At 71.9% G+C, this 114,328-nt stretch carries 100 protein-coding genes, 2 tRNA genes, 3 pseudogenes and 1 riboswitch (1 of these 106 cut by a window edge); of the genes and pseudogenes, 50 read left to right on the plus strand and 55 right to left on the minus strand.

The features are described 5' to 3' along the window. Window positions 1-352 precede the first annotated feature (352 nt). Window positions 353-454, plus strand: a pseudogene (locus tag AB0F52_RS22845) (IS5/IS1182 family transposase); the annotation flags it as partial. Between the two features lie 46 nt (window positions 455-500). Here the strand turns inward: AB0F52_RS22845 and AB0F52_RS22850 are convergent. Further along, window positions 501-1,442 carry a lysyl oxidase family protein gene (locus AB0F52_RS22850; protein WP_360174304.1) on the minus strand — a complete coding sequence of 314 codons (942 nt, stop codon included), beginning with the start codon at window positions 1,440-1,442 and terminating at the stop codon, window positions 501-503. Window positions 1,443-1,604: 162 nt separating this feature from the next. Between AB0F52_RS22850 and wecB the strand changes: the two genes are divergently transcribed. Further along, window positions 1,605-2,780: a UDP-N-acetylglucosamine 2-epimerase (non-hydrolyzing) gene (gene wecB / locus AB0F52_RS22855; protein WP_360174307.1), complete on the plus strand. Its 1,176-nt coding sequence runs from the start codon at window positions 1,605-1,607 to the stop codon at window positions 2,778-2,780. Here wecB and AB0F52_RS22860 read toward each other — a convergent pair. Continuing rightward, window positions 2,750-4,060 (minus strand): NAD(P)/FAD-dependent oxidoreductase, encoded by a 1,311-nt coding sequence (locus tag AB0F52_RS22860; RefSeq protein WP_360174310.1) that lies wholly within the window; start codon window positions 4,058-4,060, stop codon window positions 2,750-2,752. The two genes, wecB and AB0F52_RS22860, sit on opposite strands and share 31 nt — an antisense overlap. Window positions 4,061-4,064: 4 nt before the next feature. After that, window positions 4,065-4,895 carry a glycosyltransferase gene (locus AB0F52_RS22865; RefSeq protein ID WP_360174313.1) on the minus strand — a complete coding sequence of 277 codons (831 nt, stop codon included), beginning with the start codon at window positions 4,893-4,895 and terminating at the stop codon, window positions 4,065-4,067. A gap of 315 nt (window positions 4,896-5,210) precedes the next feature. Between AB0F52_RS22865 and AB0F52_RS22870 the strand changes: the two genes are divergently transcribed. Next, entirely contained in the window at window positions 5,211-6,641 is a 1,431-nt protein-coding gene (locus AB0F52_RS22870) for an exopolysaccharide biosynthesis polyprenyl glycosylphosphotransferase (protein WP_360174316.1), read from the plus strand. Next, entirely contained in the window at window positions 6,623-8,026 is a 1,404-nt protein-coding gene (locus AB0F52_RS22875; protein ID WP_360174319.1) for a putative glycoside hydrolase family 15 protein, read from the plus strand. The genes AB0F52_RS22870 and AB0F52_RS22875 overlap by 19 nt, the downstream gene beginning before the upstream one ends. A gap of 172 nt (window positions 8,027-8,198) precedes the next feature. Here AB0F52_RS22875 and AB0F52_RS22880 read toward each other — a convergent pair whose 3' ends face one another. The 9 genes from AB0F52_RS22880 to AB0F52_RS22920 all read right to left on the minus strand — a co-directional run bounded on the left by AB0F52_RS22880 (window position 8,199) and on the right by AB0F52_RS22920 (window position 18,285). Continuing rightward, a complete protein-coding gene (locus tag AB0F52_RS22880) occupies window positions 8,199-9,329 on the minus strand; it encodes a glycosyltransferase family 4 protein (RefSeq protein ID WP_360174322.1) in 1,131 nt (376 codons plus the stop codon). Then, on the minus strand, window positions 9,326-10,435 hold the full coding sequence (locus tag AB0F52_RS22885; protein WP_360174325.1) for a glycosyltransferase: 1,110 nt from the start codon (window positions 10,433-10,435) through the stop codon (window positions 9,326-9,328). Before AB0F52_RS22885 ends, AB0F52_RS22880 begins: the two co-directional genes overlap by 4 nt. After that, window positions 10,432-11,898 carry an oligosaccharide flippase family protein gene (locus AB0F52_RS22890; protein ID WP_360174328.1) on the minus strand — a complete coding sequence of 489 codons (1,467 nt, stop codon included), beginning with the start codon at window positions 11,896-11,898 and terminating at the stop codon, window positions 10,432-10,434. Before AB0F52_RS22890 ends, AB0F52_RS22885 begins: the two co-directional genes overlap by 4 nt. Next, window positions 11,853-13,208: a glycosyltransferase 87 family protein gene (locus AB0F52_RS22895; protein WP_360174331.1), complete on the minus strand. Its 1,356-nt coding sequence runs from the start codon at window positions 13,206-13,208 to the stop codon at window positions 11,853-11,855. The genes AB0F52_RS22890 and AB0F52_RS22895 overlap by 46 nt, the downstream gene beginning before the upstream one ends. Before the next feature lie 165 nt (window positions 13,209-13,373). Further along, entirely contained in the window at window positions 13,374-14,228 is an 855-nt protein-coding gene (locus AB0F52_RS22900; protein WP_360174334.1) for a hypothetical protein, read from the minus strand. Then, window positions 14,225-15,280, minus strand: coding sequence for a glycosyltransferase (locus tag AB0F52_RS22905; RefSeq protein ID WP_360174337.1), 1,056 nt, complete (start codon window positions 15,278-15,280; stop codon window positions 14,225-14,227). The genes AB0F52_RS22900 and AB0F52_RS22905 overlap by 4 nt, the downstream gene beginning before the upstream one ends. Continuing rightward, window positions 15,255-16,490, minus strand: coding sequence for an O-antigen ligase family protein (locus tag AB0F52_RS22910; RefSeq protein ID WP_360174340.1), 1,236 nt, complete (start codon window positions 16,488-16,490; stop codon window positions 15,255-15,257). The genes AB0F52_RS22905 and AB0F52_RS22910 overlap by 26 nt, the downstream gene beginning before the upstream one ends. Next, window positions 16,487-17,452, minus strand: coding sequence for a polysaccharide deacetylase family protein (locus AB0F52_RS22915; protein WP_360174343.1), 966 nt, complete (start codon window positions 17,450-17,452; stop codon window positions 16,487-16,489). The genes AB0F52_RS22910 and AB0F52_RS22915 overlap by 4 nt, the downstream gene beginning before the upstream one ends. Continuing rightward, window positions 17,449-18,285, minus strand: a complete 837-nt coding sequence (locus AB0F52_RS22920; protein WP_360174346.1) for a hypothetical protein — start codon at window positions 18,283-18,285, stop codon at window positions 17,449-17,451. The genes AB0F52_RS22915 and AB0F52_RS22920 overlap by 4 nt, the downstream gene beginning before the upstream one ends. A 424-nt stretch (window positions 18,286-18,709) precedes the next feature. Here AB0F52_RS22920 and AB0F52_RS22925 point away from each other — a divergent pair, with 424 nt between their 5' ends. From AB0F52_RS22925 to AB0F52_RS22935, 3 genes are all read left to right on the plus strand, one after another. Next, window positions 18,710-19,078: a hypothetical protein gene (locus AB0F52_RS22925; RefSeq protein WP_360174349.1), complete on the plus strand. Its 369-nt coding sequence runs from the start codon at window positions 18,710-18,712 to the stop codon at window positions 19,076-19,078. A gap of 106 nt (window positions 19,079-19,184) precedes the next feature. Beyond that, window positions 19,185-19,535, plus strand: coding sequence for a hypothetical protein (locus AB0F52_RS22930; RefSeq protein WP_360174352.1), 351 nt, complete (start codon window positions 19,185-19,187; stop codon window positions 19,533-19,535). Between the two features lie 564 nt (window positions 19,536-20,099). Continuing rightward, window positions 20,100-20,456 (plus strand): hypothetical protein, encoded by a 357-nt coding sequence (locus AB0F52_RS22935; RefSeq protein WP_360174355.1) that lies wholly within the window; start codon window positions 20,100-20,102, stop codon window positions 20,454-20,456. A gap of 257 nt (window positions 20,457-20,713) precedes the next feature. Here the strand turns inward: AB0F52_RS22935 and AB0F52_RS22940 are convergent, their stop codons facing one another. Next, entirely contained in the window at window positions 20,714-20,947 is a 234-nt protein-coding gene (locus AB0F52_RS22940) for a hypothetical protein (RefSeq protein ID WP_360174358.1), read from the minus strand. 180 nt (window positions 20,948-21,127) lie between these two features. Between AB0F52_RS22940 and AB0F52_RS22945 the strand changes: the two genes are divergently transcribed. Next, a complete protein-coding gene (locus tag AB0F52_RS22945) occupies window positions 21,128-21,562 on the plus strand; it encodes a hypothetical protein (protein WP_360174361.1) in 435 nt (144 codons plus the stop codon). Window positions 21,563-21,656: 94 nt separating this feature from the next. On the opposite strand, the gene AB0F52_RS22950 is transcribed toward AB0F52_RS22945, so the two are convergent. Further along, a complete protein-coding gene (locus AB0F52_RS22950) occupies window positions 21,657-23,285 on the minus strand; it encodes a ricin-type beta-trefoil lectin domain protein (protein WP_360174364.1) in 1,629 nt (542 codons plus the stop codon). Window positions 23,286-23,529: 244 nt separating this feature from the next. Here AB0F52_RS22950 and AB0F52_RS22955 point away from each other — a divergent pair, with 244 nt between their 5' ends. The 3 genes from AB0F52_RS22955 (at window position 23,530) to AB0F52_RS22965 (ending at window position 28,038) form a co-directional block, all read left to right on the plus strand. Then, window positions 23,530-26,409: a glycoside hydrolase family 9 protein gene (locus AB0F52_RS22955; protein WP_360174367.1), complete on the plus strand. Its 2,880-nt coding sequence runs from the start codon at window positions 23,530-23,532 to the stop codon at window positions 26,407-26,409. Between the two features lie 181 nt (window positions 26,410-26,590). After that, window positions 26,591-27,316, plus strand: coding sequence for an ABC transporter ATP-binding protein (locus tag AB0F52_RS22960; RefSeq protein ID WP_360174370.1), 726 nt, complete (start codon window positions 26,591-26,593; stop codon window positions 27,314-27,316). Then, on the plus strand, window positions 27,313-28,038 hold the full coding sequence (locus tag AB0F52_RS22965; RefSeq protein WP_360174373.1) for an ABC transporter permease: 726 nt from the start codon (window positions 27,313-27,315) through the stop codon (window positions 28,036-28,038). Before AB0F52_RS22960 ends, AB0F52_RS22965 begins: the two co-directional genes overlap by 4 nt. A 110-nt stretch (window positions 28,039-28,148) precedes the next feature. On the opposite strand, the gene AB0F52_RS22970 is transcribed toward AB0F52_RS22965, so the two are convergent. Beyond that, entirely contained in the window at window positions 28,149-29,348 is a 1,200-nt protein-coding gene (locus tag AB0F52_RS22970; protein WP_360174376.1) for a glycoside hydrolase family 5 protein, read from the minus strand. A gap of 238 nt (window positions 29,349-29,586) precedes the next feature. Here AB0F52_RS22970 and AB0F52_RS22975 point away from each other — a divergent pair, with 238 nt between their 5' ends. The 3 genes and pseudogenes from AB0F52_RS22975 to AB0F52_RS22985 all read left to right on the plus strand — a co-directional run. Further along, complete coding sequence (locus AB0F52_RS22975) at window positions 29,587-29,937, plus strand: UBP-type zinc finger domain-containing protein (RefSeq protein WP_360174379.1); 351 nt, start codon at window positions 29,587-29,589, stop codon at window positions 29,935-29,937. Window positions 29,938-30,227: 290 nt separating this feature from the next. Further along, window positions 30,228-30,350 carry a LuxR C-terminal-related transcriptional regulator gene (locus AB0F52_RS22980; RefSeq protein WP_360174382.1) on the plus strand — a complete coding sequence of 41 codons (123 nt, stop codon included), beginning with the start codon at window positions 30,228-30,230 and terminating at the stop codon, window positions 30,348-30,350. Window positions 30,351-30,372: 22 nt separating this feature from the next. After that, window positions 30,373-30,453, plus strand: a pseudogene (locus AB0F52_RS22985) (DUF2695 domain-containing protein); the annotation flags it as partial. Window positions 30,454-30,540: 87 nt separating this feature from the next. Here AB0F52_RS22985 and AB0F52_RS22990 read toward each other — a convergent pair. Further along, complete coding sequence (locus tag AB0F52_RS22990) at window positions 30,541-31,305, minus strand: DUF1206 domain-containing protein (protein ID WP_360174385.1); 765 nt, start codon at window positions 31,303-31,305, stop codon at window positions 30,541-30,543. Between the two features lie 191 nt (window positions 31,306-31,496). Between AB0F52_RS22990 and AB0F52_RS22995 the strand changes: the two genes are divergently transcribed. The 3 genes from AB0F52_RS22995 to AB0F52_RS23005 all read left to right on the plus strand — a co-directional run bounded on the left by AB0F52_RS22995 (window position 31,497) and on the right by AB0F52_RS23005 (window position 33,945). Further along, entirely contained in the window at window positions 31,497-32,348 is an 852-nt protein-coding gene (locus tag AB0F52_RS22995; protein ID WP_360174388.1) for a MerR family transcriptional regulator, read from the plus strand. A 106-nt stretch (window positions 32,349-32,454) separates the two neighbouring features. Beyond that, entirely contained in the window at window positions 32,455-33,543 is a 1,089-nt protein-coding gene (locus AB0F52_RS23000; RefSeq protein WP_360174391.1) for a TIGR01777 family oxidoreductase, read from the plus strand. Between the two features lie 219 nt (window positions 33,544-33,762). Beyond that, the gene (locus tag AB0F52_RS23005; protein WP_360174394.1) at window positions 33,763-33,945 is read left to right on the plus strand and encodes a hypothetical protein; all 183 of its coding nucleotides are present in this window, start codon (window positions 33,763-33,765) and stop codon (window positions 33,943-33,945) included. Between the two features lie 13 nt (window positions 33,946-33,958). On the opposite strand, the gene AB0F52_RS23010 is transcribed toward AB0F52_RS23005, so the two are convergent. Beyond that, complete coding sequence (locus AB0F52_RS23010) at window positions 33,959-36,217, minus strand: glycoside hydrolase family 3 N-terminal domain-containing protein (protein ID WP_360174397.1); 2,259 nt, start codon at window positions 36,215-36,217, stop codon at window positions 33,959-33,961. Between the two features lie 132 nt (window positions 36,218-36,349). Here AB0F52_RS23010 and AB0F52_RS23015 point away from each other — a divergent pair, with 132 nt between their 5' ends. The 3 genes from AB0F52_RS23015 to AB0F52_RS23025 are packed head-to-tail and all read left to right on the plus strand — an operon-like array spanning window position 36,350 to window position 37,748. Further along, a complete protein-coding gene (locus AB0F52_RS23015) occupies window positions 36,350-36,673 on the plus strand; it encodes a DUF6204 family protein (RefSeq protein WP_360174400.1) in 324 nt (107 codons plus the stop codon). Between the two features lie 47 nt (window positions 36,674-36,720). After that, window positions 36,721-37,176 (plus strand): MarR family transcriptional regulator, encoded by a 456-nt coding sequence (locus AB0F52_RS23020; protein WP_360174403.1) that lies wholly within the window; start codon window positions 36,721-36,723, stop codon window positions 37,174-37,176. Beyond that, a complete protein-coding gene (locus AB0F52_RS23025) occupies window positions 37,173-37,748 on the plus strand; it encodes an NAD(P)H-dependent oxidoreductase (RefSeq protein ID WP_360174406.1) in 576 nt (191 codons plus the stop codon). Before AB0F52_RS23020 ends, AB0F52_RS23025 begins: the two co-directional genes overlap by 4 nt. On the opposite strand, the gene AB0F52_RS23030 is transcribed toward AB0F52_RS23025, so the two are convergent. The 3 genes from AB0F52_RS23030 to AB0F52_RS23040 all read right to left on the minus strand — a co-directional run bounded on the left by AB0F52_RS23030 (window position 37,721) and on the right by AB0F52_RS23040 (window position 43,181). Next, window positions 37,721-38,806: a substrate-binding domain-containing protein gene (locus AB0F52_RS23030; protein WP_360174409.1), complete on the minus strand. Its 1,086-nt coding sequence runs from the start codon at window positions 38,804-38,806 to the stop codon at window positions 37,721-37,723. The two genes, AB0F52_RS23025 and AB0F52_RS23030, sit on opposite strands and share 28 nt — an antisense overlap. Window positions 38,807-38,948: 142 nt before the next feature. Next, window positions 38,949-41,999, minus strand: coding sequence for an RICIN domain-containing protein (locus AB0F52_RS23035; protein ID WP_360174412.1), 3,051 nt, complete (start codon window positions 41,997-41,999; stop codon window positions 38,949-38,951). 282 nt (window positions 42,000-42,281) lie between these two features. Further along, on the minus strand, window positions 42,282-43,181 hold the full coding sequence (locus AB0F52_RS23040) for a LysR family transcriptional regulator (protein ID WP_360174415.1): 900 nt from the start codon (window positions 43,179-43,181) through the stop codon (window positions 42,282-42,284). A gap of 91 nt (window positions 43,182-43,272) precedes the next feature. Here AB0F52_RS23040 and AB0F52_RS23045 point away from each other — a divergent pair, with 91 nt between their 5' ends. After that, the gene (locus tag AB0F52_RS23045; RefSeq protein WP_360174418.1) at window positions 43,273-44,358 is read left to right on the plus strand and encodes a zinc-binding dehydrogenase; all 1,086 of its coding nucleotides are present in this window, start codon (window positions 43,273-43,275) and stop codon (window positions 44,356-44,358) included. A 1-nt stretch (window position 44,359) separates the two neighbouring features. On the opposite strand, the gene AB0F52_RS23050 is transcribed toward AB0F52_RS23045, so the two are convergent. The 3 genes from AB0F52_RS23050 to AB0F52_RS23060 form a co-directional block, all read right to left on the minus strand. Beyond that, window positions 44,360-45,205, minus strand: a complete 846-nt coding sequence (locus AB0F52_RS23050) for a hypothetical protein (protein WP_360174421.1) — start codon at window positions 45,203-45,205, stop codon at window positions 44,360-44,362. Window positions 45,206-45,277: 72 nt separating this feature from the next. Continuing rightward, window positions 45,278-46,777, minus strand: coding sequence for an amidase (locus tag AB0F52_RS23055; RefSeq protein WP_360174424.1), 1,500 nt, complete (start codon window positions 46,775-46,777; stop codon window positions 45,278-45,280). A gap of 254 nt (window positions 46,778-47,031) precedes the next feature. Then, on the minus strand, window positions 47,032-47,511 hold the full coding sequence (locus AB0F52_RS23060; RefSeq protein WP_360174427.1) for a CGNR zinc finger domain-containing protein: 480 nt from the start codon (window positions 47,509-47,511) through the stop codon (window positions 47,032-47,034). A 101-nt stretch (window positions 47,512-47,612) separates the two neighbouring features. Between AB0F52_RS23060 and AB0F52_RS23065 the strand changes: the two genes are divergently transcribed. Further along, window positions 47,613-48,494, plus strand: coding sequence for an alpha/beta hydrolase (locus AB0F52_RS23065; protein ID WP_360174430.1), 882 nt, complete (start codon window positions 47,613-47,615; stop codon window positions 48,492-48,494). Window positions 48,495-48,526: 32 nt separating this feature from the next. On the opposite strand, the gene AB0F52_RS23070 is transcribed toward AB0F52_RS23065, so the two are convergent. After that, window positions 48,527-49,774: an acyl-CoA dehydrogenase family protein gene (locus AB0F52_RS23070; protein WP_360174433.1), complete on the minus strand. Its 1,248-nt coding sequence runs from the start codon at window positions 49,772-49,774 to the stop codon at window positions 48,527-48,529. 84 nt (window positions 49,775-49,858) lie between these two features. Here AB0F52_RS23070 and AB0F52_RS23075 point away from each other — a divergent pair, with 84 nt between their 5' ends. From AB0F52_RS23075 to AB0F52_RS23090, 4 genes are read left to right on the plus strand one after another with little or no spacing between them, the layout of a single operon-like run. After that, window positions 49,859-50,470, plus strand: a complete 612-nt coding sequence (locus AB0F52_RS23075; RefSeq protein ID WP_360174436.1) for a TetR family transcriptional regulator — start codon at window positions 49,859-49,861, stop codon at window positions 50,468-50,470. A 46-nt stretch (window positions 50,471-50,516) separates the two neighbouring features. Then, entirely contained in the window at window positions 50,517-50,909 is a 393-nt protein-coding gene (locus AB0F52_RS23080; RefSeq protein ID WP_360174439.1) for a hypothetical protein, read from the plus strand. A 19-nt stretch (window positions 50,910-50,928) separates the two neighbouring features. Then, entirely contained in the window at window positions 50,929-51,405 is a 477-nt protein-coding gene (locus tag AB0F52_RS23085) for a GNAT family N-acetyltransferase (RefSeq protein ID WP_360174442.1), read from the plus strand. Further along, window positions 51,402-51,776, plus strand: a complete 375-nt coding sequence (locus AB0F52_RS23090) for an ankyrin repeat domain-containing protein (protein ID WP_360174445.1) — start codon at window positions 51,402-51,404, stop codon at window positions 51,774-51,776. Before AB0F52_RS23085 ends, AB0F52_RS23090 begins: the two co-directional genes overlap by 4 nt. Window positions 51,777-51,849: 73 nt before the next feature. Here AB0F52_RS23090 and AB0F52_RS23095 read toward each other — a convergent pair whose 3' ends face one another. Beyond that, window positions 51,850-52,428, minus strand: coding sequence for a TetR/AcrR family transcriptional regulator (locus AB0F52_RS23095; protein ID WP_360174448.1), 579 nt, complete (start codon window positions 52,426-52,428; stop codon window positions 51,850-51,852). 91 nt (window positions 52,429-52,519) lie between these two features. Here AB0F52_RS23095 and AB0F52_RS23100 point away from each other — a divergent pair, with 91 nt between their 5' ends. The 4 genes from AB0F52_RS23100 to AB0F52_RS23115 all read left to right on the plus strand — a co-directional run bounded on the left by AB0F52_RS23100 (window position 52,520) and on the right by AB0F52_RS23115 (window position 62,672). Then, a complete protein-coding gene (locus AB0F52_RS23100) occupies window positions 52,520-53,485 on the plus strand; it encodes a 2-dehydropantoate 2-reductase N-terminal domain-containing protein (RefSeq protein WP_360174451.1) in 966 nt (321 codons plus the stop codon). Window positions 53,486-53,532: 47 nt separating this feature from the next. Next, a complete protein-coding gene (locus AB0F52_RS23105) occupies window positions 53,533-54,738 on the plus strand; it encodes a cytochrome P450 (protein WP_360174454.1) in 1,206 nt (401 codons plus the stop codon). A 1,052-nt stretch (window positions 54,739-55,790) separates the two neighbouring features. Beyond that, complete coding sequence (locus AB0F52_RS23110; RefSeq protein WP_360174457.1) at window positions 55,791-62,402, plus strand: colicin E3/pyocin S6 family cytotoxin; 6,612 nt, start codon at window positions 55,791-55,793, stop codon at window positions 62,400-62,402. After that, window positions 62,403-62,672: a hypothetical protein gene (locus AB0F52_RS23115; RefSeq protein WP_360174460.1), complete on the plus strand. Its 270-nt coding sequence runs from the start codon at window positions 62,403-62,405 to the stop codon at window positions 62,670-62,672. A gap of 185 nt (window positions 62,673-62,857) precedes the next feature. Here AB0F52_RS23115 and AB0F52_RS23120 read toward each other — a convergent pair whose 3' ends face one another. Next, the gene (locus AB0F52_RS23120) at window positions 62,858-63,874 is read right to left on the minus strand and encodes an aldo/keto reductase (RefSeq protein WP_360174463.1); all 1,017 of its coding nucleotides are present in this window, start codon (window positions 63,872-63,874) and stop codon (window positions 62,858-62,860) included. Window positions 63,875-63,925: 51 nt separating this feature from the next. After that, window positions 63,926-64,051: pseudogene (locus AB0F52_RS23125) on the minus strand (VOC family protein); the annotation flags it as partial. Window positions 64,052-64,307: 256 nt separating this feature from the next. Between AB0F52_RS23125 and AB0F52_RS23130 the strand changes: the two are divergent. Next, a complete protein-coding gene (locus AB0F52_RS23130; protein WP_360174466.1) occupies window positions 64,308-64,565 on the plus strand; it encodes a hypothetical protein in 258 nt (85 codons plus the stop codon). Between the two features lie 128 nt (window positions 64,566-64,693). Here AB0F52_RS23130 and AB0F52_RS23135 read toward each other — a convergent pair. Then, window positions 64,694-64,766: transfer RNA gene (locus tag AB0F52_RS23135), tRNA-Lys, on the minus strand. A 166-nt stretch (window positions 64,767-64,932) separates the two neighbouring features. Between AB0F52_RS23135 and AB0F52_RS23140 the strand changes: the two genes are divergently transcribed. Further along, on the plus strand, window positions 64,933-66,126 hold the full coding sequence (locus AB0F52_RS23140) for an Ig-like domain-containing protein (protein WP_360174469.1): 1,194 nt from the start codon (window positions 64,933-64,935) through the stop codon (window positions 66,124-66,126). On the opposite strand, the gene proP is transcribed toward AB0F52_RS23140, so the two are convergent. The 3 genes from proP to orn form a co-directional block, all read right to left on the minus strand. After that, on the minus strand, window positions 66,123-67,529 hold the full coding sequence (gene proP / locus AB0F52_RS23145) for a glycine betaine/L-proline transporter ProP (protein WP_360174472.1): 1,407 nt from the start codon (window positions 67,527-67,529) through the stop codon (window positions 66,123-66,125). The genes AB0F52_RS23140 and proP overlap by 4 nt on opposite strands. A gap of 251 nt (window positions 67,530-67,780) precedes the next feature. After that, a tRNA-His gene (locus AB0F52_RS23150) sits at window positions 67,781-67,856 on the minus strand. Window positions 67,857-67,932: 76 nt separating this feature from the next. Beyond that, a complete protein-coding gene (orn, locus tag AB0F52_RS23155) occupies window positions 67,933-68,541 on the minus strand; it encodes an oligoribonuclease (RefSeq protein ID WP_360174475.1) in 609 nt (202 codons plus the stop codon). A gap of 113 nt (window positions 68,542-68,654) precedes the next feature. Here orn and AB0F52_RS23160 point away from each other — a divergent pair, with 113 nt between their 5' ends. Both AB0F52_RS23160 and AB0F52_RS23165 read left to right on the plus strand, forming a co-directional pair. After that, on the plus strand, window positions 68,655-70,187 hold the full coding sequence (locus AB0F52_RS23160) for a helicase HerA-like domain-containing protein (protein WP_360174478.1): 1,533 nt from the start codon (window positions 68,655-68,657) through the stop codon (window positions 70,185-70,187). 68 nt (window positions 70,188-70,255) lie between these two features. Continuing rightward, window positions 70,256-70,630 (plus strand): DUF3224 domain-containing protein, encoded by a 375-nt coding sequence (locus AB0F52_RS23165; protein ID WP_360174481.1) that lies wholly within the window; start codon window positions 70,256-70,258, stop codon window positions 70,628-70,630. Window positions 70,631-70,744: 114 nt separating this feature from the next. On the opposite strand, the gene AB0F52_RS23170 is transcribed toward AB0F52_RS23165, so the two are convergent. The 3 genes from AB0F52_RS23170 to AB0F52_RS23180 all read right to left on the minus strand — a co-directional run bounded on the left by AB0F52_RS23170 (window position 70,745) and on the right by AB0F52_RS23180 (window position 73,977). Further along, a complete protein-coding gene (locus AB0F52_RS23170; RefSeq protein WP_360174484.1) occupies window positions 70,745-71,767 on the minus strand; it encodes a trypsin-like peptidase domain-containing protein in 1,023 nt (340 codons plus the stop codon). Window positions 71,768-71,865: 98 nt separating this feature from the next. Next, complete coding sequence (locus tag AB0F52_RS23175; RefSeq protein WP_360174487.1) at window positions 71,866-73,188, minus strand: M20 family metallopeptidase; 1,323 nt, start codon at window positions 73,186-73,188, stop codon at window positions 71,866-71,868. Window positions 73,189-73,227: 39 nt separating this feature from the next. Continuing rightward, window positions 73,228-73,977, minus strand: coding sequence for a methyltransferase domain-containing protein (locus tag AB0F52_RS23180; RefSeq protein ID WP_360174490.1), 750 nt, complete (start codon window positions 73,975-73,977; stop codon window positions 73,228-73,230). Between the two features lie 148 nt (window positions 73,978-74,125). On the opposite strand from AB0F52_RS23180, the gene AB0F52_RS23185 reads away from it, so the two are divergent. From AB0F52_RS23185 to AB0F52_RS23195, 3 genes are all read left to right on the plus strand, one after another. Next, window positions 74,126-75,031: a DNA-3-methyladenine glycosylase 2 family protein gene (locus AB0F52_RS23185; RefSeq protein ID WP_360174493.1), complete on the plus strand. Its 906-nt coding sequence runs from the start codon at window positions 74,126-74,128 to the stop codon at window positions 75,029-75,031. A 168-nt stretch (window positions 75,032-75,199) separates the two neighbouring features. Beyond that, window positions 75,200-75,985, plus strand: coding sequence for a M50 family metallopeptidase (locus AB0F52_RS23190; protein ID WP_360174496.1), 786 nt, complete (start codon window positions 75,200-75,202; stop codon window positions 75,983-75,985). Window positions 75,986-76,492: 507 nt separating this feature from the next. Then, entirely contained in the window at window positions 76,493-77,725 is a 1,233-nt protein-coding gene (locus AB0F52_RS23195; RefSeq protein WP_360174499.1) for an aldehyde dehydrogenase family protein, read from the plus strand. Between the two features lie 30 nt (window positions 77,726-77,755). On the opposite strand, the gene AB0F52_RS23200 is transcribed toward AB0F52_RS23195, so the two are convergent. After that, complete coding sequence (locus AB0F52_RS23200) at window positions 77,756-78,007, minus strand: hypothetical protein (protein WP_360174502.1); 252 nt, start codon at window positions 78,005-78,007, stop codon at window positions 77,756-77,758. Between the two features lie 89 nt (window positions 78,008-78,096). Between AB0F52_RS23200 and AB0F52_RS23205 the strand changes: the two genes are divergently transcribed. Further along, window positions 78,097-79,188 carry a dihydrofolate reductase family protein gene (locus AB0F52_RS23205; RefSeq protein WP_360174505.1) on the plus strand — a complete coding sequence of 364 codons (1,092 nt, stop codon included), beginning with the start codon at window positions 78,097-78,099 and terminating at the stop codon, window positions 79,186-79,188. A gap of 4 nt (window positions 79,189-79,192) precedes the next feature. On the opposite strand, the gene AB0F52_RS23210 is transcribed toward AB0F52_RS23205, so the two are convergent. The 5 genes from AB0F52_RS23210 to cobN form a co-directional block, all read right to left on the minus strand. After that, window positions 79,193-80,398: a chitinase gene (locus AB0F52_RS23210; protein WP_360174508.1), complete on the minus strand. Its 1,206-nt coding sequence runs from the start codon at window positions 80,396-80,398 to the stop codon at window positions 79,193-79,195. A gap of 121 nt (window positions 80,399-80,519) precedes the next feature. Beyond that, window positions 80,520-81,602, minus strand: a complete 1,083-nt coding sequence (locus AB0F52_RS23215) for an ATP-binding protein (protein WP_360174511.1) — start codon at window positions 81,600-81,602, stop codon at window positions 80,520-80,522. Continuing rightward, window positions 81,599-82,255, minus strand: a complete 657-nt coding sequence (locus tag AB0F52_RS23220; RefSeq protein ID WP_360174514.1) for a response regulator transcription factor — start codon at window positions 82,253-82,255, stop codon at window positions 81,599-81,601. Before AB0F52_RS23220 ends, AB0F52_RS23215 begins: the two co-directional genes overlap by 4 nt. A 35-nt stretch (window positions 82,256-82,290) precedes the next feature. Beyond that, window positions 82,291-84,171, minus strand: coding sequence for a glycosyltransferase family 39 protein (locus tag AB0F52_RS23225; RefSeq protein ID WP_360174517.1), 1,881 nt, complete (start codon window positions 84,169-84,171; stop codon window positions 82,291-82,293). Window positions 84,172-84,263: 92 nt separating this feature from the next. Continuing rightward, window positions 84,264-87,827, minus strand: a complete 3,564-nt coding sequence (gene cobN / locus AB0F52_RS23230; RefSeq protein ID WP_360174520.1) for a cobaltochelatase subunit CobN — start codon at window positions 87,825-87,827, stop codon at window positions 84,264-84,266. Window positions 87,828-87,876: 49 nt separating this feature from the next. Further along, a riboswitch (cobalamin riboswitch) is annotated at window positions 87,877-87,988 on the minus strand. 91 nt (window positions 87,989-88,079) lie between these two features. On the opposite strand from cobN, the gene AB0F52_RS23235 reads away from it, so the two are divergent. Next, the gene (locus AB0F52_RS23235; protein WP_360174523.1) at window positions 88,080-88,808 is read left to right on the plus strand and encodes a hypothetical protein; all 729 of its coding nucleotides are present in this window, start codon (window positions 88,080-88,082) and stop codon (window positions 88,806-88,808) included. Here AB0F52_RS23235 and AB0F52_RS23240 read toward each other — a convergent pair. Genes AB0F52_RS23240 through AB0F52_RS23250 form a run of 3 tightly spaced genes read right to left on the minus strand, consistent with a single transcriptional unit; the run spans window position 88,805 to window position 90,815 of the window. Continuing rightward, complete coding sequence (locus AB0F52_RS23240; protein WP_043784651.1) at window positions 88,805-89,038, minus strand: helix-turn-helix transcriptional regulator; 234 nt, start codon at window positions 89,036-89,038, stop codon at window positions 88,805-88,807. The genes AB0F52_RS23235 and AB0F52_RS23240 overlap by 4 nt on opposite strands. Window positions 89,039-89,040: 2 nt before the next feature. Next, a complete protein-coding gene (locus AB0F52_RS23245; protein WP_360174526.1) occupies window positions 89,041-89,892 on the minus strand; it encodes an ABC transporter permease in 852 nt (283 codons plus the stop codon). Further along, window positions 89,889-90,815, minus strand: coding sequence for an ABC transporter ATP-binding protein (locus tag AB0F52_RS23250; protein ID WP_360174529.1), 927 nt, complete (start codon window positions 90,813-90,815; stop codon window positions 89,889-89,891). Before AB0F52_RS23250 ends, AB0F52_RS23245 begins: the two co-directional genes overlap by 4 nt. A gap of 108 nt (window positions 90,816-90,923) precedes the next feature. Here AB0F52_RS23250 and AB0F52_RS23255 point away from each other — a divergent pair, with 108 nt between their 5' ends. Genes AB0F52_RS23255 through AB0F52_RS23270 form a run of 4 tightly spaced genes read left to right on the plus strand, consistent with a single transcriptional unit; the run spans window position 90,924 to window position 94,426 of the window. Beyond that, the gene (locus tag AB0F52_RS23255) at window positions 90,924-91,238 is read left to right on the plus strand and encodes a DUF6191 domain-containing protein (protein ID WP_103337663.1); all 315 of its coding nucleotides are present in this window, start codon (window positions 90,924-90,926) and stop codon (window positions 91,236-91,238) included. Window positions 91,239-91,242: 4 nt separating this feature from the next. Further along, complete coding sequence (locus AB0F52_RS23260) at window positions 91,243-92,319, plus strand: precorrin-3B synthase (RefSeq protein WP_360174532.1); 1,077 nt, start codon at window positions 91,243-91,245, stop codon at window positions 92,317-92,319. Then, entirely contained in the window at window positions 92,316-92,939 is a 624-nt protein-coding gene (locus tag AB0F52_RS23265; RefSeq protein WP_360174535.1) for a precorrin-8X methylmutase, read from the plus strand. The genes AB0F52_RS23260 and AB0F52_RS23265 overlap by 4 nt, the downstream gene beginning before the upstream one ends. Then, entirely contained in the window at window positions 92,936-94,426 is a 1,491-nt protein-coding gene (locus tag AB0F52_RS23270; protein ID WP_360174538.1) for a precorrin-2 C(20)-methyltransferase, read from the plus strand. Before AB0F52_RS23265 ends, AB0F52_RS23270 begins: the two co-directional genes overlap by 4 nt. A gap of 34 nt (window positions 94,427-94,460) precedes the next feature. On the opposite strand, the gene AB0F52_RS23275 is transcribed toward AB0F52_RS23270, so the two are convergent. The 6 genes from AB0F52_RS23275 to cbiE are packed head-to-tail and all read right to left on the minus strand — an operon-like array spanning window position 94,461 to window position 101,899. Next, window positions 94,461-97,553: an arabinosyltransferase domain-containing protein gene (locus AB0F52_RS23275; RefSeq protein WP_360174541.1), complete on the minus strand. Its 3,093-nt coding sequence runs from the start codon at window positions 97,551-97,553 to the stop codon at window positions 94,461-94,463. Window positions 97,554-97,571: 18 nt separating this feature from the next. Beyond that, window positions 97,572-98,231 (minus strand): 5,6-dimethylbenzimidazole synthase, encoded by a 660-nt coding sequence (gene bluB, locus AB0F52_RS23280; RefSeq protein WP_360174544.1) that lies wholly within the window; start codon window positions 98,229-98,231, stop codon window positions 97,572-97,574. Further along, on the minus strand, window positions 98,228-98,947 hold the full coding sequence (locus AB0F52_RS23285; RefSeq protein ID WP_360174547.1) for a cobalt-precorrin-6A reductase: 720 nt from the start codon (window positions 98,945-98,947) through the stop codon (window positions 98,228-98,230). The genes bluB and AB0F52_RS23285 overlap by 4 nt, the downstream gene beginning before the upstream one ends. Further along, the gene (locus tag AB0F52_RS23290; RefSeq protein WP_360174550.1) at window positions 98,944-99,960 is read right to left on the minus strand and encodes a Gfo/Idh/MocA family oxidoreductase; all 1,017 of its coding nucleotides are present in this window, start codon (window positions 99,958-99,960) and stop codon (window positions 98,944-98,946) included. The genes AB0F52_RS23285 and AB0F52_RS23290 overlap by 4 nt, the downstream gene beginning before the upstream one ends. Further along, window positions 99,957-100,718, minus strand: coding sequence for a precorrin-4 C(11)-methyltransferase (cobM, locus tag AB0F52_RS23295; protein ID WP_360174552.1), 762 nt, complete (start codon window positions 100,716-100,718; stop codon window positions 99,957-99,959). The genes AB0F52_RS23290 and cobM overlap by 4 nt, the downstream gene beginning before the upstream one ends. Further along, window positions 100,715-101,899, minus strand: coding sequence for a precorrin-6y C5,15-methyltransferase (decarboxylating) subunit CbiE (gene cbiE, locus AB0F52_RS23300; RefSeq protein WP_360174554.1), 1,185 nt, complete (start codon window positions 101,897-101,899; stop codon window positions 100,715-100,717). Before cbiE ends, cobM begins: the two co-directional genes overlap by 4 nt. Before the next feature lie 68 nt (window positions 101,900-101,967). Here cbiE and AB0F52_RS23305 point away from each other — a divergent pair, with 68 nt between their 5' ends. From AB0F52_RS23305 to AB0F52_RS23325, 5 genes are all read left to right on the plus strand, one after another. After that, a complete protein-coding gene (locus AB0F52_RS23305; RefSeq protein WP_360174557.1) occupies window positions 101,968-103,914 on the plus strand; it encodes a putative cobaltochelatase in 1,947 nt (648 codons plus the stop codon). After that, a complete protein-coding gene (cobO, locus tag AB0F52_RS23310; protein ID WP_360174560.1) occupies window positions 103,914-104,528 on the plus strand; it encodes a cob(I)yrinic acid a,c-diamide adenosyltransferase in 615 nt (204 codons plus the stop codon). The genes AB0F52_RS23305 and cobO overlap by 1 nt, the downstream gene beginning before the upstream one ends. Then, window positions 104,522-105,859 (plus strand): cobyrinate a,c-diamide synthase, encoded by a 1,338-nt coding sequence (locus tag AB0F52_RS23315; protein WP_360174563.1) that lies wholly within the window; start codon window positions 104,522-104,524, stop codon window positions 105,857-105,859. The genes cobO and AB0F52_RS23315 overlap by 7 nt, the downstream gene beginning before the upstream one ends. Continuing rightward, window positions 105,846-106,883, plus strand: coding sequence for an Rv2231c family pyridoxal phosphate-dependent protein CobC (cobC, locus tag AB0F52_RS23320; RefSeq protein WP_360174566.1), 1,038 nt, complete (start codon window positions 105,846-105,848; stop codon window positions 106,881-106,883). Before AB0F52_RS23315 ends, cobC begins: the two co-directional genes overlap by 14 nt. Before the next feature lie 82 nt (window positions 106,884-106,965). Beyond that, window positions 106,966-107,322 carry a VOC family protein gene (locus AB0F52_RS23325; RefSeq protein ID WP_360174569.1) on the plus strand — a complete coding sequence of 119 codons (357 nt, stop codon included), beginning with the start codon at window positions 106,966-106,968 and terminating at the stop codon, window positions 107,320-107,322. On the opposite strand, the gene AB0F52_RS23330 is transcribed toward AB0F52_RS23325, so the two are convergent. The 5 genes from AB0F52_RS23330 to AB0F52_RS23350 form a co-directional block, all read right to left on the minus strand. After that, window positions 107,306-107,992 (minus strand): YafY family protein, encoded by a 687-nt coding sequence (locus tag AB0F52_RS23330; RefSeq protein WP_360174572.1) that lies wholly within the window; start codon window positions 107,990-107,992, stop codon window positions 107,306-107,308. The genes AB0F52_RS23325 and AB0F52_RS23330 overlap by 17 nt on opposite strands. Window positions 107,993-108,093: 101 nt before the next feature. Beyond that, window positions 108,094-108,810, minus strand: coding sequence for an adenosylcobinamide-GDP ribazoletransferase (locus AB0F52_RS23335; protein WP_360175027.1), 717 nt, complete (start codon window positions 108,808-108,810; stop codon window positions 108,094-108,096). Window positions 108,811-108,833: 23 nt separating this feature from the next. Next, window positions 108,834-109,211: a hypothetical protein gene (locus AB0F52_RS23340; RefSeq protein WP_360174575.1), complete on the minus strand. Its 378-nt coding sequence runs from the start codon at window positions 109,209-109,211 to the stop codon at window positions 108,834-108,836. A gap of 47 nt (window positions 109,212-109,258) precedes the next feature. Further along, window positions 109,259-110,272 (minus strand): nicotinate-nucleotide--dimethylbenzimidazole phosphoribosyltransferase, encoded by a 1,014-nt coding sequence (cobT, locus tag AB0F52_RS23345; RefSeq protein ID WP_360174578.1) that lies wholly within the window; start codon window positions 110,270-110,272, stop codon window positions 109,259-109,261. A 13-nt stretch (window positions 110,273-110,285) separates the two neighbouring features. Next, entirely contained in the window at window positions 110,286-110,966 is a 681-nt protein-coding gene (locus AB0F52_RS23350; protein ID WP_360174581.1) for a bifunctional adenosylcobinamide kinase/adenosylcobinamide-phosphate guanylyltransferase, read from the minus strand. A gap of 36 nt (window positions 110,967-111,002) precedes the next feature. On the opposite strand from AB0F52_RS23350, the gene AB0F52_RS23355 reads away from it, so the two are divergent. Both AB0F52_RS23355 and AB0F52_RS23360 read left to right on the plus strand, forming a co-directional pair. Then, window positions 111,003-112,043 (plus strand): cobalamin biosynthesis protein, encoded by a 1,041-nt coding sequence (locus AB0F52_RS23355; protein WP_360174584.1) that lies wholly within the window; start codon window positions 111,003-111,005, stop codon window positions 112,041-112,043. Continuing rightward, window positions 112,040-113,521 (plus strand): cobyric acid synthase, encoded by a 1,482-nt coding sequence (locus AB0F52_RS23360; protein ID WP_360174587.1) that lies wholly within the window; start codon window positions 112,040-112,042, stop codon window positions 113,519-113,521. Before AB0F52_RS23355 ends, AB0F52_RS23360 begins: the two co-directional genes overlap by 4 nt. A gap of 574 nt (window positions 113,522-114,095) precedes the next feature. On the opposite strand, the gene AB0F52_RS23365 is transcribed toward AB0F52_RS23360, so the two are convergent. After that, window positions 114,096-114,328 carry the 3' portion of a CbtA family protein gene (locus AB0F52_RS23365; RefSeq protein WP_360174590.1) on the minus strand. It continues 520 nt past the right edge of the window, so 233 of the gene's 753 nt are visible here — the last part of the coding sequence; the start codon falls outside the window, past its right edge; its stop codon occupies window positions 114,096-114,098.

Raw genomic sequence — 114,328 nt, forward strand, 5'->3', positions numbered from 1 at the left:
CATTGCGCGGGGGCGGTGCCCCAACGGGCTCAGGCTGCGGGTTCTCGGTCGGTGCGCCGAGCATTGCGCGGGGGTGGTGCCTCAACGGCTCAGGCCGCGGGCTCCCGGCCGGCCCGCCGAGCATCGCGAACCGGCCGCCCGAGCCCCAGTGCCTTCGAGCTCGGCGGCGGCGTCCAGCCGCACGGCCGGCGGCTCAGGCACAGCGGGGCTGTCCCGGGCAGCAGCTTGACCACCGGCGCGGCCGGAATCGTCCCGTCCGATCCCGGCATCCCCAGCGGCCACGCGATGGCTGCTCGCCGAAGTGCGCGCGGCCGCCGTATTGGTCGACTCCACTCACCCGCGGGACCACACCGGGCCGAGCCCGGTTGACCGGCGCAAGCTCGGCTCCCAGCGTCACTTGATCACCGACGCCACCGGCATCCCGCTCGCCGGCGCCCTCAGGGGCGGCCACCGCAGGCGCCCGCACGGGCGGCCACCGCAGGCGGCGTACAGCCGATCCCTCAGGCGCAGCGGGGCTGTCCCGGGCAGCTGCGCAGCAGCTTGACCACCGGCGCGGCCGGGATCGTCCCGTCCGATCCCGGCATCCCCAGCGGCCACGCGATGGCCAGGGCCACCGCCGAAGAGTTGTTCTGGTAGTTCGTCTCCAGCAGCGTCCGGTCGGCGTTGACCGTGTTCACCAGGTCGTACGTGCCCGTGGGGACGTGGGTGATGTCCAGCCACTGGAAGTCCACCGGGTACTTGTAGTCGTCGCCCGCGCCGACCGAAATGCCCTCGAGCACCTCGAGCGCCGTGGGTTCGTGGTGGCGGCACATGTTGCCGCGCAGCTTTCCGGCGAGGTCGGCGTCGGCACCCGTGTCGCCCGGTACGTTCTTCACCCGGTCGATGTCGTGCACCCGGAAGCGGTCGCCGAGGCAGAAGCCGTTCTTGCGGTCGGTGACCACCGTCTCGCCCTGCCGGGAAACCAGCGCGAAGTGCTCGAAGTTCATCAGGTGCCAGTGCTGGTGGGCGAGGGCCGGCTCGTAGTACGTGAAGGCCCCGGTGGCGCGCTGCGCCGCCTCGTAGCTGCCCGGGATCGAGCCGTCCGTGCCGTTGCGCAGTGCCTGCCGGACCGTCATGGTCTCCTGCTTCGTGCTGTCGCGGCGGCCGTACAGCAGCAGCGGCCCGTCGCCGACGTTCTCCTCCGCGCTGGTGAACCGCAACCGGACGGCTTTCGCCACCGACGGCGCGACGCAGCGGCCGTTGGGGGCGGCCGGGTCGACCACCGGGCACACGTCCCAGGCGGTGCACAGCGGGAGTTCGCCGGAACTGCCGCCGGCGCACCCCGGCACGGCCTGGCGGAGGTCGGGGAGCAGGAGGTTCGGGGCGGCGTCGGCACGGGGGGCGGAGGCGGAAACGGTGGCCGAAAGCGCCACGAGCGCCAGTACCGCGAATTTCTTGAGCAAGAGCGGGCCGTCCTGTCCGGTATTCCGATCGGCCCCATCCTAGGGCGTCCGCAATTCCCCGATGCGACACCGCGTCGTCACACGATCGACTGAGTCGCCCCCGGTTTAGCGGTTCCGGTGAGTAGCGTGCGGCGAACTCACCGCCCGAAAGGACCGCACCGCATGCCGACGACCACCGCAGATTTCCGTGCCGCCACCGGGAGCTCCCCGGCGGTGCGGCCCGCCGGAACCGGCTGGATCACGCTGGTCTGCGGCACGCGGCCGGAACTGATCAAGCTCGCCCCGCTGATGCGGGTGTTCGGCGACGAGTGTGCCGTCGTCTACACGGGACAGCACTACGACCGCTCGCTGTACGCGCGCATCCGCGCGGACCTGCCGCCGTCCGACCGGTTCCACGAGCTCGGCGTGGGCGCCGGCCGCCGCGGCGGCCAGCTCGGCCGGACGGTCAGCGCGGTCGACGAGGTCCTGGCGGAGCGGCCCGGCCGGGTGGTGGTCGTCCAGGGCGACACGACGTCCGCGCTCGCCGGCGCGCTGGCGGCCAACGCGCACGACCTGCCGCTGGTGCACGTCGAAGCCGGGCTGCGCAGCCACGACCGCGCGATGCCCGAGGAGCACAACCGCGTGCTGATCGACCACCTCGCCGACCTGTGCTGCGCGCCGACCGAGCTCAACCGCGCCCACCTCCTGGCGGAAAACGTGCCCGTTGAACGGATCGCCGTCACCGGCAACACCGTCGTCGAAGCACTGCAGGCCGCGCTCCCGTCCGCCGAAGACCGGCGAGCGGTGCTGGCCGCCCGCGGCCTGGAGCGGGACCGGTTCGTGCTGGCCACGATCCACCGCCCGGAGAACGTCGACGACGCCGGCCGGCTCGCGGTGATCCTGCGCGAACTGGGCCGCCTGCCGCTGCCGGTGGTGTTCCCGCTGCACCCCCGCACGGCCAAGAGCGTCGAGGAAGCCGGCCTGCAGCACCTGCTCGAGCCGCTGGTCGAGCTGGAACCCCAGGCCTACCCGGCGTTCCTGGCGCTCGCCGCCGAGGCGGCGGTGATCGTCTCGGATTCCGGTGGCATCCAAGAGGAAGCGAGTGTCCTCAAGCGACCGGTGGTCGTCGTCCGGCGCAGCACCGAGCGCCCCGAGATCGCCGGCACGTTCGGCACGCGGGTGCTGCCGGGACCCGGGATCGGCACGGAGGTGGCGCGGTGGCTCGACGACGTGGCCGGCCACCGCGAGCGCCTCCGCCACCTCCCGTCACCGTACGGCGACGGGTCCGCCTCCGCCCGGATCGTGACGGCGCTCGGCGCCCTCCTCGATCAGCGCGCCGGTTCGGTGACCGCGGGCTGATCCGCCAGCAGGGCGACGACGTCGTTCGCCAAGGCGACGCTCGAGTTCCAGCTCGTCACGTCCGGGTAGACGTGGGCGGTGGTGGCCAGCAGCAGGCCGGTGCCGTCCACGGTCACCGCTGGCCGCGCGGCCAGATATCCCAGCGGGTACACCGGTTCCACGAACGGCGCCTTGAACACCCGCACCTCTTCGATGTCGCCGGCTCCGAGCTCCGGGTACAGCCCGCGCAGCTGCGCCGACCAGCGGGCCGCGATCGCGGTGTCGTCGTCGAGGTACAGCTGCGAGTCGCGGTCGGTGTAGTGCATGACGTACACGAGGTGGCGGCCGTCGCGCGGGCCGGCGAGCGCGGACATCGCGACGACCCCGTCGAACTCCGTGCCCGAGTGCAGCACCGGGGTCCAGTAGTGCTCGGTGACCGGCTGCCGGAGGAAGAACACGCCGGTGACCACGCCCTGGTAGGGCAGGTCGGTCGCCGGCAGCCGGGCGGCGAGCGCGTCGTCGGCGATGCGCCGCAGCAGGGGCAGCGGCACGGTGGAGATCACCTGGTCGGCGTCGAGGACCTCGCCGCCGGTCAGGGTGAGGACCGAGCGGCCGCCGGTGCTGTGCAGCCGGCGGACCGGGGTGGCCGTCCGCACCACCCCGCCGGCCCGCTCGATCGACGTCCGCAGCCCGTCGATGATCGTCTTGTAGCCGCCGTCCGGGTAGCCGCGGGTGGCGACGTTGCGCTCGCGGCCGAGCCGCTGCCACAGGTACAGCGCCGGGACGTCCCCGAAGGACGGCCCGAACTTCGAGCCGAACATCGGCGCGAAGAGCCGCTCCCAGACGACGTCGCCGTAGAGCCCGCGCAGCCAGTCCTCGGTGCGCAGCGTGTCGAGGTCGCGGCCCCGCCCCAACCGGCGCAGCAGCAGCGAAACCACGCCGAAGCGCACGCGGTCGGGCAGCCGCAGCGGGGAGAAGCGGAGCAGGTCGAGCGGGGAGTTGAACGGGTGGCGGCGGCCCTCGACGACCATGCCCATCGTCGTTTCGCGCCACCGCACCGCGTCCCGGAGCCCGAGTTCGCCCAGCAGCGCCAACAGGCTCGCGTCGGACGGCATGATGCAGTGGTAGAAGCGCTCGACCCACTCGTCGCCGTGGGCGAAGAAGGTGCCGAGGCCGCCGAGCTGGTCGCTGCTTTCCAGCAGTGTCACGCGGGTGCCGCGGCGGACGAGGCGGTGGGCGGCGGCGAGGCCGCAGATGCCGCCGCCGATCACGGCGACGTGCGCGGAGTCGGGATGGGTCACCGGGTCACAGCTTCCGGTAGGGCGCCGGGCTCAGCCGGTCGCGCGCGAGCAGTTTCAGGTATTGCACGACGGTCCGCCGCAGCTTCAGCTTGCTGGGTCCCTGCTTGCGGTCGTACCGCAGGGCCAGCGGGACCTCGGTGATCACCGGGCGGCAGTGGCGCAGCTTGAGCAGCAGCTCCACCATGCAGGCGAACCCCTGCTCTTCGATGAGCCGCTCGCCCCAGTGGGCGGAGGCGCGGGCCAGCAGCGACGCCCGGTAGGCGCGGTAGCCGCTGGTGAAGTCCCGGACGCCGTCGACGTCGAGGGTGCGGTGGAACAGCTGCGCCGCGCCGCGGGACAGCAGCCGCCGCCCGAAGGGGGCGGTCCGGTCGTCGCCGCCGGGGACGAACCGGGAGCAGATGGCGACGTCCGCGCCCGCGGTGATCTCCGCCTGCAGCGCGCGGATCAGCTCCGGGTCGTGCGTGTCGTCGGCGTCCATCACGACGACGACGTCGTCGGGGCCGGCTTCCTCCAGCGCCGCCCGCAGCCCCGACTGCACCGCGCGGCCGAGCCCGAGGTTCACCACGTGCCGCACGACGCGGACGTCGAGCCCGCCGTAGCCCGCTTCGGCCACGGCGACCGTGGCGTCGGCGGAACCGTCGTCGACGACCCAGACGGTGACCTGCTCGGTGCGGGCCACGTCGGCGAGCCGGCGCAGCAGCGGCGGCAGGGACGCTTCTTCGTTGAACGCGGGCAGCACGACGTGCGCCCGTCCGCCGGTCCGTCCCCCGGCGGGGTCCGGACCGGTGCGGTCCGGTTCGGACAGTGTGGCCAGGGTGGTTTCTTCGAGCGCCACGGTTCCCCTCGTCTGGTTGTCCTCGTTTTTGGGCCGTCACCCGTCCGGACTCGGGTTTGGTGCGGCCGTCCAGTCCTATTCGGCTATGTTGTGTGGTTTCTTTAGTGGCCCCGGAAGTCCCCCGGAAGGATGCGCGTCATCGGAACTACTTGGTGTTTCCTGAAATCACCGGATCGGGTTCGCTGGACGCCCCGATCGAGTGCATTTCTGGGCTTTCAAGGAAAAAATCACCCGATCGTGCCGGTGTTGCCTCGAATGGCTGAGTCGTGAAGAAAGCGAGAATGGAATCCTCATGTCAAGTAGAGGTCGAGACCGGTGACTGAACTCAGGGACACGGTCGTCACCGAAGCGGTGCCGGCGCAGCGGCGGATCCGGCCGGGCGACCGGCCGCGCGACGCCGTCCGCGCCCGCCCGCTGCTCGCCCGGATCAACGCCGTGGCCGTGCTGCTCGTCGCCGTCGACGGCGCCGCCTGGCTGGCCGCGGTGCTGCGGACCGGGCCCGGCCCGGCGTGCGCGGCGGTGACCGCGGCGGCCCTCGCGGGCGCCCGGGTGGCCGGTCGCGTCCACCGCCGCCGCCTCTGGCTCTCCTGGCTGCAGGACCTGCCGCGCTCGGTCACCGCCACCGCGCTGGCGTTCGCGCTCGTCACCGGCTTCGGCCTGGTGGCCGGGATGGACGGCGACGCCACGGCGCGGATGCAGGAACTGGTCCTCTGCTTCGCCGTGCTCAGCGAGGCGGTCCGGCCGGCGGTCTTCGCGTTCGGCCGCTGGGGCCGGCGCCGGCTGCGGCGCTGCGACCGGGCCGTCGTGGTCGGGTCCGGCCGGATCGGCGGCGAACTGGTCCGCACCATGCTGGAGCACCCCGAGTTCGGGCTGCTGCCGGTCGGCGTCGCGGCGTCCGGCCCGGAGGCGGTGCCGCCCGGGCTGCCGGTCGAGCGGATCGACGGCGACCTCGCCGGGGCCATCGCCCGGCTGCGCGCGGGCACGGTGGTCCTCGCTCCCGCCGACGACCGCGAAAGCGCGATCGTCGACGCCGCCATCACCGCGCACCGCCTCGGGTGCGTCACCCTGGTGCTGCCGCACCTGTTCGAGCTCTGCCCGGACGGCCCGGGCGTCGACCGGCTCCGCAGCTACCCGCTGGTGTGGCTGGGCGGCGCGCCGACCCGGCGGCCGAGCTGGTGGGTCAAGCGCGCCGTCGAGACGACGCTGGCCGCGGCCGCGCTCGTCGTCCTCGCGCCGGTCATCGCGGTCTGCGCGCTCGCGGTCGCGGTGGAGAGCGGGTTCCCGGTCTTCTTCCGGCAGGTGCGCGTCGGGATGGACGGCGGCACGTTCGTGCTCTACAAGCTGCGCAGCGTGCGGCAGGCCGCCGTCGACGATTCGCAGACCCGCTGGTCGGTCGTGGGCGACCACCGGGTCGGCCCGGTCGGGCGCTTCCTGCGCCGGTCCTCTTTGGACGAACTGCCGCAGCTGTGGAACGTCGTGCGCGGGGACATGTCGCTGGTCGGCCCGCGGCCGGAGCGGCCGGTGTTCGTGCACGAGTTCTCCGCCGTCCACGACCTGTACTGGGCCCGGCACCGGGTGCCGACCGGCCTGACCGGCCTGGCGCAGGTGCACGGCCTGCGCGGCGACACCTCGATCGCGGACCGGGCGCGCTACGACAACTACTACATCGCGAACTGGTCGTTGTGGCTCGACGTCAAGATCATCATCCTCACGGTGGGAGAACTGCTGTGCCGAAGGCAACGCTGATGCGCCACCACCCGGTGGCGAGCTGGACGGCCGCGTTCGTGCTGCTGGCCGGCTGCCTGGCCGGCTGCGTCGCCAGTTCGGCGCAGGAGATCGCGGCCCCGCCGCCGAAGCCGCTCGCGCCCTGCGCGTGGTGGTACGGGATCGGCCGGCCGCCGACGGCACAGGAGATCGAGCTGGCGGCCAAGCGCTACCAGGTCGTCGTGCTCAACGCCGACCAGGGTGCGGCCATGCGCCGCCTGCACCAGCTCAACTCGCGGGTGAAGGTGCTGGTGTACAAGGACCTGTCGAGCACGCGCAACTACCCGGGCGCGGTCGACGGCGGCCAGGACGCGGTCTTCCTGCCGAGCGGGATCGGCTACGTCGCCGCCCAGGAGCACCACCCGGACTGGTTCGCCCAGGACGTCAACGGGCGGCGGATCGAGTGGCAGGGCTACCCGCGGCACTGGCAGATGACGGTGTGGAACCCGGACTACCAGCAGGCCTGGACCGATGCCGTCGTGGCGGAGGTCAAGCGCGAGGGCTGGGACGGGGTGCTCGCGGACAACGACTTCAACTCCCTGAGTCACTATTCGTCCGCGGTGCTCGCGGGCACGGCGAACGTCGCGGAGACCGACCGCAAGCTCCGCGACGGCCTGGACGCGTTCCTGGCCAAGGCCGGCGACGCCCTCACGAACGCGCAAAAGCTCTTGGTGCCCAACGTGTCCGAGACGCACCTGGTGCCGGGCCGCTGGACCGCGCACTCCCGCTTCGGCGGCGCGATGGAGGAGAACTTCGGCTTCCGCGAGGACGGCGGCACCGGGGGCCTGCTGACCTTCCGCGGCAACGAGTTCCAGGAGCTGCGCGCGCAGGCCGCCCTCGGCGAGTCCCTGCTGCTGCTGGTCACGCGGACGCACAACGCGCGCGAGGAGCGTTCCGGCTACGCGAGCGCGGCCCTGCTCGCCGGCCCCCGCACCTGCTGGACCCGCGCGACCACCGACGACTACCGCGACCCGGAGTGGTCGGCGTTGCAGGATTCCGGCCTGGGCGAGGCGATCGACGCGGCGAGCCGGCTGGCCAACGGCGTCTGGACCCGGACGTTCACCCACGGCTGGGTCGCGGTCAACACGACGGCGTCCACCCAGACCGTGGTGCCCCCGGACGGCCTGGTCGCCCCCGGCGCCCCCGCACCCACCGCAACCCCCACCCCGACCCGGACCACACCCCCCACCCGGACCTCGGCACCCACCTCGACCCCGGCGTCACCGACGTCGACCCCGGCTCCGCCCCCGCTCACCCTGCAAGCCGCGGACGCGGTCGTCCTGGTCGACCCGCAGCAACTCGTGAAGCGGGGAACCTGGCGGATCACCCGCGACGAGCTCCGGATCGGCCGCCTCTGGGCCCACTAGCCCGTGTCGCCCTCCCAATCACATGTGATGCCTCCCCAATCACGTGAGATGCCCTCCCAATCACGCGAGTTCCGCTTCCGTCACGCGAGTTCCGCCCTGGAGCACGCGAAGCCCGGTGATCGGAGGGGCATCACACGTGACTGGAGGGGCATCTCGCGTGATTGAAGGGGCATCACGCGTGATTGGCGGGACGACACGACCTGGTCAGCTGGTCGTACAGGTCCAGGTGACGGCGGGCGCAGGCCTCCGGGCGGTAGCGGGCGTGGGCGCGTTCGGCGAGGAGGCGGCCCAGGAGGGCCGGGTCGGGCTCGGCGAACAGGGCCCGTAGGCGGTCGGCGAGGGCCGGGACGTCGCCCGGTGGGGCCAGGAACGCGGGGGCGTCCGGGACGTCGAGCATGGCGGGGACGCCGCCGGTGGCCGTGGCCAGGACCGGCTTGCCCGCGGCCATCGCTTCGGCCACCACCAGCGGCTGCTGCTCCATGGTGGACGGCAGGACCAGCGCGTCGGCCCCGGCGAGCAGGGCGGGGACGTCCGGGCGGAAGCCGAGGAACGTCACGCGCCCCGCCAGCGGCGGCTGCCGCGCGGCTCGTTCCGCGGCCGCGCGTTCCGGGCCGTCGCCGACCACCGTCAGCCGCGCGTCCGGAGGCAGCACGCCCGGCAGCGACAACGCCGCCAGCAGGTCGAGCACTCCCTTGCGCTCCACCAGAAGCCCGGCGAAGACGAGGTGCCGCACCGGCCCGCGCGGCGGAGACGGCTCGGCCGGGGAGACGCAGTTGTCGACGTGCACCAGCCGCCCGGTGGGCACCCGCAGGCGACGGCGCAGGAAGGCTCCCATCGCCTCGGCCGGCACGATCGTCCGGTCCAGGACGCGGGCGACGACGGCGTCCCCGGCCAGCACCGTCCGCGTGTACGCCGACGGCCCGGCCGCCCCGCGCTCGCCCCGGAACCACGGCTCCGCGACGTCGTCGGGCACGCCGTGGTAGGTCTGGACCAGCGCCGGCCGGGTGCCGCGGGCGAACCGCAGCCCCGCGATCACCAGCCCCGCGCGCCGGTCCTGTGCGTGCACGACGTCGGGCCGCCACGCCCGCAGCGCCGCCCGCGCCCGGCCCGCCGCCGCGAGGTCTTCCTTGTCGGTCACCGCCAGTTCCTCGTGGTGACCGTCGAGCAGCGAGGCTCCCCGCGCCGGCACGGGACCGAAGACGCGGACGTCGTGGCCGTCGGCGGCCAGCGTCGCGGCGAGCCGGACGGTGACGTCCACCGGACCGCCGCGGTCCTGGGTGAGCAGATAGGCGATGCGGGTCACGAGAGGCGCTCCGACGGAGTGAGTTTGTCGACGAGGGCGGCGATCTGGTCGGTCATCCGCCCCCGGTCGAAGGACAGTTCCGCGCGGCGGCGGCCGCGTTCGCCTTCGCGCCGGGCCAGCCCGGGGTCGGCCAGGCGCGCGGCCACGGCGTCGGCGAGCCGTTCGACGTCGCCGGGCGGCAGCACCGCGCCGGCGTCCGCGACGCTCTGGCGCATCCCGCCGACGTCGAACGCGACGACCGGCCGCGCGCACGCCATCGCCTCCAGCGGCACCAGCGCCATGCCCTCGGCGCGCGAGGGGAGGACGACGACGTCCGCGGCGGTGTACCAGGCCGCCGGCTCGTCGGTGTGCCCCGGCCAGCGCACGGACGCGTGTCCCGCCACCGGGTGCCGCTCGCGCCACACCGGGCCCATCGGCCCGTCGCCGGCGAAGACGAGCTGCGCGTCCGGGAGCCGCCGCAGCACCGCGGGCCACGCCGACAGCAGCTGGTCCTGGCCCTTGAGCTCGGCGAGCCGGCCGAGGCAGACGGCGATCGGCGCGTGTTCGGGCAGCCCGAGCCGCCGTCGCGCCGCGGTCCGGTCGCCCGGGACGAACCGGGTGGTGTCGACGCCGTTGCAGACGACTTCCGCTTCGGCGGTCACCCCGGCGGCCCGGCCGGCGGCCAGTTCGTCGTCGCTGACGCACACGACGAGGTCGGTCCACCGCGACGCGAGGCGTTCCCACGCGGCGGACGCGCGGCGCAGGGGGCCGCCGGCCGTCTCGAAGGACCACAGGTGCGGCTGGAACACCGTGGGACGGCCGCCGCGCACGGCCAGCCGGCCGGCCAGGCCGGCCTTGGAGCTGTGGAGGTGGACGACGTCGGGGTCGAGGTCGGTCAGGAGCCGCCGCAGCCGCAGCGCCTCGGCGACCGAGCCGGGGCCCGGCGCGCGGCGCGCGGCCCAGCCACGGACTTCGAGGCCGAGTTCCCGGGCGCGGCCGGCGAGCCAGCCGGACGGCGGGCAGACGATCGTGACGGACCAGCCGCGGTCCCGTTGCGCCACGGCGAGTTCCAGGACGACCACGGCGACCCCCGCGGTCACCGGCTGGGAAACGTGCGCGAGCTTCACCGCAGACCGCCCCGGCGCAGTTCGGCGAGCGCACGCCGCTGCAGCAGCACGGTCGCCCCGGCGTACCCGGCGACGAGGACCGCGGCTTCGGCCACCACGCCCGGCAGCGAGTCCCCGAACCACCGGCCCAGGACCACCGCCGGCACCGCGCCCGCCGCGCAAGCGAGCGCGACGCGCGCGAACATCCCGCCCAGCTCCGCCACCGAAGGCGCCACGCCGAGTCCCGCCAGCACCCGCCACGCCGCCGGCACCACCAGCCACGCCGCCCCGCACTGCACCAGCGCGACCGCCCCGATGCCGGCGTGGGTCAGCACCGCCAGGCCCACCGCGAGCAGCGCCAGGTGCGTCGTTTCCAGGGCCAGGTAACGCCGGACGTGCCCGGTCGCCTTCACCGCCTGGTACCAGATCTGCAGCAGGCAGATCCCCACGCCGTAGCCGGACAGGAGCACCAGCGGGCCGGCCGCGCCCGCCCACCGCTCGCCCAGCAGCACGACGTGGCCGGCGAGGACCGCGAGCGCCAGGTACAACCCGCCCGTCACCACGAGCGCCGCGCGGGTGAACCGGGTGACCGCCCCGCCGAGCGGCGTCCCCTCGCGCCGCAACCGCGTGAACACCGGGAACGCGACCGCGCCGAGGACGACCGCCACCATGATGTACGGCACCCAGGCGAGCCGGTACGCCAGCGAGTAGACGCCGACCGCGTCCGGCCCGAGCCCGTGCCCGACCGCGAAGTAGTCGAGGTTGACCAGCAGCGCGCCGACGACCGCCGCCGGCCCCACCACGGCCACCCAGCGCAGCACTTCGCGCGCCGCCGCGGGATCCCAGCACGGCCGGACCCCGCCGCGGGCCAGGGCGCCGAGCAGGGGTTGCGTCACCGCCGTGACCAGCAGGCCGAGCACCAACGACACCGGACCGGCGCCACACGCGGCGAGCACGACGGTCAGCACCGCGCCCAGCACCGCGCTGCCGCCGTCGGGCAGCAGCCTTCGCCGGAAGTCGAGCTCCCGGTGCATCAGCCCCATCTGCACCCCGCCCGCCGCCGAGAACGGCAGGCCGAGCGCGGCCAGCCGGACCAGCCCGGCGGCGTCGGGCGTGCCGAGCAACGCCGTGAGCGGGCCGGCCGCGGCCACCAGCGCGACGGCCAGGGCGATCCCGGCGCCGACGCTCAGCGTCAGGACCGTGCCAGCCGTCCGGCGCGGATCGCGTTCGGTGCGGCCGATGACGTCGTAGACCCCGATCGACTGGACGACCTGGCCGAGGTTCACCAGCGCCACCGCGAGCGCCACGGCGCCGAGCTGGCCCTCGCTGAGCAGGGCGGCCAGCACCAGCGTGACCAGCATCTGGCTGCTCTTGCTGACGAGGTTGACCACGCCCAGCCACAGCGAGCCGCGGACCGCGCGGGTCCCGAGCGCGGCCGTCACGCCGGACGCACCCGGCGTGCGGCGGCCACGGCGAGGCCCCACGCGACGACCACCGCGACCCCGTCCACGGTGACCGCGGCCCGCGACCCGAGCACCGAGCCCACCAGAGTGTCCACTGTGTACAAGTGGGCGAAGGGGACGGCGAGCGCGAGGACGGCCAGGCCCGCCGCACCCCAGCCCGGCTCGCCCCGGTGACGCCACCACAGCGCGGCCACCGCGGCCATCGCGGGGACGGCGATCAGCACGTCACCGGGCTGGTGCACCACACAGACCACCACGGCGAGGAGGGTCAGCAGATCGGCGATCGGCGCCTTCGCGGTCCGGACGAGCAGGGCGCTCGTCACCAGCACACCGGCCAGCACCACCAGCTCGACGCCGGAGGGGACCCACCCGGTGACCCGGAACAGCACCGCGGCGACGTCGATGCGTTGCGCGGTCACGGAATCGACGGCACCGTAGTCGGTACCGCGGGCGTGGGTGAGGTTCGCGACGACGACGTCGAGGAACGGCCCGACGCCGCCGCCCCGCACCACGAGGAGCACGACGACCGGCAGGCTGGCGGCCGCGGCGATGGCCGTGCCGAGCAGGGCGACCCGCCGCGAGCCGCGGGCGAACAGCAGGACGGCCAGCGGGAAGCCGTACTGGGGCTTGAGCCAGGCGAGCGCGAGAGCGGCGGCCGCCCACCCGGGCCGGTCGTGCCGGGCGAGCAGGGCACCGGCCGCGCCGAGGGCGACCAGCGGGTTGATCTGCCCGACGTAGAGCTGCGCCTTCCCGACCTGGCTGGTGACCAGCAGCGCGGCGACGACAGCGGTGGTGACGCTGAACGGCACCGGAACGTACCGCCGGACGGCATGCGCGGCCAACGCGGCGAGCGCGATGAGCAGCAGCAGCGAGAAGAGGGTGAACGCGACGGCGCCGGCGCGGTAGCCGGGCAGCGCGAACGGCGCGTGCAGGAGGAGGTGGTAGGGCTGGTAGAGGTTGAAGTCCTGCCGCACCGGCCAGCGCCCGACCATCACGGCGGGGTCGTAGGGGTTGCCGCCGCCGAGGAATTCGCGGATGGGGAAGTAGAGGGCATCGCGGAAGTCCTGCAACCGTTCCTCGCCGAGGACGGCGGGGGTGGGGAGCGGGACCTGCCACGAAGGGGAGATGGCGTGCCAGGTGCTCACGGCTCCGGCGAGGGTCGCGAAGAGGAGCACGAGACGCTGCTTCGGGGACAGGCCTGGGCCGCGGGTGCGGGCCGGTCGCCGGTCGGGATTGGCGGCGGTGCTTCGCGGCGAGGCATCGCCGCGGCTGAGTCGCCGGTGGCGGCCGGTGGCGGCCGGGGCAGCGGCGGTGTCTTGCTCCGAGGTCATGCCTGCACCTCCGTCGCCGAGTTGGCGGGGCGTGGTCCGGCGGGCGTGGATACCGTGCCGGGAAGTGTGGGTTGCGAGGTCATGCCTGCACCTCCGTCGCCAAGTTGGCGGGGCGTGGTCCGGCGGGCGTGGACACCGTGCCGGGAACCGTGTGTCGCCGGGCGCTCATGCCTGCACCACCGCCACCAGCACCGCGTCCGCCGGCAGCACAGCCACCGTCGCGGTCAGGTCCTCCTGGTCGCGCCCCGCCGCCGTCACGGCCACCACCGAGGCGCCTTCTCCGTGCTCCTCCGGCAATCCCGCCGCCAGCTTGGCCGCCGTCTCGGTCAGCTCCGGGGTCACCGGCAGCACCCGGACCGGCCGCCCGGCCGCGCGGCAGAGCACCGCCAGCCGGTCCGCCGCCGACGGGTCGTCCTCGCGCAGGACCGTCACCGGGCGGTGCACTCCCGCCGCCGCCAGGGCCCGGCGCACCGGGCCCGGGCCGGCGCCGAGCGGGGTCAACCGGCGCAGGGCCGCCGTCGCCAGCCCGGCCGCGACCGCGCCGACCAGGGCCAGCCCGCTCACCAGCGGCACGTCCGGTGCCACCGTGAGCACCTCCGGCCGCGCGTCCAGCGTCCGCAGCTTCCCGGCCGGCGCGAGGAGATCCGCGTCGATCATCGCCTTGCCCAGCGCCATCGCCGTCGCGCCCGCCTGCTCCGGCGAGGCCGCGCGCACCGACAGCCGCGCCAGGCCCGAAGCCGGGACCAGCTCGACCGACACGTGCCCGGCGAGCTCGTCGGGGCCGTACCCGGACACCGGCGCCGCCGCCGCCAGCACCGACGGGCTGCGGGCCAGCTCGACCAGCGCCGGCAACGCCAGCGACACGACCTCGCCGTAGGGAGCACCGTCCGCCGCGGCGGGGCCGGCGAGCAGGCTCACCCGGCCCTGGTACTCCGCGCCGCGCGTCAGGCCGACGATCAGCACGAGCGCCCCCACCAGCAGCGCCACGGCGACGCTCGAGACAACACTGCGGTACTTCATCGGGCACCTCGGAGCAACTCGTCGTAGGACTTCATGAGCGGGTGCGGGTCGTAGTCGCGTTCGACGGCCCGGATTCCTTCCAGCGCCGTGGTTTCCCGCGCCGCCTGGTCGAACAGCAGCGTGGTCAGCGCCGCGGCCGTCGCGGCCGGATCCGCCGGCGGCACCACGATCCCGCCGCCGCCGGCCAGCACCCCGGCGATCCCGCCGACGTCCGTCGCGACCACCGGGCGGCCCGCCGCCATCGACTCCAGCACCGCCAGCGGCAGGCCTTCCCAGTCGCTGGTCAGCACCGTGACGTCGGTCGCGGCGAGCAGGTCCGGCACGTCCGCGCGGGTGCCGAGGAACTCGACCCGGCGGCCCAGCTCCTGCGCGCGACGCTCCAGCTCCGGACGCAGGCTGCCGTCGCCGGCCAGCCACAGCACGGCGTCGCCGCCGACCGCGGCCCAGGCGTCCAGCAGCACGTCGTGGCGTTTCTGCGGTTCCAGCCGGGCCAGGCAGAGCGCGACCGGCGTCCGCTCCGGGACACCGAGGGACGCGCGGATCTCCGCGCGGCCGAACACCGGCGGCCTCGGGAACACCGCGTTGCGGATCACCACCGGACGCTCCAGCCCCGACGCCGCCAGCCGGTCCGCGGTCGCGGCGGAGACCGCGACGACCCGGCCGGACGTGCGGCGCAGGATCCGCGCCGCCGCCGCGTGATCCGGCTCGGCGACGCCGTGGAAGACGGTGACCGGCCGCCGCCGCCCGGGGGCGAGCGCGAGGCGGGCCACCAGGCTCGCGCCGACGTTGTGGGCCAGCACGACGTCGGGCCGGAACCGCGCGATCGCGCGGCGGGTGGCCCAGGCCGCCTTCAGCACCCCCGCCTTGCTGCGGCGGGCGAGCGGCACGGGGAACGTCGGCGTGCCGGCCGCGGCCAGCGCGTCGGCGCGGAAACCCCCGCCGCTGGCGACGGCGGACACCCAGCCGTACTCCTCGCCGCGGGTCACCATGCCGGCCACGAGCGTCTCCGCCCCGCCGGCCCCCATCTCACTGATCACGTGCAGCACCCGCATCGGCGCTTCCCTTTCCTTCTCGAACCCGGGTTTCGGCCGCGACGGCGAGCGCGGCCAGCGACCACAGCGGCAGGTAGTACTGCTCGGACAGGAACGTCGAAGTCACCAGGACGGCCAGCAGCGACGCCTGGATCGCGACCGCCTCCGTCCGCCGCGTGCCGGGGCCGGCCCGCCGGACCGTCCGCTCGCTCGCCACCGCCGCGGTGGCGACCACCCCGGCGAACAGCGCGAACCCGGGCAGGCCGAGTTCGGCGGCGACCTCGAGGTACATGTCGTGCGCCACCGGGGTCTGCTCGTCGACCTCGGCGTTGTGCGACTCGGCGGCGTAGTGCTCGCGGAACCCGCCGGGGCCGACGCCGAGCACCGGCTGGGCGGTCAGCATCCGGGCCGCCGCCTGCCAGCGCAGTTCCCGGGTGTCCACATTGGACGCGGCGATGAAGCTCTTTTCCTGCAGGGCCCGGTCCAGCTGCGGCCCGGCGAACGCCCACGCGCCCAGCCCCAGCCCGGCGACCGCCACGGCCGCGGCGGCGAGCAACCGCCACGGCAGCACCCCCCGCAGCAGCAGCCAGCCCACCGCGGCGGTCAGGCCGAGCGCGCCGCCGCGGGAGAACGTCGCCGTCGCGCCGGCCACCAGGACGATGCCCGCGGCCGTCAGGACGGCGCCCCGGCCCCGGCGGTGCAGCGCCGCGAGCAGGGGCACCGCCGCGACGAGGAAGTAGGCGAGGTCGTTCGGATCCGGCTGCGGCCCGCTCGCGCGCGCTTCGCCCTCGGCGACCAGGCTGTAGAGGGCACCCGCGCCGGCCGCGGTCGCGCCCGCGGCCGCCGCGAGCAGCAGCCACCGGATCGGCACCTCCCGGCTCGCGACGTCCGCGAGCACCGCGGTGACCACCAGGAACGGCAGCCAGCGCACGGTGTACTCCGCGGTGAACGGGCCCGCCGCGTGCGCGGACGCGGTCACCGCCAGCACGACGGCGAGAAGCGCGAGAACGGCGTGCAGCGGAGCCGGCCGGGGCGGCTGCCGGCGGCGGATCCGCACGGCGAGCCAGACCACGGTCAGCAAGGCGGGCGCGACCTTGCCGAGCTGGCTCTGCACGGCCGTCAGGTAGCCCTCGACCGGCGCCAAGCCGACGGTCGCGCACGCGAGAACCCGAAGCAGGGTCGTCTCGAGGTTTTCGCGCCGGGCCGGCCGGACGACCGGGTGAGCGATCACCTTCCGGCGTCCAACCGGGTCACCGGCCGGGTGCGCCGCACGGCCGTCCGGCTGACGTACTCCCCGGTGCCGACGACGTCGAAGTGCTCCCGCAGCGCGGAAAGCACCCAGCCGAGCCAAGCCACCTTCCGCGCACCCGGTGCCGCCATCCCGGGGAAGAACTCCATGCCGGGAGCGTCGGCGGCGCCGAGGACGTCGGTCGGGTGCAGCAGCAGCGAAGGCGACACCCCGCGGACGAGGCAGAGCCGCAACGCCGTCCGGAAGTAGGCCCGGGCCAGCCGCGGCGAGATCGCGTGCAGCTGCAGGAGGTACGAACCGTGGATCGGCGTGCGCAGCAGCGGCATCGTCGTCACCGGGAGCTCGACCAGCGTGCTGCCCGCGCACGTCTGCCAGCGGTAGGCGTGCACCGGCGCCAGTACCCGGGAGACCCCGCCGAACAGCTCGCCGAGCCCTTCTTCCGCGGCTTTCGCCGTGCGGTTGTGGTACGCGCGGGCCAGCGGGCCGATCCACGTCGGCAGCGTGCTGGCGTCGTAGGCGTAGCCGCGTTCGGCGAGCAGCTCGACCAAGTCGCGCGTGACGCTGTAGCCGGGGCCGCGGAACCCGCTGGGCCGGGGCGCGCCCGCGGCGGTGATCGCGGCTTCGGTCCGGCTCAGCTCGTCCTCGAGCCGCTCGCGGGAGTAGCGGTGCAGCCAGGGTTCGTGACCGAAGGAGTGGTTGGCCACCTCGTGCCCGGCCGCGGCGATCTCGGCGACCGCCTTGGCGCCGTCTTCGCGGACGACGTCGGCGCCCACGACGAAGACCGTTGTCGTCAGGCCCTGTTCGCCGAGGATCTCCAGCAGCCGCGGCACCGCCGACGGCAGGAAACTGGGCCGGTCGCGCCAGCCGGGATCACCGTGGGTCTTGAGGTAGGCCCACAGGTTGTCGAGGTCGACCGAGACGCTCGCGAGCGGCCGCGGGGTCACGCCGCTTCCCCCGCGAGGGCGGGCGCGCCGGCGCGCGACTGCAGGCCGAGCAGCAGGACACCGCACACGACCACGGCGAGGCCGGTGGCGACCCACGCCCCTTGCCCGGCGACGACGTGGTCGCCGAGGACGGCGATGCCGGTGACCGACGCGAGCACGATCGTCGTCGCGTCGGCGGTGGCCACGACCGCCGCCGCCGGCCCGCGCTGCAGGGCGGCCGCCATCGAAGCCTGGCCGAGCACCGCGGCCGCCAGCATCAGCCAGGTCAGCGGATTTCCCGGCAGGGCGAGGAGATCGAGGTGCGCGAGGGTCCGGCTGGCGACCGCCACGACGGCGAACGCGACCCCGGACACGACCGCGGCCGGCAGGAACGTCCCCGCCCGGCCCGCCGGGATCATCGCCAGCCCGGTGCCGAGCACCACGACGGCCAGTGCGGCGACCCCGGCGGGCGGGAGATCGGTCGCGACCGAGGCCGACGACGACCCGGCCAGCACGACCAGCCCGGAGGCCAGCAGCACCAGCGTCATCGCTTCCCCGGCGCGGATCCGCCACCCGAGGACGAGGACCCCGAACGCGGTCGCCAGGCCGATGGCCGACGACGACGCGGCCTGGACCAGGTACAGCGGCAGGGACGCCCGCGCGAAGAACGCGAGCGCGAAACCGCCCAGCTGACCGGCGAAACCCAGCAGGTACAGGCGATCGGCGGCGAGCCGGGCCAGCAGGCCCAGTCCCGCGCCCGGCCGGTTCCCGGCCCGCCGCGCGGCGACGCTCTGCGCGACGATCCCCACCGCGTAGAGCACCGCGGACGCCACGAGCACCGCGTAATCCACCACGAACGACTCCTCACGTCCCGCCCCGTGTACCGGGTGACCCGGCAAAGCGTAGGAACGCGGAAGTGGCTTCACTTTCGAAGGATGGGGTTCGGGAATTCGTCACGCTCCGACACAGATCTGCGCCGGTTCGGCAACCCCAAAGCGTGACGCACCGCAGTGACTCGGTGGACGGAACACGCGGCGTAGCAACGGTTCGTTGATCACCGGCGCCGGCTTCCGGCCGACATCGTGATCACCTCCGGGGGCCACCCGTTCGAGCTACACAAACCCCGGTCAGGGGTTCGCGGACCCCACACGATCGGTGAACCGGCTGGAACGCCCGGCGGGGCGTCAGTACGTTTTTCCCACCGAGGCGGAACACTACGTTGAATACCGCCTTGGCACCTGTCTTATCGAAGACAATTGTCTTATCGAGGGAGAATCCATGCTGAAGAAAATCGGCTTCGTCGCCGCCGCCATGGCGGCCGGGGCATTCGTCACCGGTGGCATCGCGTCCGCCGGGACGCCGGACGAAGAGCACGGCCACCACCACGGCACCTACGGCTACGACCACACCGGTCAGGTCGGCCTGGTGAACCTGAACAACACCGACGCGCTGCACAACGTCAACGGCACGCTCGGCCTCTGCGGCAACGACATCAACGTGCTCGGCGTCCAGGTGCCGATCCACGACTCGCTCAACGGCATCGGCGTGCCGATCCTGTCGCCGGGTGCCAGCGAGGCGAGCGGCGAGTCGCCGTACAACTGCGCCTCCGGCGGGCTCGCCGACGGCGGCACCAGCCAGGGCGAGTGACTTTCCGCTCCGGCGGAATGAATGGTTTTCCGGAAATGGCGCAGCCTAGGTTCGCGCCGTGAAGTATCGCCCCGAACCGGGGCGGGCAGTTGAGGAGTTTTTTCTCGTGATCAAGCAGCTCGGATTCGTCGCGACCGCACTGGCCGCCGGGTTGGCCGCCTTCGGCGGCTCGGCCTCCGCGACCACCGTCAGCGTCTCGGGCCACCCGGTCGACCAGAGCGAACAGTTCGGCCTGGCCAACGTGCAGAGCCTCGACGCACTGCACAACGTCAACGTGGTCGGCGGCGTCTGCGACGACAACGTCAACGTGCTCGGCGTGCAGGTCCCGCTGCACGACGTCGCCGAGGGCATCGACGTCCCGATCCTGTCGCCGGGGGCGCACGAAGCCGAAGGCTCGACGCCGTCGAACTGCGCCAGCGGCAGCATCGCGGACGGCGGGACGGCCCAGGGCCACTGACCGACCCGGTGGGAAGAAGCCGTCGCACGGATGCAGTTTCCGTGCGGCGGCTTTTCGCTGTGTCCGGAAAAGGAGGGGAGGGCGACCGTGGCCGGGTGACGCCGGCCCCGGCGCTGTCCGATGAGGACGCTGAGCGCGCGGTCCGCGCCGGCTTGGCTGGGGGCTGGGAACCGGCGAGGTTGTGCGTCGCCCGGCTGCGGGCTCGGCTGAGGGGTTCACACCTCGCCGGTTCACCAGCCGGAAACCCGTTCCCGGGGTCGAAGGGAACGCGTTCCGTGTGACCGAGCCTACGGCTTCCGCCTCGTTTCCGTGGTGTTTGTTGGAGTGATGGTGTCATGAACGAGTGTGCGAATGCGGCTCGTTTCATGAAAACCGTTCTTCCGCGATAAACCTCGCTGACCCGATCGGGCCAATCAGGGCCCGGTCAGCGGCTTGTGGTGCGCACCCAATGGTGGCATGCGGTGGAATTCACACCATTCTTTCAGTACGTTTCCCTCACGCGGGACGGAGCACACACACCTCGTCGCCGTCCTGTCCGATGCACCGACTGATCGAGGAGAACAAATGCTGAAGAAGATCGGGTTCGTCACGGCTGCCGTGGCGGCCGGCGCTTTCCTGGCCGGTGGCGTCGCGGCCGCCGGTACGCCGGCCGGCCACGATGACCACCACCACGGTGGGCACACCGGCCAGCTCGGCCTGCTCAACCTGAACAACACCGACGTGCTGCACAACGTCAACGCCGCGCTCGGCGTGTGCGACAACGAAATCAACGTGCTCGGCGTCCAGGTGCCGATCCAGAACTCGCTCAACGGCATCGGCGTGCCGATCCTTTCGCCGGGCGAGCACGAGGCCAGCGGCGAGAACCCGGAAAACTGCGCCTCGAGCGGCCTCGCCGACGGTGGCACCAGCCAGGGTCACTGAGTCCCCGCGCCACGGCCGCCCGTTGTGTGTGCGGATGCCGGCCGAGGCGCGGAATCCGGCGCCGCGCCCGAGGTGGTGCGGCGTGCCCGGAACAGGGAGCGAGCTGCACACTCCGGTTCCCCGTCCCGGGCACGCAGCGATCCCGGCGCCGACGCCGGCACGGGTGGGACCGGCCACCGGGCAGAACCGGTGAGCCGGCCCCACCCGGCGCAGGCAAAAGCCGCGACCGACACGTCGGTCGCGGCTTTTCCGTGCGCTCAGCGGCGGCCGAGCAGCCTCCCGACGACCCCGCGCCGGCGCCGCGGCTCCGGAAGGGGCGTGGTGCCCACGCGCAGCACAATGTCCAGCACCGCCGCCTGCTGCTCGGTGGCGGCGCGGGTGTAGCCGGGTGACGCCGCGACGGCGCGGCGAAGGTCGTCAGGGTCGGCGGTGCCGCTGTCGAACCCGGTGACCCGGGTGACGTCGATGGGGCCTCGGCACGGTGTTTCCACGCGAAAGTTCTCCTGCGGTCGGACGGTCCGTATCCCGTTATCGCTCCGTTACCGCCCGCGCGTTACCGTTCCTGCGTCCCTCGGTCAGGTGAGAAGCGGAAGCCCGATCGGCCACCGGGCGTCGAGGCAGCGCCGCAATTTCGCTGGTCACGGTGAGGAGAGCGGCCTTAACCTCGGCAGATGACGAAGTGGCCCCGGTGGTTCGACCTCGACCATGACAGCGACGAGCTCAGGCCGGACGAACAGGCGTTCCTCGCCGCGCTGCAGCAGGCGAGCGCGCAGTGGGACTTCGAACACGCCTCGAGCTGGGCGAGCCGGCGCGAGGACGAGCACCCCTGCCTGATCGCGGTCGCGAGGGTCTCCAATCCCGTCAAAAGCTTCCTGCTGGCCGAGTTCGGCGTCCACTACCGGGACGGGCGCGCGCAAGGCGACCTGTTGCACATCTGCCTGCACGAGCTGCCGGAAGAGCCGACGCCGTCCGCCCTCGACGTGACCGGCGGCCCCGAGGAGCTGGCGGCCGAGTGCGCGGCCTGGTTCGGGAAGATCCTGCGCAGCGCGGGCCCCCACGCCCGGCGCTGCGCCGAGGACCTGAGGCCGGCAACCGGGACGAGCTGAGCCAGTCCGCCGCCGCGCCCCGTGAGCGGCGCGCGAACGCCGCGTGCGCTGGTGCGGCACCGCTGCCGCACCAGCGTCGCGCGTTGCCGATCGGTCAGACGCGGCTCCACTGCTGGTTCGCCTGGCCGTTGCAGGTCCACAGGATCGCGTGGGTCCCGTTGGCCGTCGCGGCGCCTTCGACGTCGAGGCACAGTCCTGATTGGACGTTGCGGATCGTGCCGTCCGAGCCGAGGGTCCACTTCTGGTTGCTCTGCCCGGTGCACGAGCGGCTGAAGACGCGAGCTCCGCTGGTCGTGGCGTCGAGGCACTTGTCGCCGAAGACGCGGATCTCGCCGTTTTCCCAGGTGGTCCACAGCTGGTTGGCGGCGGTCTGGCAGTCCCAGATCAGCGTGCCCGCGCCGGAGGCGGTGGAGGCGTTGTCGACGTCGAGGCAGCGGTTGGCGCCGGCGCCGCGCAGCCGCGACGTCGTGGCGGCGAGCGGGGTGCCACCGGAGACGCGGTAGGCGGCGGCGCCGTGGGCGGGCACGCTCGCGCTGATCGCTCCGCTGCTCGCGGAGGTGCCGCCGGTCCAGAGGTCGGTCAGGGTGAACGAGATGCCGGAGAGCCCGATCTGCGCCGCGGTGGTGCTGATGGTGGTGGTGCCGCTGCCGCGGTTGAGCAGGCCGACGGCGACGGACCCGTCGGCCAGCGGCTTGGCGAAGACCTCGACGTTGCCGTCGTCGCGGACCCGGCGGCCGCCGGCGCCGAGGCGGTCCTGGTCGACGGCCAGCAGGCGGGGGTTGCGCAGGACGGCGCTGATGTCCGCGGACATGGTGCGGATGTCGTTGCCCGCCATCAGCGGCGCCGCCATCAGGGCCCAGAGGGCGAAGTGCGCGCGGGATTCGGTCAGCGACAGGCCGGGGCGGCCGACCACGAGCATGTCGGGGTCGTTCCAGTGCCCGGGGCCGGCCTGGGCGGCCAGCGGGGCGGTGACGTCGAGGACGTTGCCGACGCCCATGGGGTAGCTGTTGGTGTTGCCGTTCTGCCAGATGTCGAGCAGGTCTTCGGTGGTGCGCCACAGGTCGGCGACCTGGCCCCAGTCGTACTTGTCGCCGGTGATGGCGTGGTAGCTGTTGGGGTTGATGCTGTAGACGATGGGGCGGCCGGTGGCGCGCACGGCGTCGCGCATCAGGCCGAAGCGGCTGACCTGCTCGTCACGGGTGCCGGCGGGGGAGCACCAGTCGTACTTGAGGTAGTCGACGCCCCAGGAGGCGAACGTGCGGGCGTCCTGGGTTTCGTGGCCCTGGCTGCCGGTGGAGCCGGGGTAGGTGCCGGTGCGCTGGGCGCAGGTTTTGTCGGTGGGGACCTGGTAGATGCCGAACTTCAGGCCGCGGGCGTGGATGTAGTCGCCGAGGGCCTTCATGCCGCTGGGGAACTTCGAGGCGTTGCCGCGCAGGTTGCCCTGGGCGTCGCGCTGCGGGTCGAACCAGCAGTCGTCGACGACGACGTACTGGTAGCCCGCGTCGCGCATGCCGGAGGAGACCATCGCGTCGGCGGCTTGGTGGATCGTGGCTTCGCTGACGTTGCAGCCGAAGCTGTTCCAGCTGTTCCAGCCCAGTGGCGGGGTGACCGCCGGGCTGCCCGGCGCGGCGACGGCGACGGCCGGGACCGCGGCGGACAACGACAGCGCGGCGGCCGTCGCGGCGAACAGGTGCAGGACCCGTGAACGGGTTCGAGCGGGCATCGTCGCCCCTTTCCGACGGGTGGACCGACAGTTAGCGTTAACATTGTCGGCCGCACTGATGGTCGCGAAACTTTCCGAAAATTTCGGCCTGACTGACCCGGTGGCCCACGTATGTATAGACGAACGCCGGTAGCGCGTCCACCCTCCGTCCGCGGATCATTGCCAAAGGCGCACGCGCATGATTACAGTCCCTTGTCTGGGAGCGCTCCCACTTCCGCCGGGCTCGACGACGAGGAGATGGCGAATGCGGGCAAGGAAATTCCGGGCTGGTCTGGTGTTACTGGCGGTGACGGCGCTCGGGCTGACGGCGGGATCCGTGCCCGCGTCCGCCGCGACGTACGAGCGGCTGCTCAACGGCACCTTCGCCGGCGGCACCATCGACCCCTGGTGGGCCGGGTCCGGGACCACCGGCCACGTCACCGGCGGGGAGTTCTGCACCGACGTCACCGGCGGCACGGCCAACGGCTACGACGCGCTGGCCGGCCAGAACGGCGTCCCGTTCGAGACGGGCCAGCAGTACACGCTGACGTTCGACGCGCACGCCACGACCACCCAGCAGATCTCCGCCGTCGCGGGCGAGGCCGTCTCGCCCTACCGGCAGATCTCCCGCACCGACCTGACGGTCACGCCCGCCACCCAGCACTTCACCGTCACCTTCACGTCCACATTGGACTTCCCGAACGCGGGCAACGGCCAGTTGGCCTTCTGGTTCGGCGGCCAGGCCGCGAACAACACCGTCTGCCTGGACAACATCTCGCTGATCGGCGGGGTCATCCCGCCCGGCGGCCTGCCGCCGACGAGCGGCATCCGGGTGAACCAGGAAAGCTACACCCCCGGCCTGCCCAAGCACGCCACGGTGATCAGCGGTTCCTCGACGCCGGTGACGTGGACGTTGCGGAACTCCGCCGGCACGGCGGTGACCACCGGCCAGACCCGGCCCCGCGGCGCGGACGCCGCCTCCGGCGAGAACGTCCACGACATCGACTTCTCCGCCTACGACACCGCGGGCACCGGGTACACCCTCGTCGTCGGCTCCGAGACGAGCTTCCCGTTCGACATCTCCGCGGACGGCCTGAAGAAGCTGCGCTACGACTCGCTGGCGTTCTTCTACCACCAGCGCAGCGGCATCGCGATCGACGCCCGGTACGTCGGGGCGACCTACGCGCGCCCGGCGGGTCACGTCAACGTGGCACCGAACCAGGGTGACAACAACGTGCCCTGCCGGTCGGACCTGAACTGCGGCTACACCCTCGACGTCCGCGGCGGCTGGTACGACGCGGGCGACCAGGGCAAGTACGTCGTCAACGGCGGCATCGCGACCTGGGAGCTGCTCGACGAGTACGAGCGCGCGCTGAAGCTGGGCGACGCGAGCGCGCTGGGCGACGGGAAGCTGGCCATCCCCGAACAGGGCAACGGCGTCCCCGACATCCTCGACGAAGCCCGCTGGGAAGTCGACTTCCTGCTCTCCATGCAGGTGCCCGACGGCAAGCCGAACGCGGGCATGGTGCACCACAAGATCCACGACGCGCAGTGGACCGCCCTGCCCACCCGGCCCGACCAGGACAGCCAGCCGCGCCGGCTCTCCCCGCCGAGCACGGCGGCCACGCTGAACATGGCCGCGGTCGCGGCGCAGGCGTCCCGGCTGTGGCGGACCATCGACCCGGCGTACTCGGCGAAGCTGCTCGCCGCGGCCGAGAAGGCGTACGCCGCGGCGAAGGCCAACCCGAACGTGCTCGCCGACCCGAACGACGGTACCGGCGGCGGCACCTACAGCGACAACACCGTGACCGACGAGTTCTACTGGGCCGCCGCGGAACTCTTCGCGACGACCGGCAAGAGCGGGTACCGCACCGACGTCACCGGTTCCTCGCTCTACCGGGGCGTCAGCTTCAACACCCACGGCTTCGACTGGGGCTCGACGGGCGCGCTCGGCGACATCACCCTGGCCCTGGTGCCCACCGACCTGCCCGCGGCCGACGTCACGGCGATCAAGTCGGCCATCACCACGACCGCCGACAGCCACCTCGCGCAGATGGCGGGCATGGGCTACCCCGCGCCTTACCGCACGGCCGACGGCACGTACGAGTGGGGATCCAACGGCCTGGTGGCCAACAACGGCGTCGTGCTGGCCCTGGCCTACGACTTCACCAAGCTGGACAAGTACCGCGACGGCGCGTTCCAGGCCATGGACTACCTGCTGGGCCGCAACCCCGCGAACTACTCCTACGTCGCCGGCCACGGTGACCAGGCCGTGCAGAACGTGCACCACCGGTTCTGGGCGCACGAGCTGGACCCGTCGCTGCCGACCGCGCCGCCCGGGGCGCTCTCCGGCGGGCCCAACAGCGGCCTGCAGGACCCGACCGCGGCCCGGCTGCTCACCGGCTGCGCGCCCCAGCGCTGCTTCGTCGACGACATCCAGGCGTACTCGGTGAACGAGGTCGCCATCAACTGGAACTCGGCACTGGCCTGGCTGGCGAACTGGACCGCGGAGAAGTCGCCGTCCGCGGTCGACACGACCGCCCCGGCCGCCGCGGGCAAGCCCGTCGTCTCGGCGGTCTCCGCCACCGGCGCGACGGTGACCTGGACGGCGTCCTCGGACGCGGAGAGCGGGATCAAGAGCTACGACGTCGTCGGCGTGACCGGCTCGGCCCGCAAGGTCCTCGCCACCGTCACCGGAACGACCGCGACCCTGACCGGGCTGTCGCCGTCGACGGCTTACACCGTGGTCGTGGTGGCCCGCAACGGCGCCGGCCTCACCGGGCCGGACTCGGCGTCGACGCAGTTCACGACGCTGCCGGATGCCTCGGGCGGCGGCTGCTCGGTGGCCTACACGGCCACCTCGTGGACCGGCGGCTTCACGGCCTACGTCACGCTGACCAACACCGGGACGACGGCGTGGCCGACGTGGACGCTGAAGTTCGCCTTCCCGGGCACCCAGAAGGTGACCCAGGGCTGGTCGGCGACGTGGGCGCAGTCCGGTGCGGGCGTCACCGCCACGGCGCTGCCCTGGAACGCTTCGGTGGCGCCGGGCAAGTCGGTTTCGATCGGCTTCAACGGCAGCTTCACAGGCAGCAGCAACCCGCCGCCGACGACCTTCGCGGTGAACGGGAAGACCTGCGGCTGACGGCCTCGCCGGTCGCTCGATCGGCGAACCGCCGGAGAGTCCGCTAGCGTCACACCCTGCGGGCAGGTGCGCCTCCTCCCCCTCGGCGCGCCTGCCCGCTCTTCTTCCTCCGTACCCGGGCCTTGTCCCGGGCCGTGCCGGCGCTCACCATGAGGAGCCCGGGGCGGGGAAGGAGGACGCCGTGGACGAGCCGGCGATCGTCGTGGCGGACCTGCGCGTCCACCGCGGCGGCGAAGAGGTGCTGCGCGACATCGGGTTCACCGTGCGGCGCGGGACGGTGACGGGGCTCCTGGGGCCGAACGGCTGCGGCAAGAGCACGCTGATGCGCTCGATCGTGGGCGTCCAGCTCGTCGAGTCCGGGCACGTGACCGTGCTCGGCCGGCCCGCGGGGCACCCCGAGCTGCGCCGCCGGATCGGCTACGCGACCCAGGAACCGGCGATCTACGCGGACCTGACGGTGACCGAAGCCCTGCGCTACTTCGCCGCGGTGCTCGGCGCGCCGCCGTCCGATGTGGACCGGGTGATCACCCGGACGGGGCTCACCACGTCGGCCCGCGTGCTGGTCGGCCGCCTTTCCGGCGGCCAGCGCGGCCGGGCCAACCTGGCCGTGGCGCTGCTGGGCACCCCCGAGCTGCTGGTGCTGGACGAGCCGACGGTCGGTTCCGACCCCGAGCTGCGCGACGAGCTCTGGAAACTGTTCCACGACCTGGCCGCCACCGGCGTCACGCTGCTGATCTCCAGCCACGTCATGGACGAAGCCGCGCGCTGCGACGACCTCCTGCTGCTGCACCGCGGCAAGCTCCTCGCCCGTGGCACCCCCGAGACGCTGCGGACGCGGACCGGTGCGCCCGATCTCGAGCAGGCGTTCCTGCGCCTGATCAAGGGCCGTTCGGAGGCGGCGCGATGAACGCGCCGGCCACCACCCGCCGGATCCTCACCCAGCTGCGCCACGACCCGCGCACGGTGGTGCTGCTCGTCGCGGTGCCGAGCGTGCTGATGATCCTGCTGCGGTACGTGCTCAACTCGGAGCAGCGGTTCAGCGCGGTCGCGCCGGCGTTGCTCGGGATCTTCCCGTTCACGATCATGTTCCTGCTGACCTCGGTGACGACGTTGCGCGAGCGCACGACCGGGACGTTGACCCGGCTGATGACCATGCCGATCGGCCGGCTCGACCTGCTCCTCGGCTACGCGCTGGCGTTCGGCCTGCTCGCGACCCTGCAGGTGGTCGTGGCCGCCGGGATCTCCCTGACCTGGCTCGGGCTGGACATCGCGGGCCCGGTCTGGGTCCTGCTGCTCATCGTGGTCCTGGACGCGCTCCTCGGCACCGCGCTCGGCCTGTTCGTCAGCGCGTTCGCCCGCACCGAGTTCCAGGCGATCCAGTTCCTGCCGGTGTTCGTGCTGCCGCAGTTCCTGCTGTGCGGCCTGTTCGTCCCGCGCGGGGACATGGGCTGGGTGCTGAGCGCGGTGTCGGACGTCCTGCCGCTGTCCTACGCCGTGGACGCGCTCACCCAGGTGACCCGCTCGGCCGAAGTCGACGGCACCCTGGTTCGCGACATCGGGATCATCGCCGGCTGCGCGGCCCTCGCGCTCCTGCTCGGGGCGGCGACCCTGCGCCGCCGCACCCCCTGACGCCGCAGGGGCCGAAAGTCCCGGACCGCAGGGCCGAACGACGCCCTCCGCGCACGGCGGCGGGACCCCGCTGGCGCGGTCGCGGTGTCACCGCCGGTCGGGGCTGGTGGTCATCGACTGGCGAGGCCGCCCATGATGGCGTCGACGAGGCCCTGATGGGTGACCGCGTAGGACCTCCGGTCGAACAGGCCGAAGCCGTATTGGCCGTTGTTGCCGTTGTCCCAGTAGACGGTGGCGGCGCCGTACTTCTTGGACGTCGACACGATGGCGCGCGCGAAGTCGGCGCGGTACCGGTTGTTGGCCGAATCGAACGCGGACTTGTCGATGGACCCGTATTCGCCGACGACGACCGGGTAGCCCTTCACGACGAATGCGTCGTGCACCAGTTTCAGCTGGGCGTCGAGGTAGTCTTCCTGTCCCCAGGTCGACTTCTTCACCGGATTGGTCGCGCCCCGGCCCCACTGGGTGATGGTGCCGTTTTCTTCGCCGGCGAAGTCCCAGGGGCTGTAGTAGTGCACGGAAATCATGATCCGTTTTTCGGCGGCGGGAACCGACGAGGAGCGGAACCGGTCGGTGGGCAGCGTGAAGCCGTAGTTCCCGGTGGTGTAGTCGATATTGGTGTTCCAGCCGGCGATGAGCAGCCACCGCGAACTGTTGTTCCCGCCGGTCTTGCGCACGGTGTCGACGAAGATCTGGTTGTAGGCGTTGATGTTCGAGTAGCACGGCTGCGTCGGGTTGCCGTACTGGCCGTCGAACTCCTCGTTCATGGACTCCAGGACCAGGTGCTGGTCGTAGCCGGCGAACCGGGCCGCGACCTGCTGCCAGACCTTCTGGTACTTGGCCTTGATGGTGGCCTGGTTGCCGGAGTCGCAGATCAGCCAGGAGCCGTTGACGGTCTTGTAGCCGTCACCGTGCATGTTGATCAGCACGTACAGGCCGCGCTTGTAGGCATAATCGGCGACCTGCTGGATCCGGTTCAGCCAGGCCGCGTTGATCTGGTAGTTCGGGCCGGCACCGAGGTAACCGAGGTAGGAGACGGGAATCCGGACGGTCCTGAACCCGGCGGCCTTGACCTTGTCGATGAGCGTTTGGGTGACGGCCGGCAGCCCCCACGCCGTTTCACTGGGCACGCCGTTGCTGTTGGCTTCCAGCTGATTTCCCAGGTTCCACCCGGCGCCCATGTCGGCGACGACCTGCGAAGCATTCAGCGAAGTGACGGCGGTGGCCGGAGCGGGCCCGGACACACTCGCGGTGACGGCCAGTGCGGCGGCAAGGAAGACGGACCGGAGCTTCGTTGCTCTCGAAGTCATGACGGATACCTCTCGTGCCCATTGGTGGACATATTCCAACATGCCCGGTACCTACCGTCAATCCTTTCGCCGATGCGGATCTTTAATGCGGAAGATCGGCGATCGAAGAAATCGAATAATCGAAAGAATCGACGTTTCTTCGACGGCGGCCGGCGGGAATCCGGCTCGGTCGGCGGCCTCCTGGCGGCAGCGCTTAAGGTGGAGGGCGTCCGGTGCCGGACCGAGTAGAGGAGTGCGCATGCAAGGAGTGGATCCCTCGGTGCCGCCCAGTGGTACGGGGTGCGCGGACTGCGAGGCCGCCGACCCGCAGGGCTGGTGGTTCCACCTTCGGCGCTGCGCGGAGTGCGGGCACATCGGGTGCTGCGATTCCTCACCCGCTCAGCACGCCAGCGGCCACGCCGCCGCCAGCGGGCACCGGATGGCGCGCAGCTTCGAGCCCGGTGAAGAGTGGTTCTGGGACTACGGCGAAGAGGTGCTGTACGAATCCGGCCCCGCGCTCGCCGCTCCCGAACACCGGCCGCTCACCCAGGCCGTGCCCGGCCCGGCCGACCGGGTTCCCGCGGACTGGACCCAGCACCTGCACCAGTAGCCGCTTCGAGCGGACCCGGCCGGAAAACGCCGGCGATCCGGCAGTACGCGGTACCACCGGATTCCCGGATTCCTCCGGCGATACCACCGATGGCGCCGCTTCCGCTTCTAGCGTGGACCTGGACGGGCCGGCCCACCCGGAGGAACTGCCGGCCGGGATCCGCGCGGTCGCCCGAGGTGACGCTGTCGTCGCCCCCGCCCTGACCCGGCGTCTCCTCGACACCTACGCCCACCACCTGCCGTCCGCGACCGGCGGCGGTACGGACGAACGGCGAGATCGCCGAGCAGCTGGTGCTGTCGGAGTCGACGGTCAAGACCCAGGTGGGCCGGGTGCTGGCCAAGATCGGCGCTCGCGACCGCATCCACGCCGTGATCATCGCCTACGATCTCGGCCTGACCCGGCGGCCCGGCTGATCGGAGGGGTTCCCATGCACCGCTCGAAGACCGGCTGCGCGAGCTCGGCGGCGGGTGCGACTGCGAGGTCCTCGCGAACCTGGACCCGGCGGACTGGGTCTGACCCCGTGCCCCCGACCGCATCGAAGCGGTGATCATCGCCGACGACCTGGGCCTGACCCGCCCCTGCGAACCCGGCTGATCGCCCGCGTCACAGCCGCCGAAACCGCGCCTCCAGCAACGCGAACACGCCGAACACCGCGATCCCGGCCGCCAGCGCCAGCAGCAGGACCTGTCCGTACGGCTGCACAGCCAGCGTCTTCAGCGCCGGATCCAAGCCGGCGGCCTTGCCGGGGTCGTAGCGGACCGCCGCCAGGACGAACATCGCCCCCACCGTGGCGTAGGTGATTCCCACCGCGCACCAGCCGATCTGGCCGAGCCGGGTCGTGGACAGCCGGAGGGTGCGGGACGCGCCGCCGAAGTCGAGGTCGTGGAGGAACTTCTTCCGCGCCCCGCGGTAGGCGAGCCACGCCGCGACCACGATGACCAGGACGCCCGCCGCGATCACCGCGACCGCGCCCCACGGCCGGCCCAGCACGCTCGCGACCACCGACCCGGCCTTGCCGGACGCGCCCATCGCCGTCTTGCCCGCGCTGTAGGCGACGAGGCCGTACAGCACCACTTCGACGCCGCTGACGGTCCGCCGCACCCAGCGCCGCCGGGGGTCGGCGTTCCGGTGGCCGGTGATCGCCTCGGCGAGCTGCCACAGTGCCAGCACCCCGGTGCCGGCGGCGATCAGCCAGAGCAGCCACGCCCCGCCTTCGGAAGCGACGATCTGCAGCGCGCCCGCCTTGTCGGCCCGCTCGTTGTCGCCGAGCGCCACCTGGGCGGCCAGCCACGCGACGACGAGGTGCACCGCCGCATAGCAGGTCAACCCGATCCGGGCAAGCAGGCTGAAAACTCTCAGTTCGGGCATGAAGGTGAGTTTTGCTCACCTTGGCCGGTTTGGCCAGACGCGATCGGCGCCGAGGCCCACCGCCCCCGCCGAGCGCGCATCGCAAATGCATCGCAAGTTGGTTCTTTCGTGGCCCCTCGGCGCCCGGTTTTGGGCGTACCTCGCGGGTACGGTGATGCAAAACCTGTGCAGCCGGCGTCCGGGGAGACCGCGTGAGCAGAACACCCGAGTCGCGCTCCCTGAGTTCGGGCGAGGTCGCCCGGGCCCTCGGCGTCTCGCAGGTGACGCTGCGGACGTGGGAGCAGCGGTACGGCATCGGTGCCTCGGATCGCGAGGAGAACGGCCGCCGCCGCTACACGCCCGAGGACGTCGATCGGCTGCGGCGGATGCGGGCGCTCCAGGCGCAGGGCACCCGGGCACGCGACGCCGCCAGGCTGGTGCTGTCCCGGTCGGCGGCGGAGACGACCGTCAACCGGCGACGGGAGCGGATCGCCGAGGCCGCCGAACTGCTCGACGTGTCCGCGATCGGTGATCTGGTCGACGACGCGCTCGCGAGCCTGGGTGTCGCGAAATCGTGGACCGAGGTCGTGGCGCCGGTCCTGCGCGCCATCGGGGAGCGCTGGGCGCGAGCAGGCGACCGCGACGCGATGGCCGCGGAATGGGCGCTGGCCGCCGCGGCTTCGGCGGCGCTCGACCGGTTGCGCGCGCCGGCGCCCGCGCGGGCCGGCCGGGGTCCCGCCCTGTTCGTGTGCGGACCCGCCGAGCGTCACGAACTGCCGGTCAAGATGCTCAGCGCGGCGCTGGCCGACGACGGCGCTCCGGCGATGTTCCTGAGCGGCCCGGTGGCGCCGGACGTCCTGCGGGTGGTGGCCGGCCGGTTCGCGCCGAGCGCGGTGGTGGTCTGGTCGATGACGTCGCCGTCCGCGGACGTGCGAACCTTGCGCACGCTGCACGCCGAGGGGGTTCCGGTGCGCCCGGCCGGCCCGGGCTGGCGTGGCCTGCCGACGGTCGGTGAGCCGCTGCCGCCGTCGTTCTCCGACGCCTTGGCGGCTTTCGGCAGCTGACGCGCTGCATCGAAAATGAAACGCGGCCCGGATCCTTCGGCGAGCGTAATGACGAAGATTCTCTTACGCTTGCGCACCTGCATCGTCTGTGCATCGAGAGGTGAGTGTGGCCAGGGTCTTTCGCCCGGTCGTCCGGCCGGCGGCCGAAGCCGGCCACGTCGGCACCCCGGCGCCCGAGGCGTTCCGGCGCTCGATGTCCGCCCACCGGCACCGGCAGCTGGCCGCCGACCTGGCCGCGCACCGGCGCTACCGGCACGATCCGCTGACGGTCGCGGTGACCGGCGCGAGCGGTCTCGTCGGGACGGCGCTGACGGCCTTGCTGACCACCGGCGGCCACCAGGTCGTCCGGCTGGTGCGGCGGCCCGCCGAGAACCCCGGCGAGCGGACGTGGCGGCCGGAAGCCCCCGCGGCGGACCTGCTCACCGGCGTCGACGCGGTCGTGCACCTGGCCGGGGCCCCGCTCGCCGGCCCGTTCGACGACCGCCACCGCCGGGCCGTGCGCGAGAGCCGGATCGCGCCGACGCGGGCGCTCGCGGACTTGGCCGCGCGCACCGCGGGCGGGCCGGAGGTGTTCGTCTCGGCGTCCGCGGTCGGCTACTACGGGCCGGATCGCGGCGACGAGCTCCTCGCCGAGGAAAGCGAGCGCGGAAAAGGGTTTCTCGCCGACGTCGTGGCGGACTGGGAAGCGGCCACCGAACCGGCGTCGGCGGCGGGGCTGCGCGTGGTCCGGGTGCGCACCGGCCTGGTGCTGAGCCCGCGTGGCGGCCTGCTACGGCTGCAGTACCCGCTGTTCGCCGCCGGGCTGGGCGGCCCGCTCGGCGCCGGACGGCAGTGGATGCCGTGGATCGGTCTCGACGACCTGGCCGACGTCTACCTGCGCGCCCTGACCGACTCCGTCCTCTGTGGACCGGTCAACGCGGTGAGCCCGGAACCGGTGCGCAACGCCGAATACGCGCGCACGCTGGGAACCGTGCTCGACCGGCCGACGCTGCCCGAGGTGCCGCCGATCGGCCCCCGGTTGCTACTCGGCCAGGACGGCGCCCGCGAAATGGCGATCGCCGACCAGCGCGTGACACCCCGGCGGCTGACCGGGGCCGGCCACGCATTCCGCCACCCGAGCCTCGCCGACGCCCTCGGTCACCTGCTCGGCACCGCCGCGGGCCTGATCGACTCCGCCGCCGGAGACCGGGCCTGACGGTCCGGCCGGCCTGATCGGCGGTCGAGCGCCGGCGGCGTAGCGGACTGAAGCGGCCCGGGCGGTTCGGCGAAGACGCGGCCGCCCCGTCGTACCGCTTCGTGAGATTCGGGTCCGTGCGCCGAGCGGGTGAACTCCGGCGCGCGGCTACGTCGGACAGCGGTACGGATTTGCTCCGTTTCCGACCGGCGAATCCGCCGTGTTGCCCGGTAATTACCGGTGCGGCAGAAAGTAACGGACGTCGTGGCGCTCCTGCTGGCGCACGCCGGCACCGACCGGATCGTCCTCGGGGCGACGGCGTGGCGCGACGGGTCCGTGCCGGTCGTGCACCTCAACGGCCTGCCGCACGTGCGGCAGGAATGGCGGAAGCGCTTGCGCTCCCGCACGACGGGTGCCGGGTGAGCGGCCCGGGCGGTCAGCCGACGGTGAAGCTGGCCGAGAGCGTGGCCGCCGAGCTGGTCCCGACGTAGACCTCGATCTTGCCCGGCTCGACCCGGAACCGCGCGGTGTTGTCGTAGAAGCCGACGTCGTCCGGGGTGAGGGTGAACGAAACCGTCGTCGACGCGCCCGCGGCCAGGTTCACCCGCCGGAAGCCGCGCAGCCGCCGCACCGGCTGGACGATGCTCGCGACCGGGTCGCGCAGGTAGAGCTGGACGACCTCGTCGCCGGCCCGGCCGCCGGTGTTGGTGACGGTGGCGCTCACCTCGATCCGGCCGCCGTTCGCCGGCAGGCGTGCGCCGGAAAGCCGCAGGCCGTCGACGCGGAAGGTGGTGTAGGACAGGCCGTGGCCGAATTCGTAGAGTGGCCCGCTGTCGAGGTCCAGGTACTTCGACGTGTACTTGTTGGCCGGGTCGGCGGGGCGTCCGGTGTTCTCGTGGTTGTAGTAGATCGGGATCTGGCCCACCGCGCGCGGGAAGCTCACCGGCAGCTTGCCGCCCGGGTTCACCACGCCGAACAGGACGTCCGCGATCGCGTGGCCGCCCTGCACCCCGGGGGCCCACGCCTCCAGGATGGCGGGCGCGTTCTCGTGCAGGTACGGGATGGTCAGCGGGCGGCCGTTGACGAGCACGACCACGAAAGGCTTGCCGGTCTCCTTGATCGCGGCGACCAGCTGCTGCTGCACGCCGGGAAGGCCGATGTCGCTGCGCGCCGCCGCTTCGCCGCTCATCGCGGCGGTTTCGCCGACCACTACGACGGTCACGTCGGCGGCGCGTGCCGCCTGCTGCGCGGCGGCGAACCCGCCGGTATCGGTCCCGTCGACGGTGCAGCCGGGGGTGTAGCTCACGGTGGCGCCGGGTGCCGCGGCCTTGATCCCGTCGACGACGGTCACCGGCGGCGTCGTCGAGGCCCCGGTGCCCAGGCCCGCCCAGGTGCCGTTGAGGTCGTAGGTCGCCGCGCCGAGCGGCCCGACGACGGCGACCGAACCGGTGGTTTTCGCCAGCGGCAGCACGGGTCCGTCGTTCTTGAGCAGCACCATGCACCGCGCGGCGGCCTGCCGCGACGCGGCCAGCGCGGCCGGTGAAGGCGCTTTCACCTCGGCCGCTTCGTCGGCGTACGGGCGCTCGAACAGGCCGAGCCGGAACTTGACGAGCAGGATCCGGCGGACGGCGTCGTCGATCTGGCCGCGGGTGATCCGGCGTTCGGCCAGCAACCGTTCGCCGAACCGGGCGTAATCGGTGCTGACCATCTCCATGTCGACCCCGGCCGGAAGGGCGGCCGCCGCGGCATCCGCGCCGTCACCGGCGAGGCCGTGCAGGATCAGTTCCTCGATGCCGGTGTAGTCGCTGACGACGAACCCGCGGAAACCGTAGGCGCCCTTGAGGACGTCGTGCAGGACGTAGCCGTTGCCGTGGGCGGGCACGCCGCTGATGGTGTTGAAGCTGGCCATGACGGTCGCGACGCCCGCCTCGACACTGGCCTTGAACGGCGGCAGGTAGAGGTTGTGCAGCCGTTGCAGCGAAACGTCCACGGTGTTGTAGTCACGCCCGCCTTCGGCCCCACCGTAGGCGACGAAGTGCTTGGCACAGGCGGCAACCCGGTCCGGCGCGGAGTAGTCGTCCCCCTGGTAGCCGCGCACCTTGGCGACGGCGAACTGTGTTGCCAGGTAAGGATCTTCGCCGTACCCCTCGGCGATCCGCCCCCACCGCGGCTCGTGGGTGACGTCCATCATCGGCGCGTAGGTCCAGTGGATGCCGCTGCTGCGGGCTTCCCGGGCCGAAACTCCTGCGTCCGTGCCCGCGACGGCGGGGTCGAAGCTGGCGCCCTGGGCGAGCGGGATCGGGAAGTTGGTGGTGTGCCCGTGGATGACGTCGAGGCCGAAGATGAGCGGGATCCCCAGCCGCGTCTCCTCGACGGCAACGCGTTGCAGGGCATTGAGTTTCGCGGCCCCGACCACGGAGAAGACCCCGCCGAGCCGGCCGCCGGCGAGGGCCGCGCGGGCGGTGGTTTCGTCACCGACGAGCTGCAGCTGCCCGAGCTTTTCGGCGAGCGTCATCTTGTTGAGCAGCGCCTCGACGCGCCGATCCCGCGCGGCGGCCTCTCCGGCGGTCTCTCCCGCGGCGGCCGCGGGGGAGAGCAGCCCGAGGGAAGCCACCCCGCCGGCGACGCCGGCCAGCACCCGGCGCCGGTTCACCCCGCTCGCGGCCGAAGTTCCGTGACGATCTTGCTGCGACATGGCGGGGACCCTTTCGCGAGGCGAGCTCCTCTGACCGGTCAGGCCTGCTTCAGCGTAGTCACCGGCCGGCCGGCCGCAGCGTCAGCCGAAAACCGGTTCCCCGGCCTCGACGTGCCTCGCTAACCTGGCGGCATGCCGACCTACCGCGTCCTGGTCCGTGGCAAGTTCGACCGGCCAACGGAAGCCGTCCGCGCGAAACTCCTGGCCAACGCCGGCGCGGCGGGCTTGGCGGACCTGGTGTTCAGCGAAACGGGAACGCTCGCCTACAGCCGGCACCTGGGCGGCTTCAGCTACCGCGTGGCGCTGGAAGTCGCGGCCGGCGAGGACGCCACGCAGCGAGCCCACGACCAGGCCGAGCTGATGGCGATGGAGCTGCTCGAGGGCGAGAACTACCCGTACCGCGATCTCACGGTCAGCTCGACCTGCATGGACGACGTGAAGGTCAACCGCCGCTGAGCGACTGAACGGTTCACACGTCAACCGTTCAGTCATATACTGTTGACATGAGCCCTCAGGCGTTCCCGCAGCGGGACCTCATGCGGTACCTGCACCGGGCGGCGCTGCTGAGCGAACGAGCCGGCGACCGTCGTTTCCAGCAGCGGATCGGCATCGGACGGACCCTGTTCCTCGTGCTGCGCTCCATCGCCGAAGCCGGCGAAGGCCCTCCGTCGCAACAGGAGATCGCCGATCTCCTCAGCCTGACGAAGGGCGCGGTCAGCCGGCACATCGAGACCGCCCGGCAACGAGGCTGGCTGGCCGTCGAGACCTCGTCCGCGTCACGTCGCGAGCACGCGCTGACCCTGACCCCCGCCGGCCGGTCCGTCGTGAAGGATGGGCTGAAGGTGCACCGAGAGTACGAAAGCTTGGGCGGCGCGCACCTGACCGGCACCGACATCGCCACCACGATCCGCACCCTGAAGACGATCTGCGAACTCCTCGAGACCGAGGAGCGGCGATGAGGATCGAAGTCGTCCTCGGCAGCACCCGGCCCGGCCGCCTCGGCGACCGCGTCTGCCGGTTCGTCATGGGCAAAGCCAGCCTCGTCGAGGGCGCGGAGTTCACCGTCCTGGACCTCGCCGACCACCCGATGCCGTTCTTCGACGAACCCCTCCCGCCGCTGGCCAACGACGACCGTCGCCCCTCGGCTCCGGTGCGCGCCTGGCTCGAGGCGATGGCGGCCGCCGACGCCTACGTCTTCGTGACCCCCGAGTACAACCACGCGCCACCGGCCGCGTTGAAGAACGCCCTGGATTTCCTCGCCACCGAGGCCTCCGGCAAACCCGCTTGGATCGTGTCGTACTCGACCACGGCCCACGGCGGCGCGCTGGCCGGCCAGAGCCTGCGGCTGTCACTGGGCAAAGCGGGCATGTTCCCGCTGCCGCGCAGCCTCGCCCTCGCCCACGCCGACCGGCTCCTCGGCCCCACCGGCGAATTGGCGGAGCACTCCGACTGGGCGCGCCGGGTCGCCGAATTCGTCCCGGCGTCCCTGCGCGACCTCGTCGGCTACAGCCGCGCGTTGTCGCCTTCGTAGATCTCCGCTTTCAGGATGGTGCGCCGGGGCACGGCGTAACCGCGGTGCATCTTGACGAGGAAGTCGACGGCGCCCACCGCCAGGCGGTGGGTGTCCTGGACGACGGTCGCCCGGAACGGGCAGTCCGCGGTGTCGATCAGCGTTCTGGCTTCCAGCACACCGTCGATGCCGACCACGACCGTGGCCTGGGTCGCCGCGGACGCGGCTGCCGCGATGGCGTCGACCGCGCCCAGTGCCATCTCGTCGTTGGTGCAGAAGATCGCATCGAGGCGCTGCCCGGGTGCCAGGTTCCGAACGTGGGTCCGGACCGCGTTGTGCGCCCGTGAGCGCACGAACCCGCATCGATCGTCGGTGACGATTTCGACGTCGGGCAGCCCGGAGCGCAACGCCTTTTCGCAGCGTTGCTGCCGGCTGTCGTGTTCGAGACTGGCGATGATGAGCACCCGCGGCCCGGTTCGTCCGCGCAACTGCTTGACCAGCCAATGGCCGGCCAGTTCGCCGAGTTCGCCCGTGTCGTAGCCGATGAACGCGGTGTTGTCCGGGTACTCCGACTCGGTCGGGAACGGCTCGAGGTCGGAAAACACGATGGGCAGCCGCGACTCCCGGCAGAACCTCACGAGGTCCTCGCGCAGCCTGGACACCTCTCCGGCGACCACGATGCCCCCGATGTAGGCGTGCTTCCGGTTCAGGATGCGGCGCAGGTGATGAGCTTGTGCGCCCGCGTCGTAGTCCCGGTCCGGTACCTTGAGCACGAGGTCGATGTCGTCCCGGTCGAGGGCAATGTGCACCTGTTGCACTAATGCCGCCACGTAATACTTCTGCTCGAACGCCGACGTCAGCAGGAAAGCCGTACCGCGCCGGTTCCGTGGCCTCATCGCGAACGCGGCCCAGAAAACGATCGCGACGACGGCGGAAACCAGCGCGGACCAGAGGATCGTGGCTCCCGCGGAAATGCCGCCTTGCAGGACTTTCGCCAGGACGGCCACAATGCCGCCGCTCACGACGGAAGTGGTCACCGCGAACAACGCGGGTGTCTTGTCCCGGTTCAGCCAAGCCATCCAGGCACTCTCCCAGCGGCGTCGCCCGCGGGCCATCCTCCTGACCCCGGCGGCCGGTCCTACCGGGCCGAATCCCGGCAGCGAAAGCCGAGATGGTCACCGGCCCGGCGCGGTGGGGTACGCACGCCGGGCCGGGAGTTCATCATGCGGGGACGAGCTGCCACTGCTGGTTGGCGCCGGTGCCGGCCGTGTACTGCACGACCTTGGCGCCGTCACTGCCGTCCCAGTTGTAGTCGTCCGCCGCCAGCCCGCTGTCGTGGCTGATGATGGTGAAGTACCCGTCGCCGGTGGGCCGCAGGTACCACTGCTGGTTGGTGCCGCCACTGGGCGTCCACTGCTGGAGCTGGAGCCCGAGCGTCGTGGCGTAGCCGTCGACGTCGAGTGCCTTGCCGGTGGGCACGTAGATCAGCGTGGAGGCACCCCCGGGCGCCGCCTTGACCGTCCACGCGCCGCCGCCCGTCCGCTGGACGGCCAACGCGCCGTCACCGGTCGCGTCGCCGGCGATGGCGAGCGGCTTGCCGCTGTTGCGGTTGACGATGCGGTAATTGGTGTCCGCCACGGGTTGGCTCGAGATTTCGAAGCGGTCGATCGTGGCCCAGTCGTGCGTCGAAGCGGCGCGCTGGGTGCCGGTGACGCGCACGCGGATCGTGTGCGTGCCGGAGGTGAGCCGGGGGCTGGACCAGGCCGGGACGTCACCGGTGCGCGTCGCCGAGTACTCGTCCACCAGCGCCTCGGATCCACCGTCGATGGAGACGCCGACGATGCCGTGGCTCGGCGCGGTCACGGCGTGCAACGTGACGCCGGTACCGGTGAAGCTCAGCGTCGCCGTGTCGCCCGTGACGTCGCTGTAGGAGTTGGTACCGGCGTACAGGCTGGTCTCGCCGGTCGAGTGACCCCAGCTGCCGGCGTAGGTCACCGACGAAGCGGCGTCGTCGACGCTGGCCGTCGGGGTGCCCAGGTTGAGGTACTCGACGTTGTCGGTGAACGTGGTGGTGCCCGACTTCGCGGTCGACAGCGTCAGGTACACGCGGGAGCCGCCGGCCGGTGCGGTGAACGAGATCGGCTGGGTGACCCGGGAGCCGAGCGGGATGGTGAGGGGAGTGCTGCCGGACGCCACGACGGCGCCGTCGGGCTGGTCGAGGTGCGCCGTCCAGCCGAGCGTGACCGACGTATTGGTGAAGTCGTCGTTGAAGACGGTGACGTTCCGGGTGACAGTGCTGTTGTGGGCGTAGGTGTCCACCGACTGCGGGAGCGGGAAGGCGCCGTTCGCGTCCGACTTGCCGGAGGCCGACCAGTAGGGCAGGTCGATCGCGGCGACCGGGTTGAACGCGGCCTGGATCCGCTGGAGCTGCGGGTTGCTCCACGGGGCGGTCAGGTTGTCCTCGCCGTAGACGGGATGGCCGCCCTCTTCGGGGACGAAGTCGGTGCTCCGCACGCCGGGCACGAAGCTCGCCCAGCCGGACAGCAGGGTGTAGGGCCGCAGGTCGCTGGCGTCCTTGGCCCGCTTGGCCGCGGTCGCGGTGGCGAACCATTCGAAGCCCTGCTTGGTGTTGGACTTGTCCCAGACGTACTCACCCTCGCCGTCGGGGCGGCCGGCCAGGGTGGCGCGCGCCTCGCCGTACGTGCCGATGCCGTCGATGTAGTGGGAGTAGACGGCGAAGTTGCCGTTCAGCAGGGCGGGGTAGGGGTTGGTGTTCCACGCGGTGTCGACGCTGACCGGCCGGGTGCCGTCATTGCCGTTCATCGCCGCGTACAGGTCCTTTTCGAACGCCTCGGAGTCGAAGCTGCTGAGGTCCGCCTCGTTGCTCTGGCTCCAGCGGATGATCCCGGGGTGGTTGCGGTCGCGCAGGGTCAGCGCCCGGGCGTGGCCGACCATGTTGTCGTGCCCGGCGACGAAGTCCTGGCAGCTGCAGGTGCCGCGGATCGCGGTCTCGTCGATGACCATCAGGCCCAGTTCGTCGGCCACGTCGAGCATGTACGGGCTGGCCGGCTCCTGGTGCACGCGGACCACGTTGTAGTTGAGCCGCTGGTAGTTGTCCACCGCCTGCGGCCAGCCGCCGTTCCCGCCGGACGGCGGGAGGAAGCCGGGCAGCGTGTCGTAGGCGTCGCCCTTGCCGCCGTTGTCGATCCGGTCGTAGTCCGCGCCCTGCAGGCTGTCACCGCGGTAGTTCACGCGGACGCCGTTGAGGTAGTAGTACTCGCCGTGCTGGGTGCTCTCGCGGAACCCGAACCGGTAGGTGGCGTCGCTGGTGCGGCCGTCGTCGGTCGTGGCGTGCACCGACAGCCGGTGCAGCTGGGCGCGGTACCCGGCGCGGTAGGGCACGTTCGGCCACCAGTACGAGGTGGTGCCGAGGTTCCACGCCACCGGGCCGACCGTCACCGTGGCGGTCGAGTGGGCGGCCACGGTGACCGTGCGGCCGGGCAGCGCCGGGTAGCTGAACGACGCGTTGTCGTCCGGGGCGAGTGCGCCGGACAGCGTCACCGACCGGGAGCTGCCGGACGTGTTCGTCACGGACACGTCGTAGGTGAGGGTCTGGTTGGCCACGGAGGTGCGGATGAACGCGTCGCTGACGTACACCGCCGGGTACACGCGCAGGGTCGCCGAGCGGTAGATGCCCTGGGGGATGGCCTCGGACCAGTTGGCGGCGTCGGGAACCACGGTCTGGTTCCCGTTCTTCAGCGCGTAGCGGCCCTTGACGTGCACGCTGATCGTGTGGGTGGTGCCGGGGGCGGCCAAGGCGGAGATGTCGAAGTTCGACGGCGTGAAGGCCGTGGTCCGGGTGGCGACCACCTGCCCGTCCACCGACAGCGTCGCCTCGTGGTTCACCGCGCCGAACTCGATCCACGCGGACTGCGGCTGTCCGCTGTTCGGCACCGTCACCGTGCGCGCGTACGTCGCCTCGTTCACGTCGGTGAAGCCCTGCTTGTACCAGCCGCCACCGGGCACGGTGATCGTGGTGGCGGCCCGGCCGGCGGGGGTGAAGCTCCACGACCCGGCCAGGTCGACCGACGCGAGCGCGCCATTGCCGGCGCCGACCCCGTCGGGGACGACGGCAGCCGCGGGAGCCGCCTGGGCGATGGCGGTGGGCTCCGCGATCCACGCCTGCATCCCGGCCACGGCGAGCGCCGCGGCGGCCGTCGCCGTCCACCTGGTGAAGCGGCGACGCCACGCCGGCTGAGTTCGTTGCCCCATCACGCGGCTCCCTATCTCCGTTGACGGCCGGAATGTTATCGCTCACATTCCGGCGGCGGAAGCCTTGAATTTCGCGGACCCGGGAGCCATGCTCACCGGTCGGCCGGGATGCCTCCGACGTGCCGTCCCCGTCGGATTCGAACGCAAAGATCCAGTACAGCGGCGTGCAAGGTGCTTCGCGACGCCCGTCAGAGGCCGACCAGAGGCCGTGCGTCTTCCGGCCCGAGCCGTCCCTCGCTGGGTGTTAGCGTTAACCAAATGGCCGTACGCGCGGCCTCGTCGTCACGGCCGGACGGCCGCGGTGATCGCCGCGGTGACGGCGGTGACCGCCGGCGTGGCGGCACCGGGGAGCCGGGCCACCAGAATCCGGCGGATCTCCGGTGGCGCTCCTTCCACCCGCAGGGAAATCACGCCGGGCGGGACGACCGGCGCCAGGCCGTCCGGGATCGTGGTGACCCCGAAACCCCCGGCGACCAAGTGCAGTTTGGTCAGCCAGTCGCGGGCGTTGTGGACGATGCGCGCTCGGCCGGGCAGGCCCGGCCAGACGCCGAGCAGGGGCTCCGCGCTCGACGACGGGCCGGCGATCCAGGGTGCGTCGACCAGTTCGTCGACGTGCACGGCCGCGCGGCCCGCGAACGTGCCGGTGGCCGGCGCCGCCACCAGGAGTTCGGTGTCCCGGACGGTCGTGACGTGCAGGCGTGGTGCCTCGCCGTCCGGCGGCCGGTGCGGTGGCCGGGAGGTGAGCACGGCGAGGTCGAGCGAACCGGTGCGCAACGCCCGGGCCAAGCCGGGCGTGGTGCCTTCGCGGGTGGTGACCCGGACCCCGGGCGCGGTCCCGGCGAGCCGGGCGAGCGCGGCGGGCAGGAGCACCGGCCCGGCGCTCGGGACGAGCCCGAGCCGCACCACCTCCGTGCGGGGAGCCGCCCCGATCAGATCGCGTTCGGCCGCGTCGACCGACTCCAGGATCGCTCGCGCGTGGCGCAGCAGAGTGAGTCCGGGCCGGGTGAGCCGGACCCCGTCGGGCCGCCGCTCGAACAAGGTGACCCCGGCTTCGCGTTCGAGGGCGGCCGCCTGGCGGGAGACCGCGGACTGCGTGTAGCCCAGCGCCGCGGCGGCCGCGGTGAAGCTGCCCGACTCGGCGATCCGGCAAAGCACCCGGAGGCTCGTGCTCGACACGTCCATGCCTACTACGCATAGCAGAGATGCATGATCAGCGCTTCCCGCATGCCCCGGGCCGCCCTAGCGTGGCGGACGACGACAGAAGGGTTTTTCCATGCGTGCAGCGACATTGACCGCGTTCGGCGCCCCGCTCGAGGTGCGTGACGTACCCGACCCCGAAGCCGGCACCGGCGAGGTGCTGGTCGAGGTGCTGGCCACCTGCGTGCCCCCGTACGCGGCCGAAGTGTTCAGCGGGGACCGGCGCTATCCGCTGGAACCCCCGGTCGTACCGGGGGTCGGCGGGATCGGCCGGCTGGTGCGCGTGGGCCCGGACGCGACCAAGCTCGCGGTGGGCGGCCTGGTGTGGTGCGACTCGACGGTGCGCGCCCGCGACGACGCCCTGACCCCGGACATCACGCTGCAGGGCTGGAGCTCCCGCGGTGAAGGCGGCGCCCGGCTGGCCCGGTACCTGCACGACGGGCCGTTCGCCGAACTGATGCGGGTCCCCACCGAGAACGTGTATCCCCTGCCCGCCGGCGCGGCGACGGATCCCGCCCGCTGGTCCGCGCTGGGGGTGCACACCATTCCCTACGGCGGGCTGCTGGCCGGCCGGCTCGCCGCCGGGGAGACGGTGCTGGTCAGCGGGGCGACCGGCAACCTCGGCAGCAGCGCGGTCGCCGTCGCGCTCGCCATGGGCGCCGGGCACGTGGTGGCCCCCGGCCGTAACCGGGCCGCCCTCGACCTGCTCGCCGGCCGGTTCGGCCCGCGGGTGAGCCCGGTCGGGCTCAGCGGGGACGAGGACCGCGACCGCGCGGCCATGGCCGCGGCCGCCGGCGGCCCGATCGACCTCGTGCTCGACCTCCTCCCGCCGCAGGCACCCAGTTCGGTGGCGCGTGCCGCCGCCATGACCGTGCGCGAGTACGGGCGGGTCGTGCTGATGGGCGGCGTCGGCATGCTCGGCGGCGCGGACCTCGCCCTGCCCTACCCCTGGATCATGCGCAACTCGGTGACCGTGCGCGGCCAGTGGATGTACCCCCGCACGGCGAACGCCGGCATGATCCGGCTCGTCGCGACGGGCGCACTGGACCTCGCTCCCGAACGCGTCACCCGGTTCGGCCTCGACCGGGCCGGCGACGCGGTGGCCCACGCGGCCGCCCACGGCGGGCCCTTCGACCGCACGGTCCTCACCCCGAGGGGCTGACTCAAGCGGCGGAGGCGCTGGGCTCCACCCGGTGGGCGGCCGCGTAGTGCGCGGTGCCGATGGCTCCGGCGACAGCCAGGACGAAGCCCACCGCGGCCGCGGGGGTGAAGCCTTCGCGGACGCGGTCGTCCAGCACCACCACGCCGATGAGCGAGGAGACCGCCGTGTTGGTGGTGAACATGATGGCGGTGACGGCGGTCGCCCGGCCGCGTTGCAGAGCCATCGCGAACGCCACCGCCGCGACGAGCCCGTTGGCGATCATCGCCCACAGCGCCGGCTCGACGGCGAGGTGCCAGACCGGCCCGGACACCTCGAGCGTCCGCGCCGAGATCCCGACGACGCTGAAGCCCAGCCCGGCGCAGAACCCGAGCACGATCGGCGACCAGCGGCCGTCCCGGCGCTGGACGGTGAACGCGATCGCCGCGATCACCACCGCCACGCCCACCAGCAGCAGCTTCCAGCCGGCCGGCAGCGGCCGCGCGGGGCCCGGGTCCGCGGACAGGCCGAGCAGGACCAGGCCGGTCGCCCCGACCCCCAGCGCGGCCCACCCGGCACCGGCCAGCCGGACGCCGAGGATCGCGGAGATCGTCGCGGTCACGCCGACGCTGAACGCGAGCACCGACTGGACCAGGAACAGCGGCAGGCGGTGCAGCGCGGCGGCGGCGAAGACGAACCCGAGCAGGTCCACCCCCACCCCGAGGAAGTAGAGCGGCTGCCGGCGCAGCGCGACGAGGTCCTGAGGCGAGCCGCCGAAGGCACCGGCCCGCCGGACCCCGGCCGACTCCAGGATGGAGCCACTACCCGAGGCGACGGCGGCCAGCACCGCGAGGACGTATCCGAGGAGCACGGCCTGAGTGTGCCAGCCGCCGGTGACCGGCCGGGCCGGTGTCCCGGCGGACGACCTGGCCACAGCTCTGCCTCAGGCCGCACCGGGACGTCCGCCGCCACTGCGCGCGGCCGGTACGCCCTGCTCCGGCGCCCGGAAACCGCCGGTCCGGGGCTCGAGCAGCTCGGCCAGCCGCAGCGGCGTGCGGTCTTCGGACATCGGGCCGATGAGCTGGACCCCGACCGGCAGGCCCTCGGCGGACCGGCCCGCGGGGACGGCGGTGGCGGGCAGGCCGGGCATGGTGGCCAGGCCGGCCCAGACGAGCTGGTCGAGGTACGGGTACTCGACGCCGTCGATGTCGATGCGCCGTTCCAGCGGATTGGGGGAGTGGTCGTGCGGGAACGCGGGCGTCGGCGTGATCGGGCACACCACGGCGTCGAACTCGGCGAACAGCTGCCGCCAGCCGTGGCGGTGGACCTCGCGGCGGTGGTTCGCCTCGAGCCAGTCGCGGTGGCTGAACAGCAGGGCGCGCAGCCGCACGGCGTCGAGACTCTGGTCGTCCGGGCTCAGCCCGGCGACGCGCGTCCGCAGCTGCTCGTCCGAATCGAGGGGAAACCGCGCCACGGAACCGGAAATCAGCAACTGCGTGTAAAGCGTCGCGGCTTCGGTCAGGTCGGGCAGCAGCGGACTGTGCCGTGCGACGCGGGCGCCACCGTCGGCGAGCGCGTCGGCCACCCGGTGCACGCCCGCCCGCACGGCGGAGCCGGTGGCCATGAGCGGGTGCTCGTCGAGGACCAGGACCCGGAAGTCGCTCAGCCGCTCGTGGCGAGCGGCCGGGAGGGCCAACCGGTGCGCCACCCCGTGCGTCAGCGGGTCCGGCCCGGCCATGACGTCGAGCAGGAGCGTGAGATCCCGGGCGCTGCGCGCCATCGGACCGACGACGGCGAGGTCGAGGTCGACCGGCAAGGCCGGCTCGGACGGCGCGACCATGCCGCGGCCGGCCACCAGCCCGAGTGTCGGCTTGTGCGCGTAGACGCCGCAGAAGTGCGCGGGGGTGCGCAGCGAGCCGGCGATGTCGGAGCCGATGGACAGCGCACCGAACCCGGACGCCAGTGCCGCCGCTGATCCGCCGGAGGAGCCGCCCGAGGTGCGACCGGGGTCCCACGGGTTGGTGGTGGTGCCGTAGATCTCGTTGAAGCTCTGGATGTCCTGCAGCCCCAAGGGCACATTGGTCTTGCCGAGCACCGCGGCACCGGCGTCCTTGAGCCGCGACACCTGCACGGCGTCCTCGGCGGGCAGGAAGTCCCGGTGCGGTGGCATGCCCCAGGTCGTGGGCAGCCCGGCGACGTCGTAGCACTCCTTGACCGTCACCGGAACACCGAGCAGCGGCCGGTCTTCACCCCGCGCCCGTGCTTGATCGGCCCGGAGCGCGGCGGCCCGCGCCCGCTCGAAGTCCGGCACGCAGACCGCGTTGATCACCTCGTCGTCGCGCTCGATCCGGGCAATCGCCTCATCGGTCAGTTCCACCGACGACACGGCACCGGACCGCAACGCGCCAATGAGTTCTTCGGCTGTCTTGAAGCTCCATTCCATGAATCCGAAGCTAACGGGCTGTTGTGGCGGGCACGAAATTCCGGTTCGGGCAACAGGGAGACGGTCTGCATTGATGAATTCGTGCGCTCATTGCCTTCTGTAAGGTGCCTCGCCGCAGGTCATGGCGCTCATGGTGGATCAACCGCGCTCGCGCAAGCCATGAAACGCGGCATCGTGCAACGGGATGCATGTCTCAATTCTTGCTCGCACGGTGAATCTTGTCCTGTCAGGCGCACCTGGTCCCGGAAGGTCCGTCAGCGGTTGCGCTGGTAGTGACGGCGGGCCTTCATGCGGTTGCCGCACGTCGCCATCGAGCACCAGCGGGCCTGGTTGGCGCGGCTGCGGTCGAGCAGGAACAGCCGGCACTCGTCGTTGGCGCACGGGCGCAACCGGCCGGGAAGCTGCTCCTCGGTGGCGGCCCACTCGAGGATCACCTCGACGGCCAACCGCGTGTGCGGAGGAGTCCTCGTCGTCCACAGGAGACGGTCCGAAGTGAACTCGGGGACCTGGTGGACCCCTTCGAGCAGCGGGCTCAACGCGGCAGGCGAGCTGGTTCCCAGCACCACGTCCCGCAAGATGTCCCGCGCCTCGCGCAACGACGCCAGCTCCGCGAGGCTGCCGTCACCGCCGTGCTCCCGTGCCCAGCGCCGGCCCGCGACCGGGTCGCCGAGCGCGTCCTGCTCCGCACCGTCGACCAGCGGCCTGCTGTTGAGCAGGTCCAGCAGCGCAGTCATCCGAGCTCTCCTTCTCTAACCAGTTCGACCCGCTTGACAGGTTACACCGATTCGTGCTTGCCTGGGAACCTAACCAGAAAAAGTATTCGAAGGAGTTAGAGATGAGCCCGGTACACCACCGGACCGCCGTCGTCGACGGTCACGAGATCTTCTACCGCGAAGCCGGTCCCGCCGACGCTCCCACGATCGTCCTGCTGCACGGCTATCCGACCAGCTCGTTCATGTTCCGCGAACTCATCCCGCTGCTCGCCGGGGACTACCACGTGATCGCGCCGGACCACCTCGGCTTCGGCCACTCCGCCGCTCCCCTCGTGTCGGAGTTCACCTACACCTTCGACGCCCTCGCCGAACTCACCTCCGGGCTGCTCGACCACCTGGGGCTGGGCCGCTACGCCATCTACGTCCAGGACTACGGCGCACCGATCGGCTGGCGCCTCGCGCTCAAGCACCCCGAACGCATCTCCGCGATCATCACCCAAAACGGCAACGGCTACGAGGACGGTTTCGTCGAGTCGTTCTGGACCGACGTCTGGGCCTACGGGGCGGCTCCCGGCCCGGACACCGAGCCCGCCGTCCGCGCCGCGTTGAGCCTCGATGCCATCCGCTGGCAGTACCTGCACGGCGTTCCCGACCCGAGCCTGGTCAGCCCGGACACCTGGGAACACGACTTCGCCCTCGTCTCCCGCGAAGGCAACGACGAGGTCCAGCTGGCGCTGTTCCGCGACTACCCGAACAACCGCCCGCTCTACCCGCTGCTGCACGAATTCCTGCGCACCAGCGAGGTTCCCGTCCTCGCCGTGTGGGGCCGCAACGACGAGATCTTCGGCCCGGCCGGCGCGCAGGCCTTCGCCCGCGACGCCGGGGACGCGGAGGTGCACCTGATCGACGGCGGCCACTTCCTGCTGGAGAGCCACCTGGACGTCGTCGCGGGTTACCTGCGCGGCTTCCTCGGCCGCGTGCTGGACCGGCCGGGAGTCTCCTGACCGGCCTCCGGCGGGATGTCGTTCGACTTTCCTTACTGTGCCTGGAGAACCGGAACCAGCAGCCGGGCGTACTGTTCGCGGTCGAGTTCGGTGCTGAAGGCGGGGTGCCGGGTCGCGGTGCCCAGATCGCGCCAGATTCGCTGCGCCGGGTCCGAGTCGGCGAATCGGCTGGCGCCACCGACATCCAGCAGTTTGTCCGCCGCCCGGCGGATCTGCCGCGCGGCGAACCCGCAGTCCATCCGGGTGCGGGCGATGGCGAGGGGAGACAACCGCTCGCCCGTGCGGGTGGCCCGGTCGACGGCGTGGGCGGTGCGCGCGGCCTGCAGGATCGCGCTGTCGATGAGCATGGCGGCATCGGCGATGTTCGCCTGCACGGCGGGGGCGTCGATCGCCCGCACGGGCGACCTCGCCGCGGAGACCAGCGGCCGGCCGGCGCTGAGTTTCGCCACGACGTGGTCGTAGATCCCCATGCCCATCCCCAGCACCGGTGCGGCCAGCGCACCCATCAGGCCCTGCGGTTTCGGGACGCTCAGGGGCATCGAGGGCCCGGGCGCGGCCCCTCTGGCCGGGAAGACGACCTGCTCCTGGGGGACGAAGACGCCATCCGCGATGATCGTGTCACTGCCCGTGCCGCGCATCCCGACCATGTGCCAGGTGTGTTCGACCGACAATTCGCTCGTCCGAACCAGGGCGAACCCGCTTTCCCGGGCGGACCCCTCGCCCTCGGTGACCACACTGAGGATCGCCCAGGACGCGTTGTGGATGCCGGAAGCCCAGCCCCAGCGGCCGCTGAGCAGGTAACCGCCATCGATCTTCCGTGCCGGCACGGCGCCGGCGGAGGAGCCGCACACGGTCGCGTCCGGATCCTCGTCCCAGACCCGGTGCCGTACCTCGTCCGGGAAGAGCCAGAGGGCGATACCCGCGGTGTAGTACACCGTCAGCACCCAAGACGCCGATGCGCAGCCGCGTCCCACTTCCGCGGCAATGGCTGTCGCGGCGCACGCGCCGCTCTCGTGGCCGCCGTACCTCCGCGGTGTCGCGAGGCGGAGCAAACCCTCTTTGCGCAGCGCCGCGATGTCGTCATCGGGCAGTCTTCCCATGGCATCCGCGGCCTCCGCGTTGGCGCTCAAGACCGGCACCAGCGACGCCGCGGCCGATACGAGTGCCAGCTCTTCCGCGGGCAAGCCGGCGGTGAGCGCCTCCAGTCGATCGTTCACCGGGGGCGAGTCCGGGACTGTGCTGCCGTTCGTCGTGGTGTTGGTGACCTGGCTCGGGTCCATCGGGTCCGTCTCCGCTCCGAATTTGACACTGAGTAGCGTTTGTGAAACTACAGTACCAGGTTTGGGGTGTAGTACCATCGCCCGGTGACCAGGCTGCCGGAGCGGGACGAGCGTCGTCCCGGTGCACGCGAACTCGCCCGGCGTGCCATGAGGGCGCAGGTGTCCGAGATGGCGCTCGATTTGTTCCTGGAGAACGGTTACGAGCAGACCACCATCGACGACATCTGCGCGGTCGCCGGAATCTCGCGAAGCACGTTCTTCCGTTACTTCCCGTCCAAAGAGGACGTCTTCGCGAGCGAGACCTCGGCCGCTGTCGACGAGATATTGGCGGCGTTGCGTCAGCGACCCGATGACGAAGCCCCGTGGTCCGCGCTGCGCCACGCGATGGGCCCGCTCGTCGAGTACTACGCGACCCAGACGGACCGCGCCCATCGACTGGCCGCGCTCGCCGTGACGACCCCGGCCCTCGCGACGGTCCAGCAGGAAAAGCAGGCGAAGTTCCGGGCTCTGATCGCACCCGAGCTCGCGCGCCGGCTCGGTGTGGATCCGGCGAACCCGACCGATCCGCGGCCACGTGCGCTCATCGCAAGCGCCCTGGGCTGTCTGGAGGCCGCCGTCGCGGCTTGGATCGCGGGCAACGGAACGCAGCAATTGGGTCGGCTGCTCGACCGCGCGATGGACTCGATCAGCCCCTGAACTGCGTTCGCCGGGGTGACCTTCATCGGGGGATAGGTGAGTTTGATTGTCTGAAGAGGTTCCGGGGTACCGGGAAATCGGGGACGCGGAGTACGCCCTCCTCGGCCCCGACGGCTCCGAGTGGCGCGAGGTCACAGGCTGGCTCGAGCCGGGTGAAGTCCGTCAGCTTGTCGACGAGGGTGCAGTCCTGGTGTTGGACCTCTGCGAAAGCTGGGTCTGGGGGGCCGAGCTGGACGACGAGGTGCTGGCTCACGTCGTCACGGCGGTTCGTTCGCACAAGCTCGCTCGAGGAAAATATTCGGGAAACGTCATCTACGCACCCTCTCTGTGGCGTGACCGGGCGGAGCGAAAGCTGGTGCTGTTGGCGGAAGAGAACGCCAAACGCAAAAAGGTCATTCGCGAGCTTCGAGGCGACTACGAAGTTGTACGCGGCCTGTAGCGCGAGAAGAAGGGCGGCCATGGCAGAGGTCCGGCTCGATCCGATGACCCCCGAGGAATACGCGGAATATCACCGCGACGCGGTACTGGCCTACGCCGAGGCCCATGTTTCGGCGAAGAGCTTGCCGCCCGACGGGGCGCACCGGCGCGCCATCGACGAGTACGCCGAACTCTTGCCCGAGGGTGCGGCCACACCCGGCCACCACCTCTACACCGCCCGCAACGGCGACCAGAAGATCGGCATGGTCTGGTTCGCCGAACGCCCCCACGGCGCCGGCCGGGTCGCCTACCTCTACGACATCAAGGTCGAGCCGGGCCTGCGTGGCCGGGGGCACGGTGAAGCGCTCATGCGGGCGATGGAGCACGAAGTCCGGTCCGCGGGCCTGAAAACCGTGCGGCTCCAGGTTTTCGGCAACAACTCGGTTGCCCGGTCGCTGTACCGGAAACTCGGCTACCTCGAGACGAACGTCGTCATGGCCAAGGATCTCGACCAGTGAGCATAGAAGACATGACGCCACTGCATGAAGCGGTGGAAATGGAAGACCTGGAGCGACTGCGTGACCTCCTCGACGCCGGAGGAGATGTCGAGGAAGTCGCGAATGGGCTGACGTTGCTGCAACATGCCATAGACGTCGAGATTGACGGGCATACGCAGACCGGTGGGGCCTTGCACGTCGATACCACCGCATATCTTTTGGCGCGCGGAGCCGATCCAACTCGGGGACGCGGGGGTGCCGAAGGTTCACTCGGGTCAGCGCAGCACATGGCCCTGGTGAGCGGACATTGGCTTGCGACGGCGCTGATCGAGCTTTCACAGGGAAAGCGGGGGTTTCCGCGGTATCACGCTGGAGATCCCGCCGGCGCCTGACCGGGAGTGACGCCGCCTGCGGTTCCTTGGCGATGCCGCCCAGCTGCAGCGGTCGGCGGGCGAATCGCGCGAGCTATCCCTTCGAGTGCGGCCGTCGCAGTCCGTCCAGCAAAAGGGTGATGACGTCGTCGGCCTCGGCCCGCCAATGGGGGCGATCATGAGCCGCACCGATGCCGTGTAGCGCCATCATGACGGCGCCGGGGTCCACGTCGTCGCGTACGGTGCCTGCCTTGACCGCGGCGGCCACCAGGTCGGTGACGGCCTGCTCCAGTGCCTGGCTGCCTTCAGCAAGAGCGCTCGAGTGGTCGGCCCAGAGGGTGGCCAGCGTCCGGGCGAGGCCCTGGTGGGTGTCCATGTGGTCGACCATGCCGCGGAGGAAGGTCGCCAACGCTTCCGCCGCCGGCCGGGTGGCCTGGAGGTGGCGGGCGCGGTCGCACAGCGTGGCGACTTCCCCGCGGTAGACCGCCTCGGCCAGCGCCTCCCGGGTGGGGAAGTGGCGGTACAGCGTGCCGGTGCCCACTCCGGCCAGGCTGGCGAAGTCGTCGAAGCGCAGGTCGAAGAAGTCGCCGGTGGCGGCGACCTCGCGTGCGGTGGCGAGCAGGGCTTCGCGCTTGCGCCGGGCGTCGGCTCGCAGCGGCTTGTCGGCGGTCATGCGCTCCCTCGCGTTGACAAATGGAGATGACCTCCATATTTTGGAAAGTGGAGATGACCTCCAGATCGAATCGTACCCCACGAGGTGCAGAGTGAAGATCCTGATGTTCGGCCGAGGCGTGATCGCCACCATCTACGGCTGGGCCCTGGAACGGGCCGGGCACGACGTCGAGTTCTACGTCCGGCCGGGCCGCGCGGCGGCCTATGGGGACGCGGTGGAGCTCGACCTGCTCGATACGCGGCGCCGGGTGTGGGGGCAGCGCGTCGCCGAGAAGTGGCCGGTGCGCTACCGCGAGGCGCTGGAGCCGGACCACGACTTCGACCTGATCGTGCTGAGCGTGTCGCACCACCGTCTCGCGGAGGCGGCGGCTTTCCTGGCCCCGCGGGTCGGCCAGGCCACGGTGCTGGTCTTCGGCAACATTTGGGCCGAGCCCCTGGCGGCGATCGGCGCGCTCCCCGTCGACCGGATCGCCTGGGGCTTTCCTCAGGCCGGTGGCGGGTTCGGCGCGGACGGCGTGCTCCATGGGGCACTGCTGCCGTCGGTCGTCTTCGGCACCCTCGGCCGGCCCCCGACCGACCGGGAGCGGGCCGTGCGCCAGGTGTTCCGCGAGGCCGGCCTCCGGCTCAAGGAGCGTCCCGACTTCCGCGGCTGGCTGTGGGTCCATTTCGTGTCGGATGCCGGCCTGCACTCGCAGGGCCTGCGACGGGGTTCTTTGTCCAAGCTGGCCGGGGCGAAGGGCGACTTGCGTGAGGCGCTGCTGACCGGCCGCGAGTTGCTGCCGCTGCTCGAGGCGCGCGGCCTCGACCTGCGACGTCACCGGGGCGGTGTGGTGCTGTTCCGGGCGCCCGCCTGGCTGACGGCGCCCGTGTTCGCCTGGCTGACCGCTCATGTCGCGCTGGCGCGCGTGAGTCTCGAGGCGCACTCCGACCCCGACGCCGAGGAGCCGCGTGAAGTCTGCCGGGACACCCTCGCGGAAGCACGACGGCTGGGCATCGCGGTACCGCGATTGGAAGCGGCGGAACCGTACTTCACCCGTGAGGCGACGGGCCGAGCCTGAATTCACCGATGTTGTCGCCTGTCCGTGACGTCGTGGAAGGAAAAGTCATGACTACCGCCGAGAAGCACGAGTTCCCTCTAGCCCGTACGTGCCCGTTCGCGCCGCCGCCGGCGTACGAAGAGATCCGCGAGAAGGAACCGATCTCGCGGGTTCGCCTGCCCGACGGCGGGTGGGCGTGGGTGGTCAGCCGCCACGAAGACGTGCGAACCGTGTTGAACGACCGGCGGTTCAGCGCCGACCGGCAGCATCCGGACTTCCCGCAGCTGGTCAAGGGCGCGGCGGCGGCCCGGCGGCCGGACGAGGAGCGCACCCTGATCGAGATGGACGCACCCGAGCACGGGCCGGCGCGCAAGGCCGTCCTCGGCGAGTTCACGGTGCGCCGGTTGGAGGCGCTGCGGCCGCGGATCCAGGAAATCGCCGACGAGCGGATCGACGCGCTGCTGGCCGGGCCGCAGCCCGGTGACCTGGTGGAGTCGCTGTCGCTGCCGGTCCCGTCCTTGGTGATCTGCGAGATGCTGGGTGTGCCCTACGCCGACCACGGCTTCTTCCAGGAGCACACGGCGAAGATGTTCAAGCAGTCGACGCCGCCCGAGGAGCGGGGAGCGGCCATGGGGGCCATCCAGGGCTACCTGACCGACCTCATCGCGAAGAAGGAAGAGAACCCGCCGGACGACCTGCTCGGGCGGCAGATCGTCAAGCTGCGCGAAGAAGGCACCTACCGGCGGCCAGCGCTGGCCGGCATGGGTTTCCTGCTGCTCGTGGCCGGCCACGAAACGACGGCGAACATGATCTCGCTGTCGACCGTGGCGTTCCTGCGCAACCCGGAGCAGCTCGCGATGATCGAGGCCGACCCGGGCAAGACGCTCGACGCCGTCGAGGAGATGCTGCGGTACTTCACGATCATCGACGCGGCGGCGTCCCGGCTGTGCGTCGAGGACACCGAGGTCGGCGGGCAGCTGATCCGCGCCGGCGAAGGAGTGCTGGCGCTCGCTCAGTCGGCCAACCGGGACCCGCGGGCGTTCGAGCACCCGGACGAGCTCGACATCGAGCGCGGCGCGCGCCACCACGTGGCGTTCGGGTTCGGGCCGCACCAGTGCCTGGGCCAGAACTTGGCGCGGATGGAACTGCAGATCGTGTTCGACACGCTGTTCCGCCGCATCCCCACGCTGGAGCTGGCGGCGGACATCGACGAGCTGCCGTTCAAGGACGACGCGAACATCTACGGCCTGTACCAGCTCCCGGTGACCTGGTAGTGAACTGCCTTCCCGCCAAAGGGGAGAAGGACCTCGACGGCATTCGGCCCGGTCATCCGCGTTGCCGGCGAGTCTCGCGGTCCATGCCGGCGGGGAAGTAGCCGGCACCGGAAAAGCCGTCGGCGGTGTCGGGGTCGTACTGGTAGTCCTTGCCGTAGCCGAGGTCCTTCATCAGCCGGGTCGGGGCCGCGCATCGACTTGTGCGGCGCGGAGATCAGGTTGTAGGGGCTCTCCTGCGCCTTGTCGTACAGCGGGGCGCGCTGCTGGATGTGGTGGGCGAGCTGCTCGGCGCGGTCGAGCAATGTGGACAGTGCGGCTTCGTCGAGGCGTTTGAGTACCAGGACCTGGGTGCGGGACAGGAGGGCGCCGCCTGAGTTCGAAGCTCGGGTTTCCGTGGTGGCGCCGATCGTGCCGTCCTCGACGTAGGGGAGGAAGCTGTCGTTTTCCCGACGCCGGGCGGCCCCCACAGGATGGCGGAGCCGAGACACTGCCGGGCGACCATGCGGCCCGGCGGGGCGTCCGGGGCCAGGAGGTGCTCCTGCCCGACGACATCGGTCAGCTGCGTGGGGCGCAGGCGGTCGGCGAGGGGCCGGGCGGGCTCCTCGTCGAAGAGCGGCAGGGTCGGTTCGATCGGCTCCATCGGACTCTCGGTTCGGCGTGGCAGCCTTCTCCGGTGGTGACGGACTGTGACAGCGAGGCACGGCGGCACGTCGCCCCGCCCCGGCCTGTCCTGGTTGCTTGGGAAGAAATGAAAAGAACGCCATTGCGTCAGCTTGTCCAGGTGGCAAAAGTCTCCCAATGTGCCATTCCTGAACTTTGTCGGTTTCCGGCCCGGCTCGAAATTCGCGCAGCCATTGTTCCGGTGTAGTTAACGTCACTCCAACGGGTGATGGTGGAGATCATCCGCCGGGTTAGGCTGCCTGCAGCGGCCCCGGGACTTCCGGCCAGCTGAGCGGGAACGGCCTCGTCGAGGTCGCTGGGGGAAGGTTCAGGCCGTGTTCGGTGCGGGCAGACGCATGTCGATTTCACGAACCGCCGTTCGATTCGCCGTTTTGTTTCTGAGTATTCTTTCCCTGATCGGCGGCACCGTTTCGGTGGCCGCCGCCGCGCCGAAACCGCCGGCCGCGCCGAAGCCCGCCGCGCCGCCGCAACCCGCCGACTTCGGGCCCCAGGCGGCGAAGTCGGCCGATCTCGTCATCGACGGCTGGGGTGACGCTCAGGGCTACCACGTCGAGTTGGGCCGCGAGGCCGCCGGGTACGCCTGGCACGAGATCGCGCTGATCCACCCGGCCGGGTTCGACGACGCCTCCTGGACCGGCTACCAGTGCTTGTCCGGCGACGGGAAGTTCGCCGCGCTGGCGATCCTGCCCGCGTCGGCCGTGAACACCCAGGCCGCGCGCGACCACGGCGCCTTCGCCTACTCCGTCGACCTCGTCTCCGGGGCGGTGCGCGCGCTCGCCGGTGGCGTCGGCCTGAAGTACTACTCGCCCGGGTGTGGCACCGGCGACGAAGCCGTGTTCACCGTCGCCGAGGACCAGACCACCCGGCTGCTGAGTGCCGACCTCGGCACCGGCAAGATCGACAGCTCGGTCACCGCGCCCGGTCAGGTCACCTCCGCGGTGCCGACCGCGAACGGCATCGTGGGCGTCGCGGGAAACCGGCTGGTTTCGGTGCCCGCCAAGGGAAACCCGGCCACCATCGCCACTGTCCCCGGCGACGCGTACGACCTGCGTCCCGCCGCCGACGGTGGCGTGAGCTTCCTGCACACCAAGGCCGGGACGAAGACGGCTACCGCGGTCCACGTGCAGGCGGGCCAGGTGACCACACTCGGTACCGGTGACCTGAGCCGCGTCCAGCTGTTCCAGGGCCGCGCCGGGCACGCCGTCCTCTCGGGCGCGAATTCCGCGGCCGCCGACGTCCTCGCGAAGGCGGGCGTCACCAGCGTCAAGGACGACGGCCTCGCGCGGGGCGCCACGGCGTCGTCGCTCGACGGTGACGCGTTGCTGGGCCCCGATTCCGACGGCCGGAAGTCCGCCCCGGCCGTGCTGGCGACGAAGACCGGCAAGGTCCTGGCGCCGGAGGTCCCGGCCGGCATGGCGAAGGCCGCCACCGCCGTGCCGACGTACTCCGCCGTGCCCAAGGACGCCGCCCCCGCGCCGCGAGCCAGCCGCCTGAGCCCGAAGGGTGACGCCGCACCCGGTGCCGCGAAGGCCGCGCCGAACACGGCCGAAGCGGCGCAGTCGCCGAAGTGCGCGGTGCCGCCGTTGCAGGCGAACCGGCAGGTCATGCAGCCCAGCCCGGCACAGGTGAACTGGGCCGTGCAGATGGCGGAGCAGGGCTTGCTCACCGGCAGCGCGTACACGCGCCCGGCGAACTTCGCGAACATGGGACTCGTCGGGTACGCACCCAGCAGCGACTTCCCGCTGATCTCGCTGTCGCACCCCGCGGGCGGTTCGAGCACGGTTCCGCGATCGATCTACGAGGGCATCATGGCCCAGGAGTCGAACTGGTCGCAGGCGTCGTGGCACGCTCCGGCCGGCACCGCGGGTGACCCGCTGATCGCCAGCTACTACGGCGCGGGCGGCGACATCGTTTCGATCAACTACGCCGCTTCGGACTGCGGTTACGGCATCGGCCAGGTCACCGACGGCATGCACATCGGCGACCACTCGCTCTCCGAGCACGGGCAGTGGAAGGTCGCGGTCGACTACCAGGAGAACATCGCCGCGGGCCTGCAGATCCTGGAGAGCACCTGGAACCAGCTGTACTCCGCCGGGATCACCGCCAACAACGCCGACCCGCGCTACCTCGAGAACTGGTACTTCGCGGCCTGGGCGTACAACTCCGGCGTCCAGCCGAACGCCGCGAACGGCAACACCACCGGCTGCACGCCGGGTCCGACGTGCACCGGACCGCACGGCACCTGGGGCCTGGGCTGGACGAACAACCCGGCCAACCTCGACTACCCGCCCAACCGCGACCCGTACCTGCAGGACACCTACGCCGACGCCGCGCACCCGGCGAGCTGGCCGTACCAGGAGCGCGTGCTCGGCTGGACCGCGAGCCCGCTGATCCGCTATGGCAGCCCGGCCTACGCGAAGCCGACGTACAACGGCGGGCAGCGCTGGGTGCAGCCGGCGCCGTTCACCACGATGTGCACGGCCGACAACCACTGCGACCCGAACACCACCAACCCGAACAACCCCGGCGCCAGTCACTGCCTGCTCGACGACTTCCAGTGCTGGTGGCACCAGCCGGTGACGTGGCTTCCCAGCTGTGCCACGACGTGCGCGACGAGTCCGTACGTCGTCTCGGGCGGCTCGGAACCCGGGAACCCGACGCAGAACCCGCCGACGTGCAGCCAGGACACGTCCAAGGTGCCGGGCGGTTCGATCATCGTCGACGACGAGCCGTCGCGGCTGAACCTGCAGGGCTGCGGCGCGGCGAACTGGTCGTCCAACGGCACGTTCACCTACACCTACGGCACAAACTCCACGGGTGACCCGATCGGCGCGATCGACACCCACCAGCTCGGCACCGGCCTCGGCGGCCGCGTCCTGTTCACCCACACCGAAGACGGCACGAACCCGTCGCTGATCAACACCGGGGTCTGGAAGCCGAACCTGCCTTCCTTGCAGTACTACAAGGTGAAACTGCACCTGCCCGGCCTCGGCGCGCAGGCGACCAACGTCGTCTACAACATCAACCCCGGTGGCGGGGTGTCGCCGTGGAAAATCCGCGTGAACCAGGCGTGGAACTCCGAGCAGTGGGTCACCATCGGCACGTTCGCCATGCAGAACGGCGGCAACGTCACCCTGAACAACAACGGCAGTTCCCAGGATCAGGGCGGCTCCGGCTATTCGGACTTCGACGTCGCCTTCGACGCCGTCGCGTTCGTCCCGATGGGCGGGACCCCCGGCCAGCCGATCGGGGGACCGCCGGGCATCCAGGACGCGCCGAGGGGCTCCAACCCGGCGTTCATCGCGTGCGGCTGTGCCCGCCGCACCGCGGGCGACCCGGTCGACACCTCGACGGGCTACTTCGGCCAGGACTTCACCGACCTGAGCACCCCCGGCCGGGGCGCGGCGCTGAAATTCACCCGCAGCTACGCCGAAGGCATCGCCGATCCCGCCGGACCCAACAAAGCACTGGCCGCGGACGGCCCTCTCGGCTGGGGCTGGACCTTCTCCTACAACCTCGCGGCGGTGACCGACGGCGCCACCGGAAACGTGACGGTCCGGCAGGAGGACGGTTCGGCGGTCACGTTCGTGAACAGCTCGGGCGCCTATGCCCCGGCCGCGCCCCGCTTCGACGCGAAGCTGGTCAAGAGCGGCTCGACCTATGTGTACACCCGGCGCGGGCAGCAGATCTTCACGTTCGACGTCCCGAGTGGACACTTGACGGCGGAGACGGACCTGGCCGGCAGCAAGGCGTCGCCGCCTTACCAGACGACGCTGGCTTACGACGCCGCCGGCCACCTGTCGACCGTCACCGACCCCGGCAACCGCACGTACACCCTGACCTGGACCGGTTCGCACATCACCGGTCTGGCCGACACGGCCGGCCGGCAGGTGAGCTACGGCTACGACGCCGAGGGCAACCTGACCGACGTGTACGGCGTCGGTACCACCAGGACACCGTCGCTGAAGGATGACGACCACTACCGGTACGGCTACGCGGCCGGCCACCTGCTCACCTCCATGCGGACCCCGGCGAACTTCGGCGGCCCCGCTTCCGCGGTCACGTCGATGGTGTACGACAGCTCGGAGCGCGTCAGCGGCCAGACCGATCCGGACGGCGCGACCACGACCTTCACCTACGGACCGGACGGCGGTTTCGCCGCCGGCCAGACCCTGGTGACCGACCCGGCCGGGCACAAGACGCTGGAGACCTACCAGAACGGGTTGCTGGTCTCGGAAACCAAGGGCTACGGCACCACCGACGCGGGCACCGCGTCCTACACCTACGACCCGGTCACCCTCGGCGTGTCCACCAAGACCGACGCCGACGGCAACACCGAGACCTTCAGCTACGACGACCACGGCAACCGGATCTCGGCCTCGAACGCGCTGGGCTTCACGACCAACTACGCCTACGACGACAGCGGCAACTTGCTGGAGACCATCGACGCCACCGGCGTGGCCACGGTCAACCAGTACGACCAGCAGGGGCAGATCCCGGCCGGCGCGGCCGGGGTGCTCGACCTGACCTCGACCACGGTCACCAGGGCGAACAACGTGGTCGAGTCCACCACCGGCAACTTCGGCCCGGCGCCGGTGCGGACGACTGCCTACTACTACGACGACCCCGCGCACCCGGGCGACCGGATCAGGACGGTCGACCCCAGGGGCAAGACGACCACCGACGCCTTCGACACGTTCGGCGACCGGACGACCAGTACCGACCCACTCGGGAACAAGACCCGCTACGGGTACGACACCGGTCGTGGACTGACGACCTCCACCCAGGACCCGCTGGGGAAGACGACCGGCTACGACCACGACCCGTGGGGCAACGTCGTGAAGACGACGGATCCGCTCGGCCACACCGATTCCGTGGTCTACGACGCCGACGGGCAGAAGACCGCCGACACCGACGCGAACGGCCGCACGGTCACGACCTCCTACGATCCCGCCGGCCGGGCCGTCAAGATCACCCAGCCGGACGGGACCACCCAGCTGACCGGCTACAACCCGGACGGGACGACCGCCGAGACCGTCGACGGCAAGGGCTCGAAGACCACCTACGGCTACGACGGCCAGGGCCGGCAGAACTCCCGCACCGACGCCGACCAGCGGGTCACGACCGCTCGGCTGGACCCGGCGGGCCGCATCGCCACCAGCACCGACCCGGCCGGCCGGGTCACGACGTTCGGCCACGACGCCGCCGGCGAGACGACGTCGATCACCTATTCCGATACCTCGACTCCGAAGGCGACCTACGCCTACGACCCCGACGGCAGGCGGATCTCGCTGGCCGACGGGACGGGAACGTCGACCTGGACCTATGACACGTTCGGTGAGGTGGTCGCCCAGAAGCAGGGTTCGGGCGCGGTCGTCGGCTACGGGTACGACGAAAACGGCGACCGCACTTCGGTCACGTATCCCGGCCGGAGCACGCCGCTGACCCGGACCTTCGACGACGCGAGCCGGCTGGCGACGGTGACCGACTGGAACGGGAACAAGACCGCGTTCGGCTACAACGCCGACAGCCACCTCCTCACCACGTCCTACCCGAACGGCACCACGCTCACCAACACCTACGACGATTCGGGTTTCCTGTCCGGTACGTCGGCGGCCACCGGTACGGCCACGGTGCTGGCCGTCACCTACGCCAGGGACGCGCAGAACCAGCTGTCCTCGCAGACCGCCGGTGGTGTCGCCCAGAGCTACGGGTACACCCCGCGGGAACAGCTCGCCTCCACGACCTCCGGCGGTTCGGCGACGGCGTTCGGCTACGACGCGGCGAACAACCCCACCACCGTGGCGACCGCGACGCAGGCGTTCGACCCCGCCGGTCAACTGTGCTGGACCCTGCCCTCGGGCCCGGCACCGAGCGGCCAGGACTGCGCCACGGTGCCGAGCGGTGCGACGACCTACGCGTCCGACGCGCTGGGCCAGCGGACGAAGGCGACTCCGGCCGCCGGAACCGCATCGACCTACGGTTACGACCAGGCCGGCAGGCTCACTTCGGCCACCGGCCCCGGAGGTTCCGCGAGCTACGTCTACGACGGCAGCGGGCAGCGGGTCGCCAAGACCGTGGGCGGGGTCACGTCGGCCTTCGTGTGGGACATCAGCTCGCCGGCGAACGTGCTCTCCGACAGCGCCAACGCCTACGTCTACGGGCCGGACGGCCTGCCGATCGAGCAGATCGGCACCGGGGGCACCACCTGGTTCGTGCACGACCAGATCGGTTCGACGCTGGCGCTGCTCGACTCTTCCGGTGCGGTCACCGGCGGCTACACGTACACGCCGTTCGGCCGGGCCACCCACACGGGCGCGGCGTCGACCCCGCTCCAGTTCACCGGGCAGTACACCGACGCGGAAACCGGGTTCGTGCACCTGCGGTCGCGCTACTACGACCCGGCCACCGCGTTGTTCCTCACGGTCGACCCGCTCTCGGACATCTCGGGCACGCCGTACGCCTACGCCAATGACAATCCGCTCAACTGGGTGGATCCCAACGGCCAGTGGAGCATCCTCGGCGCGATCGCGGGCGGCTTGCTGGCCGGGGCCGCCGTGATCGTCTCGGCGGTGGTCGAAGTCGGCACCGGCGGCGTCGCCACTCCCGCGGTCGTCGCCGGGGACGTGATGTTGTGGGGCTTGGTGGGCTATCTCGTCGGCGGGGCGGCGCCCGACGTGGCACACCAGGTCTCCGCCGCCATGAGCACCGGGCGCAACCCTTCCTGGGGTTACGTGCCCGCGCCCAAGACGCTGCCCGGATTCCCCAACGCCGTACCGGCCAAGGGCAAGACGGGGGTCCAGGGCGGCGGCGGTACCCGGAAGCGCTGGATCAACGACGACGGGTGCATCCTTGAATGGGACTCCCAGCACGGCGCTGTCGAGAAGTACTCGAAGAACGGCAGGAACCACCTCGGCGAGTTCGACCCCGACACCGGGGAACAGACGAAGGACGGCGACCCGACCAGGCGAGTGGAGAAGTAGATGTGGGCGGTCACCGGTTACGGCCGAGACGAAAGCCAGGTGTTCGAACAGGACCTCGCCGGGCTCGGCGAGGAAGAGCTGGCGCGTTTGCTCGGCGGCGATCCCGGCGAGTACCGGGGCGGTGACGTCGCCATCTCCGCCGAGGGCCGGGAGCTGCTGGCGGACAGGCACGGAATCCGCTTCGAGCCGGACGTCGAGTACTTCCTCAGCTACTTCCGGGACTACCCCGGCCAGGTGGTGCGCCGGCCAGGCGACGACGGCGAGCAATGAGCGAGCCTCTACAGTGGACTGTTCGAAGTCGTTTGAGCTGATCCGCCGACGGCGGGGCCGCTGCGCCGGTCACTGGCTCCGGTTCACCACCTGGGCTGCCGTGAACCGGCCGGGGAGCAGCAGACCGCGGATGTGCCGCCCGCGCACCGTCACCCTGATCCCGCGCAGCCGCGCCGGGCTGAGGGTCAGGCGATGCGCCGGCGGAGCGCCGGCTGGGTGAGTGCGGGTGGGACGTAGGCCACGTCGACCGGTCCGACGTCGGTTCCCGGGGCCACGATCTCGTCGACGTGGTCGAGCAAGTCGTCGTCGAGGAGGGTGCCGGCTCCCGCGAGCAGGTCGTCGAGCTGTGCCGGTGTGCGCGGGCCGATGATCGCCGAGGTGACAGCCGGATGCGCGGTGACGAAGGCCAGGGCGAGGTGGGGGAGCGTCAGCCCGGCCTGTCCGGCGAGCCCGGCGAGTGCTTCGACTGCGTCGAGCTTGCGTTCGTCGGTCATGTGCCGGCGTGCCCAGTGCAGGCGGCCGGCCGACGCCGTTTCCCCGTTGCCCCGGCGGAGGCGGCCGGCGAGCAGGCCCATCGCGAGCGGGCTCCACACCAGGATTCCCAGCCCGTACCGTTCGCAGACCGGCAGGATTTCGCGTTCGATCCCGCGGTTGAGGATCGAGTAGTGCGGCTGCTCGGTCCGGAACCGGGCCAGCCCTCGTCGTTCGGCCACCCACTGGGCTTCCACGATGTCCGACGCGGGCAGGTTGGAATGGCCGATCGCGCGAACCTTGCCTGCGCGCACGAGGTCGGTGAGCGCGCTGAGTGTTTCTTCGACGTCGGTGCCGGGCTCGGGGTGGTGGGCCTGGTAGAGGTCGATGTGGTCGACGCCCAGGCGGCGCAGGGACCCCTCCACAGCGGACACGATCCACCGCCGGGAGCTGCCGCGCCGGTTGGCGTCATCCCCCATCGGGCCGTTGAACTTCGTGGCGAGGACGACGTCGTCGCGGCGGCCGCGCAGTGCCTTACCGACGATCTTCTCGGATTCACCGTCGCCGTAGACGTCGGCGGTGTCGATCGTGTTGATGCCGCCGTCGAGGGCGCGGTGGACGATGCGGACGCACTCGTCGGGATCGGGGTTGCCGTACGGGCCGAACATCATGGTGCCCAGGGTGAAACCGCTGACCTGGATGCCGGTCCGGCCGAGTGGGCGGGTCTGCATGGGAGCTCCTCGCGGCGAAGATCAGGCCTGGGCGTGGTCGGCGGCGACGTCGGCGGGCATCCCGAAGTCGGCGTAGGTGATGACCGTGGCCTGGCCACCGAACACCGTCTGGTAGAACTCCAGGGCTTCGCGGGCCTGGCCGTGGAAGTTCAGATGCGCGATAGCGTTGAGAGACATGGGTTGCGGTCCTTCGTAAGCGGTTCTCGGTGCCGGAGGTTCCGGGGACGAAGGCCACAGTGTCATCAGTAGAGGTCAAGGAACGTCCGCTACTGGTGGCATGGTGAAACCACGCCGATTGTTCGCGACTCGGCTTTGACCGTCTGCGCGGCTTACGGCAGTTCTGCGGCGGAAAACCTGTGGGTGCTGTCCGCCGGGAGCGAGCTCCTGGGCGGCGCGCTCGACGTCCGACCCGGACGAGGTCGACACCATTCCTGTGCTGCTGAGCGCGTGCCTGGACAACCCCGCCGTCACCGGCACCGCCGTCCGAGCGGGTGAGCAGACCACGCCGGAGAACGTCGTCCGCACCGCGACAGCCGACGGCGAGCGCGTCACGTGGCGCCAAGGGATCACCAAGCCGATGCGGCTGAACCTCGAGGACGACGTCACTGTCACCGGCGACACACTCGCAGGGCACTCGCGCGCGGGACGCTTCCCTCGGACTCCCGTCACCGGCGAGCGGGCGGCCGCCTGAAGGCGTTGCACCCGGCTTGCGCTCTCGGGCTCGCAGGAGACCACAATGGACAGAGGAGAAGCGGAAGAAATGATTCCGGATACCACAAAACCCCAGGCCGATGAGGATCGACCTGGGGTGGTGGGGTGTGCGCCATCAGGGACTCGAACCCCGAACCCGCTGGTTAAGAGCCAGCTGCTCTGCCAATTGAGCTAATGGCGCCGGTGTCTGCCGGAGGTTTCCCTCGGCGACGTGGAAAAGATTAGCACCCCTCTCCGGGGCCCGTTTCAGGGGGGTCCCCCAACCCGGTTCCGGCATCGCCGCCCCGGTGTCGGGGCTGGTCGGGCACACTGTAGTCGGACATCGACGGCGAAACAGGCGGGTGGGCATGCGGGGTGTGACGGTGCGGTTGCTGGTGGCCGCCGGGGTGATCGGCCTGTCCTTGGCCGGGTGCAGCAGTAACCCTTCGGGTGAACCTCCGCGGGAGACCGCCCCCGCGAGCAGCAGCACCGCTCCCAAGCCCGTCCCGAAGCCCGCCGTGCTCACCCTCGTGCCCGCCAAGGATGCGAAGGACGTCGCGCCCGGGGAGCCGGTGAGCGTCACCGTCGCGGACGGGAAGGTCGGGGACGTCAAGCTGACCGGGGCCGATGGCAAGGTCGTCGCCGGGAAGCCGCGGGGCGACGGCTCCGGGTGGGACTCCGCCGAGCCGCTGGGCTACAGCAAGACCTACAAGTTGACCGCGACCGCCGTCGGCTCCGACGGCAAGCCGGTCACCTCGGAGTCGACCTTCAGCACCGTCAAGCCCGCCCGGCAGCTCGGCGTCTCGGTGAACCTCGACGAGGGCGAGACCGTCGGGGTCGGGATGCCGCTGATCTTCACCTTCACCGGCAACGTCACCGACAAGGCCGCGGCCGAGAAGGCGCTGAAGGTCTCCGCGGAGCCGGCCACCGAAGGTGCTTTCCGCTGGTCCGGCGACAAGCAGGTCACCTGGCGGCCGAAGGAGTACTGGAAGAGCGGCACCAAGATCAAGGTCGACGCCGCCGTCTACGGCAAGCCGCTCGGCAACGGCAGCTACGGCCGGGAGGACAAGGGCGCCAGTGTCACCGTCGGCGACAAGCTCGTCGCCGTCGCCGACGGCGTGACCCACCAGATGACGGTCACGATCAACGACAAGGAGGTCAAGACCATGCCGACCTCCATGGGCAAGCCCGGGCACAACACGCCGGCCGGCACCTACACCGTCATGAGCGAGCACACCGGCTACACGATGAACTCCGCGACCTACGGCGTGCCCGAAGACGCGCCCGGCGGCTACAGCACCTTCGTCCAGTACGCGGTCCGGCTGTCCTACAGCGGCATCTTCTACCACTCCGCGCCGTGGTCGGTGCGGCAGCAGGGCCACAGCAACGTGAGCCACGGCTGCCTGAACCTGTCCACCGAGAACACGAAGTGGCTGATGGACACGTCCAAGAAGGGTGACGTCGTCACGGTGCAGAACAGCGGCGGCCCGAAGCTCGAGCCGACCGACGGCTGGAGCGTCTGGCAGCTGTCCTGGGACGAGTGGCGGACGGCGGCGAACTAGCCCGAGTCGCGGACCAGTTCGCGCGCCTCGGCCTCGGTCGACACCGCGGGTCCCGAGCCCCAGAGTGGCTTGTTCGCCGTCTCGCGGCTGAAGTACACCGCGACGGCGCCGATCGCGCCCGCCGCCATCAGGTACCAGGCCGGCCAGAAGTCGTGGCCGGTGGCGGAGATCAGCGACTGCATCACCAGCGGGGTCGTGCCGCCGAAGAGCGACACCGAGATGTTGAACGCGATGGACAGCGCGCCGTACCGGATGGCGGTCGGGAACAGCGCGGGCAGCGCGGCGGGCATCGACACCTCGAAGCAGAGCAGCAGCAGGCCGAGTCCCATCAGCCCGAGGAAGGTGAGGACGAGGCCGCCGTCGTGGACGAGCAGCATCAGCGGCCAGGACAGCACGAGGAACCCGAGGCAGCCGGCCATCATCACGGGTTTGCGGCCGACGTGGTCGGTGATCCGCCCGCCGACCATGATGATGAGCATCATCACGACCATGACGACGATGATCAGCAGCAGCCCGTGGGTGGCGTCGAGGTGCAGCTGCTCGGAGAGGTACGTCGGCATGTACGACAGCAGCATGTAGTCGGTGACGTTGAAGACGAGCACCAGGCCGACGCACACGAGCAGCGCGGGCCAGTACTCGGTGAACATCTTCCAGAACGGTTCGCCGGACTTCCCCCGCTTCTCGGCCTCCTCGGCGTGCTTCTGGAAGGCGGGGGTCTCCTCCAGCTTCAGCCGCATGTAGAGCCCGATGATGCCGAGCGGCCCGGCGACCAGGAACGGAACGCGCCAGCCCCAGTCGAGCAGCGTCTGGTGGGGCACCCAGGCCTTCATCCCGGTGACGACGGACGCGCCGAGCACGTACCCGGACAGCGTCCCGAACTCGAGCCACGACCCCATGAACCCCCGCCGCTTGTCGGGTGAGTACTCGGCGATGAAGGTGGTGGCGCCCCCGTACTCCCCGCCGGTGGAGAACCCCTGCACCATCCGCGCGACGACGAGCAGGATGGGCGACCAGACCCCGATGGAGCTGTACGACGGAATCAACCCGATGCACAGGGTCCCGATGGCCATCATGATCATGGTGACGGCGAGCACCTTCTGCCGCCCGATCCGATCCCCGAGCGGCCCGAAGACGAGCCCGCCGAGCGGCCGCATGAGGAAGGCGGCGGTGAAGGCTCCGAAGGTCCCGATCAGCCGAACCCCAGGAGACACGGTGGGGGGAAAGAACACCTCGGCAATGGTGTCGGCAATGTAGGCGTAGACCCCGAAGTCGAACCACTCCATGGCATTGCCCAGGGCAGCAGCCCCGACAGCCCGTTTCAGAAGCGACCGATCGACAACGGTGATGTCCTCATACCGAAGCTGCTTCTTCCGACCCCTGACCTTCCCACCTGAACGTTCCACGCCTCAACGGTGCATCCCCATCCGGCCGCCCGCACGCTGAGCCATCCAGTCGTGAGCGTTACCACGAACGGCCCAACCACTCCACGCAAGATGACAGCCCAGCCATCCACGCAAGCCGGCAACGCAAGGTGACCACTCGGACGGGGGTCCGGGGGCGCGCCCCCGGCGGGGGTGTGGGGGTTCGACCCCCACAAAAAGGCGAAACCCCGACAGTGGAAAAGGGCCGCAAGGCCCTGACCACGCCGGGGTGATGGGGTGAGCGACGGGTTTCGAACCCGCGACCTCCTGGACCACAACCAGGTGCTCTACCAGCTGAGCTACGCCCACCATCTGCGAGGGAACCGCGTGCGATCACCTCGTTGGCTGTAATCGTAGCGGGTGCCCTCGCGGGGTTTGCAGGGGGTTACCTCTGGTGCCGTTCCTGCACTTCAGCGGCGGCGGCCTTGGCTTCTTCGCTGGTGGGGCCGGGTTGGGGGACGAAGGCGACGCGCCGGTAGTAGTCGAGTTCGCCGATGGATTCGCGGATGTCGGCGAGGGCGCGGTGGGCGAGGCCCTTCTCGGGCTTGGCGTAGTAGATGCGCGGGTACCAGCGGCGGACGAGTTCTTTGACGGAGGAGACGTCGACCATGCGGTAGTGCAGGTGGGCGTCGAGGGCGGGCATGTCGCGGGAGATGAAGCCGCGGTCGGTGGCGATGGAGTTGCCGGCGAGGGGGGCGGTGCCCGGTTCGGGGACGTGCTCGCGGATGTAGTCGAGGACGCGGCGTTCGGCTTCTGCGAGGGTCACCGTGGAGCGGCGGACTTCTTCGGTGAGGCCGGAGTGGGCGTGCATCTCGCGGACGATTTCGGGCATCCCGGCGAGTTTTTCCTCGTCGGCGTGGATGACGATGTCGACTCCGTCGCCGAGCACGTTGAGTTCTGCGTCGGTGACGAGGGCGGCGATTTCGATCAACGCTTCCTTGCCGAGGTCGAGCCCCGTCATTTCGCAGTCGATCCAGACTAGGCGGTCGGTCACCTGGTGACCCTAACCCGACACGGGGATGGGAAGGGCGTTACCTGCGCGTACGGCGCGTTACGCTCGCCAAGCCGGGTTCGGTGTGGTGCAGGACACAGATCGGGGAGCGGGCAGTGGACGGGCGGGAGTCGCCGGCGAGTGAGATCGCCGCTGGTTATGCGAGTGAGGGTGCCGCGCTGGAGCTGGGTGCGGTGGTGATCGACGGGCAGGTGGACGCGGCGGCTGCCGTGCGGCTGCCGTTGGCGACGCTGAACCGGCACGGGCTGGTCGCCGGCGCGACCGGCACGGGCAAGACGAAGACGTTGCAGCTGATCTCGGAGCAGCTGTCGGCGGCCGGGGTGCCGGTGGTGCTCGCGGACGTGAAGGGCGACCTGTCCGGGCTGGCCGCGGCGGGTGAGGCGAACGACAAGGTCGCGAAGCGCTCGCAGGAGCTGGGTGACGACTGGGCCGGCGCGGCGTTCCCGGTGCAGTTCCTGTCGCTGGGCACCGGCGGTAAGGGGTCGCCGATCCGGGCGACGATCACGAGCTTCGGGCCGGTGCTGCTGGCCAAGGTGCTGGGGCTGAACGAGACGCAGGAGTCGACGCTGGGCCTGATCTTCCACTGGGCCGACCAGCGCGGTCTGGCCCTGCTGGACACAAAGGACCTCCGGTCGGTGATCACGCACCTGACCAGCGACGAGGGCAAGGTGGACCTCAAGGGGATCGGCGGGGTCTCGGCGGCCACGGCCGGCGTGATCCTGCGCGCGCTGTCCAATCTGGAGGCCCAAGGCGGCGAGGACTTCTTCGGGGAGCCCGAGCTGGACGTGCACGACCTCATGCGTCAGGCCGACGGCAAAGGCGTCGTCACGCTGCTCGAACTCGACAATCTTCAGGCGAAGCCCGCGTTGTTCTCGACGTTCCTGATGTGGCTGCTGGCCGAGCTGTTCGAGGAGCTGCCCGAGGAGGGCGATCTCGACCAGCCGAAGCTGGTGTTCTTCTTCGACGAGGCCCACCTGCTGTTCGCCGACGCGTCGAAGGCGTTCCTCGAGCGCATCGAGCAGACCGTGAAGCTGATCCGGTCGAAGGGCGTGGGCGTGTTCTTCTGCACGCAGCTGCCCACGGACGTCCCGAACGCCGTGCTGTCGCAGCTCGGCGCGCGGATCCAGCACGCGTTGCGGGCGTTCACCCCGGATGACCAGGCGGCCCTCGCCAAGACCGTGAAGACGTACCCGAAGACGAAGTTCTACGAGCTCGACACCGCGTTGACGTCGCTGGGCATCGGCGAGGCCGTCGTCACGGTGCTGTCGGAACGGGGGGCGCCGACGCCGGTGGCGTGGACGCGGCTGCGGGCGCCGCGGTCGAAGATGGGCTCGATCGGCGACGAGGCCGTCGCCGAGGCTGTCTCTTCGTCCGATCTGCACGCGAAGTACGCCGAGACGATCGACCGGGAGTCGGCCTACGAGCGGCTGGCCGCGAAGGTCGCCGCCGCTCCCGAGCCGGCTCCCTCGCCCGAGGCTGCTCCCGCGCCGCCGGCGCCGGGGAAGGACGAGCCGGGATTCCTCGAGTCCGCCATGAAGAACCCGGCCGTGAAGTCGTTCATGCGGTCCGCGGCGAGCGCGCTGGGCCGCGAGATCACGCGTGGGCTGTTCGGCAACCGGAGGCGCTGATAAATCCTGACGTTCCCTGTCAGGTTTCGCTGCCAAAGTGGTTCCACACCGAAGAGAGGGAACCAGCCATGACCAGCACCGCCACCGCGTCGTTCACCGTCGACCAGTGGGAGCCGCAGGCGACCGATGAGTTCGGGGGCAACGAGCTCGCCCGGGTGGCGATCGCCAAGACGTTCGCCGGGGCGGTCGAGGGGACCAGTACGGTCGAACTCCTGACGGCGACCAATGCGACGTCGCGCGCGTACGTCGGCTTCGAGCGGCTCGAGGTCTCGGTCGACGGCCGCAAGGGCAGCTTCGTCCTGCATCACACGGCCGACGAGTCCGGGATGACCTTGAAGATCCTCACCGGCTCCGGAGCAGGCGAGCTGACCGGGATCTCCGGCACGGCGAACATCGAGATCGACGGGGAGGACCACCACTTCACCCTCACCTACACGCTCTGAGCAGCACGAAGGCCGTTTCGAGAGCCCCCGATCGACTCTCGAAACGGCCTTCGCGGTGATCTCCCGCTCCCCGAAGCGGGGGACGGGCCGCCCCGACCACGGCCCGTCCTCGTCCTAGTTGTTCACGATCTGGTCGACGATCTTCTTGGCGTCGTTGATCGGAATGGCGAAGCCGATCCCGACGCTGCCCGCCGCGCCGTTGGCCGAGGCCGAAGGGCTGTACAGCGCCGAGTTGATGCCGATCACGTTGCCCTGGGCGTCGACCAGCGCGCCGCCGGAGTTGCCCTGGTTGATCGCGGCGTCGGTCTGGATCGCGGTGTAGCTGGGCGAGTCGCTGCTCTGGTTCGACGTGCGGCTGAACGGCGAGCGCTGCTGTTGCTCGCCCTGCCCGATGTCGGACAGGTTCCGGTTCAGCGCGCTGACGATGCCGGTGGTGACGGTGTTCTGCAGGCCGCCCGGCGAGCCGATCGCGACCACTTCCTGGCCGACGGCGAGCTTGCTCGAGTCGCCGAGGGACGCCGCCGTCAAGCCACTGGCGTTCTGGGCCTGGACCACCGCGATGTCCGCCTTGGTGTCCGCGCCGACCACGCTAGCCTGGTACTTCTTGCCGTCGGACGTGGTGATCACGACGTTCTGGGCGCCGTCGACGACGTGCGCGTTGGTCAGGATCCGGCCGTCCGAACTGAGGATGACGCCGGAGCCGATGGCCTCGCCCTGACCGGTCGTGACGTTGATCTGGACGACGCTGGGCGTGACCTTCGCCGCGACGGCGCTGACGTCGCCGGAGGTCGAGTTCGCGACCGTCTGCCCGTTCGCGGCCGGCGTGCTGAGCGACGTCGTCGCGCCGTCCGCCGAGGTCGTCGTGAGCCCGACGATCGCCGCGCCGCCGACGCCGCCGACCAGCGCGGCGCCGAGTGCGGTCGCGCTGACGATCATCGCGACGCGGCCACCCTTGCGCGGCTTGGTCTTCAGCGCCGTGGGGGCCTGCGGACCCGGCTGCTGCGGGGTGAAGAGCGGATTCGGCGCGGCCTGCTGCTGGTAGGCGTACTGCGCGTACGGCCCGTACTGCTGAGTGCTGTGGTGCGGCTGGTGCCCACCGGTTGAGGCGGGGCCGGGCCGACTCTCGTTCTCGGTCATAGGACCAGATTCGCGCTCGTGCTTGTGAACAGCCTGTGGAAACACCTCAGGCTTTGCTGAGAAGAATCAGCTGAGAAAACTCAGCCGATCCTCAGGCGTCAGGCGAAGAACGACGGGACGTCCAGCGCTCCTCCGGCTGCCTCGAACTCGTCGTGCACCGCCTTCCGCAGCTCGGCGTCGCCGAGGTAGTCGGCGGCGGTCAGGGCCAAGCCCAGCGCGCCGTCGCGGACTCCCGCATCGCCCGTCTCCGATCCGGCCGCGGCCGCGAACTCCTTGGTGTGCAACGCAACCGTCGGCCCCGAGATCGCCAGCATGGGGTGCAGCGCGGGGACGCGGTAGGAGATGTTGCCCAAGTCCGTCGAGCCGGTTAGCGACTCCGGCACGATGCCCGGCGGCAGCGGTCTGCGGCCGGTGATCACTTGGTTGGCCGTCCAGCGCCCGGCGAGCGCGGTGTTGAACCGGATCGGCAGGTAGGCCGCCTGGGCGTCCCAGATCAGCTCGACGCCGCAGCCGGTCATCGCCGCGGCGCCTTCGGCGATGGACGTCATGCGGGCGGCGAGGTCGCGCAGGGTTTCCGGGCGCTGGGACCGGAGGTAGAACAGCAGCGCGGCGCGGGCCGGGATGATGTTGGGCCGGGCGCCGCCGTCGGTGAACACGCCGTGGACGCGGTCGCTCTGCGGGAGCTGCTGGCGCAGCGCCGAGACGCCTTGGTACGCGGCGACGGCGGCGTCGAGCGCGTTGCGGCCCATGAACGGCTGGGCGCTCGCGTGCGCGCCGACGCCGTGGAAGACCATCTCCAGCTGACGCCGCCCGAGGAACGGGTGCAGCGCGATGTCGTGGCTGAACGGGTGCAGCATGATCACCGCGTCGACGTCGTCGAACACGCCGGCGCGGGCGAGGATTTCCTTGCCGCCGCCGCCTTCCTCGGCGGGCGTGCCGATCAGGCTGACGCGGCCGCCGAGCCGCTCGGCGACGGTCGCGGCGCCGAGGAAGCCACCGGCGGCGGTGGTGCAGATGACGTTGTGGCCGCAGGCGTGACCGAGCCCGGGCAGCGCGTCGTACTCGGCGAGCACGGCGATGTGCGGCCCCTCTCGCGGTGGTGTGCTGACGCGCAGCGCGGTGTCGAGGCCGCCGACGCCGACCGTGGCTTCGTGGCCGTGCCGGTGCAGGAGATCGGCCAGCGCCCGCACGGACCGGTGTTCGGCGAACCCCTCCTCGGGGTGGGCGTGCAGATCTTGGCTCAATGTCACCAGATCGGGTGAGCTGCGCTCGACCGCGGCGGTTACTTCGGCGCGCGTCGCCTCGTCCGCGCCGGCGTGCGGCGAGGACAGCGGTTCGGCGGCCGCGACGGCGCCGGCGGTGGCCTCGACCAGGGAACGCAGGTAGCTGTCGTCGGGCGGGACGGGGTCGGCGTGGGTCATGGGGCGATGCTAACCGCCACCTCCGACAATCCGCGGCGCTCAGCCGAGCTCGCCCGCGACGATCTGCGTGACACCGGCGTACCGCTCGGTGATCTTCGTGAAGCCGCGGGCGCGCAGCTTCGCGGCGATTTCGCCGCGATCGAACATCTTCTGGCCGCTCACGATCCCGCCGGCCGACTCGATCAGGCGTGCGGGTTGCCGGCCGCGGCGGGCGCTGGTCAGCAGCACGACCCGGCCACCCGGTTTCACCACGCGCGCGAAAGAGTCCAGCGCGGTCTCCGGCTCGGCGAACATGTGCAGTGCGGCGAAGCAGCAGAGAGCGTCTACTGTGGACGGCTTCAACGGCAGGTGCACGGCGTCGGCACGAAGGTAGGCGACGGTGTCCGGGCCGCCCTCGGCGACGGCCTTGGCGAGCATGGTGCGGGCGCCGTCGAGCCCGATCGCCAGCCCGTCCGGGCCGACGGCCGTGCCGAACGCCCGGGTGAACCGGCCGGTTCCGCACGCGACGTCGAGCACCGTGCGGCCCGGTGCCAGCCGGAGGAGTTTCGTGGCGAGCGAGACTTCTGCCGCCATGCTCGGCCCGAACGGGCCCTTGAGCGCGCGGCCGAGGGCGGGGCGCCAGTACCGCTCGTAGACCTGAGGGAGCAGGGTGGTGCGCATCAGGCGCTGCGTGAGCCCGGTCGGCGGACCGGCCTGGTCGGCGGCGCCCAGCAGGTCGAGGTAGCCGGAGTCCGTCTGTGCCGGCGTCTCGAGCAGGGCTTCGAGTCGGTCGTGTGCGCTGGTCGGCACGGGCTCTCCTCGCTTTCGGACACCGGCAGTATGCCCACCTCCGGGCCACTCGATCGAGTGAACAAATGCGGGATCAGGCGTTCGAGGCCCGGAATTGTCGGTGCCCCTTCCTAACGTCGCGGGCAAGGTTCCGATCCGAGGAGGAGAGATGACGACGATTTCCCGCCCGTGTGCCGACATCGAGGTGCAGGGCGAGTTCGACCTGGCCGCGGCGGCCCGCTTCCTGACCGGCTTCGCCCCGGCCGGGCAGCCGGACTCCGAACCCGGCGCACTGCGGGTGGCGTTCGCGCTCGGCGGCGAATGGACGCCGGTGGGAGCGGTGCTGCGGCAGAGATCGCCCGGCGAGGTCACGGTCGAGGTCCACGGTCCGCCCGAGCACACCGACGCGGTGGTGGCTCAGGTGCGGCGGATGTGCTCGCTGGACGTCGACGGCACGGCGTTCCCGGAGGCCGGCGCCCGTGATCCGGTGGTTTCGCTGCTGCAGGGGCTGCATCCGGGCCTGCGTCCGGTCTTGTTCGCATCGCCGTACGAGGCGGCGTGCTGGGCCGTGCTGAGCCACCGGATCTGGATGACGCAGGCGGTCCGGCTGCGCCGTCGCTTGACCGAGCGCTACGGCACCGAGGTCGACGTGGGCGGGAGCGTGCTGAGGGCGTTCCCGGCGCCGGCCGCGCTGGCGAAGATGGAGTACCAGCCGGGGCTGCCGGGCCCGAAGATCCCGCGCCTGCGCGCCATCGCCGAGGCGGCGGCCGACGGAATGCTGGACGCGGCGGCGTTGCGGGCAATGCCGGCGGAGGAGGCACTGAAGCAGCTGCAGCTCCTGCCGGGCATCGGCCGGTTCAGCGCGGAGCTGATCCTGATCCGCGGCGCCGGCCACCCGGACGTCTTCCCCCGCAGCGAAACCCGCCTCCACGAGATCATGCGCGACGCGTACCACCTCCCGGGCCTGGGAGTCGCGGAGCTGGCGGAGATCGCGGAGGCCTGGGCGCCGTTCCGGAGCTGGGTGTCGTTCCTCTTCCGGGTCGAGGGCGAGGCCCGGATGCGGGAGTCGCGATGACCTGACCTGGGAGGTGGCAGCAACGCCCCGGCCCCGCGCGATCGCGCGTCTTGCCGCCCGCGTTCCGACGACAGAAAGGAGAGCGCCACGACTCGATACCGGAAGCCGCGAAGCGGCGAGCGGTGGGGACTCACGGTAGCCAGATATCGCCTGTGGTGAGGTGTCCGGGTGAGTTCGCCCGTTCAATTCGCGCTCGGTGGTCCGGCCGGTGACGCCCTGTCGGCTTTTCGCGCGGCTGCCGCCACGGACACATCGCCGGCCGGTTCGCTGCTGGAGCAGGTCCAGACCCCCGCGGTGATCACCCTGATCGCCGGCGGCGTGGCGCTGCTCGTGGTGCTGGTCGGCGGGACACCGTGGCGGCGGGCGCGGAACGTCGTGACGATGGTGCACGAGGCCGGGCACGCGCTGGCCGCGGTGCTGGTCGGACGGCGCCTGCAGGGCATCAAGCTGCATTCGGACACCTCGGGCGTCACCGTCTCGCGCGGCAAGCCCGAGGGGCCTGGCATGGCGTTCACGGCGATGGCCGGGTACCTGGCGCCGTCGGTCCTGGGGCTGGTGTTCGCCAGCCTGCTGGGCGCCGACCTGGTCGGCACGGTGCTGGTCCTGATCGCGCTGCTGCTGCTCGGCGTGCTGGTGATGGTGCGCAACGCGTACGGGGTGTTCACGGTCGTCGCCAGCGCGGCGGTGCTGGCGCTGATCGCGTTCGTGGCACCGGTCGAGCTGCAGGCCCCGTTCAGCTACCTGGTGACGTGGTTCTTGCTGTTCGGAGGCGTCCGGCCGGTGGCCGAGCTCCAGACCAAGCGCCGCCGCGGCCAGGCCCGCGACTCGGACGCGGACCAGCTGGGCCGCCTCACGGCGGTCCCGCCGGTGCTGTGGGTCTTGGTCTTCGCGGTGGCAACGATCAGCTGCTTGATCGCCGGCGCCCTGTGGCTCCTGGAGCCAGTGGCCAAGTAGCGCTGACAGCGGTGGTCCCAGCCCCGGCGCCCGGCCACGGCCCGGAGCCGCTCCACCAGGCGGCGGAAGCCGCCCGCTGCCTGGCTCTCGCTGCCGCCGCCAGCTGCCCGCTGCCTGCTGCCCGCTGCCGCCGTTCGCTGCCGCTGCTCGCTGCCGCTGCCTGGCTGCCCCTGCCGCCCGCTGGCCGCGGCATGACCGACCCGCGTGGAGCCGCCCACCAGTGGCGGCCTCGGCCGGCCGCCACGCTCGCCAGCCGTCCGCGGCGGCCGCGCTGGTCGCGAGGTGTGGTGCTCGGACCCGGTCGCGGCGGTGCGACGTGCCGCCGCGATGCCCGACCACACCAGCGGCCGGCCGGCGACCCGCCGTGGTCGCCGCTCGGCGGCCCCCGCCACCCGGCGGCCCTGCCACCCGGACCACGCCCGCGCCTCGCTCACCGGCGGTGGAGCCCGTGGCCGGTCACCGGGGTGCATGCGGCAAACTGGTGGTCCGCGCGGAGGGAGACGAACGATGGACGAGGTCGCCAAGGCCGTCGAGGAGTGCGCACGGGCGGCGAAGCTGGCCGCGCCGTCGCTGGCTGCCGCGAGCGCTCAGGCCGTCGATGCCGCTCTGTCCGGGATGGCCGAGCGGCTGCTCGCACACCGTGACGAGATCCTCGAGGCGAACCAGGCCGATGTAGCGCGCGCCAAGGCCGACGGGATGAGCGCCGGCCTGCTCGACCGGCTCACCATCACCCCGGAGCGGCTCACCGGCATGGCCGAACAGCTCCGGCTGCTCGCCGGCGCCCCGCACCAGGAGCGCTCCGTCGACGTGTCCACCCTGGACGGCGGCCTGCGGCTGGTCGAGCGGCGGCGGCCGGTCGGGGTCATCGGGGCGAACTACGAGGCGCGGCCGAACGTCACCGTCGACGTGGCTTCTCAGCTGGTCAAGTCGCGCAACGCCGGGGTGCTGCGCACCGGCTCGGCCGCGCTCGGCTCCGCCCAGCGGCTGCGTGAGGTCGTCATCGCGCCGGCGCTCACCGAGGCCGGCATCGACGCCGACTGCGTTCAGCTCGTGCCGCGCGTGGAGCGGGAGGCGGCCTCCGCGCTCGTCCGGCTGCCCGGCCTCGTGCCGCTGGTGATCCTGCGCGGCAGCGGGGACAGCACCCGCGCCCTCGCCACCGAGGCGGCCGTCCACGGCGTGCGCACCCTCGCCCACGCCGATGGCGGCGGCGTCCTCTACGTCGACCGCGGGGCGGACGTCACCAAGGCGCGCGACCTCGTCTACGCCAGCCTCGACCGGCTGGGCGTCTGCAACCGGCTGAACCTGCTGCTCATCCACGAAGACATCCACGACGACGCCTGGCCCGCGATCTCGGACGCGCTCGCCGAGCGCGGCGTCACGCCTTCGCTGGCCCCGCACGAGCACCCCATCGGCTACGAGTGGGCGCTGGACTCCGACCGGGAAGCCACCGTCACCGTCGCCAAGGTCGGCTCGCTCTCCGACGCCGTCGAAATCGCCAACGAGCGCACCTCCGGCCTGGCGGCGGGCATCTCCACCGAGGACGAGTCGGCCGCCGACGCCTTCTTCGACGGCTACACCGGCACGGGCGTCTTCTGGAACGCCCCGACCCGCCTCCTCGACGGCTTCAAGCTGCTCGCCGTCCCGGAAACCGGCATCAACCTCGACAAGGTTCCCGGCCCGCGCGGCCCGGTCACCTACACCGACCTCTACGTCCGCCAGTACGCGGTCCTGCCGGCCTGAACCAAGCGGGCCAGGCCGGGCCGGGCCCGGTCAGCGCGTCGGCGGGACGCCGGCGAGCTTGCGCAGCTCCTTGACCGTGTCCACAGCGTTGGTGACCAGCTCGGTCCGCTCGTCGGCGTCGCCGGAATAGCGGTAGATCGCCGTCGGTCCGTCGCTGATCGCGATCGCCGCGACCAGGCGGCCTTCGGGGTCACGGGTGAGCCCGGTCGTCACCGACACCTCCCGGCCGACGGTGTCGACCGTGGTGAGCGTCCGCTCCTTGTACCAGCCTCGCGTTGTCATGTTCAGAAAGCTCCGGGGGGATGCGCACGGCAGGGGGATACGTCGTAGGACGCGGGGACCGCCCCGGGCGTTACGGCATACTGGGCCGGGTGATCTCCCGGCCGCACGTCCTGCTGTCCGCCGCGCAGTCGCTCGACGGCTACCTCGACGACACCTCACCCGAGCGGCTGGTGCTGTCCACAGAGGACGACTTCGCGATCGTCGATCGGTTGCGGGCCGAGGCCGACGCCATCTTCGTCGGGGCCGGGACCGTGCGGGCCGACAACCCGCGGCTGCTCGTCCGCTCGCCCGAACTCCGGCGGAAACGGCTGGAGCGGGGCAAGCCCGAACAACCCGTCAAGGTCACCGTGACCACCCGTGGTCTCGACCCGGACGCGCAGTTCTTCACCGTCGGGGACACCGAAAAGATCGTCTACGCACCGCCCGGCGCCGCGGACGCGCTCAAGCACGTCGCCACCGTCGTCGATGCCGGGAATCCGCCGGACTTCGGGCGCGTCCTCGACGACCTCGGCGCGCGCGGCATCGAGAACCTGCTGGTCGAAGGCGGCGGTGGGATCCACACGCGCTTCCTCACCGAAGGCCTCGCCGACGCACTGCGGCTCGCGATCGCGCCGTTCTTCGTCGGGCAGCCGGACGCGCCGCGGTTCGTGGGTCCGGGCCGCTATCCGCGGCCGCTGGTCCTGACCGCCGCGAACGAACTGCAGGGGATGGCCATCCTCGAGTACCGCGCCGCCGCCGAACCGACCGGCCGGGACGTTCAGCGCCTCAAGGAAGCCATCGCGCTCGCCGCCGAGTGCCCGCCCAGCCACACCTTCCGGGTCGGCGCCGTGATCACCGACGCCGACGGCGAGGTCGTCGCCACCGGGCATTCCGGCGAGGGCGATCCCGGCAACCACGCCGAAGAGGCCGCGCTGGCCAAGTGCGCCGGCGACCCGCGCCTGGCCGGCGCGACCATGTACAGCTCGCTGGAACCGTGCAGCCACCGCAGTTCCCACCCGCGCAGCTGCACCCAGCTCGTCCTCGACGCCGGGATCCCGCGGGTGGTGTTCGCCTGGCGCGAGCCGCCGGTCTTCGTCGACGCCCGGGGCACCGAACTGCTGCGGCAGGCCGGGCGGCACGTCGTCGAGGTGCCCGCGCTGGCCCCGGAGGTCCAGCGCGAGAACACCCACCTCGACTTCTAGGCAACTAACAGGCGCCGTTGTCCTGCCAGACGCCCCATTCGCCGGTCGTGCCGGGCTCTTCGCCCTGCGTCCACCACTTGGCCGTCCACTTGTGGCTGTTGTGCGAGACGACGTTGTCCTTGACGTAGACCTTCGCCCGGTCCCATTCCGCCGCGGTGCAGGAGCCGTTGCCCGGGGTGGTCGGGGTCGTCGTCACCGGCGGGGTCGTCTGCGGCGGGGTCGCGCCGGCGAAGCGGACGCTGAACTTCGTGAAGTCCCAGTCGTTCTGCGGGACGTTGCTGCAGACGCCGTTGTCCGTCGTGCCCACACAGGCGCGGTCCCGGTTGACCGACCAGAACGTGAAGCGGCCGAGGCCGTGGCTGGTCGCGTAGTCGTACACCGTCTGGAAGTCCGAGGTGTAGAACATCTCCGCCGCGTCGGACTTGCCGTTCATGCCGGAGAAACCCTCGTGGGCGTACGCGGTCGCGCTGTCCCAGCCCAGGTGCGACATCAGCAGTCCGTGCAGGGCTTCCAGCGCCGACACCTGCGACGAACCGCCGTTGAAGCCGCCGTCGAACGGCATGATCGAGAAGTTGTTCGGCGTGAAGCCGATCGACTTCGCCTGGTCGATCAGCTGCGTGCCGAACCAGCCGGTACCGGCCGCGGTGCCCGGCATGGTCACCGACACGAACAGGCCGGGGTTGCTGGCCTGCAACGTCTTCGCCGCGCCGAGCTCGTTCGCGATCGCGGCGGTGTTCTCGTACTCGGGCTCTTCGAGGTCGAAGTCGATCGCCTTGAGCGAGTACTTCGTGATGACCTGCTGGTAGGCGGCGGCCGTCGCGGCCACCGTTCCGCAGGTCTGGCCGAGCTTCGTGCCGCCGTACCCGCCGACGGACACCGAGACGTCGCCGCCCGCGCCGCGGATCCGCGAGATGACGCCCGCGACCGCGGTGTCGGACGAGACGGCGGAGGTGCCGTCCCAGGTCGGGCTGCAGCCGCCGCCGTTCGGCGCGAGGATGAACGCCAGTTGGAACGCCTTGAGCCCGGTCGCGTTCATCACGGTCACGGGATCGGGCGGGTTGTTGCTCTGGGGCATCAGGTACGGCGCCGCGGCGTACCAGTTGTTGCTCAACGCCGCGGTCGCCGACGGTGCGCCGAGCACGAGGCTGACGGCGGTGGCGGCGAAAGTGGCGGCGGCGAGCCCGACGGCGGCCAGTCTGCTCCTGCGCATGAGCTGTCCTCCCGGTGGGGATCGAGGTGGACAGATCATTGGACTAGACCATTAACGAAGTCAAGGTGGCGGGTGAAACGCGGCGGAATATCCGGTTCTGAGCCGTACTTTCGTCGGGTGGTCAGGCCGCGGGGAGGGACACGACCACCACCAAGCCGCCCTCCGGCCGAGCCGTGGCCGCGACTTCCCCGCCGTGCGCGTGCGCCACGGAGCGGACGATCGACAACCCCAGCCCCGCCCCGTCCGCGGCCACCCGCGCCCGGCGGTGGAACGGGTCGAACAACGCGGGCACCTCCGACGGCGGGATCACCGGGCCGCTGTTCGTCACTTCGAGCTCGACCGCAGGCAGCCGCGTCCGGGTCGCCACCCGGACCCAGCCGCCTTCGACGTTGTGGCGGATGCCGTTCTCCACGAGGTTGTGCACCAGCCGCTCGAGCATGAGCGCGTCGCCGAGCGCCGTCGCTTCGCCCAGGTCTTCCCGCACGCCGGGCGGAACCACGTGGGACGCGATCGCCGCCAGGTCCACCGGGCACCGTTCGGTCAGCGCGCTCTCCGACCGGGCCAGCAGCAGCAACCCGCTGATCAGCTTCTCGTGCCTCGCGTTGATCTGCAGCAGCTTCGTGCCGAGCTGCCGGACGTCGTCGGAGGCCGTCCGGCGGTGCATCGCCACCTCGACCAGGGACCGGTTGAGCGTCAGCGGGGTGCGCAGTTCGTGGGAGGCGTTCGCGACGAAGCGGCGCTGGGCGTCGAAGGACCGGTCGAGCCGCTCGACCATGACGTCGAACGCGTCGGCGAGGTTCTTCACCTCGTCCTCCGGCCCGCGCAGCGCGATGCGCTCGTGCCCGCCCGGGTCGGCTGCCGCCGCGATCCGGCGCGCGGTTTCGGTGACCTGCCGCAACGGCGCCAGCGCGCGACCCGCCACCAGCCAGCCGACCGCCGCCGCGAGAACGGCGACCGCGGCGAGCGCGATGCCGCCCTGCGTCAGCAGTGACGTCGCCGCCGCTTCACGCACTTGCCGGGCCTGGGCGTCGAGCCCCTCCGGAAAGGGCAGCGGCACCTGGCCGGGCGGCGGCGTGCCGATGAGCACCGTCACCCGCCGCCCCACCTGCTGGGTGAACAGCAGGTAGGTGACACCCAGCAGCACCACGCCCGCCAGCAGGAACAGGCCGCCGTAGAGCACGGTCAGCCGCAGCCGGAGGCTCACCGGAGCCGGTAGCCGACCCCGGTGACCGTCTCCACCAGCGGTGGGTCACCGAGCTTGCGGCGCAGCTTGAGGATGGTGAGCCGGACCGCGCCGGTGAACGGGTCCGCGTGCTCGTCCCACGCCTTCTCCAGCAGGTGTTCCGCGGAGACGGTGGCGCCCTCGGCGCGCAGCAGCTCGGCGAGCACGGCGAACTCCTTCTTGGACAGGGGGAGGTACCGCCCGTCGCGGAACACCTCGTGCCGCGCCGGGTCGAGCGTGATCCCGGAGCGACGCAGCACCGGCGGCGCGGCCGGGCGGCAGCGCCGCCCCAGCGACTGGATGCGGGCCGCCAGCTCGGGAAACGCGAACGGCTTGGTCAGGTAGTCGTCGGCGCCGAGGGACAACCCGGCGACGCGGTCGGTGACCTCGGCGGCCGCCGTGAGCATCAGCACCCGCGTGGCCACGCCCGACGTCACCAGCTCGCGGCAGACGTCGTCGCCGTGCACGACCGGCAGGTCCCGGTCGAGCACGACGACGTCGTAGTCGTGCACGGCGATGCGCTCCAGCGCCGCGGCGCCGTCGTGGGCGAGGTCGACGGCGTGGGACTCGTCGCGCAGCCACTCCGCGATCGCGTCCGCGAGCATCGGCTCGTCCTCCACCACCAGGACCCGCATGCCGTCATGATCGCCGCGCCGGTGTTTCCTCCCCGTTAGCGGCATCGGTACAGCGTGTCCGCGGCACCGATGCGCATCGGCCCGCCGGTCCGGGCGGGGGCGGGCCGGGGCCGGCCGCCGTAAGCCCCGGGATCGACGATCGCGCAGTGCTGTTCGATCCAGCGACGGCGTTCCTTCTGGACGGCGCTGTCCGGGGGTCCCACCGGAGCAGTCCCGCCGCTCAGCACGAACCGCAGCTTGCCCTCGGCGAGCCAGCGGTCGAGCTGCGCGACCGAGGGCGCGTCATCGCGGCCGCCGAAGCCGCCCATGCCGATCACGGTCGCGTCCGAGCCGATGACGAACGGCGCGACCGAACCGGCTTGGCTGTTCACCGCGAGCGTGATCTCGGTCCCGTTCTCGCGGGCGTAGTCGAGGATGCGCCGCTGCTCGTCGGACAGCTTCGCGCCGTCGCCTCCGCCGCCGAGCACCATCCGGGGCTGCGGGCCGCCCGGTCCGGGCGCCGGCACCACTCCCGGCCCCGGCCCCGGGGCGGGCCCCGCGGCGGGCAGGGTGCCCGCGGACGCGTCCAGCGCGGCGGCCCACGACCACACGGCGGGCGTGAGCAGCAGCGGCACGAGCCCGGCCACGAGCGCCCACCGGTTCCCCGCGGTCACCAGGCCGACGATGGCGGCGATGGCGGTGCCGAGCACCGCCCACCGGGTCCAGCCGTGGAACGAGGGGTCCCGGGAAACGAGCACGAACGCCCAGGCCGCGCTCAGGGCGATCGCCACGGGGAGCGCGGTGCGCCGGTGGTGCCGCCAGAGCAGCGCGAGGCCCGCGGCGGAGACCGCGGCGACGGCGGGCGCCATTGCCGTCGTGTAGTACGGGTGCCAGATGCCGCCGGCGAAGCTGAAGACCGCGGTGGTCACCAGCAGCCAGCCACCCCACAGCACCCAGCCGGCGCGACTGCGCGCGTCACCCCACGACCTCGTCACGACGACCACGAACAGGACCAGCAGTGACAACGGCAACAGCCAGGAGATCTGCCCGCCGACGAGGTCGTTGAACATCCGGCCCGGCCCGGGGTCGCCGCCGAACGACGACATGGTCTGCTGCCCGTTGAAAACGATCGTCATGCCGCCGCCTTCACCGTTGCCGGAGAGGCGGCCGAAACCGTTGTAGCCGAAGACCAGGTCCCACGCCGTGCCGTCCTTGCTGCCGCCCGTGTACGGCTTGGCGCCGGGCCACCAGTCGTGCAGGGCGACCCACCAGAACGAGGAAACGACCAGCACGAGCCCGGCGCCGAGCACGTCCAGCAGGCGGCGGTTGAGCGGCCCGGTCGCCCCGGCGAGGTACGCGAGCACCAGCGCGGGCACGATGATCCACGCCTGCAGCATCTTGGTCAGGAACCCGCAGCCGACGAAGAAGGCGCACCACCACAGCCACTTCCGGCCGTCCCGCAGCGCGCGGGTGAGCGCGTACGCGGCGGCGACCAGGAACAGGACGAGCAGCGTGTCGGGGTTGTTGCCGCGGTTGATCACCACTGTCACCGGCGTCAGCGCGAGGATCGCGGCGGCCAGCAGGGCGACGTTCTCGCCGGCCCAGAACCGCACGGTGCGGTGGAGCAGGAACACCGCCGCGACGCCTTCGAGGACCTGGGGCAGCAGCAGCGCCCAGCCGTGGTAGCCGAAGACCAGCACCGAAAGCGCTTGCGGCCACAGGGCCATCGGCGGTTTGTCGACCGTGACGACGCCGTAGGGGTCGAACGATCCGAAAAGGAAGTTCGTGAAGCCGCTGGTCATCGACTTGACGGCGGCCGAGTAGTAGGTGTTGCCGAGCTGGCCGTCGCCGATCTTCCAGGCGTAGAGGACGGCGGCGCCGAGGCAGATGAGGGGAAGCGCCCAGGAGCGGGTCTTCCGGTGAACGGCGGTGATCATGCCGCCACCCAACCCGGACCCGCGTTTCCCGGGCGTTTCCGCTCAGCTGCTGTACGGCGGGGTAGCCGCCGCGGCCGGCAAACCGCTTGCGGTCACTCCGATTCGAGGTCACCCTCCAGCGACAGGTACACCTCGCGCATCTTCTCCAGCAACGCCGGGTCCGGCTCCGCCCACAAACCGCGGTCCGCCGCCTCGTTCAGCCGCTCCACGATCCCGCGCAGCGCCCACGGGTTCGCCTGCCGCAGGAACTCCTGGTTCACCTCGTCGAGCACGTACGACTCGGTCAGCTTCTCGTACATCCAGTCGCCGACCACGCCGGCCGTGGCGTCGAAGCCGAACAGGTAGTCCACCGTGGCCGCCAGCTCGAACGCACCCTTGTAACCGTGCCGGCGCATCGCCGCCAGCCACCGGGGGTTGACCACCCGGGCGCGGAACACCCGGGCCGTCTCCTCGCCCAGCGTGCGCGTGCGGACCGCGTCGGGGGAGGTGCTGTCGCCCATGTAGGACGCCGGGGCCGCGCCCGTCAGCGCGCGGACCGTCGCGATCATCCCGCCGTGGTACTGGAAGTAGTCGTCCGAGTCGGCGATGTCGTGCTCGCGCGTGTCGGTGTTCTTCGCCGCCACCACGATGCGCTTGTACGAACTTTCCATGTCCTCGCGCGCCGGGCGGCCGTCCAGGTCGCGGCCGTACGCGAAGCCGCCCCACACCGCGTACACCTCCGCGAGGTCCTTGTCGTCGCGCCAGTTGCCGCTGTCCATCAGCGGGAGCAGGCCCGCGCCGTACGCGCCCGGCTTCGACCCGAAGATCCGCGTCGTCGCGCGCCGGTCGTCGCCGTGTGACGCCAGGTCGGCGGACACGTGCGCGCGGACGAAGTTCTCGTCGAGCGGTTCGTCCAGTCCGGCCACCAGCCGCACCGCGTCGTCCATCAGGGCGATCACGTGCGGGAACGCGTCGCGGAAGAACCCGCTGATCCGGATCGTGACGTCGATCCGGGGCCGGCCCAGCTCGGCCAGGGGGATCGCCTCGATGCCCGTGACGCGCCGCGAAGCTTCGTCCCACACCGGCTGGACGCCCAGCAGCGCCAGGACTTCCGCCGCGTCGTCACCGGACGTCCGCATCGCCGACGTGCCCCACACCGACAGCCCGACCGACTTCGGCCAGTCGCCGGTGTCCTCGCGGTAGCGCTTCAACAGCGAGTCCGCCAGCGCCTGCCCGGTTTCCCACGCCAGCCGGCTCGGGATGGCCTTCGGGTCGACGGTGTAGAAGTTCCGCCCGGTCGGCAGCACGTTGATCAGCCCGCGCAGCGGCGACCCGCTCGGCCCGGCCGGGATGTACCCGCCGTCCAGCGCGTGCAGCACCGCGTCCAGCTCGGCCGACGTCCCCGCGAGCCGGGGGACGATTTCCTCCGCGGCGAACGAAAGTACCCGCGCCACCTGGGCGTCCGGCGCCACCGAGGCGACCGCGGTCGCGTCCCAGCCGCGCATCTCCATCGTCTGCACGAGCTCACGCGCCGTCTTCTCGACCGCGTCCACTTCGGACATCGGCGCGTCTTCCTTGAGGCCCAGCGCGGACCGCAGACCGGGTACCGCGCCCTGCTTGCCGCCCCACATCTGGGACGCGCGCAGCATCGCCAGCACCAGGTTGACGCGCGCCTCACCGACCGGCGCCGCGCCCAGGACGTGCAGCCCGTCGCGGATCTGCGCGTCCTTGACCTCGCACAGCCAGCCGTCGATGTGCAGCAGGAAGTCGTCGAACTCCGCGTCGTGCGGCCGTTCGTCGATGCCGAGGTCGTGGTCCAGCTTGGCCGCCTGGATCAGCGTCCAGATCTGCTGGCGCACGGCCGGCAGCTTCGCCGGGTCCATCGCCGCGATGTTCGCGTGCTCGTCGAGCAGCTGCTCCAGCCGCGCCATGTCGCCGTAGGACTCGGCCCGCGCCATCGGCGGGATCAGGTGGTCGACGATCGTCGCGTGCGCCCGCCGCTTCGCCTGCGCGCCCTCGCCGGGGTCGTTGATCAGGAACGGGTAGACCAGCGGCAGGTTCCCGAGCACGGCGTCCGGCGCGCACGACGCCGAGAGCCCCGCGGTCTTGCCCGGCAGCCACTCCAGCGACCCGTGCTTGCCCAGGTGGACGACGGCGTGCGCGCCGAACTCCTCTTCCAGCCAGCGGTACGCGGCCAGGTAGTGGTGGCTCGGCGGCAGGTCCGGGTTGTGGTAGATCGCGACGGGGTTCTCGCCGAACCCGCGGGGCGGCTGGATCATGATGATCACGTTGCCGCTCTGCAGGGACGCCAGCACGATGTCGCCGTTGTCGACGTACAGCTCGCCGGGCGCCGGGCCCCAGTGCTCCTCGACGCCTTCGCGCAGCTCGGCCGGCAGCGCGTCGAACCACTCCTGGTACCGCGCGGCGGGCACCCGGATCGGGTTCCCGGCCAGCTGCTCCTCGGTCAGCCACTCCGGGTCCTGGCCACCGGCGGCGATCAGCGCGTGGATCAGCGCGTCGCCGTCGGGCTGGTCGGTGCCGGTCGGGTCGACGCCCGGGAACGCGTCCGGTCCGAGGTCGTAACCGGAAGCACGCATCCGCCGCAGCAGCTCGATCGCCGAAGCGGGCGTGTCCAGCCCGACCGCGTTGCCGACGCGAGAGTGCTTCGTCGGGTACGCGGACAGCATCAGCGCGATCCGGCGTTCCGGCGGAGGTGTGTACCGGAGCCGGGCATGCGCCAGCGCGATGCGGGCGACGCGGGAGGCGCGCTCGGCGTCCGGCACGTACCGGGGGAGACCGTCCTCGTCCAGCTCCTTGAACGAGAACGGCACCGTGATCAGCCGCCCGTCGAACTCCGGCACGGCCATCTGGTTCCCCGCGTCGAGCGGCGAGAGGCCGTCGTCGCTGGCCGCCCACGTCTCGCGGTCGCTGGTCAGGCAGAGCGCCTGCAGGATCGGGACGTCGAGCGCGGCCATCTCGGCGACGTCCCAGGCCTCGTCGTCACCGCCGGCGCCCACCTCGGACGGCCGGGTGCCACCGGCCGCGAGCACGGTGACCAGCAAGGCGTCCACGGACGCCAGCTCGGCCATCATCTCCGGCTCGCGTGTCCGCAGCGAAGCACAGTAGATCGGCAATGCGCGCCCGCCCGCGGCTTCGATCTCGTCGGCCAGGGCGTGCACGAAGGCCGTGTTCCCGGAGAGGTGGTGCGCGCGGTAGTACAGGATGCCGATGACCGGGCCGTCGCCCCGCGAAGGACGCTCGAGGACGCCCCACGTCGACTGCTCGGCGGGCGGCTCGAAGCCGTCGCCGGTCAGCAGGAGCGTGTCGGAGAGGAACCGGTGCAGCTGGGTGAGGTTGGCCGGGCCGCCCTGCGCGAGGTAGGCGTGGGCCTCGGCGGCGATCCCGGCGGGGACGGTCGAGAGCTTCATCAGCTCGGCGTCCGGCGTCTGCTCCCCGCCCAGGACGACGACGTGCGCGCCCGACGCCCGCAGCGTGTCCAGGCCGTCCTGCCAGCTCCGCGGCGTGCCGAGGATCCGCGCGACGACGATCTTGACGCCGTCGAGCAGCCCGGGCAGCTCGGCGACGTCGAGCCGGGCGGGGTTGCCGAGCCGGTACTCGCGGTCGCTCGATCGGGCGCTGAGCAGGTCGGTGTCCGAAGTGGACAAAAGCAGGATCACGAGGTTCCTCCTCGGGGTCCGCGCCCCGGGTCGACGGGCGCGCCGGCCGGAGTTCCTGGCTCCCGGAGACCCGCCGACGCACTCCCTCCCGCGGAGGCGGCGTCGAACCCAGGTCTCCGGTGACAGTGGCGGGACCGCCCCGGACTTCCACCGGGTTCCTCCACCTGCCGACGCGTGGGTATCGCCCTCACTCTCCGGTGCCGGTCGAAGTGCGTCAAGGTGACGTTGGCCGGTCCTCGGTAGCCTGGCGGCTTGGAACCCTTCCTCCGGAGCTTCACCGCCGCGCAGTCGACCCGGCAGCCGTACCGCCACCCCACCGCGGCCGAGCTCGAAACCGCCGGAACCGGCTTCGCCGCCCTGCTCGACGGCCGCCCTCACCACCTGCCTGACCTGGGGTTCTCCGTGGCCGGCGACGCCCTCGTGGTCCAGGAAACCGGCTCCGAGCGGGCCTGGGGGCTCTACGCGATCGACCGGTCCGCGCCGCCGTCACTGGTCGTCGAGGTACCGCACCCCTCGTCCGACCTGCGGACCGACCTCATCGGCCTGGCGCTCTTCCGGCAGGTGCCCGGCGCGGTGCTGGCCGTCGCGGGGGCACACCGCCGCCGGGAGGACCCGGCGCACGAGACGCGGACCGTCTTCCACGTCGTCACCACGGTGCTGGCCCGCCGCGGCCTGCCGCAGGTCCAGCTGCACGGCTTCAAGGACCGCACCCTGCCCGCGGCCGACGTCGTCCTCTCGGCCGGCGCCGCGGAGGCCGGTGACGCGGCCCGCCGGGCAGCGGACCGCCTGGAAGCCGCCGGGTTCCGCGTCCGCCGGGCCTGGACCGAGCCGTGCCGCGGCCTGGCCGGGACGACGAACGTCCAGGGCCAGGCCGCCGGCGGCACACCGTTCCTGCACGTCGAGCTCAACCGGACGATCCGCGAGACCCGCCGCGACGACGTCGTCCGCGCACTGGCCGACGCCGACCTGCGCAAGCCCTAGGCGGACCGCTCTCCCAGGCGGGGGAAGGGCTTCGTCGAGAACAGCACTTCCACGGAGACCTCGAAGAACTCCGCGATCCGCAGGGCCAGGTACAGCGAAGGGCTGTACTCGCCGCGCTCCAGGTAGCCGATCGTCTGGTAGTGCACGCCGAGGGCCTCCGCCAGCTGCCGCCGCGAGATCGACCGCTCCGCGCGCAGCATCGCGATCCGGTTGTAGACGACCTCACTCATGACTACCCCACACGCTGCATGGCCTTCTCCCGCCGTTGGGCCACCGACGATCCCGCTTCGCGCCGCGCCATGCGGCGGAGCAGGACCGGGGCCAGTGCCAATCCGATCACGGCCCACGTGACGAGCACCGCCAGGGTCGGCAGCGGCCGCCACGACTGGCCGATCTCGACGACGACCGCGCTGTCCGGCAGCAGCGCCGAGCGCATCCCGAGGCCCAGCCAGTACATTGGGAACACCTGGGCGATGCCCTGCACCCACTCCGGCAGTGCCGTGATCGGGTAGAAGATGCCCGAGATCGCGCCCAGCCCCATGACCGGCAGGGTGATCAGCCCGATCATGCGCGGGCTGTCGGCCAGCGAACCCAGCGCCGCGCCGATCGGCATCGTCGCGGCCATGCCGATCACCAGCACCCCGAGCAGGTGCAGGTACGACCAGACGCCGTCGGGCGCCAGCGCGGAGAACGCGAACAGGCACGGGACCAGGACCGCGACGACGGACGTGAGCTGGGCGAGTGACAGCGCCGTCGTCTTCCCGACCAGGTACCCGAGCATCCCGTTCGGGGTCGCCTTCGCCCGCAGCAGCGTGCCGTCTTCACGGTCGATGGCCAGGTAGCTCGCCGCACCGGTCAGGCCTTGGAAGACGATGCCCGCGCCGAGCACGCCGGGCACGGTCGCCGCGCCGAGCGAGAACGACGTGCCGGGCAGCGTCGCGTTGCGCATGAAGAACAACGTGCCGAGGAAGAGCAGCACGAAGACGACCTGGCCGATGACGTCGTCGAGGTTGGTCCACGTCTGCTTGAACTCGATCCAGCCGCGGGCCAGCCCGGAGCGCAACGCGGCGGTCTTGGCGTTCATCGCGCACCCGCTTCCTGGAGGCCGAGCTCCGTTTCGCCGCCGGTCTCCGCCCGGTGGACCAGCGTCATGTAGGTGTCCTCCAGCGACGCCCGCCGGACTTCGAGGTCCGAGACGGCTTCGCCGTGCTGCTTGAACAGGTCGTACACGTACTTCGTCGCTTCGGTCGTCGAGTGGACGAAGCGCTGGCCGCCGACGCTCCACCGGACCTCGGCCTCGCCGGCGATCTGCCGGCTGAGCTCGTCGGCCGAGCCGTCGGCGACGATCCGGCCGCCGTTGAGGATGAGGATCCGGTCGGCCAGCTTCTCGGCCTCGTCGAGGTCGTGCGTGGTCAGCAGGATCGTCGTGTCGAGCTCGTCGGACAGGCGGTGCACCAGGTCGTGGAACTCCCGCCGGGCCTCGGGGTCGAAGCCCGCGGTGGGCTCGTCGAGGAACAGCAGCTCGGGGCGCCCGACGATGCCGATGGCGACGTCGAGCCGCCGCCGCTGCCCTCCCGAGAGCTGCTTGAGCTTCTTGTGCGCGTGCTCGGTGAGCCCGACCGTCGCGATCAGCTCGTCGGTGTCCCACGGCCGCGGGTGCGACGCCGTCGAGTACGGCGCGTAGTACCGGCCGAGGTGCGCGAGCAGCTCGCGGACGCGCCACTTCCCGTGGTCGCGCCAGGACTGGAGCACGACCCCCAGCCGTGCCCGCCAGTCCTCGCCGCCGTGCGCCGGGTCGACGCCCAGCACGCTCACCTCGCCCGCCGACCGCATCCGGAAGCCCTCGAGGATCTCGATCGTCGTCGTCTTGCCCGCGCCGTTCGGCCCGAGCAGACAGACGACCTCGCCGCGGTACGCCTCGAACTCGACGCCGTGGAGCACGTCGTTCGTGCCGTAGCGCATCCGCAGCCCGCGCACGCGAACCGCGGGGACCGCTGGGTCTCTCATCACGTCACCCCCATCTGACTGATGCGATCGAATGTAGCACACCTGCTATCTTTCATGAGACTTCTGCTGCACCGGGAACTTGACCAGCGGTCACCCGGTTCGCCGGGCATGGGAACTTGGCTGGGGCTCGCCCTTCCGGGCGGCGTGGTGATCCTGCTGGTCATGGCCGCGATCGAACTGCGGCCGCGCAAGAACGGCTCGCGCTTCAAGGCGCGGCTGTCCGCCACCTCCATCGAAGAGGCCACCGCCTTCCTCTACGGGACCAAGCGGCGTGAGCTGGAACACCGGGAAACGATGTCGATGCTCGTCGAGCAGGACGCCGAAGGCGCGCCTCCTTGGCGTGACGTGGACCTGGACGCCGGAACGGCCCGGATCCGGCCGCGTTCGGACCCGCCGGAGCCCCGGAACGGCCAGCTACAGTGACCCCATGCCGACCCCAGCACGCGTGCGAGCCGACGCGTGCCCCGGTGTTTTCGCACCCCACGACGCCGCCGACGGACCGTTGGCGCGGGTGCGGCTGCCCGGCGGCACGATTTCCGCAGTGCAGCTGCACGCGCTGGCCGACGCGGCCGAAGCCTGCGGCGACGGCGACCTCCACCTCACCTCGCGCGGCAACGTCCAGCTCCGTGGCGTCACCAAGCCCGGTCTCGCGGACCGGCTGACCGGCGCGGCCCTGCTGCCCTCGCCGTCGCACGAGCGGGTCCGGAACGTCCTCGCGTCACCGCTGAGCGGAGTGCGCGGCGGCCTCGCCGACGTCCGCGGCCTGGCGGCCGCGCTGGACCTGGTGCTGTGTTCGACGCCGGAGCTGGCGGCCTTGCCCGGGCGGTTCCTCTTCGCCTTCGACGACGGACGCGGGGACGTCGCCGGCGAAGGCGCCGACGTCTGCTGGCGTGCGACGGGCCCTGCCGAGGGGACGCTGCTGCTCGCGGGCGGCGACACGGGACGACGAGTGGCCCGCGCCGACGCGGTGGCGGTGCTGGTCGAGGTGGCGCTGGAGTTCTGCCGGGTGCGCGGAGCCGCCTGGCGCGTCGCCGAACTCGACGACCCGGCCTGGCGCGGGACGCCGGTGCCGCGGACCGCGGCCGAGGTCCCGGCCGGGCTGATTCCCAAGGATGGCGGTGGCTTCGCGGCCGGTGTCGTGCCGCGCTTCGGGCAGCTGTCCGCGACGCAGGCGCGGGCACTGGCGGAGTTCGGGACGGCGCTGGTCACGCCGTGGAAGTCACTGGTCCTGCCGGACGCGCCCGCCGACGTCTTCGAGCGGCTGGGGTTCGGGGGCGAGGCGTTGGGGACCACCGCGTGCATCGGCCGTCCGGGCTGCGCGAAGTCGCGCGCCGACGTCCGGGCCGACGCGGTGTTCCGGCCGGGCCTGCGCGCGCACTTCTCGGGCTGTGAACGGCGGTGCGGGAAGCCGTCGCAGTCCCATGTGGACGTTGTCGCCGAAGCGGGGGGCTACCGCATCGACGGCCGCTGGGTGCCGCTCGACGAGATGGAAGGGAAGCTGTGATCGACTACCTGCGGGACGGTGCCGAGATCTACCGGCACTCGTTCGCCACGATCCGCGAGGAGGCGGACCTGGCGATCCTGCCCGACGACGTGGCCGGGCTGGCGGTCCGGATGATCCACGCCTGCGGCATGGTCGATCTGGTCGACGACCTGCGCTACACGCTCGACGTCGTCGAGTCCGGCCGCGCCGCCCTCGAAGCCGGCGCGCCGATCCTGTGTGACGCGCAGATGATCGCGAGCGGTGTCACCCGCCGTCGCCTGCCCGCGGGCAACGAAGTGCTCTGCACGCTGTCGGACCCTTCGGTGCCCGGTCTGGCCGAGCGGATGGGCACCACGCGCTCGGCCGCCGCGCTGGAACTGTGGCGCGACAAGCTGCCCGGTTCGGTGGTGGCGATCGGCAACGCGCCGACGGCGTTGTTCCGCCTGCTGGAGATCCTCGACGAAGGCGTCGGCGCGCCCGCGGCGATCATCGGCGTCCCGGTCGGATTCGTCGGCGCGGCGGAGTCCAAAGAGGAGCTGGCCAAGCGCGCCCCGGCACCGTACCTGGTGGTGCACGGCCGGCGCGGCGGCAGCGCGATGGCCGTCGCGGCGATCAACGCCCTCGCGAGCGCCGAAGAATGACCGGAACGCTGTACGGCGTCGGGCTCGGCCCCGGCGACCCGGAACTGATGACGGTCAAGGCGGCGCGCCTGATTTCCGAAGCCTCGGTGATCGCCTACCACTGCGCGCGGCACGGCCGGAGCATCGCGCGGTCGGTCGCCGAACCGTACCTGCGCGAGGGGCAGATCGAGGAGAAGCTCGTCTACCCGGTCACGACCGAGACGACCGACCACCCGGGCGGGTACGAGGGCGCGATCGCCGACTTCTACGAGCTGAGCGCGAAGCGGCTGGCCGAGCACCTCGACGCGGGCCGCGACGTGGTCCTGCTCTGCGAAGGCGACCCCTTCTTCTACGGCTCGTACATGTACATGCACGAACGGCTTTCCGGCCGCTTCGAGGCGGTGGTCGTCCCGGGCGTGACGTCGGTGAGCGCGGCGTCGTCGGTCTTCGGCCGCCCGCTGGTGCAGCGCGACGAGGTGCTGACGGTGCTCCCGGGTACGCTGCCGGCCCCGGAACTGGCCCGGCGCCTCGCCGACACCGACGCGGCGGCGGTGCTGAAGCTGGGCCGGACGTTCTCGTCCGTGCGAGAGGCGTTCGCGGAGGCGGGCAAGCTGGACGACGCCGTCTACGTCGAGCGCGCGACTTGGGGCCAGCAGCGCGTCGAGCCGTTGGCGTCGGTGGATCCTTCGACGGTGCCGTACTTCTCGCTCGCGTTGCTGCCTTCACCGGCTTACGCGTCACGTCAGTCTTCGCCGGCTTCCCCTCCTGCGGCCGCGCCTTCGGCCGGTGAGGTCGTCGTCGTGGGTCTCGGTCCGGCCGGTCCCGAGTGGCTGACGCCCGAAGCCGCTTCGGAGCTCGACGCGGCGGAGCACATCGTCGGGTACGGGCCGTATGTCGCACGGGTACCGCAGAAGGCGGGCCAGCAGCGGCACGCGTCCGGCAACCGCGTCGAGGCGGACCGGGCTCGCGAGGCGTTGTCCCTGGCTGCTTCCGGCTCCCGGGTCGCGGTGGTGTCCTCGGGCGACCCGGGGGTGTTCGCGATGGCGTCGGCGGTGCTGGAACAGGTGTCCGCGGGGCACGGCACCGGTGTCCGGGTCCGGATCGTCCCCGGAGTGACCGCGGCCCAGGCGGCGGCGTCCCGGGTGGGCGCCCCGCTGGGCCACGACTACTGCGTGCTGTCGCTGTCGGATCGGCTGAAGCCGTGGGAGATCATCGAGAAGCGCCTCGACGCGGCGGGCGCGGCGGACCTGGTGCTGGCGCTGTACAACCCGGCGTCCCGCACCCGGACGGCCCAGCTGGCCGACGCCCGTGCCGTGCTGCTCCGCCACCGTTCTGCGGACACCCCGGTGGTGGTGGCCCGGGACGTCGGCGGCCCGGAGGAGGACATCCGCATCACGACGCTGGGCGAGCTCGATCCGGCGACGGTGGACATGCGGTGCCTGCTGATCGTGGGTTCGTCTCGCACTCGATCCGACAACGGCATCGTCTGGACACCCCGGAGTTACTGACGTGAGGCCGGGTTCCGGCCCGGCCTCACGCTGCTCAGCGCGTCGGGTCCTTGCCGTTCGGCTGCCGCGGTCCCGGTCCCGGTGACCACCAGCCCGGCACCGTCTTCTCCCCGTGCACCACCGTCGGCGCGATGCCCTCGGTGAACGGCTCGATCTGCAGCAGCTGGCCCCACGACTGGCTCGGCTGGCCGATCAGGTAGCTCGGCACCTCCGGCTCCTCGGCCAGCTCCTCCAGCCAGCCGATCGGCCCGCCGTTCGTCGAGGACGCCCACTGGGCCTCGTCCGCCAGGCCACCCGCCGTGATGCGGTAGTCCGGGACCTGCGAGATGCCGTCGTGGGACGTCACCGGCTGGACGCACGGGTACACGAACGACGCCGGCCAGTCCACGTACACCGGCTTCGAGCCGATGCGGTCCGTCAGCGTCGTGAACGTCGGGACGCGCGGGGCCGAGGCCGCGATCCAGCCGTCCTCGGTCAGGTCGTTGTCGACGATGTTGACGCGGACCGCGTTCGTCTCCGGCGGCAGGTCGCGCAGGTTGATGCGGGTGTCGTTCCAGCCGTTGGTGCCCGCGCCCGGCGGGAGCATGAACTGGCTGCGCAGGACCTTCACGCCGTCCGGGGTGTCGACGCCGTAGTCGAGGCTGACCGACGTCGGACGGCGAGCCGCACCCGCCGTGGCCACCACGATCTGGCCGTCCGCAGGCTTCTCCGTCAGCGCGTACCAGTCGCTGCGCAGCCGCCCGGCGCGCGTCTCCGGGTCGAGGTAGCTCGACCACATCGGCACCTTTTCCGGCGTGAACCCGTGCGGGGGCTCGGCCAGCGGGTCCTTGTCGTCGACCGGGCGGGTGTGGAAGCCGGTCTGGACGCGGCCGTTGTCCTGGTCCGGGTTCGGCAGCGGGGAGTCCGGCTCCTTGACCTTCTCCGCGACGGTCCGCTGCTCGGCCTGCGGGTGCAGGATGCTCGTCGCCGCGTCGCGCTCGACCATCACGTGGTCGGAGAGGTTGCAGCTCTTGCCGAACAGGTGCCCGATGTTGGCCGCTCCGAGGCTGTAGCTGCCGGACTGGTTGTGGATCGCCCACGCCATCGTGACGAACTCGCCCGCCGCGACGAGGCCGCAGACCACCACGAGCGACAGCGACCCGAGCCGCAGCGCGCGCAGCCGGCCTTCCTGGGGCTGGTCCGGCAGGCCCGGCCGGTGCGCGCGGACGTTCTCGACGAACGCATACACCCCGGCGACCGCGGCCGCGACCAGCAAGATCGTGGACAGGCCGATGCCGCCGATCGACGGCGCCACGTTCGTCCACTGGACACCGAGGCGCGAGACGAACCAGTAGGTGTTCGGGCCGGTCGCCGCCAGCGCGGCGACGACCAGCAGCCCGGCGAGGAAGGCGGCGCGGTTGCGTTTGGACCGCAGGACCGTCGAGCTGGTCGCGAGCGCGGTCAGCGCCGCCATCGACGCGCCGACCGCGGCGAACGCGCCGAAGTGGTGCGTCCACTTCGTCGGCGTCAGGGCCAGCAGCAGGAAGAACACCGCCGTCGTGCCGATCAGGCGGCGGGCGGGGCCGAGCGACGCACCCGGGATGCGGCCGCGGCGCAGCAGCATCACCAGGCAGGTCGCGGTGCACAGGACGACCAGCAGCACCGGGAACCGGCGTGGCGCCGAGCCGTCCGGCAGGTCGGCGAACAGCAGCTGGTAGCGCGCGAGCTCCTGGAACCACGACAGGTTCGGGCCCACCTGGGTCCGGATCCGGGTCGCTTCCTGCACGGTCGCGAAGGTCTGGTCGGCGAACACCACGACCAGCACCAGCAGCCCGGCCGCGGCGACCGGCGCGAGCACCGGCAGCCAGCCGCTCTCGTTCGCGCGCTGGCGCACCAGCTTGAACAGCGGCCGCGCGGCGACCAGGAACGGTGCCACCGCGATCAGCCCGGTCGGCGTCGCGGCCAGGGTGAACCCGGCCGCGGTCAGGCCGAGGCACAGGGGCAGCAGCCGGCGCGTCACCAGCGCGCGCTCCACCGCGCAGATCGCCAGCAGCGAGCCGAGCGCGGCCACCGGTTCCGGGCGGACGCCGTTGTTGTAGGGCATCCACCAGATCAGGAACACCGTCGCGGCGGCCCAGCCGGCCGGGCTGCTGGTGCGGATCTGGGTGCCCAGCCGCGGCATCACCTCGCGGCTGATCAGCAGCCAGCTGAGCACGCCGAGCAGGAACGACGGCAGCCGGATCCACGGCGGCACCACGCTGACGTGCGCCATCAGCTCGAAGAGGTGGTAGAACCAGCCGAACGGCGCCTCGGCGACGCCGAACCAGCGGTGGTAGTTCGTCAGGTAGCCGGTCGCCTCGGTGACCCGGGCCATCGTGAGGATGTAGCCGTCGTCCGAGGTCACCGGCCCGATGAAGACCCAGGCGCCGAGGGCGGCGATCACCGTCACGTCCCGCGCCGTCAGCCGCCACCAGCCGACCGGCGCCCAGCGCGGGGCGCGGCGCGCGAAGCCGGAGTCGCGGCGCCAGACCGCGATCATGCAGCCGATCAGCGACAGCACGGCGAGCACGCCGACGAGGATCTTCAGCGCGGTCGGCGACGTCTGGTACCGCGTGTCCGGGACGACCGAGACGTGCAGGCCGGCGATCGGGTCCTTGCTCGAGTTGATGGAGGAGTAGATGCCGACGACGCGGGGACGGACGTCGCCGCCCGCATGGAAGATCGGTGTCCCGGCGACGGCGAGCGTCATCTGCGTCGCGTCGACGTCCAGTTCGACGTCGCACTTTTCGGCGGGCAGCGGCTGCTGGGCGATCTGCTGGCCCTGGCTCGAGGCGAGCAGCACGCCGTTGTCGACGCGCAGCTGCATGCCGACGCCGTTGCCGGCCTTCGGGTCGGTGCGGCCGTCCGGCACGGTGGCGAAGAGCAGGCCGGGCCCGTTCGTGCGGGCGTCCACCGAGCGGATGGCCGCGCACGGCAGCTCGGCGCGCAGGTCCTGGGCCCAGTACCCGGTCAAGGGCGCGTTGACGGAGCGGGTGTCGCTGCCGGTCGGCCAGACGACCTCCGCCGTGTCCTGCACCACCGGCAGGAAGGGGAAAGCCAGCGCGCACAAGGCCGAGAGCAGCCCTAGCGCTACGGCAATCAGACGCATCGGCGCAACGCTAACGGGTCAGAGGTCGGCCGCTGACGCAGCCCCCGGGTCACGTGGGGTGAATCGCCCGTGGTGTATCGCCGCGGCCAGTGGCCGGCGGCTGCGCCAGCCGTGGCGCTCCAGGTCCGGCACGGTCTCCAGCTTGCTCACCGGCCCCACGCAGAGCCACGCGACCGGCCGGACGCCGTCCGGGATGCCGAGCAGCTCGCTCAGGAACGGCTCCCGGTAGAAGCTGACCCAGCCGGTGCCCAGGCCCTCGGCGGTCGCGGCGAGCCAGAGGTTCTGGATCGCGAGGCACACCGAGTACAGCCCGGCGTCGGCGATGGCGTGCTGGCCGAGCACGTCCGGCGCGCCGCGCGCCGGGTCATAGGTGACGACGACACCCAGGCTGGCCTCGAGGATGCCTTCCACCTTGATGTTCGCGAACGTGCTCGCGCGGTCTTCGCCGAGCTGCCCGGCGAAGACCTCACGTTCTTCGTGGACGTGCTTGGCGAACTTCTCGCGCGTCCCGTGGTCGTCGACCAGCACGAAGTCCCACGGCTGGGTGAGCCCGACGCTCGGCGCGGCGTGGGCGGCCTCGAGGATCCGCGTCAGCGTGGCTTCGGGGATCGGCGCGCCGGTGAACTCGCCGCGGACGTCCCGCCGCTTGCGCAGGACTTCGTAGAACTCTTCGATCATCGGTGCAGAACCCATTCGACGGCTTCAGGAACGGTTTCGGCGGTCTCCGTGCGCGGCCGGGGCGGCCGCCGGACCACCAGGACGGGCTTCCCGAGTTCGCGGGCCGCGGCCAGCTTCGCGCTGGTCTGCGCGCCACCGGAGTCCTTCGTGACCAGGACGTCGACCCGGCCGAGCAGCCGGCGCTCGGCCGCCACCTCGTACGGCCCGCGGGCGAGGAGGAGCTCGTGGTGCCGCGGGAGCGGCGGCTCGGGCGGGTCGACGCAGCGGATCAGGAACCACAGGTCGTCGAGGTGCGCGAAGGCCGGGAGGCCCTGGCGGCCGCTGGTGAGGAAGACGCGTTCGCCCAGGTCCGGCAGGCGGCGCGCGGCGTCGGCGAGGTCGTCGGCCCAGTGCCAGTCGTCCCCGGGGCCCGGCCGCCAGCCGGGCCGCGCGAGCCGGAGGAGGGGGAGGTCCGTCAGCTCCGCCGCTTTTGCCGCGTTCGCGCCGATGCGCTCGGCGAAGGGGTGCGTGGCGTCGACGACCGCGTCGATCCGGTTTTCGCGCAGGTACTGCGCCAGGCCGTCCGGGCCGCCGAAGCCGCCGACCCGTACTTCGCCGGCGGGAAGCCGCGGCCGTGCGACGCGTCCGGCCAGCGAAGAGACAACGCGGACTTCGCGCGCCGTGAGCGCTTCGGCGAGCTGCCGGGCTTCGCCGGTCCCGCCGAGGATGAGGATCACGAGGAACGCCCGTAGCCGACGGCTTCGCGCCAGCGGTCCAGCGTACGCAGGTTGGCGAGGGTCTCCGCCCAGGTCAGCTCGGGCGCCTGCCGGTCTTCGACGTGCGCGGCGACGTGGTCCGCTTCGCGCGCGAAGACGCCCTGCGTGGCTTCGACCTCGATGACCTCCGGCTCGCCGCCGGCCGGGGTCAGGACGATCTGCGAGACGCCCGGCTTGCGCAGCGGGTGGATCCACGCGGGCTGGGGGATGTGGATCTGCCCGAGCGAGCCGAAGACGTGGATGCCGTCCTCGCGGTTCAGCCGGATCCCGCACGAAATCGTCGCGAGGATGTCCCCGGGCAGGCGCAGCAGGCCCGTCGCCCACTCGTCGACGCCGGTGGCGGACAGGTGCGCCATCCCGCTGACCTCGGACGGTTCGACGACGTCCTGCCCGGTCGCGGCCTGCGCGACCAGCCGGGCCAGCGACGTGCAGTAGCAGCCGACGTCGAGGATCCCGCCGCCGCCGAGCGCCGGGTCGCCGAGCCGGGCGGTCTCCTCCGGGTTGCTGTCGAAGGAGAAGGTCGTGTCCACCGCGCGGACCTCGCCGATGGCGCCGGACGAGATCAGCTCGGCCAGCCGCCGCGTCTGCGGGTGCAGCCGGTACATGAACGCCTCCATCAGGAAGACGTCGTGCGCGCGGGCGGCCGCGATCACCTCCTCGGCGTCGGCCGCGGTGATCGTCAGCGGCTTCTCGCACAGCACGTGCTTCCCGGCCTCGGCGGCGGCGATGGCCCACTGCTTGTGCATCGCGTGCGGCGTCGAGACGTACACGGCGTCGATGTCCGGGTCGGCGAGGAGCTCTTCGTAGCTGCCGTAGGCCTTCGGAATGTCGAAGCGCGTGGCGAAGTCCCGCGCGCGCCCGGCATCCCGCGCCGCGACGGCGCCGAGGACGCCGTGCTTGCTTTCGTCGACGCCCGCGGCGAAGTGGGCGGCGATCGTCCCGGCGGCCAGCAGGCCCCAGCGCAGTTCCGTCACAACGACTCCGGTTGGTTCGCCCGGTCACGGGCACTCGAGTAGAGGAAGCTGTCGGGGAAGTCGGTCGCGGCGAGCACCCGTCCGACGAAGATGGTGGCGGCGCGCGTCATCCCGGCTTCGCGGACCAGCGCGGGCAGCTCGCCGAGCACCCCGCGCACGACGGTTTCCCCGGGCTGGCTCGCGAGCGCGACGACGGCGACGGGACAGTCCGCGCCGTAGTGCGGCCGGAGTTCCCCGGCCACCCGCTCGACGTGGTTGACGGCGAGGTGCAGCGCGAGAGTGGCCTCGGTCGCGGCAAAGGCGGCGAGGGTCTCCCCGGGCGGCATCTTGGTCGAGCGGGCCTGGACCCGGGTGATCACCAGGCTCTGCCCGATTTCGGGCACGGTGAGCTCCCGCTTCAGCACAGCGGCCGAAGCGGCGAAGGCGGGCACGCCGGGGACGACGGCGTAGGGAACCCCGGCCGCGTCCAGCCGCCGCACCTGCTCGGCGACGGCGCTGTAGAGCGACGGATCCCCCGAGCACAGCCGCGCGACCTCGTGCCCGGCGCGGTGGGCCTCGATCAGCCTCGCGACGATCTCGTCCAGGCTGAGGTTCGCCGTGTCGACGAGCTCGGCCCCGGGCGGGCAGTAGGCGAGCAGGTCGGGCGGCGTCATGCTGCCGGGGTAGAGGCAGACCCCGCACCGGGCGAGCAGGTCCCGGCCCCGCACGGTGATGAGGTCGGCGGCCCCGGGCCCGGCGCCGATGAAGTGCACGGTCATCGGTTGCTCCACTGCGTCACGACCCGAGCCGGGCTCCAGCCCGTGAAGCCGCCCAGCGGGGCCGCCTTCTCCACACCGATCCGCAGCAGCTCCCCTCCGTGCTCCTCATACGCGCGCGCCAGGACCTGCTCGGCCTCCAGCGTCACCCCGTGCGCCACCACTCGTGCGCCCGTGGCCACACACGCCTCCAGTACGCCCGGCGCCGTCACGCCGCCTCCGATGAAGACCGCGTCCGGTGCGGGCAGCGCGCTCAGCGCTTCCGGTGCTTCCCCCGCCACCACCTCCAGTTCCGGTACTCCCAGGTCCAATGCGTTCCGGGCGATCCGCTCGGCCCGCTCGGCCGAACGCTCGATCGCGACCGCGCGGTTGAGCCCGTGCAGCCGTGACCACTCGATGCCGACGCTGCCCGCGCCCGCGCCGACGTCCCACAACAGCTCGCCGGGACTCGGCGCGAGGCGGGCCAGCGCCGACACTCGCAGGTCGCGCTTGGTCAACTGCCCGTCGTGGGCGTACACGTCGTCCGGGATGCCGATCAGCGGCAACGCCGGACCCGCGCACGCCAGCGCGAACACCGTCAGCGGTCCGGGATCGCCGGCCCAGCCGTCGGAGACGCGCTCGTCGGGCCCGCCCAGGTTCTCCAACGCGATCAGCTCGCTCTCGCCATAACCCCGCACGGTGAGCAGGGAGCGCAAAGCGGGCGCGTCGGCACCCAGGACGAGCACTCGCCGGCGCGGCGCCAGAACCCGGGCGACGCGGGCCGACGACCGGCCGACGATGGTGACCACCTCGGTCTCCTCGGCGGACCAGCCCAGCCGTGCCCGGGCCAGTGTCACCGAGGAAAGCGCGGGCAGTGCCTCGACCTCGTATCCATGGGCCACCAGTGTGGCACCCACCCCCGACAAAAACGGATCGCCGCTGGCCAGGACGCAGATCCGGGCGCCTTCGTGCTCCGCGATGACCGCGTCCAGCCCCGGCAGCAACGGCGTCGGCCACGCCTGCGCCGGGACCTCCTCGGGCAGGTAGGCCAGCTGCCGGGGCGCACCCAGCACGACGTCGGCGGCGAGCACCGCGGCCCTCGCCTGTTCCGAGAGGCCGGGCCAGCCGTCCGCCCCGATCCCGACCACGGTCAGGTGGTTCGCGGAGCCCGCCTCCGCCGCGGATCGACGTGATTCTTCGCGCACGATTTCCCACCCTAAGCGAGGCGGGCGCTGTGCGATGATCGGCCGGTCGCCGAGCTGGAGGAGCGCTGTTGAAGCCGTACCCGTTCACCGCTGTCGTCGGGTTGCCGGACCTGCGCCTGGCGCTGGTCCTGTCCTCGATCTCGCCCGCGGTCGGCGGGGTGCTGGTGCGCGGCGAAAAGGGCACCGCGAAGTCGACGATGGTCCGCGCGCTCGCCGGCCTGCTGCCGGGTGTCGACGTCGTCGACGGCTGCCGGTTCTCCTGCGATCCCGCGGCTCCCGACCCGCTCTGCCCGGACGGCCCGCACGACGGCGCGACCAGCCACCGGCGGCCCGCGAAGCTGGTCGAACTCCCGGTCGGCGCCGCCGAAGACCGCGTCATCGGCTCGCTGCACCTGGAACGCGCGCTCGCCGAAGGCGTCACGGACTTCCAGCCCGGCCTGCTGGCCGCCGCGCACCGCGGGCTGCTCTACGTCGACGAGGTCAACCTGCTGCACGACCACCTCGTCGACACGCTCCTGGACGCCGCCGCGATGGGCCGCGCGACCGTGGAACGCGAAGGCGTTTCGGTCTCGCACGCCGCGCGGTTCGTGCTGATCGGCACCATGAACCCCGAAGAGGGCGAGCTGCGGCCGCAGCTGCTGGACCGGTTCGGGCTGACCGTCGAGGTCGCCTCCAGCCGCGATCCGGAGCAGCGCGTCGAGGTCGTCCGCCGTCGCCTGGCCTACGAAGCCGATCCCGACGCCTTCGCCGCGCAGTACGCCGGCGAAGACGCCCAGCTCGCCGCGGACATCGAAGCGGCGCAACGGCTTTTGCCGGCGGTGAAACTGCCCGACGACGCCCTGCGCCGGATCGCCGAGGTCTGCGCGTCCTTCGAGGTCGACGGCATGCGCGCGGACATCGTGACCGCGCGGACGGCGGTCGCGCACGCGGCCTGGGCCGGGCGTGACGAGGTGACCACCGAGGACGTCCGCGTCGCCGCGCGGCTCGCGCTGCCGCACCGGCGCCGCCGGAACCCGTTCGACGCGCCGGGGATCTCGGAAGAGCAGCTGGAGCAGGCGCTGCAGGACGCCGAACCGGACCCCGGCCCCGAAGACGACGGCCCCGGCTCCGGTTCGGCGCCGTCCCAAGACGAAGCACCCCAAGGCAGCGAAAACGCACCGCAAGGCGAACCGAAGCCGCAGAGTGGCGGGCAGCAGAAGACCGTCGGGGCCGGCGAGACGTTCAAGGCACGCGTCTTCCGCGTCAAGGGCACGGGTGAAGGGGAACGCGGCCGCCGTTCGCGCGCGATCACCGACAGCGGCCGGACGATCGGCGTCCAGCCCGCGAGCGTCCGCGAAGGCCGGCCTCACCTGATCGCGACCGTGAAAGCCGCGGCACCACACCAGAAAGCCCGCGGCCGCACCGGCGCCGGGCTCGAACTGCGCCCCGAAGACCTGCGGTTCGCGCTGCGCGAAGGCCGTGAAGGCAATCTCGTGCTGTTCTGCGTGGACGCGTCCGGTTCGATGGGCGCGAAGGCCCGGATGCGCGAGGTCAAGTCCGCGGTCCTGTCGCTGCTGCTCGACGCCTACCAGCGCCGCGACAAGGTCGGGCTCGTCACGTTCCGCGGCGACGCGGCCGAGCTCGCGCTGCCGCCGACGATCAGCGTCGACGCGGCCGCGTCCCGCCTCGAAGGCCTCCCGACCGGCGGCCGGACACCCCTGGCCGAAGGGCTCCTGGAGGCGGCGCGCGTGCTGCGCGTCGAGGAAATCCGCGACCCCCGGCGCCGCCCGCTGCTGGTCGTCGTCACCGACGGCCGCGCCACCAGCGGTCCCGACGCCGTCGCCCGCGCCCAGGCCGCGGCCGGGCTCCTGGCCGGCGTCACGACGATCGTCATGGACTGCGAGAGCGGCAAGATGCGCCTCGGCCTGGCCGCCGACCTCGCCGCCCACCTCGGCGCGGAACACGTCCCCCTCGCCGATGTCGCCGCCGAATCGCTGGCGGACGCCGTCCGCGCCCGGACCGGAAGGGCCGCCTGATGCCGCAGGGCAAACCGGAAGCCGTCCCGAACGACGGCCTGACCACGCGCCAGCGCCGCAACCGGCCGCTGCTCGCCGTGCACACCGGCGAAATGAAGGGCAAGTCGACGGCCGCGTTCGGGATGGCGCTGCGCGCCTGGAACCAGGGCTGGTCGATCGGCGTGTTCCAGTTCGTCAAGTCGGCGAAGTGGCGCGTCGGCGAGGAAGCCGCGTTCAAGGCATTGGGCAAGCTGCACGACGACACCGGCGAAGGCGGGCCGGTCGAGTGGCACAAGATGGGCGAGGGCTGGAGCTGGGCGCGCAAGTCCGGCACCGAAGAGGACCACGCTTCGAACGCCCGTGAGGGGTGGGCGGAGATCAAGCGCCGGCTCGCCGCCGGGACGCACGACTTCTACGTCCTCGACGAATTCTCCTACCTGCTCAAGTGGGGCTGGCTCGACGTGGACGACGTGGTGTCCACTTTGGTCTCGCGGCCCGGGCACCAGCACGTCGTCATCACCGGCCGGTACGCGCCGCCGGAGCTCGTCGAGGCCGCCGACCTGGTCGCCGAGATGACCAAGGTCAAGCACCCGATGGACGCCGGCCAGAAGGGCCAGCGGGGGATCGAGTGGTAGCGCGGGTGGTCATCGCCGCGCCCGGTTCCGGGCACGGCAAGACCACGATCGCCGCCGGGCTGATGGCGGCGCTGCGCGCGGCCGGGCACCGGGTGTCCGGGCACAAGGTCGGGCCGGACTTCATCGATCCCGGTTACCACGCGCTCGCGACCGGACGCCCGGCGCGCAACCTCGACCCGTTCCTGCAAGGGGAAGACCGGCTGGTTCCGTTGCTGCGGCACGGTTCCGCCGGCGCCGACATCGCCGTGATCGAGGGCGTGATGGGCCTGTTCGACGGGGCGCTGGGCACCGAAGGCTACGCCTCGACCGCGCACGTGGCCCGGCTGCTCGACGCGCCGGTGGTGCTGGTCGTCGACGCCTCGGCCGCCTCCCGCAGCGTCGCCGCGACCGTCCTCGGCTTCGCGCACTACGACAACCGCGTGCGGCTCGCCGGCGTCATCCTCAACAAGCTCGGTTCGCAGCGCCACCTCGACGAGATCGCGTCCGCGCTGGAAGCCACCGGCGTCCCGCTGCTGGGGGCGTTGTACCGCAACGAAGAGATCCACGCGCCGAGCCGTCATCTCGGGCTCGTCCCGGCGGCGGAACGGGCCGCGGAAGCCCGGCACGTGCTGCCCGCGCTGGCGGCGTGGGTGCGGGACGGCGTCGATCTCGAAGCGATCGTCCGGATCGCTTCCGGGGCGCCGGGGCTTTCTTCGCCGCCGTGGGAGCCGTCCGGGATGGCTGGTCCGCGGGTGACGATCGCCGCCGCCGGCGGTCCGGCGTTCACCTTCCGCTACACCGAGAACATCGAGCTGCTGGCGGCTTGCGGCGTCGAGGTCGTGGACGTCGATCCCCTGCGTGACCAGGCGTTGCCCGACGGGTGCGCCGGTCTGTACTTCGGCGGCGGGTTCCCCGAGGTGCACGCGGCGGAACTGTCGGCGAACACGGCGTTGCGTCGCGAAGTGGCTTCGGCCGTCCAGGGCGGAATGCCGGTGAGTGCGGAATGCGCCGGGCTGCTGTACCTGTGCCAGTCCCTGGACGGCGTGCCGATGGCCGGTGCGGTGCCCGCGGACGCCAAGATGACCGCCCGCGGCAAGCTCGGCTACCGGCGCGCGGTCGCCGTCGAGGACAACCTACTGGCGACGGCCGGCCAGCGCGTCACCGGGCACGAGTTCCACCGGACCGAAGTGACGCCGTCGCACGGCGCGTCGGCGGCCTGGGGCTGGGACCGGCAGCTGGACGGCTTCGCGTCGCCGACGCTGCACGCGTCCTACCTGCACGTCCACTGGGCGGGGTATCCCGAGCTGGCACAGCGCTTCGCGGCGCGGGTGCGGGCGTATGGCCGTGGCTGATCCCGCCTCCGCGGGCTACGACCTGCACCACCACGGTGATCGCGAGGTCGGGCCGGGGCTGGTCGACCTGGCCGTGAACGTCCGGCTGCCGCGTCCGCCCGCTTGGCTGCGGGCCGAACTGGCGTCCGCTTTGGACTCGCTGGCCGCCTACCCGTCCACCGCGGACGCGGTGCGGGCGGTGGCCGCGCGCCACGGCCGGCCTCCTTCGGAAGTGCTGGTCACCGCGGGTGCGGCGGAGGCGTTCACGCTGCTGGCCTCGGCTTTGCGGCCGCGCCACGCGGTGGTCGTGCACCCGCAGTTCACCGAGCCGGAAGCGGCGCTGCGCGCGGCGGGACACGCGGTCTCGCGGGTGGTCCTCGCCGAGGCGGACGGTTTCGTCCTCGATCCGGCGCTGGTCCCGGCCGACGCCGACCTGGTGTTCGTCGGCAATCCGACGAACCCGACATCGGTCCTGCACCCCGCGTCTTCGCTGCTTTCCCTGGTGCGCCCCGGCCGGCTGCTCGTGGTGGACGAAGCGTTCCTGGACGCGATCCCGGGCGAGGCCGAGAGCCTGGCGGCCGGTGTGCCGGGTGTCGTCGTGCTGCGCAGCCTGACGAAGACCTGGGGGTTGGCCGGCCTGCGGGCGGGCTACATGCTCGCTCCGGCGGATGTCGTCGAGCGGCTGCGGGCGGTGCAGGTGCCGTGGTCGGTGTCCACGTTGGCCGGCGTGGCGACCGTGGCGTGCTGCCGGCCGGCCGCCGTGGAGGAAGCGGAAAAGCTGGCGGTCGCGGCGGAGTCGGACCGCGAGTACCTGGTCTCCGGCCTGACCGCGGCGGGCGTGCCGGTGCTGGGCGACCCGCGCGGCCCGTTCGTGCTGGTCCGCGTGCCCGACGGCGCTTCCCTGCGCGCGCGCCTGCGTGAAGCGGGCTACGCGGTGCGGCGGGGGGACACGTTCCCCGGCCTCGGCCCGGATCACCTGCGGCTGGCGGTCCGCGACCGCGCGACGACGGACGCGTTCCTGGCGACTTTGCGAGAAGTTTCGTAAACACCGACAGGGGGTTGTCGTTACCGCCGCCGAAACTGGGCGCACGCCGGGAAACACCCGGCGTGGCAGCGGAAGGAACGACATGCCCGGATTCAACGACGTCGCCTGGTTCGAGATCGGTGCCGCGGACCCGGCGGCCGCCGAACAGTTCTACGGAGACGTGTTCGGCTGGAAGATCGCCCAGGACTCGTCGGCCAGCACCGACCCGGCCTACCGGGTGATCGACACCGGCGGCTCGCGCGGCGGGCTCTCCACGGGAACGGAGGACTACGCGATCTTCACCGTGCTGGTCGAGGACGTCGACGCCACCTGCCGGCAGGTCGAGAAAGCCGGCGGCCGGGTGCAACGGCCACCGAGCGTCAACCCGGTGGGCGTGACGTTCGCGCACCTGCTCGACCCGGCGGGCAACCACTTCTCCGTGTTCACCCCGCCAAAGTGAGCTGATCGACGTCGCCGTACGGGATGTCGAGGTCCTCGGGCCGCAGCCGGCGAAGCGGCGGTACCTCGGCGGTCACGGAGTAGGAGACGATGCGGTCGGTGCGAAACGCCCGGATCTCCTTGCGCAGCCGGCACCAGGCGATGAGGTACCAGTGTTCGGGCTTGCCGACGTAGCCGAGCGGCTCGATCTCCCGCCGCGTGGCGGTGCCCGCACGGTCGGTGTACCGGATGCGCAGCACGCGGCGGATACCGAGCACGTGCGGCATCGGCGGGATGGGGCCGCTGCCGAGAAGATGGACACAGGCGGCGAGGTTCTGCGCGGCGTCCGCGTCCTCCCGCCGCATCGCGGCGACCAGCTTGCGCAGCGCCGAGCGCCCTTCCGCCCGGAAGGGAGTGGCGTCGAGGTGTCTCAGCGCGAGCGCCATGGCGACGGCCTCGGCGGGCGTCAGGTTGACCGGCGGCATCGTGTGCGCCTTGTCGAGGCAGTACCCGCCGGTGCGGCCGGGCTCGGCGTAGATCGGCGTGCCGGACTGCTGCAGGGCACTGATGTCCCGTTCGACGGTGCGGACGCTGACCTCGAACCGGTCCGCGAGCCAGCGCGCACTGCGTGGCCGCGGCGCGACGGCGCGCAGTTCTTCGACAAGGGCGTAGAGACGATCGGTCCGGTTCACGCGGATCACTGTAAGGAGGGGGTATGACAGTTTCGGTCGCTTGCGGCGCTTGAGCTCCGTAGCGCCGGGCGGATCGGCGGCGTCTCGGCCGGCCGGCGGACCTAGGCCGACAACGCGACCAGAGCGGCGGCGACGGCGGCTTCGACACCGGCACCGAGGACATCGCCGGTGATGCCGCCGAGCCGTTTGGTGCACCGCCACAGGAGCGCACCCGCGACGGCGTAGGCGAGACTGACGGCGAGCGGCCCGCGCCACCACGGCAGCCCGGGCAGCAGCACCGCCAGCCCGGCGGCGGCCACGCCCACGGCGACCGCGGCGGCGCGCGGCACCGAGCCGGCGACGGTGGCACCGAGCCCGTCCGGCCGTGCTGTCGGAACGCCCCGCGCACACGCCATGGAGAGCGTGCACCGGCCGACGAGCACGCCCGCGGCCGCGGTGACGGGGTTGGCGGCGGTCAGCGCTCCGACCTGGACGAGGAGGACCAGGACGAGGGTGGCAACTCCGGTGGGCCCGGAGTCCCCGCGGCGCATGACGTCGAGGGCCTTGGCGCGGTCGTAGGAGGCACCGAGGCCGTCGGCGGTGTCGGCGAGCCCGTCGAGGTGCAACCCCCGGCTGCCGAGCGCGACGGCACCGAGGGCGAGCGCCGCGGTGGCGAGCGCGGGCAGCCCGGTGGCGGAACCGGCCCAGACGATCACCCCGGCGGCCACGGCCAGCGGCAGCGCGGCAAGGGGAGCGAGGAGCATCGCCCGCCCGGCAACACGCCGATCGATGACCCGCGGAGCGGGAACCGGCACGGTGGTCAGCGTCCCCACGGCCATCCGCACGGCATCGACCCACCGGCTCACGTCGGGTTGTCCACAGCCACGCCGGCGACGGCGGAGTTGTCCACAGGTCCGTCGGGCAGGTTCAGCAGCACCACGGAGCGGGTGTCGCGTTCCACCAAGGTCCCGATCGCCGAGCGGCGTGCATCCGGCCCATCCTGGATCGTCGCCCGCAACACCGGGTCCAAGGCCGGCATGCCGATCTTCGGCCCGGCCCGCCGCGCGGCGGCCATCCCGTGCGCGGCATAGGGCTGGTAAGTGCCGTCGGGCCGCCGGTCGCGGTCCAGTACCCGGCTGATTGCCGAAACCGGACGGCTCGGTCCCGCCGCGGTCATCCGCAGCCGGTCAGCGATCCGGCCCCGCTCGTCCCAGCCCGGAAACCGCCAGGCTGCCGGCACCGGCGGAGGTGTGGCGACCACCCTCGGAAACCATCGAGTGGCGGCTTTCATGCCAGGTCGGCCAACAGGCCCATCTCGGCCAAGATCGCCCGGGCCGCTCGCAGGGTCGGCACAGCCTGGACAGCGCCGCTGCCTTCGCCGAGCCGCAGCCCGAAGTCCAGGATCGGCTCCAGCCCCAGCGCCTTCAACGCGAACGCCTGCGAAGGTTCCGTCGACCGATGTCCGGCCAGCCACCACTGCTCCGCCCCCGGCGCGATGTCCCGCGCCACCAACGCCGCCGCGCCGGAGAACACCCCGTCCAGCAGCACCGGAATTCCCAGCACCGCCGCCTGGACCAGGAAGCCCGCCGTCGCCGCCACGCAGGCGCTGCCCAGCGCCGTCAGCCTCTCGAAGGGATCCTCCGTCCGGCCCGCCGTCCGCGTCAACGCCGCCGCGACCGCCGCCGTCTTGCGCTCCAAGCCCGCCGCGTCGACTCCCGTTCCGGTGCCGACGACCTCCGTCGCCGGCAGGCCGAGGGACGCCGCCACCAGCGCCGCGCACATCGCCGTGTTGCCGATTCCCATGTCGCCCGGGATCAGGACGTCCGCCTCGCGTTCCTCCAGCGCGATCGCCCGGCCCGCTTCGAACGCGGCCTGGGCTTCGCCCGGCAGCAACGCGTCCTCGACGTCGATCGAGCCCGAACCGCGGCGGATCTTGTGCGCCGTCACCGAGGCCGGCACGTCCGCGCCGTCCCAGTCGACGCCGATGTCCGCCACCCGCACGCGTGCCCCGACCTGGGCGGCCAGCACGTTCACGCCGCTCTTGCCGGCCAGGAACACCCGCACCATCGCCGCGGTCACCTCGCGCGGGTACGCCGAAAGCGCCGACACGCCGTGGTCGCCCGCGAAGACGACCACGCGGACGTCGTCCAGCGGGCGCGGCGGCACGGTGCCGTGCGCCGCGGACAGCCAGGCCGCGATCTCCTCCAGCCTGCCCAGCGCGCCGAGCGGCTTGACCAGGCCGTCGAGCCGCTCGAGCGCGGCGGTGCGGGCGGCGGGGTCGGGCACGGGTACGTCGAACACGGGCGCCTCCTGGCTACAGGTCGAGCGCCCGGCCCGCGACGACCAGCACGACCCGGTCGGCGTCGGCGGACACCCGGTTGTTGAGTGCGCCCAGCACATCACGGAACAGCCGTCCGGACGACGTTGCGGGCACCACACCGCTGCCGACTTCGTTGCTCACCGCGACCACCGGCACGCGCGCCGCGGCCCACGCGGCCAGGAAGTCCTCGAGCCGGTCGTCCAGGCGGTGCTCCCAGCCCGGCTTCTGCCGCCACGCGCCGACGTCGTCCAGCACGCGGGACAGCCAGGTGCCGAGGCAGTCGATCAGCAGCGGCTCGGTCGCCGTGCGGAGGATGCCGGCCAGGTCGGTGGTCTCGACGGTCTTCCAGTTCGCCGGGCGCCGCGCCTGGTGCGCGGCCACCCGCGCGGCCCATTCGGGGTCGTCTTCGCCCGCGGGCAGGCCGGGCGCGACGTAGACGAGGTGGGCGTGGTGGGCGACGAGCCGCTCGGCGTGCCGCGACTTCCCCGAGCGGACGCCGCCGAGGACCAGCACCTTGCCTTCGTCGCGCCCGTACCGGCGGAGGGCGCGAGCCAGGGTTTCGAGATACCCGGCGAGCCGGTGCGTCAGCCCCGCCGACGGACGTTTCTTCGCGGAGGCGGCATTGGGCCCCGCCGACGTACGCTTTCCCGCGGAGGCGGCATCGGACACAGTCATACCCGGCATTCTGGTGCACGCGCTACCGTGCGCCACGTGCCACTCCGTCTAGGGACAACCGCGGCCGGACTCGTGACCGGATACGTAGCCGACGCTCTGTTCGGTGACCCCCGAACGGGCCATCCGGTCGCTCTGTTCGGCACCGCCGCGGCCCGTCTGGAACACCGTCTGTGGGCTGATTCGAAGCCGCGCGGGGCCGCGTACGCCGCGTTGTGCACCTTCGGCGCCGTCGGCCTCGGCGTCGCGCTTCAGACGGCGACACGGCGACGTCCGTTCGCGCGCTTCGTCCTCACCGCCGCGTCCACGTGGGTTGTCCTCGGCGGACGCGGCCTGGCCGCCGAAGGCACCGCAATGGCCCGCCTGCTCGAAGCGGGCGAAGTGCCCGAAGCGCGTCAGCGGCTCTCGCACCTCTGCGCGCGCGACGCGACCGCCCTCGACTCCGCCGAGCTGACCCGCGCGGCCACCGAATCGATCGCCGAGAACACCTCGGACGCCGTGGTCGCGCCCCTGTTCTGGGGAGCCGTCGCCGGGATGCCGGGCCTCCTCGGCTACCGCGCGCTCAACACGCTCGACGCGATGGTCGGCTACCGCTCGCCGCGCTACCGCCGCTTCGGCTGGGCCGCGGCGCGCGCCGACGACGTCGTCAACCTGGTGCCGTCGCGGATCGGGGCGGCGCTCACGGCGTTGTGCGCGGGCGGCCGGGCCCGGGAGTCCTGGCGGGTGTGGCGCCGAGACGGCGGCCGGCACCCGAGCCCCAACGCGGGCCAGGTGGAAGCGGCGTTCGCGGGAGCCCTGGACATCCGCCTCGGCGGGACGAACAGCTACGGCGGCGAGGTGGAGAGCCGGGCCCGGCTCGGCGAAGGCCGCGACCCGCAGCCGACGGACTTACGCCGGGCGGTGCGCTTGTCCCGGCTGGTGGGGGTAGCCGCGGTGGCCATCGCCGCCGTCGCAGCCCCCGCCACTCCCTGGGGGGCGGCCCCTGTCCCGTCTATCGGCTCCCGGTGGGGGAAAGGCCCCGCTCGGCGATCTGTGGACAACTCGGCCCGCGCCGGGCTGGCTGTGGACAACCGGCGATGAGCGGGCTGCTCGTCGCCGGGACGACGTCCGATGCCGGGAAGAGCCTGGTCACCGCCGGGATCTGCCGGTGGCTGGCGCGCCGGGGGGTGCGGGTGGCGCCGTTCAAGGCGCAGAACATGTCGAACAACTCCATGGTCTGCGCCGACGGTGCCGAGATCGGCCGCGCCCAGTGGGTGCAGGCGCGGGCCGCCGGGGTGGCACCCGAAGCGGCGATGAACCCCGTGCTGCTCAAGCCCGGCAGTGACCGGCGCAGCCACGTCGTCGCGCTCGGGAAGCCGTTCGGCACCCTCGAAGCGGGGGAGTACGCCACCGGCCGGGCCGGGCTGGCCGAGATCGCCTTCGGTGCGTTCGAGGACCTCCGCGCGCGCTTCGACGTCATCGTCTGCGAAGGCGCCGGCAGTCCGGCGGAGATCAACCTGCGCGGCGGCGACTACGTCAACATGGGGCTCGCGCGGCGGTTCGGGCTGCCGGCGCTGGTCGTCGGCGACATCGACCGCGGCGGCGTGCTCGCGGCGATGTTCGGCACGCTCGCGCTGCTGTCGGCCGAGGACCAGGCCCTGGTCGCGGGCTGGGTGGTCAACAAGTTCCGCGGCGACGTCGGCCTGCTGCGGCCGGGCCTGGACAGCCTCGAGAAGATCACCGGACGGCCGGTGCTGGGCGTGCTGCCCTGGCTGGACCGGGTGTGGATCGACTCCGAGGACGCTCTCGCCGTGGCGGGCTGGCGCCGCGAAACGCCCGGTGGTGGCCTCGGCGTGGCGGTCGTCCGGTTCCCGCGCGCGTCCAACGCCACCGACGTCGACGCACTGGCCGCCGAGCCCGGGGTCACGGTGACGCTCACCGCCGACCCCGACGTCGTCGCGGCGGCGGACATCGTGGTGCTGCCGGGGTCGCGTGCCACCGTGGCCGACCTGGCCTGGCTGCGGGAGCGCGGCCTCGACACGGCGGTGACGGCCCGGGCCGCCGCGGGCCGGCCGGTCCTGGGCATCTGCGGCGGCTACCAGATGCTCACCAAGTCCATTGTGGACGAGATCGAATCCGGTGCGGGCGAGGTGGCGGGCCTCGGCCTGCTGCCCGGACGGGTGACGTTCGCCGCGGAAAAGGTGCTCGCCCGGCCGGCGGGGACGTGGCGCGGCCATCCGGTGGACGCCTACGAAATCCACCACGGCTCGGTGATCGCCACGACCCCGGCAGAGTCCTTCCTGGACGGTCGTCGCGCGGGAGTGGTCTGGGGCACGATGTGGCACGGCGCGTTCGAGAACGACGCCTTCCGCCGCGCGTGGCTCACCGAAGCGGCGACGCAGGCGGGAGTCGGCTGGACGCCGGCGCCGGACGCGCCCGGCTTCGGTGAACTGCGCGAGGAGATGCTGGACAAGCTGGCGGACGCGGTCGACGAACACCTGGACACGGAGCTGCTGCGGACGCTGCTGGACCACGGGGCGCCGCCGGACCTGCCGTTCGTGCCGCCGGGCGCGCCTTAGCCCGGCCGGTGCCGGAGTGCGGCCGGCCGCAACCTCGCCGGCCGCGGGTTCGCCGGCCGGGGCTTGCCGCCTTGGTGGCCCGGCCTCGCTGGCTGGGCATTGGCGAACCGGGCGACTTGCCAATCGGGCCTTGTTGGCCAGTCTTGGCGACCGGGGGCCTTGCCGACCGGGTGTTGTTCACCAGGGTTTTGCTGGCCTGGGGCCTTGGCGACCCAGGCGACTTGCCAACCTGGCCTCAATCACCAGGGCTCGGCTGGTTCCGGCCTCGCTGGCTGGTGCCTTGGCGACCGGGGGCCACGCGAACCGGCCCCCGCTGACCAGAGCCTTGCCGACCGAGGCCCCGCCGGGCGGCGTGATTGCCCGGGGCGCGGCCGCCCCGCGCCGCCGCCGGTGGCGGTCCGTGGCCGTGACCGCGCTCGCGCCGATGGCCGGTCCGCGGCCTCGCTTCGTCGGTCCGGTCGATGTGGATCCTGACCGGCTCGACGGTGCCGAAGCCCACCCGCGGCACCGCCGTGTCCCGCAGAACCCACCCGGATCGACGGACGCGACCGCGGACCGGCCAACCACGGCCGGGTCAGGCGGCGACCGTGGTCCGGCGGTTCAGGGCCTTCTCCGCGAATGCTCCGAACGTCAAGCCCAACGCCAGCCACAGCGTCACCTGGGTGCCGACCGAGGCCGTTCGGAAGCTCCACAGCGTCGAGGCCGGGAATGTTGCCGGGATCTCGTCGACCACCGGCATCAGCCAGGCCACGATGCCGATCACGGCGAGGTAGCCCGCCGCCGCCAGGAGGAAGGCGTTCCAGGCGC

Origin of the sequence: Amycolatopsis sp. NPDC024027 (assembly GCF_040638975.1) — a bacterium.
Lineage (GTDB): Bacteria > Actinomycetota > Actinomycetes > Mycobacteriales > Pseudonocardiaceae > Amycolatopsis.

Bases quoted from the DNA above. Each gene is read 5' to 3' on its own strand.
- AB0F52_RS23085 (WP_360174442.1), top strand. From the start codon at position 50,929: ATGGCAGAGGTCCGGCTCGATCCGATGACCCCCGAGGAATACGCGGAA.
- AB0F52_RS23010 (WP_360174397.1), bottom strand. From the start codon at position 36,217: ATGTCGCAGCAAGATCGTCACGGAACTTCGGCCGCGAGCGGGGTGAAC.
- AB0F52_RS23015 (WP_360174400.1), top strand. From the start codon at position 36,350: ATGCCGACCTACCGCGTCCTGGTCCGTGGCAAGTTCGACCGGCCAACG.
- AB0F52_RS23185 (WP_360174493.1), top strand. From the start codon at position 74,126: ATGACGACGATTTCCCGCCCGTGTGCCGACATCGAGGTGCAGGGCGAG.
- AB0F52_RS22900 (WP_360174334.1), bottom strand. From the start codon at position 14,228: ATGAAGTACCGCAGTGTTGTCTCGAGCGTCGCCGTGGCGCTGCTGGTG.
- AB0F52_RS22905 (WP_360174337.1), bottom strand. From the start codon at position 15,280: ATGCGGGTGCTGCACGTGATCAGTGAGATGGGGGCCGGCGGGGCGGAG.
- AB0F52_RS23240 (WP_043784651.1), bottom strand. From the start codon at position 89,038: ATGAGTGAGGTCGTCTACAACCGGATCGCGATGCTGCGCGCGGAGCGG.
- AB0F52_RS23040 (WP_360174415.1), bottom strand. From the start codon at position 43,181: ATGGACGTGTCGAGCACGAGCCTCCGGGTGCTTTGCCGGATCGCCGAG.
- AB0F52_RS23245 (WP_360174526.1), bottom strand. From the start codon at position 89,892: ATGAACGCCAAGACCGCCGCGTTGCGCTCCGGGCTGGCCCGCGGCTGG.
- AB0F52_RS23045 (WP_360174418.1), top strand. From the start codon at position 43,273: ATGCGTGCAGCGACATTGACCGCGTTCGGCGCCCCGCTCGAGGTGCGT.
- AB0F52_RS23140 (WP_360174469.1), top strand. From the start codon at position 64,933: ATGCGGGGTGTGACGGTGCGGTTGCTGGTGGCCGCCGGGGTGATCGGC.
- AB0F52_RS23165 (WP_360174481.1), top strand. From the start codon at position 70,256: ATGACCAGCACCGCCACCGCGTCGTTCACCGTCGACCAGTGGGAGCCG.
- AB0F52_RS23060 (WP_360174427.1), bottom strand. From the start codon at position 47,511: ATGACTGCGCTGCTGGACCTGCTCAACAGCAGGCCGCTGGTCGACGGT.
- AB0F52_RS23095 (WP_360174448.1), bottom strand. From the start codon at position 52,428: ATGACCGCCGACAAGCCGCTGCGAGCCGACGCCCGGCGCAAGCGCGAA.
- AB0F52_RS23020 (WP_360174403.1), top strand. From the start codon at position 36,721: ATGAGCCCTCAGGCGTTCCCGCAGCGGGACCTCATGCGGTACCTGCAC.
- AB0F52_RS23275 (WP_360174541.1), bottom strand. From the start codon at position 97,553: ATGCGTCTGATTGCCGTAGCGCTAGGGCTGCTCTCGGCCTTGTGCGCG.
- AB0F52_RS23070 (WP_360174433.1), bottom strand. From the start codon at position 49,774: ATGGACCCGAGCCAGGTCACCAACACCACGACGAACGGCAGCACAGTC.
- AB0F52_RS23200 (WP_360174502.1), bottom strand. From the start codon at position 78,007: ATGACAACGCGAGGCTGGTACAAGGAGCGGACGCTCACCACGGTCGAC.
- cobC (WP_360174566.1), top strand. From the start codon at position 105,846: ATGGCCGTGGCTGATCCCGCCTCCGCGGGCTACGACCTGCACCACCAC.
- AB0F52_RS23225 (WP_360174517.1), bottom strand. From the start codon at position 84,171: ATGATCACCGCCGTTCACCGGAAGACCCGCTCCTGGGCGCTTCCCCTC.
- AB0F52_RS23055 (WP_360174424.1), bottom strand. From the start codon at position 46,777: ATGGAATGGAGCTTCAAGACAGCCGAAGAACTCATTGGCGCGTTGCGG.
- AB0F52_RS23335 (WP_360175027.1), bottom strand. From the start codon at position 108,810: ATGGCCGTGGGGACGCTGACCACCGTGCCGGTTCCCGCTCCGCGGGTC.
- cobO (WP_360174560.1), top strand. From the start codon at position 103,914: ATGCCGCAGGGCAAACCGGAAGCCGTCCCGAACGACGGCCTGACCACG.
- AB0F52_RS23360 (WP_360174587.1), top strand. From the start codon at position 112,040: ATGAGCGGGCTGCTCGTCGCCGGGACGACGTCCGATGCCGGGAAGAGC.
- AB0F52_RS23105 (WP_360174454.1), top strand. From the start codon at position 53,533: ATGACTACCGCCGAGAAGCACGAGTTCCCTCTAGCCCGTACGTGCCCG.
- AB0F52_RS23350 (WP_360174581.1), bottom strand. From the start codon at position 110,966: ATGACTGTGTCCGATGCCGCCTCCGCGGGAAAGCGTACGTCGGCGGGG.
- AB0F52_RS23115 (WP_360174460.1), top strand. From the start codon at position 62,403: ATGTGGGCGGTCACCGGTTACGGCCGAGACGAAAGCCAGGTGTTCGAA.
- AB0F52_RS22945 (WP_360174361.1), top strand. From the start codon at position 21,128: ATGACGAAGTGGCCCCGGTGGTTCGACCTCGACCATGACAGCGACGAG.
- AB0F52_RS23220 (WP_360174514.1), bottom strand. From the start codon at position 82,255: ATGCGGGTCCTGGTGGTGGAGGACGAGCCGATGCTCGCGGACGCGATC.
- AB0F52_RS23260 (WP_360174532.1), top strand. From the start codon at position 91,243: ATGCCGACCCCAGCACGCGTGCGAGCCGACGCGTGCCCCGGTGTTTTC.
- AB0F52_RS22970 (WP_360174376.1), bottom strand. From the start codon at position 29,348: ATGACTTCGAGAGCAACGAAGCTCCGGTCCGTCTTCCTTGCCGCCGCA.
- cobM (WP_360174552.1), bottom strand. From the start codon at position 100,718: ATGACCGTGCACTTCATCGGCGCCGGGCCCGGGGCCGCCGACCTCATC.
- AB0F52_RS23195 (WP_360174499.1), top strand. From the start codon at position 76,493: ATGGACGAGGTCGCCAAGGCCGTCGAGGAGTGCGCACGGGCGGCGAAG.
- AB0F52_RS23210 (WP_360174508.1), bottom strand. From the start codon at position 80,398: ATGCGCAGGAGCAGACTGGCCGCCGTCGGGCTCGCCGCCGCCACTTTC.
- AB0F52_RS23270 (WP_360174538.1), top strand. From the start codon at position 92,936: ATGACCGGAACGCTGTACGGCGTCGGGCTCGGCCCCGGCGACCCGGAA.
- wecB (WP_360174307.1), top strand. From the start codon at position 1,605: ATGCCGACGACCACCGCAGATTTCCGTGCCGCCACCGGGAGCTCCCCG.
- AB0F52_RS23175 (WP_360174487.1), bottom strand. From the start codon at position 73,188: ATGACCCACGCCGACCCCGTCCCGCCCGACGACAGCTACCTGCGTTCC.
- AB0F52_RS23065 (WP_360174430.1), top strand. From the start codon at position 47,613: ATGAGCCCGGTACACCACCGGACCGCCGTCGTCGACGGTCACGAGATC.
- AB0F52_RS23255 (WP_103337663.1), top strand. From the start codon at position 90,924: ATGGGAACTTGGCTGGGGCTCGCCCTTCCGGGCGGCGTGGTGATCCTG.
- AB0F52_RS22965 (WP_360174373.1), top strand. From the start codon at position 27,313: ATGAACGCGCCGGCCACCACCCGCCGGATCCTCACCCAGCTGCGCCAC.
- AB0F52_RS22950 (WP_360174364.1), bottom strand. From the start codon at position 23,285: ATGCCCGCTCGAACCCGTTCACGGGTCCTGCACCTGTTCGCCGCGACG.
- AB0F52_RS22925 (WP_360174349.1), top strand. From the start codon at position 18,710: ATGCTGAAGAAAATCGGCTTCGTCGCCGCCGCCATGGCGGCCGGGGCA.
- AB0F52_RS22975 (WP_360174379.1), top strand. From the start codon at position 29,587: ATGCAAGGAGTGGATCCCTCGGTGCCGCCCAGTGGTACGGGGTGCGCG.
- AB0F52_RS23250 (WP_360174529.1), bottom strand. From the start codon at position 90,815: ATGAGAGACCCAGCGGTCCCCGCGGTTCGCGTGCGCGGGCTGCGGATG.
- AB0F52_RS22955 (WP_360174367.1), top strand. From the start codon at position 23,530: ATGCGGGCAAGGAAATTCCGGGCTGGTCTGGTGTTACTGGCGGTGACG.
- AB0F52_RS23035 (WP_360174412.1), bottom strand. From the start codon at position 41,999: ATGGGGCAACGAACTCAGCCGGCGTGGCGTCGCCGCTTCACCAGGTGG.
- AB0F52_RS23025 (WP_360174406.1), top strand. From the start codon at position 37,173: ATGAGGATCGAAGTCGTCCTCGGCAGCACCCGGCCCGGCCGCCTCGGC.
- bluB (WP_360174544.1), bottom strand. From the start codon at position 98,231: ATGATCGAAGAGTTCTACGAAGTCCTGCGCAAGCGGCGGGACGTCCGC.
- AB0F52_RS23325 (WP_360174569.1), top strand. From the start codon at position 106,966: ATGCCCGGATTCAACGACGTCGCCTGGTTCGAGATCGGTGCCGCGGAC.
- AB0F52_RS22935 (WP_360174355.1), top strand. From the start codon at position 20,100: ATGCTGAAGAAGATCGGGTTCGTCACGGCTGCCGTGGCGGCCGGCGCT.
- AB0F52_RS22990 (WP_360174385.1), bottom strand. From the start codon at position 31,305: ATGCCCGAACTGAGAGTTTTCAGCCTGCTTGCCCGGATCGGGTTGACC.
- AB0F52_RS23170 (WP_360174484.1), bottom strand. From the start codon at position 71,767: ATGACCGAGAACGAGAGTCGGCCCGGCCCCGCCTCAACCGGTGGGCAC.
- AB0F52_RS22895 (WP_360174331.1), bottom strand. From the start codon at position 13,208: ATGACCTCGGAGCAAGACACCGCCGCTGCCCCGGCCGCCACCGGCCGC.
- AB0F52_RS23030 (WP_360174409.1), bottom strand. From the start codon at position 38,806: ATGGCTTGGCTGAACCGGGACAAGACACCCGCGTTGTTCGCGGTGACC.
- AB0F52_RS23120 (WP_360174463.1), bottom strand. From the start codon at position 63,874: ATGCAGACCCGCCCACTCGGCCGGACCGGCATCCAGGTCAGCGGTTTC.